Here is a 114,689-nt window from a genome sequence, read left to right on the forward strand (position 1 = left end):
CCGGGCGACGTGACGATCGACAGGATCGACATGTCGCCGGGGATCGCGACGCCGCGCTGCTGGAGCTCGGCCACGACGCCGAACGTCGCGATCTCGTTCATTGTGACGAACGCCGTGAGGCGGGGCTCGCGCGCGAGCAGCGTCGCGACGGCGTCGCGACCGGCGCTCGGCGACTCGTCGACGCGCAGCGCGACCGGCTCGAGCCCGCGACGGCGCATCGCCGCCTCGAAGCCCTCCTCGGCACGGAACGTCGGCGCGTAGCCGTCGTCCGCCGTCGCCTGCGAGTGGTTGACGAGCGCCACGTACCGGTGCCCCAGGTCGACGAGGTGCTGGACCGCGTCGTCCGTCGTGCGCTCGAAGTCGATGTCGACCGACGGTCGGTCGGAGACGTCCCGCGTCCGGCCGATCATCGTGTACGGGACCCCGGCCTCGTGCAGCACGTCGACCCGCGCGTCGTCCAGCGCGACCTCCATGAGCAGGACGCCGTCCGCCATCCCCTGGCGCACGAGGTCGCGGACCTCGGGCGCCTGGGTCGTGCGGAAGGGCCACAGGACCAGGTGGTAACCGTTCTCGCGCGCGGTCTCCGCCGCCGACGAGACGAACTCCGCGACCGTGCCGCCGAGGCCCTTCTCCATCGCGGGGTAGATGAGGGCGAGCACGTGGCTGCGGCGGGACGCGAGGCCGCGGGCCATCGCGTTGGGCTGGTAGCCGAGCTCGGCCATGGCGTCCTCGATGCGCCGACGCGTGGCGTCGGAGACCGGACGCGTGCCGGACAGCGCGTACGAGACCGTGCTCAGCGAGACCTGCGCGCGTCGCGCCACGTCCTGCATCGTCGCCATCCTCACCACTCCCCTGTGGTCCGGTCCCGCACCTCGGCCGTCGAAGCGCTTCGTCGAAACGCGTCGTCGAAGCGCTTCGATGTTACGAGTATTGGTTGAACAAATGGGTGGAGTCAAGTCCGTCGAGCGAGAGCACGCTCTCTCGTTCGTGCCGGGCGCCACGACCTGCGAGGACGTCCGGACACGCACGAGCCGCCGGGCGGCAGCACCGCCCGGCGGCTCGATCGGTCCCCGGCGGGCCCGGGGTCAGGCGGAGAGGTCGACGCCCTCCCCGCCGCGCAGCACCTCGCGCACGCGCAGGTCGCCGTCCGTCACGACGACGTCGGCACGCCGCCCCGCGACCAGCCCGCCGCGGTCGTCGAGGCCGAGCACCCCGGCCGGGGTCCACGACGCCGCGCGGACCGCGTCGACGAGCGGCACCCCCGCCTCGACCGTCTCGCGCACGACGTCGAGCAGGTGGTAGGTGCCGCCGGCGATGGCCCCGCCGTCGGTGAGACGCGCGACGCCGTGCGCGACCGTGACGCGCATCGGGCCGAGCTCGTACGCGCCGTCCGCCATGCCCGCTGCGGCCATCGCGTCCGTGACGAGCGCGACGGCGTCGGGCCCGGCGACCGCGCCGTCCGCCCCCACGTGCGGGCCGACGAGCTCGACGACGCTGCGGATCGTGCCGTGCGCGAGGTGGGTGCCGTCGGCGACGAGCTCGACGACCATCTCGCCGCGCGCGGCCGCCGCGAGGCACGCGGCCACGGGCCCCGGCTCGCGGTGGTGCAGCGGGCGCATCCCGTTGAACAGGTGCGTCGCGGTCAGCCGCGCGCCCGGCCGTCCCGCCGCGGCGAACGCCGCGACGCCCGCGGCGATCGCCGCCTCGGTCTGCTCGGTGGTCGCGTCCGTGTGCCCGATCGAGGGCACGGCGCCGACCTCGACGAGCGTCTCGATCACTCCCCCGGGCCCGACGACGCCCGGCACCTCCGGGGCGACCGTCATGGTGCGCAGGTGCCCGCGCGCCGCGGCGGCGATCGCCCGGACGAGCTCCGGGTCGCCGTCGAGCATGTCGTGCGGGTTCTGGGCGCCGCACCGCACCTCCGAGAGGAACGGGCCCTCGAGGTGGATGCCGACGATCTCGCCCGCCTCCGCGAGGTCGGCGAGCGTCGCCGCGCGGGCGAGCAGGACGTCGCGCGGCGCGGTCACGAGCGAGGCGACGAGGCTCGTGGTCCCGTGCCGCAGGTGCTCGCGCGCCCCGCCGATCGCCTCGGCGGCGCTCGTCGCGTCGGGAAAGCTCGACCCGCCGCCGCCGTGGTCGTGCACGTCCACCAGGCCCGGGAGCAGGGTCGCCCCGTCTCCCGCGGGCGCGTCGGGGAACCCGGCGGCCGCCGCCTCCGCGCGCGGGCCGACCCACGCGACGAGTCCGTCACGGACGGCCACGACGCCGTCGTCGAGCACCCCGTCCGGGGTGACGACGCGACCCGCGAGGACGCGCGCGGTGCCGGGCTGCTGGTCGGGACGAGGGCTACGGACGGCGTCGGTCATGGGGCCATTCTGGCGCACTTCGTACACCCGGCGTGCAAACCTCTCGGGTCAGCCGTCGGACGCCTCGAGGAGCCGTCGCGCGCCCCGTCCGAGGTGCAGCGCGAACAGCCGCTGGAACGTCGGCACGGCGAACGAGAACGGCCGCACCCACCACAGCACGGGGCGGCTGAAGACGTCGATGCGCCACCACAGGTCGCCGGCGTCGTCGCGCTCGACGGCGAACCGCTCCTCCCCCACGAACGCGTGGCCCGGGAGCGTCCCGTAGGCGAAGCCCACGCGTCGCTCGGTGCGCTCGACCCACACGACCTCGCACGGCTCGAACAGCCGCAGGCGCCCGACACCGAGCAGGGTCGTGACCCGCACCCCCGGGGCTGCCTCCGCGGCGTCCGTCTCGAGCCGCACGCGTGCCGCCGCGTGCACCTGCCACGTGAGGAGCTGCTCGCCCAGCCGGGCGAGGTCCTCGGGCGGCCGGGCGCGGTCGGTGAGGCGGCACCGCACGTGCAGGTGCCGGTACCCGGCGGGCCAGCGGTCCGTGCGCGTCGCGCCGACCTCGGGGTAGGTGAACGTCATGCCGTGCTCCTCTCGGCCCCCGGGCGGGGGCTCGTCGGGTCCGGGTCCCCTGCCGGGGACGGGGTCGTGCCGTCGCGCGCGAGCAGCCGGACGCCGAGCAGCGCGCACAGCACGAAGCCGAGCGCGTTCCCGACCCCGTGCGTCGCGGCCATGACGTCGAGGCTCGGGTGCGCGAACCCGAAGGCCTCGCCCCCCGCCCACCACAGCGCGAGCACCATCGACGCGCTCACGACGACGGCCGCCGTGCCGAGCAGCGCCCGGGCCGCGGCCGGCCGTCCGCCGGGGCGCGCGAGCGACCGCACGACCGCGGCCGCCGTCGCCCACAGCGCGAGCGTGAGGACGACCGCCCCGACGAGCTCGGCGACGTCGCCCACGAAGTACCCGACGAGGACGAGCGCCGTCCCGGCCGGGACGCCCCAGGCGCCCGCCGTCGCGAGCCGGTCGCCCGGGGCGAGCCGCGCGACCGCGCCGGCGACGAGCGCCGCCCCGAAGCCCGCGTAGAGCATGTGCGGCACCGTGAGGGCGAGGTAGGTGCCCGAGAACCCGAGCAGACCCCACTCCGCGCGCTCGGCGACGAGCGCGCTCGCCCCGACCGCGGGCAGCACGAGCGCGGTCATGGTAGCGACCCGGACGGCGAGGTCGACGCGCGGCGCCAGGCCGCCCGCACGGTCACCGGGCACGACGGCGTGCGCGCGCCCCGGGCGGGCGGGTGGCGCCACGTCGCGCAGCGTGCGCACGGTGAGGCGGACGCCCGCCCCGAGCAGGACGGCGGACGCGAGGACGAAGGGCAGCGTCAGCACGACGGCCAGTCGGCTGTGCGGCAGCAGGAGGCTCACGACGGCGGCGGCACCGGCGAGCGGCCACGCGGCGCTGCGCGGCGCCGGGACGACCTGCGGCCCGAGGAGCCGGAGGCCGAGCGGGAGCACGACCACCGCGCCGAGCGCCACGAGCAGCCCGACGACCGCCTCCCCCGCCGGGCTCACGACGACACCCCCCGGGTCGGGGCCGGCACCGAGACGTCCTGGACGAGGCGCAGGGCGTCGTCGACCACGCCGCGGGCGACCGGCAGGCGAGCCAGCCGGACGAGGCTGCCGACGAGCGCCGCACCGCCGTCGACGAGGCGGCGCGTGCGCGCGAACCCCGGCGAGGAGTCGTAGACCCAGAAGAGCGTGATGCCGAGCTGCGCCAGCCAGAGCAGCTCCGGCAGGCGCGCCCGGAGGTGCGCCGGGACGCGCGACGACGTCCCCGCCACGACCTCCTCGAAGAGGTCGCGCGAGAGATCGCGCGCGTCGGTCGACGCGGCCGAGAACGGGCTCGCGTCGGAGCCCGGACGGATCGCGACCGAGACGAACTCCGCGCCGAAGGCGTGGAAGGGGGCGAACGCGTCGATCGCCGCGCCCCACACGCCGCGCAGCCGGTCGGCGAGCGACCCGCCCGCCGCGAGGACCGGGGCGGCGAGCGCGGCGTGCTCGCGCTGCACGTCGAGGTAGAGCTCCTGGACGAGCGCGTCCTTGGACGGGAAGTGGTAGTACGCGTTCCCCGCGCTCACGCCCGCCTCCGCCGCGACGGCGCGCATCGTCGTGCGCTCGTAGCCGACGTCGCGCAGCATCCGGATCGCGACGTCGCGCAGGTGCGCACGGGTCCGCTCGGACTTCGGCGTCGCGCTCATGCGTCAGGGCCTTTTTTGAACATGTTCAAAAACTACCACGGCACGGTCCTGGCGTGTGCGGTGCGGTGGCCCCGTCGCCGCCGCCAGCCGCCGAGCAGGCGGTCCCGGCAGGACGAGCAGGCGGTGGTGGCTTGTCCGGGGGTCGGGACGGACCATGACCGCCTGCTCGGCGGTGGGACGGGCGTCAGAAGAGACGCGAGTCGACGTCGTCGACGCCGCGCATCGCGTCGTAGTCGAGCACGAGGCAGCCGATGCCGCGGTCCGTCGCGAGCACGCGCGCCTGCGGCTTGATCTCCTGCGCGGCGAACACGCCGCGCACGGGCGCGAGCAGCGGGTCGCGGTTGAGCAGCTCGAGGTAGCGCGTGAGCTGCTCGACGCCGTCGATGTCGCCCCGGCGCTTGATCTCGACCGCGACCGTCGCGCCGAGCGGGTCCTTGGCGAGGATGTCGACGGGACCGATCGCCGTCGGGTACTCGCGGCGCACGAGGGTGTGGCCCGAGCCGAGCAGCTCGATCTGCGCGGCCAGCATCTCCTGGAGGTGCGCCTCGACGCCGTCCTTGACGAGACCCGGGTCGACGCCGAGCTCGTGCGAGCTGTCGTGCTGCACCTCGTGCAGCTCGATCTCCAGCCGGTCGTCGCTCTTCGCGTGCTGGACGGCCCAGACCTCCGTGACGCCGCGCTCGCGCGCCTCGTCGGAGGGAGCGCGCACCGCGAGCGAGCACGGCGGGCTCATCCAGTTCAGCGGCTTGTACGAGCCGCCGTCCGAGTGCAGCAGCACGCTCCCGTCGGCCTTGACGATGAGCACGCGCGTCGCGAGCGGCAGGTGGGCGGACAGGCGGCCCGTGTAGCGGGCGGAGCAGCGGGCGACGACGAGGCGCATGAGGCGGGTCCTCCGGGTCGGTGGTGGGCGGTCCGGTCACGGCGTCTGCCCCCGGGGCGACGCCTCAGACGACGACGTCGCGCCGCCCCGGAGGCGCGGCCTCCAGCCAGGAGGCGAGGCCCTCGTAGGCGGCCCGCGACATCGTGAGCTCGAAGTCCTGGCCGCGGTAGCGGCAGCGGACGAGGTAGGTGTCGGACTCCTCGCCGGCGAGCGGCTCACGGCCCGCGATGACGAGGTCGTAGCGCGACCAGGTGCGGGCGGGCCGCAGCGACACGGACCACAGCCGCCACCAGTCGATGCGGCCGACGCCGTAGTGCGCGATGCCCGCGACCCACGGGGCCCCGGGGGCGCCCGCGCGCCGCGCGCCGCACTCGAACGAGCCGACGCGGTGCGACAGGGCGCGCAGACGCCACGCCCCCAGCCCGATCGCGACAAGGACGAGGACGAGCAGTCCGAGCGCGATCCAGGCCAGGGGCGTCATGGTCGGGCGGAGGTCAGCGGGCCGGTACGGACTCGACGGAGTCCGCCACGATCGTGACCTGGTTCGAGTCGACGGAGAGGAACCCGCCGGAGACGCGGACCTCGAGGGACTCCCCCTCGCCCGCGATGCGTACCGAGCCCTCCTGCAGCACGGAGAGCAGCGGCGAGTGGTCCGCGAGGATGCCGATCTCGCCGTCCGCCGCGGGGGCCGTGACCCGCTGCGCGCGGCCCGACCAGATCTTGCGGTCCGCCGCCACGAGGTCGACGTTCAGCTGTGCCACGGGAACTCCTTCATGGGCGGTTCATGCCCGGTGTGCTGTCCGGGACGACGCCCGGTCCGCGTGCGGCGGACCGGGTCGGGAGCGACGCCCACGGGGCCGGACCGTACGGCCCGGCCCCGTGCGAGCGTCGGGTCAGGCGCCGTACTCCTTCTGGATGCGGGCCCAGTTGCGCTCGAGGTCCTCGAGGCCACCGATGTTGTAGAAGGCCTGCTCGGAGATGTGGTCGAACTCGCCGTCGGCGATCTTCTTGAACGCCTCAATGGTCTCGCTCAGCGGGACCGTCGAGCCCACGACGCCGGTGAACTTCTCGGCCATGTAGGTGTTCTGGGAGAGGAACTGCTGGATGCGGCGCGCACGCGCGACGACCGTCTTGTCCTCCTCCGAGAGCTCGTCCACACCGAGGATCGCGATGATGTCCTGGAGCTCCTTGTTGCGCTGCAGGATCGACTTCACGCGCGTCGCGACGTCGTAGTGCTCCTGGCCCACGTAGCGCGGGTCGAGGATGCGGCTCGTCGAGGCGAGCGGGTCCACCGCGGGGTACAGACCGCGCGAGGCGATCTCGCGGGAGAGCTCGGTCGTCGCGTCGAGGTGCGCGAACGTCGTCGCCGGCGCCGGGTCGGTGTAGTCGTCCGCCGGGACGTAGATCGCCTGGAGCGACGTGATCGAGTGACCACGCGTCGAGGTGATGCGCTCCTGGAGCAGACCCATCTCGTCGGCGAGGTTCGGCTGGTAACCGACCGCGGACGGCATGCGCCCGAGCAGCGTCGACACCTCGGAACCCGCCTGCGTGAAGCGGAAGATGTTGTCGATGAACAGGAGGACGTCCTGCTTCTTCACGTCGCGGAAGTACTCCGCCATGGTCAGCGCGGAGAGCGCGACGCGAAGACGCGTGCCCGGGGGCTCGTCCATCTGGCCGAAGACGAGGGCGGTCTTGTCGAAGACGCCCGCGTCCTCCATCTCGTGGATGAGGTCGTTGCCCTCACGCGTGCGCTCGCCGACGCCGGCGAACACCGAGACACCGCCGTGGTCCTGCGCGACGCGCTGGATCATCTCCTGGATGAGGACCGTCTTGCCGACGCCCGCACCACCGAAGAGGCCGATCTTCCCACCCTGCACGTACGGGGTGAGGAGGTCGATGACCTTGATGCCCGTCTCGAACATCGTGGTCTTCGACTCGAGCTGGTCGAACGCCGGGGGCTTGCGGTGGATCGGCCAGCGCTCGGTGATCTCGATCGTCTCGCCGGGCTCGGCGTTGAGGACGTCGCCCGTGACGTTGAAGACCTTGCCCTTGGTGACGTCGCCGACGGGGACGCTGATCGGCGCGCCCGTGTCGGTGACCTGCGCGCCACGGACGAGGCCGTCCGTCGGCTTGAGGGCGATCGCACGGATGAGCGAGTCGCCCAGGTGCTGGGCGACCTCGAGCGTGAGCGTGAACGACTTCTCGCCCTCGCCCTGCGACGACAGGTCGATGTCGACGGTCAGCGCGTTGTAGATGTCGGGGATGGCGTCCGCCGGGAACTCGATGTCCACGACGGGGCCGATCACACGAGCGACTCGGCCCACGCCGGGACCGCTGGAGTGCTCGACCTGTGCTTCCACGGTGGTGGCGGTCATTGCTGGCCTCGCTTCGCAGTGCCGGAGTGGTCCCCGGCGGGTTCGGTCAGGATGTCGGTGATGGTGCTGGCCGCGCGGGCCTCGCGGCCCGTCATGACGCCGCCAGGGCGTCGGCACCCGAGACGATCTCGCTGATCTCCTGGGTGATGTCCGCCTGGCGCGCCTGGTTCGCGAGCCGCGTGTAGTTGCGGATGAGGTCCTCCGCGTTGTCCGTCGCGGTGTGCATCGCCCGCTGCCGCGCCGCGAGCTCGGACGCCGCCGCCTCAAGGAGGCAGCTGAAGATCCGGCTGCGGACGTAGCGCGGGAGCAGCGCGTCGAGCACCGCCTCCGGCGAGGGCTCGAAGTCGTACAGCGGGAGCACGTCGTGCTTGCCGGCGGGGGCGACGCCCTCGACGACCTCGAGCGGGAGCATCCGCACGACGCGGGGGCGCTGCGTGACCATGTTGACGAACTGCGTGTAGACGATGTGCAGCTCGCTCACGCCACCCTCGGCGGCCGGCGCGAGGAACGCACCGAGCAGGGTCTCGGCGATCTCGCCCGCGACCTCCGCGTTGGGGGCGTCCGACCCGTACGACCACGTGCCCGCGAGCTCGCGCCCGCGGAACGTGTAGTACTGGATCGCCCGACGGCCGGCCGCGTAGAGCGCGACCTCCTTGCCCTCGGCGGCGAGCCGCTCCACGAGGCGCTCCGTCTCGCGGATGATCGACGCCGAGTAGGCGCCGGCCATGCCGCGGTCGGACGCGACGACGAGCACCGCGACACGGTTGGTGTCCGTGCGCTCGCTCGTCAGCGGGTGCTGCGTCGTCGTGTGCGTCGCGACGGCCGACACCGCGCGGGTGATCGCCCGGGCGTACGGCGCCGCGGCCGCGGTGCGGTCGCGGGCCTTGCCGATGCGCGACGCGGCGATGAGCTCCTGCGCGCGGAACATCTTCTTGAGCGACTGCGTCGACTTGATCCGCTGCTTGTAGACGCGCTGGGATCCGGCCATGCTCAGGCCCTCTTCTGCCGGACGATCTGCTCCTGCTCGATCTCCGTCTCGGTCTCGTCCTCGGTGTCGCCGCCGACGAGCGGCGTGCCGTCACCCTTGAGGAAGCCGGCACGGAAGGCGTCGACCGCCTCCGAGAGCTGCGCCTCGGTCGCGTCCTCGAGCTTGCCCGTCTCGACGATCGTCGAGAAGACGTCCGTGTTGCGGCGCAGGTGGTCGAGCATCTCGGACTCGAAGCGGCGCACGTCCTCGACGGGGACGTCGTCGAGCTTGCCCTTGGTGCCGGCCCAGATCGACGCGACCTGCTCCTCGACCGGGAACGGCGAGTACTGGCCCTGCTTGAGCAGCTCCATGAGGACCGCTCCACGCTGGAGCTGGCCGCGCGACGCCGCGTCGAGGTCGGACGCGAACATCGCGAACGCCTCGAGCGAGCGGTACTGCGCGAGCTCGAGCTTCAGCGTGCCCGAGACCTTCTTCATCGCCTTGACCTGGGCGTCACCACCGACGCGCGACACCGAGATGCCGACGTCGACGGCCGGACGCTGGTCCGCGTTGAAGAGGTCGGACTGGAGGAAGATCTGCCCGTCCGTGATGGAGATGACGTTCGTCGGGATGTACGCCGAGACGTCGTTCGCCTTCGTCTCGATGACCGGCAGACCCGTCATCGAGCCCGCGCCCAGCTCGTCCGAGAGCTTCGCGCAACGCTCGAGGAGGCGGGAGTGCAGGTAGAAGACGTCACCGGGGTACGCCTCGCGGCCCGGCGGGCGGCGCAGCAGCAGCGACACGGCGCGGTACGCCTCGGCCTGCTTCGACAGGTCGTCGAACACGATGAGGACGTGCTTGCCGCCGTACATCCAGTGCTGGCCGATGGCCGAGCCGGTGTAGGGGGCGAGGTACTTGAAGCCCGCGGGGTCGGACGCCGGGGCCGCGACGATCGTCGTGTACTCGAGCGCGCCGGCCTCCTCGAGGGCGCCGCGGACCGACGCGATCGTCGAGCCCTTCTGGCCGATGGCGACGTAGATGCAGCGGACCTGCTTGGTCGGGTCGCCCGACTCCCAGTTCGCCTTCTGGTTGATGATCGTGTCGATCGCGATCGCCGTCTTGCCCGTCTGGCGGTCACCGATGATCAGCTGACGCTGACCGCGGCCGATCGGGATCATCGAGTCGATCGCCTTGAGGCCCGTCTGGAGGGGCTCGTGGACCGACTTGCGCGCCATGACGCCGGGCGCCTGGAGCTCGAGGGCGCGGCGGCCCTCCGTCGCGACCTCGCCGAGGCCGTCGATCGGGTTGCCCAGCGGGTCGACGACGCGACCGAGGTAGCCGTCACCGACCGGGACGGAGAGGACCTCGCCCGTGCGACGGACCTCCTGCCCCTCCTCGATGCCGGTGAACTCGCCGAGCACGACGACACCGATCTCGCGGACGTCGAGGTTGAGGGCGAGACCGAGGGTCCCGTCCTCGAAGCGCAGCAGCTCGTTGGCCATCGCGCCCGGGAGACCCTCGACCTGGGCGATGCCGTCGGCGGCCAGGGTGACCCGGCCCACCTCCTCGGACACGGCGCCCTCGGGCTCGTAGGACTTCACGAAGCTGTCCAGAGCGGCCCGGATCTCCTCCGGCCGGATCGTCAGCTCAGCCATTGCTCTTCTCCTGTCGTGGCCGCACCTCGTGGTTCGGGTGCGGTCGAACGTTTGTCGGTTGTGCGGCCGGTGGCCGGCAGGACGGTCGTCGGTCGGAAGGGTGGGCCGGTCAGCTCACGAGACGTCGGCGCGCGTCGGCCAGCCGGGCCAGCACCGTGGAGTCCACGACGTCGGCACCGACCTGGACGCGCATCCCGCCGAGGACGGCGGGGTCGACCGTGACGTTGAGCTGCACGGCACGCCCGTAGGCCCGCTCGAGCAGCGCCGAGAGGCGGTCGAGCTGTGCCTGCGTGAGCACCGTCGCCGACGTCACGGAGGCGACGAGCCGCTGCCGACGCTCGGCCGCGACCTCACCGATCCACCCCAGCGTCGGGACGAACCGGCGCCCGCGCAGCGCGCGCGTCGCGTGGACCGCGAGCACCTCGGTCGCACGGTCGGCCTTCCCGCCGAGCAGCGCGTGCACGAAGGCGGCGCGACGCTCGGGGTCGATCGTGTCGTCGGAGAGGATCTGCCGTGCCTCGCGCTGCCCGACGAGCGCGCGCGACGTCCGGAAGAGCTCGTCCTCGACCTGCTCGAGCGCACCACGGGACTGGGCGGACGCGAGGACCGCCTCCAGGCCGAGGCGCTCGGTCGCGTCCGCGAGGTCGCTCTCGCGCGACCACCGCGACCGGACGAGGCCGGCCATGAGGTCGACGACGCGCTCGTCGAAGCCCGACGCGAGGACGGCCGTGACCAGCGCCGCCTTGTCCGCACCGGAGCGGGACGGGTCGGCGAGCGAGCGCCGCAGCGGCGCCGACTCGTCGAGCGCCGCCGTGACCGCGAAGAGCTGCTCGCCGAGCGCGAGCGCGCTCTCGCCCGCCGAGCGCAGGACCGGCTCGAACCGGTCCCGCGCCTGCGTCAGGGACTCGCCGCTCGTTCCGCGCATCAGCGCTCCTCGGTGCCGGGACCGGTGCCCGCCGCGCTCGCCGCCGCGGGACCCGCGGCCTCGAGCTCGTCGAGGAAGCGGTCGACGACGCGGCTCTGGCGTGCCGAGTCGGCGAGCGACTCGCCCACGATCTTGGAGGCGAGCTCCGTCGCGAGCAGACCGACGTCGTTGCGCAGCGAGACCGCGGCCTGCTGGCGCTCGGCCTCGATCTGGCGGTGCGCCGTCTCGACGATGCGCGCGGCGTCGTCGGACGCCTTGGCCCGCAGGTCGGAGACGATCGCCGAGCCCTCGGCGCGCGCCTCCTCACGGATCTTCGCCGCCTCGGTGCGTGCCTCCTGGAGCTGCTGGTGGTACTCCGCCAGCGCCGCCGCGGCCTCGGCCTGGGCGGACTCCGCCTTGGCCAGACCGCCCTCGATCTTCGCGGTGCGCTCGTCCAGGACCGCCTGGAACTTGGGCAGGACCGCCTTGTAGAAGACGACCGCGATGATGACGAGGACGACGGCCGACCACAGGATGTCGTAGCCGGCGGGGAGGAACAGGTCGATGCCTGCCGGCTCCTCGCCGGTCTCCGCCGCGAGGGTCAGCGCGGCGTCAGCCAGCGCCGTCATCACTGGAAGAGGAAGCCGGCGACGAGCCCGAGCAGCGCGAGCAGCTCGACGAACGCGACACCGAGGAACATGGTGGCGCGGAGCTGGCCGGCGACCTCAGGCTGGCGGGCCATGCCCTCGACGGTCTTGCCGATGAGGATGCCGAGGCCGATGCCCGGGCCGATCGCGGCGATGCCGTAGCCGATCGTGTTGATGCTGCCGGAGACCTCGGCGAGGGTGGTGACGTCCACGTGTGCTCGTTCCTTCCGTTGGGCGCCCGACCGGTCGGCCGGGCGTCACATTGAGTGGTGCGTGGTGGGAGAGGGTCGGTCGGGGCGCGCGGCGCGGCCTCGGGTCAGTGCTCCTCTTCGAGCGCGATGTTCAGGTACACCGACGCGAGGAGCGCGAAGATGTAGGCCTGCAGGGCCGCGACGAGGAGCTCGAAGAGCGTGAAGATCAGCCCGCCGGCGAGCGTCAGGACGCCGAAGGCCTTCATCGCGGGGACCGCCTCGAAGACGAAGTACTGCGTCGCGGCGAAGCACAGGACCAGCATGATGTGGCCGGCGACCATGTTGGCGACGAGACGGATGGCGAGCGAGGCCGGCCGGATGATGAGGATCTGGAGCAGCTCGATCGGGGTGACGATCAGGTAGATCGGCGCCGGGATCCCCGGGGGGAAGAGGCTGTTCTTGAGGTAGCCGCCGAGGCCGTGCGCCTTGATGCCCACGGCCCAGTAGGTGACGAGCACCCACAGCGCGAGCAGGAAGGGCAGGCCCATGCGGGCGGTACCGGCCATGTTCAGGCCGGGGATGATGCCCGTGAGGTTGAAGGCGAGGACCGCGAAGAAGATCGTCGTGATCATCGGGACGAAGCGCCTGGCGTGCTCCTTGCCCATGATCTCCTCGACGATCTGGACCCGGACGAAGTCCAGCATCATCTCGATCGCGTTCTGGAAGCGCCCGGGGACCAGGCGCGCCCGACGCGCGGCGACGACGAAGATCGCGAGGAGGACGATCGTGGCCACGATCCGGACGATCCAGATCCGGTCGATCTGGAAGATGGTGCCCTCGAAGAGGATCGCCGGCGGGAAGAAGTCGGCGATGGACGGCGCGTGGAAGCCACCTTCGCTCTCGGATGCAGCGAGGAGCACGGGGGTCGCAAGCGTGGACAGGGTGGACTCCCAATGGTCGTGTGGTCCGGGCAGCCGTCACCCGTGGGTGGGCACGCCGTCGGACCTGGCCGTCATGGATTCGCCAGTAGCCTAACGTATGGATCCGCGTGCTCTCGCCGTTCCCGGCCGCTTGTGACATTTTGCTCATGCTGCGGGACGAGGGTCCCTCCCCCGCGCGGCGGCCCCGTGGTACGTCGGCGGCGCGCCGGTGGTACGTCAGCGCGCCGCGGGGTCGACGTACGGGATCCGTCCCCTGCTCACGGCCCGGTAGTCGAGCGCGGCGGAGCCGATCACGCCGACGAGCAGCACCCCGGCGAACACCCACCGGTCGTAGAACTCCATGCCGCGCAGCACGACGAGGACGGCGATCAGCACCACCATCTTGCCGAGCCAGCTGGCCATGACGATCGCGGCCGTCGTCGTCGGGCTGGAGTCGACGGTGCGCAGCATCGTCCAGACCGTGGTCGCGGAGAAGATCAGGGCGACGCCCACGCCCAGGAGCGCGCCCCAGACGCCCGGCAGCCCCGCGACGAGCGCACCGACGGCGACGCCGAGCACGGTCAGCGCGCCGAGCAGCACCAGCACGTCGCGCAGGGCGGTGCGGAACACCGCACGCACGGCGCGGCCGTGCGCGCCGATCGTCTGCTCGACGGCACCCTCGGTCGCCGCGCCCTCCGGCCTGGCGTCCGGTCGGTCGTCCGGGCGGGCGGGCTCGGGCTGGCTCGTCGTCATCTCAGGGCTTCCTTCGGCGGGGTGGGGACGGCGGACGACGCGGCCGGGTCGCTGGACCCGGGCGCGGAGGAGGTGGGGGGCGCGAGGACCGGCGGGACGTCGACCACCGCGGCGGCGTCGTCGTCGAGGAACCGCCCGCGCGTGCGCAGCGGTCCGAGCGTGAGGAGCGCCGCGGCGACGACGGCCGCCGTGAGCCCTGCGGCCACGCCGTGCCAGTGCCACTGGACCAGCGCGACGGCGGCGAACGCGAAGACGGCCGTCCACACGTAGAGGATGAGCACGGCGCGCCGGTGCGAGTGCCCGATCGCGAGCATCCGGTGGTGCAGGTGCATGCGGTCCGGGTGGAACGGGGACTTGCCGCGCGCGACGCGGCGCACGACCGCCATGGCCATGTCGAGCAGCGGCAGGAGGATCACCGCGAGCGGCAGGAGGAGCGGGATGAACGCGGGGATCTGCTGCGCCCCGGAGAGCGTGGTCGTGTCGACCCGGCCCGTCACGACGATCGCCGCGGCGGAGAACACGAGACCGAGGACCATCGAGCCCGAGTCCCCCATGAAGATCCGGGCGGGATGGAAGTTGTGCGGCAGGAACCCGACGCAGATGCCGACGAGGGCCGCGATGACGAGGGTCGCGAGGCTCGAGTAGTCGTCGGCGCTGGCCTTCTGCGTGAGGACGTACGAGTAGAGGAAGAACGCGGCGCCCCCGATCGCGACGAGGCCGGCCGCCAGGCCGTCGAGCCCGTCCACGAAGTTCACGGCGTTCATGGCCACCACGACCACGAGGATCGTGGCGACGAGCTGGAGGCGCGAGGACCAGATGAGCTGCTGCTCCCCGATGGGGATGGGCAGCGTGAACAGCACGACGCCCTGGCTCGCCATGAGCCCGGCCGCGAGCACCTGGCCCGCGAGCTTGGTCATCCAGTCGAGGTCCCAGATGTCGTCGGCGATGCCGAGCAGGCAGACGATCGCCGCGGCGCCGACGATCCCCCAGATCCGGGCGTCGGCGACCATCCGCCCCGCGACCTCGCCGACGAAGACGCTCTCGAGGAAGGGCATCTGCGACGCGAAGACGACCGCCACCACCAGCCCCAGCAGCATCGCGAGACCGCCGAGCCGGGGGGTCGGGATCGTGTGGACGTCGCGGTCGCGCACCGCCGTGATGGCGCCCGTGCGCAGCGCGACCCAGCGCGCGAAGGGTGTCGCGAGGAACGTCACCGCGGCGGCGACGAGCATCACGAGCAGGTAGACCCTCACCCGCCGTTCGCCTCCGGCTCCCCGGCGTCGCCGGAGCCTCGGGCCTCGGCCGGCGCGTCGGAGACAGCAGCCTCGGCGGGCGCCGTCTCCGGCGGCTCCGGGGCGGCGTCCGCGGCCGGCTCGTCGTCGGGGCCGAGGACGGGCGCGACCTCGCGCAGCTGCTCGAGCGTCACGGCCCCCTGCCGCACGACGCGCAGCGCGCCGGACGTCGCGTCGACGATCGTGGACGCCACTCCCCCGGGCGCCGTCCCGCCGTCGAGGTAGACGCCCACGGCGCTGCCGAGCTGCTCGCGCGCGTCGTCGACGTGCAGCGCGGCGGGGCGACCCGTCGCGTTCGCGGACGACACGGCGAGGGGCCCGGTGCGGCGCAGGAGCGCGAGCGCGGCCGGGTGGTCGGGCATGCGCAGCGCGACCGTGCCGTGCGTCTCGCCGAGGTCCCACGCGAGCGACGGCTGGGCCCGCAGGATGATCGTGAACCCGCCGGGCCAGAACGCCTCGACGAGGCGGCGCGCGTCGTCGGGCACGTCGGTGGCGAGGCCGTCGAGCGTACGCGCGTCGGGGACGAGGACCGGGGGCGGCATGTGCCGCCCGCGCCCCTTCGCGGCGAGCAGCGCGGACACCGCCTCGGCGTCGAACGCGTCGGCGCCGATGCCGTAGACGGTGTCGGTGGGCAGCACGACGAGGCCACCGCGGGAGATCGCGTTGACCGCCTCGTCGATGCCGGCGCCCCAGGTGTTCGGGTCGGTCACGGGGTGGACGGAGCTCACGGGTCCATCCTTCCACGCCCGTGCGGCGACCCCGGGTCACCGGCGGCACCGGCTCGTCGTGCCACGACCATGCGGTCGCGGCCCGTGAGGTCCGTCAGGGTGCGCACCTCGACGAACGCGTCCGCGGCGCGGGCGGCCGCGCGCACGTCGGCGGCCTGCACCTCCGCGTGCTCCATGACGAACAGACCGCCGGGCCGCAGCAGGCGCGCTGCGGCGCGCACGACGGCGCGCGGCACCTCCAGCCCGTCGGCGCCGCGCCCGTAGAGCGCCATGTCGGGGTCGTGGTCGCGGACCTCGGGGTCGACCGGCACCGCGTCCGGCGGGATGTACGGCGGGTTCGAGACGACGACGTCGACCGTCCCGTCGAGCTCGGCGAGCAGGGCCGGGTCGCCCACGTCGCCGACGAGCGTGCGCTGGGTGCCCGACCCCACGCGCGCGGCGTTCGCCGTCGTCGCGCGGACGGCGTCGGGCGAGAGGTCGACCGCGACGACACGCGAACCCGGCACCTCGACGTCGACGCTGATCCCGATGACGCCCGACCCGCAGCACAGGTCCACCACGAGCGGCGGCCGGTCCGCGCGGCCCGGGTCGCCGAGGAGCCGTGCCGCCTCGTCGATGGCGACCTGCGCGACCGTCTCCGTCTCCGGGCGGGGCACGAAGACGTCGTCGAGCACCTCGACCGTGACGTGCCGGAACACGGTGTGCCCGACGATGCGCTGGAGCGGCTCACGCCCCCGTCGGCGCTCCACCGCGTCCGCGAAGTCGGCGAGGAAGCGGTCGGTCGCGCCTGTCGGGAGCGCGGGGGCGAGCGGGGCGTCGCCCGCGGGGAGCCGGTACCACTCGAGGCGCGGCAGGCCGAGGCTCCAGGCCGCGAGGGCCTCCGCGTCGTGGCGCGCGGACGGGACGCCGGCCTCGACGAGGATCCCCTCGGCGGCCCGCACCGCGCGCCGCAGGTCGTCCACGGTGAGCGCGGCGGGCACGGACTGCTCGGTGCGCGCGTCGCCCATCTCAGGCCTCGCCCGCGGCGGCGAGCCGGGCCGCCTCGTCCGCCTCCACGGCCGAGCGCACGACGGGGTCGAGGTCGCCGTCGAGCACCTGGTCGAGGTTGTACGCCTTGTACCCGGTGCGGTGGTCCGCAATGCGGTTCTCCGGGAAGTTGTAGGTGCGGATGCGCTCGGAGCGGTCGACCGTCCGCACCTGGGAGCGCCGCAGGTCCGCCGCCTCCGCGGCGGCCGCCTCCTGCTGCGCGGCGAGCAGACGCGCGCGCAGCACGCGCATCGCCTGCTCCCGGTTCTGGAGCTGCGACTTCTCGTTCTGCATCGACACGACGATCCCCGTCGGCAGGTGCGTGATGCGCACCGCGGAGTCCGTCGTGTTGACCGACTGCCCGCCCGGGCCCGACGAGCGGTAGACGTCGATGCGCAGGTCGTTCGGGTCGATCTCGACCTCGCCCGCGTCCTCGACCTCGGGGAACACGAGCACCCCGGCGGCAGACGTGTGGATGCGGCCCTGCGACTCCGTCACGGGCACGCGCTGGACGCGGTGCACGCCGCCCTCGTACTTGAGGTTGGCCCAGACGCCCTCGGCCGGGTCGGACGGCGTGCTGCGCGCCTTCACCGCGACCTGGACGTCCTTGTAGCCGCCGAGGTCGGAGTCGGTCGACTCGAGGACCTCCGTCTTCCAGCCGCGGCGCTCGGCGTACCGCAGGTACATGCGCAGCAGGTCGCCGGCGAAGAGGGCCGACTCCTCGCCGCCCTCCCCCGCCTTGATCTCGAGGATGACGTCGCGGCCGTCGTCGGGGTCGCGCGGGACGAGCACGCGGCGCAGGCGCTCGCGCGCCTCCTCCTCGGTGGCGCGCAGGCCCGGGAGCTCGTCGGCGAACGCGTCGCCGTCGTCGCCGCCCAGCGCGGCGAGCTCGGCCGCGGCCCCGGCGTCGTCGCTCGCCTCGCGCCACGCGCGGTACGCGCCCACGACCTGGTTCAGCTCGGCGTAGCGCCGCCCGAGCGTGCGGGCGCGGCCCGCGTCGGCGTGGACGGCCGGGTCGGCGAGCTGCGCCTCGATCTCGGCGTGCTCGGCCAGCAACGGCACGACGGCGGCGAACGACTCGGTCACGGACGGCTCCTCGGGCGGTACGGCGGTGCGGGACGGCGGTCGCGGCGCGGCGCGCGGGCGCCGGGCGTGCGGTCGCACGCGGGCGCGTCACCGGGTCCGGCGCTCCGGCCGACCCCCGACAACGCGACAGCGCCGGTGGTCCGAGCGCACCGACTGCCCCTGGAGAGGTTGTCGGGCTCGGACCACCGGCGCTGCGGTGCTGCTACTTGTCGGCGTCCTTCTTGCCGTAGCGCGCCTGGAAGCGGGCCACGCGGCCACCGGTGTCGAGGATCTTCTGCTTGCCCGTGTAGAACGGGTGGCAGGCGCTGCACACGTCGGAGCTGATCTTGCCCGACGCCTCGGTGCTGCGCGTCACGAACGTGTTCCCGCAGGTGCACGTCACCTCGGTGACGACGTACTCGGGGTGGATACCAGACTTCACGGTTTTCTCCTTGGGGTGACGTCTCCGGGTCAGGTGCGGCTACCGCACCTGTGAACCGGTGACAGGCGGCCTGACGAGCGCAGGCCGACGAACCATTGTGCCAGAACGCGCGGGGGCCCCGAGAACTTCCCGGGGCCACCCGCCGTCGGTGACCGGGCGACGCGTCAGATCGTGCGGCCGACGTTGTCGTCGTCGGCCAGCCCGCCGGGCGTCGTCTTCTGGACGTGCAGCAGGAACTCGACGTTCGTCTGCGTCTTCTTGAGCTGGCCGAGCAGCAGCTCGATCGCCTGCTGCTGGTCGAGGGCGCCCATGACGCGGCGGAGCTTGTAGATGATCTTCAGCTCGTCCTGCGACATGAGGATCTCCTCGCGGCGCGTGCCGGACGCGTTGACGTCCACGGCCGGGAAGATGCGCTTGTCCGCGAGGTTGCGGGACAGGCGGAGCTCCATGTTCCCCGTGCCCTTGAACTCCTCGAAGATGACCTCGTCCATCTTCGAGCCCGTCTCCACGAGCGCCGAGGCGAGGATCGTCAGGGAGCCGCCGTTCTCGATGTTGCGTGCCGCGCCGAAGAACCGCTTCGGCGGGTAGAGCGCGGACGCGTCCACACCACCGGACAGGATGCGACCCGAGGCCGGCGCCGCGAGGTTGTACGCGCGCGACAGGCGGGTGAGCGAGTCGAGGAGCACCACGACGTCCTGACCGAGCTCGACCAGGCGCTTCGCGCGCTCGATCGCGAGCTCGGCGACGATCGTGTGGTCCGACGCGGGGCGGTCGAACGTCGAGGCGATGACCTCGCCGCGGACCGTCCGCTCCATGTCGGTGACCTCTTCGGGCCGCTCGTCCACGAGCACCACCATGAGGTGGACCTCGGGGTTGTTCGCGGCGATCGCGTTGGCGATCTGCTGCATGATGATCGTCTTGCCGGCCTTGGGCGGCGCGACGATGAGACCGCGCTGGCCCTTGCCGATCGGCGCGACGATGTCGATGACGCGCGGCGTGAGACGCGTGGCCTCGGAGTTCTCGAGGCGCAGGCGCTCCTGCGGGTACAGCGGCGTGAGCCGGTTGAACTCCGGACGCTCGCGCGCCTCCTCGGGCGACATGCCGTTGACCGTGTCGAGGCGGACGAGCGCGTTGAACTTCTGGCGCGCGGTGTTGCCCTGGTTCTCGCCCTCGCGCGGCTGGCGCACGGCGCCCGTCACGGCGTCGCCGCGGCGCAGCCCGGCCTTCTTCACCTGGCCGAGCGACACGTAGACGTCGTTGTTGCCCGGCAGGTAGCCGCTGGTGCGGACGAACGCGTAGTTGTCGAGGATGTCGAGGATGCCCGCGACGGGGAGCAGGACGTCGTCCTCGTTGACCTCGATGTCGTCGAGGCCCGAGAGGTCCGGTCCCTGGCGGTTGCGGCCGCGCTTGCGGTCGCGGTCGCGACCGCGGTCGCGGCCCCGACGGCGGCGCCCGCCGCGCTCGTCGTCCAGGAGCTGGCGGTCGTCACGGCGGTCGCCCTGACGCTCGCCCCGGCCCTGCTGGCCGGACTGCTGGCCGGACTGCTTCTCCGGCTGCTGCTCGCGCTGGCGCTCGCCGCCCTGCCCGTCACGCTGGCGGTCGGCGCGCGGCGCGTCGCCGTCGCCCTCGCCCGTGCGCGGGGCACCGGCACCGCGGCCCGCACGGCGCGAGCCGCGCTCGCCCGTGACCAGGCCGACGGCGGCCGCGGCGCGCGCAGCACGCTCGTCGGGCGACTCGTTCGCGGTGTCGCGCGTGCGCACGCCCTCGCCGAGGGCCTCGGCGACCGCGGCCGCGGCCTCCGAGCGCGCGTCGCGGCGGCCGTCGCGGCGCTCGCCACGCTGCTCCGTGCGCTGCTCGTCGGCGCGCACCGGGAGGTCGAGCACGGGAGCGGCGGTGCGCTCCTCGCGGCTGGCGGCCGACGGCGCGTCCTGACGCGTCGCCGGGGAGTCGGTGCCGGCCGCGGGGCTCGCCGCGGGCCGCTCGGCGCGGCGGCTGCGGCCGCGCCCCGAGGCGACGGGCGCCTCGTTCGTCTCACGCGACGCGGCAGGCGCCGCGTCCGTGTCGCGCCGGGACGCGGCGGGGCGCTCCGAGGCGCCCTGCTCGCCCGTGCGGGCGCGGATGACGTCCACGAGATCGCCCTTGCGCATCTTGGACGTGCCCTTGACCCCGAGCTGCGTGGCGAGCGCCTGCAGCTCCGGGAGGCGCAGGGTGGAGAGCGCGCCGTTCCGGGCGGTACCGCCGGCAGCGGTCGCGCTGCTCGTGGCGGTGTCGATGGTGTCTGTCACGAAGGACCCTTCCCCCTCGTTTGCGTCCGTCTCTCAGAGGGCGGACCGCGGGTGGTCGACGCCCGGCCGTGACGGCCGGTGCGCAGGTGTCACCACGCGTCAGTGGTACGACGACGTCATCTGACGCGGGCTGGATTGCCTTCTCTCGGACGGGCTCTGTCGCGGCACTTCCGCGCTGGAGAACGCTCGACTGCTGATGCGAGAGCGTGACCGAAGGCTGGGACCATCCTAGCACCGGCAGGACAGCGGTCAGAGCCGTTCGACGACGACCCCGCGCGTGTCGACGTCGAGGCGCCGGACCGACCAGTCCGCGCTCCCCCCGACGAGCTCGTCCGCGACGCCCGCGACCTCGTCGAGGCGCTCCGCGGCGGACAGGACGAGGACCGTGGGGCCCGCACCCGACACCGTCGCCGCGAGCCCCCGCCCGCGCAGCGCGCGGACGAGCTCGGACGTGGTCGGCATGACGCCGGCGCGGTACCCCTGATGGAGCCGGTCGTCGGTCGCGTCGAGGAGCAGGTCGGGACGCCGCGTGAGCGCCTCGACGAGCAGGGCCGACCGCCCCGCGTTGAACGCCGCGTCGGCGTGCGGCACCTGCGCCGGGAGCACCCCGCGCGCGCGGCTCGTCGCGAGCCGGGCCGAGGGGACCAGCACCGTCGCTCGCAGGTCGGGGTGCACGTCGAGCCGGACGGCACGCGCCCCGGCCCCGGGCGTCCCGCTCTCCCACGCGACGGTCGCGCCGCCGAGCAGCGCGGGCGCCGCGTTGTCCGGGTGGCCCTCGATCGCGGTCGCGAGGCCGAGCGCGACGTCGTCGTCGAGGACCGACGGGTCGGCGACGAGCGCGCGCGCCGCCACGATGCCCGCGACGACGGCCGCGGCGGACGAGCCGAGGCCCCGCCCGTGCGGGACGCGGTTGACGCACGTCAGGTGCAGGCCCGTCTGCGGCGCACCCGCCACGTCGAGCGCGGCCCGCAGGGCCCGCACCACGAGGTGGGACTCGTCGCCCGGCACCTCTCCGGCGCCCTCGCCCTCGACGTCGACCACGACGTCGTCGCTCGCGAGCGCGCGCACGTCGAGCACGTCGTGCAGCGCGAGCGCGAGGCCCAGCGCGTCGAAGCCGGGGCCGAGGTTCGCGCTCGTCGCGGGGACGCGCACCCGCACGTGGTCCGCGCCGAGCTGCATCAGTCGAGCCCGAGGGCGTCGGCGATGGACACCACGTCGGCGGTCACGCGCGTCGGCTCGACCTCGGTGCCGTCGAGCGTGCGCAGCGCCCACTGCGGGTCCTTGAGCCCGTGGCCCGTGACCGTGACGACGATGCGCGCGCCCGCGGGCACGAGCCCGCTCTCGGCGCGCGCGAGGATCCCGGCGACGCCGGCGGCCGACGCGGGCTCGACGAACACGCCGACCTCGCTCGACAGCACGCGGTGCGCCGCGAGGATCTGCTCGTCGGACACGGCCTCGATGACGCCGCCCGACTCGTCGCGCGCGGCCTCGGCGAGCTCCCACGACGCGGGGTTGCCGATGCGGATGGCGGTCGCGACGGTCTCGGGCTCCGTGATCGGGTGGCCCGCGACGATCGGCGCGGCGCCGGCCGCCTGGAAGCCCCACATCTGCGGCGTGCGCGTCGCGACGGCCGGCAGGCCCTCCCCCGCGTGCCCCGCGGCGCCCTGGCCCGCGTACTCGCGGAAGCCCTTCCAGTACGCCGTGATGTTCCCCGCGTTGCCGACGGGCAGCGCGTGGATGTCCGGGGCGTCGCCGAGCGCGTCGACGATCTCGAACGCGCCCGTCTTCTGGCCCTCGATGCGGTCGGGGTTGACCGAGTTCACGAGCTCGACCGGGTACGCCTCGGCGAGCTTGCGCGCCGCGACGAGGCAGTCGTCGAAGTTGCCGTCGACCTGGAGCAGCCGCGCGCCGTGCGCGATCGCCTGGCTCAGCTTGCCCATCGCGATCTTGCCGTCCGGGACGAGCACCGCGCACGTCATCCCCGCGCGCACCGCGTAGGCGGCCGCCGATGCCGACGTGTTGCCCGTGGACGCGCACACGACCGCCTGCGCACCGCGACCCGCGGCCGCGGAGATCGCCGCCGTCATGCCGCGGTCCTTGAACGACCCCGTGGGGTTCATGCCCTCGACCTTGACGAAGACCTGGGCCCCCGTGCGCGCCGACAGGGCCGGCGCCTCGACGAGCGGCGTGCCGCCCTCGCCGAGCGTGACGATGCGCTCGGACACGTGCGCGGGCAGCCGGTCACGGTACTCGGCGATGATGCCTTGCCACTGGTGGGCCATCTGGTGGGCCATCAGGCTCCCTCGACTCTCAGGACGGACGTGATCGTGCGGACGGGCTCGAGCTCGGCGACCGCCGCGACGGTGGCCGACAGCGCCGACTCGGGCGCCGCGTGCGTGGTGATGAGGAGCTCCGCGACGCCGGGCTCGGCGACGTCGGCCGCGCCGCGCGCCGTCGGCTGGCGGACCGCCTCGATGGACACGCCGTGCTCGGCGAGCGCGTGCGCGACCTGCGCGAGCACGCCGGGGCGGTCCTCGACGTCGAGCCGCACCTGGTAGCGCGTGACCGCGGCGCTCGGCGGGAGGATCGGGAGCTCGGCGTACGTGGACTCCTGCGGCCCCTTGCCCCCGAGCACGCGGTGGCGGGCGGCGGAGACGACGTCGCCGAGCACGGCCGACGCCGTCGGGGCGCCGCCCGCGCCGCGCCCGTAGAACATGAGCTCGCCCGCGGACTCGGCCTCGACGAACACGGCGTTGAACGAGCCGCGCACGTTCGCGAGCGGGTGCGAGGTCGGCACGAGCGCCGGGTGCACGCGCACGGACACGCCCGCCTCCCCGGTCGCCCCGCCGTCGCGCCGCTCGGCGATGGCGAGCAGCTTGATGACGTGGCCCGTCTGCGCGGCCCACGCGACGTCGTCGGCCGTGACGGCGAGGATGCCCTCGCGCGCGACGTCGTCGAGGGACACGCGCGTGTGGAACGCGAGGCTCGCGAGGATCGCCGCCTTGGCCGCGGCGTCGTACCCCTCGACGTCGGCCGTCGGGTCCGCCTCCGCGTAGCCGAGGTCCTGCGCCTCCCGGACGGCCTCGTCGAGGCCCCGGCCCGTCGTGGCCATCTGGTCGAGCACGTAGTTGGTCGTCCCGTTGACGATGCCGAGCACGCGGCGCACGCGGTCGCCCGCGAGCGACTCGCGCACCGGGCGCACGATCGGGATGGCGCCCGCGACGGCGGCCTCGAAGTAGATGTCCACCCCGGCGGCGTCGGCCGCCTTGTAGAGCGTGGGGCCGTCCTCGGCGAGGAGGGCCTTGTTCGCCGTCACGACGGCGGCGCCCGCCTCGATCGCGCGCAGCAGCAGCGACCGCGCGGGCTCGGTGCCGCCCATCACCTCGACGACGATGTCCGCGCGCTCGACGAGGCTCGCCGCGTCCTCCGTGAGCAGCGACCGGTCCACCGCGGCGTCGCGCGGGGCGGACGCGTCGCGGACCGCGATCCCCACGAGCTCCAGGGGCGCCCCGACCCGGGACGCGAGGTCGTCGGCCTGCTCCGTGAGCAGCCGCGCGACCTGGGTGCCGACGACGCCGCACCCCAGCAGGGCGACGCGCAGGGGCGGGTGGGACTCGGCGGCAGACGGCACGACGGACCTTCCTCGGGTGGTCAGGACGGGTACGGCGCCGGGCGCGGCCCGGGTCGTGCCCGGGTGGCTCGGGAGCCGCAGGCACAGGATACGGCGACGCGCGCGCCCGCCCGGGGCGTGCCCACAGGTCGGATGCCGACCTGTGGGCGCGCCGGCGGGTCAGCCCTCGTCGAGCGCCAGCAGGTCCTCGACGGTCTCGCGCCGCACGAGCACGCGGCTCGCGCCGTCGTGCACGGCGACCACGGGAGGACGCGTCAGCAGGTTGTAGTTCGACGCCATCGAGCGGCCGTAGGCCCCCGTGGCGGGCACCGCGAGCAGGTCGCCCGCGCGCACGTCCCCGGGGAGCTGCACCTCGTGGACGACGATGTCGCCGCTCTCGCAGTGCTTGCCCACGACGCGCGCGAGCACGGGCCCGGCCTCGGACGCCCGGCCGACGACCTCGGCGTGGTACTGCGCCGCGTAGAGCGCGGGACGGATGTTGTCGCTCATGCCGCCGTCCACCGACACGTACGTGCGCACGCGACCGTCGTCGAGGGTCACGGGCTTCACCGTGCCGACCGTGTAGAGCGTGAGGCCGGCCGGCCCGACGATCGCGCGCCCCGGCTCGATCGAGAAGCGCGGCAGCGGCGTGCCGAGCTCCGCGGCCACCGCCTCGACCGCGCGCGCGACGTCCTTCGCGACGCGCTCCGGGTCGAGCGCGACGTCGCCCGGGAGGTACGCGATGCCGTAGCCGCCGCCGATGTCGACCTCGTCGACGAGGACGCCGGAGCGGGCCGCGAGCCGCGCCCGCAGCTCCAGCACGGCGCGCGCCGCGACCTCGAAGCCCGAGGGGTCGAGGATCTGGGAGCCGATGTGCGAGTGGATCCCGAGCAGGTGCAGCTCGGGGCGCGCGACGACGTCGAGCAGCGCCGTCATCGCCGCGGAGTCGCCGGCCGCGCCGCCGTCCGCGGGGCGCGGCTCCGCGATCGACAGCCCGAACTTCTGGTCCTCGTGCGCGGTCGAGATGTACTCGTGCCCGCCCGCGTGGACGCCCGTCGTCACGCGGACCATGACGGGCGCGACCACGCCGCGCTCGCCCGCGAGCCGCGCGACGCGCTCGACCTCGACGAGCGAGTCCACGATGATCCGGCCCACGCCCTCGTCGAGCGCCCGGCCGATCTCGGCGTCCGACTTGTTGTTGCCGTGCAGGCCGATCTCCGGGCCGGGGACGCCGGCGCGCAGCGCGACGGCGAGCTCTCCCCCACTCGCGGTGTCGACGCGCAGGCCCTCCTCGCGCGCCCAGCGCGCGACGGCCACGGTGAGCAGCGCCTTGCCCGCGTAGTACACGTCGACGTCCGACCCGACGGCGCGGAACGCCGTCTCGAACGCCGTCCGGTAGGCGCGCGCCCGGGCGCGGAAGTCCGCCTCGTCGAGCACGTACGCGGGCGTCCCGTGCTCGGCCGCGAGGTCGTGGACGTCGACGCCCGCGACCTCGACCACACCGTCGTCCCGGCGCCGCACGCCGCGCGACCACGGCTCGCCGGGGTGTCCCGGCAGGCCCGTGCTCACATGCGCTCCGGCGCGGTCACGCCGAGCAGCCCCAGGCCGTTGGCGAGGACCTGGCGCACCGCGTCGTTGAGCCACAGGCGCGTGCGGTGCGTGTCCGTGACCTCCTCGTCCGGGTACGGCAGCACACGCTGCGACTTCTGCTGGTACCACGTGTGGTAGTCGCCGGCCAGGGCCTCGAGGTAGCGCGCGACGCGGTGCGGCTCGCGCAGCTCGGCCGCCTGGGCGACGATGCGCGGGAACTCGGTGAGCCGCCCGACGAGCGCCGCCTCGCTCGGGTGGTCGAGCAGCGCGGGCTCGAACCCGTCGGCGCGCGCGACGCCGCGGTCGGCCGCGTTGCGGTCCACCGCCGCGGTGCGCGAGTGCGCGTACTGCACGTAGTAGACGGGGTTCTCGTTCGTCGCCCGCGCGAGCAGGTCGAGGTCGAGGTCGATGTTCTGGTCCGCGGACGAGCGCGCGAGCGAGTAGCGCGCGGCGTCGACCCCGACGGCGTCCACCAGGTCCTCCAGCGTCACGACCGTCCCGGCGCGCTTGGACATGCGCACGGGCTGGCCGTCCTTGACGAGGTTGACCATCTGCCCGATGAGGAGCTGGAGGTTCTTCCCCGGGGTGTCGCCGAAGGCCGCGCAGACCGCCATCATGCGGCCGACGTACCCGTGGTGGTCGGCGCCGAGCATGATGATGACCTCGTCGAAGCCGCGCTCGCGCTTGTCGAGGTAGTAGGCGATGTCGCCCGCGATGTAGGCCGCCTCGCCGTCGGACTTGATGACGACGCGGTCCTTGTCGTCGCCGAAGTCGGTCGTGCGCAGCCAGGTCGCGCCGTCCTTCTCGAACATGTGGCCGGACGCGCGCAGGCGCTCGACGGCGCGCTCGACGGCACCCGACTCGTGCAGCGAGTCCTCGTGGAAGTAGACGTCGAAGTCGACGCCGAAGTCGTGGAGCGACGCCTTGATCTCGCCGAACATGCGCTCGACGCCGCGCGAGCGGAAGACCTCCTGCGCCTCGGCGTCCGGGAGCGTGCGCGGGTCGGGGTCGCCCGCGGCCAGGGCGTCGGCGACGACCGCGTCGGCGATCTCGGTGATGTACTCGCCGCCGTACCCGTCCTCCGGCGCCTCCTGGCCGCGCGAGCGCGCGAGGAGCGAGCGCGCGAAGCGGTCGATCTGGGCGCCGTGGTCGTTGAAGTAGTACTCCCGCGTCACGTCCGCGCCGCTCGCCTCGAGCACGCGCGCGAGCGAGTCCCCGACGGCGGCCCAGCGGACGCCGCCGATGTGGATGGGCCCGGTCGGGTTCGCGGAGACGAACTCGAGGTTGACCTTCTTGCCCGCCTCGGAGTCGCCGCGCCCGTACGCCGGGCCCGCCTCGACGATCGTGCGCGCGAGCTCGCCCGCGGCGGCCGCGTCGAGCGAGATGTTGAGGAAGCCGGGGCCGGCGACGTCCACGGCCCGGATGCCCGGGTGCGCGGCGAGGCGGCGCGCGAGGTCCTCGGCGAGCGCCCGCGGCGTCGTGCCCGCCTTCTTCGCGAGCTGCAGCGCGACGTTCGTGGCCCAGTCGCCGTGCTCGCGCTGGCGGGGTCGCTCCACGTGGACGCGCTCGGGGACCGCGGTCGGGTCCAGGGCGAGGGTGCCGTCGGCGACGGCGGCGGCCAGGGCAGCGCTCAGCGCTTCGGAGAGCTCGTCGGGGGTCACCGGGCGATTCTACCGAGGCGCGGGGGGCGTCCGTCGCGCCATTTCGCCGCCGCCCGTCCCACCGCGCCGGCGGCCGGGCCCGCTCCCCCGCGTCTCCGCGCCGGGCCGGAGCACCGGGGCGGCGCACCCGGTCGGCAGCCGGCCGCGCCGGGTCCGCGCACCCCCTGCGGGCTGGTAGTCTCGTGCATCGCGTCGGCGGTCACCGTCGGCGCTCGCCCTCGTAGCTCAGTGGATAGAGCGTCTGCCTCCGGAGCAGAAGGTCGTAGGTTCGAATCCTATCGAGGGCACCCGATCCGCTCCGACGAGCCCGGCCCGCCTCGCGCGGCCGGGCTCGCGCCGTCTCCGGGTCCGCTGCGCGAGGTCCGCCACGACCCGCGCGCTCCCGCTACGGTGGGGCCATGACCGACGGCGGCTACGGGGACTTCGAGTTCGAGCGCCGGTTCCTCGTGCGCGAGCTGCCCGAGGACCTGCGCGACGCGCCCGCGCTCATCGTGCAGAGCTACTACCTGGCCGACGAGGGCTACGCGCTGCGGCTGCGCGCCAAGGTGCCCACGGTCGACGCGACGATGGACGCCACGACCGACCCGGTCCGGCTCCTCGACCGCTACGCCCCCGCCGTCGACCTGTGCACGCTCACCGTCAAGGGCCCCATGGCCGGCGGCACGCGCTACGAGGCGGAGCGCGAGGTCGACGTGGCGGTGGGCGTCCAGATGATCCGCCGCGGCGGTGCGCGCGTCGTCAAGACCCGCTACTCCGTGTGGGTCGGGGCCGACGGCTGGGTCGTCGACGTGTTCGGCGGGGCGAACCACCCGCTCGTCGTCGCGGAGTGCGAGCGCACCGGTCCCGTCACGGACCTGCAGATCCCCGCGTTCTGCGTCACCGAGCTCACGGACGACCCCCGGTTCTCCAACGACGCGCTCGCGGGCCGCCCCTACGGCGCGTGGCGCGAGGAGTTCGAGGCCGAGCTCGCCGCGTCCGGCCCGCGGTTCCTCCAGGACTTCGGCCGCAACGAGCGGCTCTCCGGCCCGTAGGCACCGCGCGGGCGCGCGCCCGGACGCCGGGCCCTCGGTCAGCGCAGGGCGTCCGCAGCCGCGCACACCGCGGCGACGTCGAACCGGACCGTGCGCCCGTCGACCGGCACCCACCCGGGCTCGTGCCCGAACAGGACCGCCCACGGCAGCGCGCCGGGCGACACGTGCTCGCGCGCCCGGTCGTGCGAGCGCGCCTCCGCGACCTCGCGCTCGACGGCGTCCTCCAGCGCGACGAGGTCGGCCCGCACCGCGTCGCCCTTCTCCGTGAGCCGCCGTGACCGCCCCGCCTCCAGGTAGCCGTCGTGGCGCGCGCTGCGCACGACCTGCCGCGCGGCGTCGTGCACCCGGTGGCGCAGGGCGTCGTCGGCCGGGTCGAGCGCGACGCGCGCGCCTTCGCCCGCCGTCTCGCCGAAGAGGGCCGACAGCGCGAGGTGCTCGCGCTCGGAGGCACGCGACGCGTCGAGGAGGGCGAGGACGGGAGGCTCGCCGGGCGCCGTCGGCTCCACGCGGACGAGGCCGCCCACGGCGAGGCTCAGCACCTGCGCGGCGAGCGCGTGCTCGGGACGGCGCAGGACGACCGCGGCGAGGAGCAGGTCGGCCACGGTCCGACGATACGGCGCGGGGCGGGCGCGCGCGGGGCGACCGGCCGGGGGCGCGTCAGGAGTTCTGGATCTCCTCGACGCCCTGGACGAACTCGAAGTGCCAGGGCTCGTAGGCGCCGCTGCCGCCGCGCTTGGCCCACGCCGGGTTGGCCCAGCCGTACGTGGCGCCGTTCTGGTTGATCCACGCGTAGACCTCGCGCGAGCCGGTCTCCACGGAGCAGAGGTCGATCGCGAGCCCCCACCCGTGCATGGACCAGCCGGGGGGCGCCGCGAAGGCGCCGCGGGAGGACTTGAGCGAGACCTGCGTCGAGAGCGTGCGGTACGACGACACGAGGCAGAGGTCCCGGCCGAAGGTGGCCCGGAACGCCTCGTTCATCGCGGAGAGCGCGACGGCCGCGTCCGGTCGCAGGTGCTCGTCCGCCTGCCACAGCTCGCACAGGGCGTGCTCGTCGAGGTTGCCGTTCGTGCCCTCGGGCCGCACGGTCGGGTCGCAGCCCGGCAGCGGGTCGCGGGCGGCGGAGCGGGAGGCCGCCTCGCGGCGCACCTCGACGCGGGGCGCGGCGGCGACGCTCGGGGAGACGGCGGGTGCGGTCGCGGCGGCGGTCGCGAGGTCGAGCGCGCTCGGGCCGACGGGGCGGGTCTCCGGCTCGAAGGGCGACCCGCTGCCGAGCGCGTCGTCGGCGCCCGCGGAGAGCGGCATCGCGATGGTCGCGGCGGCGAGCGTCCCGAGGACGGCGACGCGCGGCACCCAGCGGTGCTGGCTGGAGACCTGTGCCTGGGGGCGGCGACGCCGGGAGCCCTGCTCCGCCTCGCGCCGGGCCCGTCGTGAGTCGAGGGCGGGTGCGCCGTGCTGCGACTCCACCCGCCACCTGCCTCTCACGTCGTCGGGGTGGCTCCGAGCCACCGATGACCGATCAATCACGGAACAGTAACGAAGGGCTCCGGCGATGCCAAGTCCCCTGCTCAGAGCCTCGGCGGAGCACCCTCCGGGGACCTCGCGCCGACCGGGCCGCCGGGCTAGGGCCGGCGCTGCATCGCGTCGCGCACCTCGCCGACGAGCTCCTCGAGGATGTCCTCGAGGAAGACCACCCCGAGCGCGCCCCCGCCCTCGGGACCGTCGACGCGTGCCAGGTGCGCCCCTGAGCGCTGCATGGCGCGCAGCGCGTCCTCCACCTCGTCGTCGGGCGCGGCGGCCGCGAGCGCCCGCACGCGCCACGACGGGACCGGGGCCTCGCGCGTCGTCTCGTCCGCGTAGAGCACGTCCTTGACGTGCAGGTAGCCCACGAGGTCGCCCGTGACGTCCGCGACGGCGAACCGGGAGAAGCCGGTCTTCGCGACCAGGCGCTCGACCTCGTCGGGCGTGCAGCCCTCGGTGACGGTGACGAGGTCCGCGACGGGGACCATGACGTCCTGCGCGGTGCGCTCGGAGAACTCGATGGCTCCCGAGAGCAGCCCCTGCTCGTCGCGCAGGACCCCCTCGGCCTGGGAGTGCTCGACGATGGACTGCACCTCCTCGGCGGTGAACGCCGACGCCACCTCGTCCTTCGGCTCGACTCCCGTGGCGCGCACCGCGTGGTTCGCGAGCCAGTTGAGCGCGACGATGACCGGGCGCAGCACGCGCCCGATCCACACGAGCGGCGGACCGAACCACATGACGGCCGTCTCGGGCCCGGAGACCGCGAGGTTCTTCGGGACCATCTCGCCGAGCACCACGTGCAGGTAGACGACGATCGCGAGCGCCACGACGAACGCGATCGGGTGCGCGAGCGCGGTGCTCACGCCGAGCGCGTGCAGCGGGTCCTCGATGAGGTGCGCGATGGCCGGCTCCGCGACGACGCCCAGACCCGTGGAGCAGACGGTCACGCCGAGCTGGGCGCACGCGAGCATGAGCGACACGTGCTCCATCGCCCACAGGACCGTCTGGGCGCGGCGGTTGCCCTGCGCGGCGAGCGGCTCGATCGCCGAGCGGCGCGCGGAGATCACCGCGAACTCGGCGCCGACGAAGAACGCGTTGCCGGCGAGCAGGAGGAGCGCGACGAGGAGCGCGGTGGTCGAGCTCATGCGTCCCCCTCCGTCGGTGTCGCGCGGACGGAGAGCCGCTCGACGCGCCGCCCCTCCATCGCCTCCACGCGCAGCACCACGCGCTGCCGACCCTCGCCCGCGGCGATCTCGTCGCCGGGCTCGGGGACGCGGCCGAGGCGGGCCATGACGAGGCCGCCGAGCGTCTCGTAGGCGCCGTCCTCGGGGACGCGCAGCCCGGTGACCTCGGTGAGCTCGTCGGGCCGCATGACGCCGGGCACGAGCCACGAGCCGTCCGCGCGGCGGGCCGCGCCGGAGCGCCGCGGGTCGTGCTCGTCCGCGACGTCGCCCACGAGCTCCTCGACGACGTCCTCGAGCGTCACGACGCCCGAGGTGCCGCCGTACTCGTCGACCACGACCGCCATCTGGAGGCCGAAGCCGCGGAGCTCGACGAGGAGCGGGCCGAGCCGCACCGTCTCGGGCACCCGCGGGGCGTCGGCCATGAGGGCCGCCGCGGGGACCTCGTGCCGCCGCTCGTAGGGGACGGCGACGGCGCGGCGCAGGTGGACGAGGCCGACGACGTCGTCACGGTCCTCGCCGATGACGGGGAACCGCGAGTGCCCGGTGCGCCGGGCGGCGTCGACGACGTCCGCGGCGGTCGCGTCCCGGTCCACGACGACCATGCGCATGCGGTCGGTCATGACGTCGACGGCGCTCAGCTCGTCGAGCTCGATCGAGTTGGTGAGGAGGGTCGCGACGGAGACGTCGAGCGTGCCCTCCTGGGCGGAGCGGCGCACGAGGGCGGCGAGCTCGGACGCCGAGCGGGCACCCGACAGCTCCTCGCGCGGCTCCACGCCGACGCGGCGCAGGATCGCGTTCGCCGAGCCGTTGAGCACGGCGATGACCGGCCGGAACAGCTTGGTGAACTGCCGCTGCACGGGCACGACCTGCCGCGCGGTGGCGTAGGGCGCGCTGAGCGCGAAGTTCTTGGGGATGAGCTCGCCGAAGAGCATCGAGACGAAGTTCACGACGAGCAGCGCGAGCACGCCCGCGAGGACCGCGGAGGCCGCGTGGCCGAGCGGCGTCGAGCTCAGGGCGTCCCCGAAGAGCGCGAGGAGCGCGGGCTGCGCGGTGTACCCGAGGAGGATCGTCGTGAGGGTGATGCCGACCTGCGCCGAGGACAGCTCGGTCGACAGGTGCTTGAGCCCGGCCCGGACGCTGCGGTCGCGGCGGTCGGGGCCGCTCGTCCCGCCCGACGGCGGGGAGCCGCGTCTGTCGCCCTCCTGGTCGGCGTCGTCCCCGGCGGGGAGGACGGCGGGGTCGAGGGTGACCAGGGAGAACTCGCTGGCCACGAAGACGGCGGTACCTGCGGTGAGGAGCACCCCGAGCGCGACCATGACCCAGTCGCCTACCACGAGGTGCTCCACCGATATCGGGAGGTGCTCTTCATCGTGCCGACGATGTTAGCGCTCGCCCGTCGCGCGGCGCCCGGGAGGGGGAGCCCGGCGGCCCCCGGGCGGCACCGCACGAGCGCGCGACCTGGTCCTCCGACGACGACGAAATCCGGCCGACCTGGGCCGACGTGTGCCACGCTGTATCCCATGGCAGATCCGAGGGCAGCGAGCGCAGCACCGACCGGCGCGGGGGCCGGTCCCGTCCCCGGCCGCGGGCCCGTGCCCACGACCGCCCCGGTGGCCGGCGGCGGCACCCCGCAGCAGGCGGCCACGGTCCTCGTCGTCGAGGACGAGCCCGCGATCGCGACCGCCATCGCGCAGCGGCTGAGCGCGGAGGGCTGGCGCGTCGAGGTCGCGCGCGACGGCCTGTCCGCCGTCGACGCCGCGGCGCGCCTGCGCCCGGACGCGATCGTCCTCGACGTCATGCTCCCCGGCATCGACGGCCTCGAGGTCACGCGCCGCATCCAGGCGGAGCAGCCCGTCCCGATCCTCATGCTCACCGCGCGCGACGACGAGACCGACATGCTCATCGGGCTCGGCGTCGGCGCGGACGACTACATGACGAAGCCGTTCTCCATGCGCGAGCTCGTCGCGCGCATCAAGGCGCTGCTGCGCCGCGTCGACCGCGCCACGCAGGCCGCGAGCTCCGCCCCGAGCGACCCGCCCATGACGGTGGGCGACGTGACGATCGACAAGGCACAGCGCCGCGTCTACCGCGCGGGCGAGGAGGTCCACCTCACGCCCACCGAGTTCGAGCTGCTCGTCATGCTCGCGAGCTCGCCGAAGACGGTCCTCACGCGCGAGCGCCTGCTCGCCGAGGTGTGGGACTGGGCCGACGCCAGCGGGACGCGCACCGTCGACTCCCACATCAAGGCGCTGCGCCGCAAGCTCGGTGCGGACCTCATCCGCACGGTCCACGGCGTCGGCTACGCGTTCGAGCCGCCCGCCGGATGACCTCCTCCCCCGCCGACCCCGCCGGCGGCACGGACCCGGGGCAGGCGCAGGCCCCCGGCCCGGCGCGGCCGGGACCGCACCGGGCCCACACGATCCGCCCGCACCTCCCGGACGTCCGGCCGCTCGACTCGTTCCGCTCGCTGAAGATCAAGCTCGGCGTGCTGGTCGCCGCGACGGTGACGCTCGCCGTCCTCATCACGTGGATCGGGCTGCAGAACCAGCTCGGGCCGTCGCGCACGTTCCCGCTCGCGATCGTGCTGTCGCTCCTGCTCACGCAGCTCCTCGCGCGCGGCATGACGTCGCCCCTGCGTGAGATGACCGCGGCCGCCCGGGCGATGGCCGACGGCGACTACACGCGGCGCGTGCGCGCCACGAGCCGCGACGAGGTGGGCCAGCTCGCGGTGGCGTTCAACGTCATGGCGGAGGACCTCGCGACGAGCGACCAGGTGCGCCGCGAGCTCATCGCGAACGTCTCGCACGAGCTGCGCACCCCGATCGCGGCGCTCCAGGCCCAGCTCGAGAACGTCGTGGACGGGGTGACGCCCCCGACGCCCGCGACGATGGAGATGTCGCTCGCGCAGACCGAGCGCCTCACGCGGCTCGTCGCGTACCTCCTGGACCTGTCGCGCATCGAGGCGGGCGCGGCGGCGCTCAACATCACCCAGATCGACGTCGGCGACTTCCTCGAGGAGAACGCCGAGGCCGTGTCGATGGTCGAGGCGGGCAAGCAGCTGCGCTACGTCGTCGACGTCACGCCCCCGGACCTCGTGCTCGAGGCGGACCGCGAGCGGCTGCACCAGGTCGTGACCAACCTCCTGCAGAACGCGATCCGGCACTCGCCGCAGGGCGGGGAGATCCGGCTCGAGGCGTACCCGGTGGACGACGACGTCGTGCTGGAGGTCGTCGACGAGGGCCCCGGGATCGCCAAGGAGGACCGCGAGCGGATCTTCGAGCGGTTCGCCCGGGCCAGCGCGACGGGCGCGCACACGACGACGGGCGGCTCGACGGGCGGCACGGGGATCGGGCTCGCGATCGTGCGCTGGGCGGTGGACCTGCACGGCGGCCGGATCGAGGTCGCGGACTCGCGCCGGGGGGCGACGATGCGCGTCACGCTGCCCGCGCACGCGGGCTCCGCGCCGTTCCCGCCCGAGGACGGCGACGCGTCGTACACGGTGCACCCCGACGTGCGGTGACTCCGTCCTGACAGTGCGCGCACCCGCCCGCGCGCGGGCGTGAGATGCGTCACACCGCCGCGCGGAGATACCTCGGGATGGCGTGGAATTCCGCGATCTTGCCCTCCGACGAGGTGCGCGTGGGGTCGCGTTTGCCTGGCCCAGACACGGCGTGAAGAACCCGCGAACAGGCCGCGCCGGAACGCTCGGCCCAACGCCCGAGGCCGACGACGAGGGCCTAGGCTGGAGTGGTCCGGAACCCGGACGAGCCCGTGCCGACGTCGGGGCGCCGCAGCAGCGGTGCGCCGTCGTGCCACGGTCGCGGGCTGTGACCGACAGCGACCTGTGTGTGAAAGTGGGCGATCCTCGCGTGTCCCCGAAGGCTGAGTCAGAGGCGATCAGCGACGCAAGCTCCGTGTTCGGAGCGAACGAGTGGCTCGTCGACGAGCTGTACGAGCAGTACCTCCAGGACAAGAACGCGGTAGACCCCGCGTGGTGGGACTTCTTCGAGGACTACCGCCCTGCGGAGCGCTCGGACGCCGACACCACGAGCGACGCCCCGGCGGCGCCCGCGAACGGGTCCGTCCCGGCCGCGGCACCCGCGAACGGGTCCCGCCCGGCCGCGGCGCCGGTGAACGGCTCGCCCGCTCCGGCGGCGCCCGCCGCGCCGGCACCCGCAGCGCCGACCGCCGTGACGGACGGCTCGGCCGCCGCCGAGGCAGCGCAGCGCGTCAAGCCGCCGAAGCTCCCGGCCGACCCGGCGGTCAACGCCGCGGTCGAGGCCGTGCACGCCTCGCGCCCCGTCGCGACCGCCCAGCCCGCGACGGCGCCGTACGCCCAGGTGCCCGCGCGCAAGGTCGCCGGCGCCCCCGCGCCCGAGGACCAGGCCACGGACGACGTGCAGAAGCTCCGCGGCCCGGCCGCGCGCGTCGTGACGAACATGGAGGCCAGCATCCAGGTGCCGACGGCGACGTCGGTGCGCGCGGTGCCGGCCAAGCTCATGGTCGACAACCGCATCGTCATCAACAACCACCTCGCGCGCGGTCGCGGCGGCAAGATCTCGTTCACGCACCTCATCGGGTTCGCGCTCGTCGAGGCGCTGGCCGACATGCCGGTGATGAACGCGAGCTACACGCAGATCGAGGGCAAGCCCGCGATCAACCAGCCCGCGCACGTGAACTTCGGGCTCGCGATCGACCTGGCGAAGCCGGACGGCTCGCGCCAGCTCCTCGTGCCGAGCATCAAGAAGGCCGAGACGATGGACTTCGCCCAGTTCTGGGCGGCCTACGAGGACCTCGTGCGCCGTGCGCGCGGCGGCAAGCTCGGCGTCGACGACTTCGCGGGCACCACGATCTCGCTCACCAACCCGGGCGGCATCGGCACCGTGCACTCGGTGCCGCGCCTCATGCAGGGCCAGGGCACGATCATCGGCGTCGGCGCGATGGACTACCCCGCGGAGTTCGCGGGCGCCTCGACCGAGCGCCTCGCCCGCCTGGGCATCTCGAAGGTCCTGACGATCACGTCGACCTACGACCACCGCATCATCCAGGGCGCGCAGTCGGGCGAGTTCCTGCGCATCCTGTCGCAGAAGCTCCTCGGCGAGGACGGCTTCTACGACCGCGTGTTCGCCGCGCTGCGCATCCCCTACGAGCCGGTGCGCTGGGTCCGCGACAACACGACGGACGCCGAGATCGAGGCGGCCAAGCCTGCCAAGATCGCCGAGCTGGTGCACTCCTACCGCTCGCGCGGCCACCTCATGGCCGACACCGACCCGCTCGCGTACCGCCAGCGCAAGCACGGCGACCTCGACATCCAGAACCACGGCATGACGCTGTGGGACCTCGACCGCACGTTCCCCACGGGCGGGTTCGGCGGCCGCACCAAGTCGACGCTGCGCGACATCCTCGGCCTGCTGCGCGACTCCTACTGCCGCACCGTCGGCGTGGAGTACATGCACCTGGCGGACCGCACGCAGCGCAAGTGGCTCCAGGAGCGCCTCGAGTCCGGGTACGCGCGCACGCCGCGCGAGGACCAGCTCCGCATCCTGCGCCGCCTCAACTCCGCCGAGGCGTTCGAGACGTTCCTGCAGACGAAGTTCGTCGGGCAGAAGCGCTTCTCGCTCGAGGGCGGCGAGGCGCTCATCCCGCTGCTCGACGCGATCCTGTCGAAGGCCGCGGAGAACGGCCTCGACGAGGTCGGCATCGGCATGGCGCACCGCGGGCGGCTCAACGTGCTCGCCAACATCGCGGGCAAGAGCTACGCGCAGATCTTCGCGGAGTTCGAGGGCAACCTCGACCCGAAGAGCGTCCAGGGCTCGGGCGACGTGAAGTACCACCTCGGCACCGAGGGCGTCTTCACGGCCGAGACCGGTGCGACGACGAAGGTCTACCTCGCGGCGAACCCCTCGCACCTCGAGGCGGTCGACCCGGTGCTCGAGGGCATCGTGCGCGCCAAGCAGGACCGCATCGACCTGGGCGGCGACGGCTTCTCCGTGCTGCCGATCCTCATCCACGGCGACGCGGCCTTCGCGGGCCAGGGCGTCGTGCCCGAGGTGCTCAACCTCGCGCAGCTGCGCGGCTACCGCACCGGCGGCACCGTGCACGTCATCATCAACAACCAGGTCGGCTTCACCACGGGCCCGTCGTCGTCGCGCTCGACGACGTACGCGACCGACGTCGCCAAGGGCTACCAGGTCCCGATCTTCCACGTGAACGGCGACGACCCCGAGGCGTGCGTGCGCGTCGCCGAGCTCGCCTTCGCGTTCCGCGAGCAGTTCGACCGCGACGTGATCATCGACATGATCTGCTACCGCCGCCGCGGTCACAACGAGGGCGACGACCCCTCGATGACGCAGCCGCTCATGTACAACCTCATCGAGGCGAAGCGCTCGGTGCGCAAGCTGTACACCGAGAACCTCGTCGCGCGCGGGGACATCACGCTCGAGGAGGCCGAGCACGTCCTCCAGGACTACCAGGCCCAGCTCGAGCGCGTCTTCACCGAGACCAAGGAGGGCGGCTTCACGCCCGCCGCGGACCGCGAGCCGGTCGCCGGTCTCGAGCGCCCGGAGTCCCAGCTCGAGGACGCCGGGACCATGGTCGGCTGGAAGACGGCGATCGACCGCTCGGTCCTCGAGCGCGTCGGCCAGGTGCACGTCGCGCCGCCGGAGGGCTTCACCGTCCACCCGAAGCTCGCACAGCTCCTCGAGAAGCGCCGGCAGATGTCCGTCGAGGGCAACATCGACTGGGGCTTCGGCGAGCTCGCCGCGTTCGGCTCGCTCCTCGTCGAGGGAACCCCGGTGCGCCTCGCCGGCCAGGACTCGCGCCGTGGCACGTTCGTGCAGCGTCACGCCGTCCTGCACGACCGCGAGACGGGCGCCGAGTGGACGCCGCTGCTGTACCTGTCGGCGGACCAGGCGAAGTTCTGGGTCTACGACTCGTCGCTCTCGGAGTACGCCGCGCTCGGGTTCGAGTACGGCTACTCGGTCGAGCGCCCCGACGCGCTCGTGCTGTGGGAGGCGCAGTTCGGCGACTTCGTCAACGGCGCCCAGACGGTGATCGACGAGTTCATCTCGTCCGCCGAGCAGAAGTGGGGCCAGTACTCCTCGGTCGTCATGCTCCTCCCCCACGGCTACGAGGGCCAGGGGCCGGACCACTCGTCCGCGCGCATCGAGCGCTTCCTCCAGCTCGCGGCCGAGGACAACATGACGGTCGCGCAGCCGTCCACGCCGGCGTCGTACTTCCACCTGCTCCGCCGGCAGGCGTACGCCCGCCCGCGTCGTCCGCTCATCGTCTTCACGCCGAAGCAGCTGCTGCGCCTCAAGGCGGCCGCGTCGAGCGTCGAGGACTTCACGACCGGTACGTTCCGCCCGGTGATCCCGGACGCGTCGGCCGACCCGGCGAAGGTCGACCGCGTGCTCCTGTGCACGGGCCGCGTCTACTACGACCTGCTCGCCGAGCGCACCAAGCGCGGCGACGAGGGCGTGGCGCTGGTCCGCCTCGAGCAGCTGTACCCGCTCGACGTCGACGGCATCCGGGCCGAGCTCGCGAAGTACCCGGGCGCCGAGGTCGTCTGGGTCCAGGACGAGCCCGAGAACCAGGGTGCCTGGTCGTTCGTGCACATCAACCTGCCCGAGGACCTGCCGCGCGTGAGCGTCGTCTCCCGCCCGGCGTCGGCCTCCACGGCCGCCGGCACGGCGAAGAAGCACCAGGCGCAGCAGGCCGTGCTGCTGGAGCAGGCGTTCGCCCGCTGACCGGCCCGCACGACGCGCGCACGACGAAGGCCCCCTCCGCGCGGAGGGGGCCTTCGTCGTCGGTGCGCCGTCGCCGTCGGACCGGGGGTCGGTCCTGCCGACCTACCAGCGGTCGTGGATCTTCTCGCGCAGGTAGCGGTCGTAGATCTCGCGCACGCCCGAGGTGAAGAGCGGGCCGAGGACGTCCGCGTCGCCCGCGGCGGCGTTGGACCGCGCCTGCTCGACGTTGCGCGCGCCGGGGATGACGGTCGACACGCCCGGCTGCTGCCAGACCCACGCGATGGCCACCTGGGCCGGGGTGAGGTCCTGCCCGACGACGTCGTGCACGAGCGTGGTGAACTCGGCCGCCGCCTGCACGCCGGTCTCGAAGTCGACGCCCGAGAACGTCTCGCCGACGTCGAACGCGCTGCCGTCGCGGTTGTACGTGCGGTGGTCGTCCGCGGCGAACGTCGTGTCCTTCGTGTACTTCCCGGACAGCAGCCCGGACGCGAGCGGGACGCGCGCGATGACACCGACGCCGGCGTCGGACGCCGCGGGCAGCACCGCGTCGAGCGGCTTGAGCCGGAACGCGTTGAGGATGATCTGCACCGTGGCGACGTGGGGGCGCGCGATGGCCGTGAGGGCCTCGTCCACGGTCTCGACGCTCACGCCGTAGCTCGCGATCGCGCCCTCGGCGACGAGCGTGTCGAGGCCGTCGTAGACCTCGTCGCGCGAGTAGACGGCGGTCGGCGGGCAGTGGAGCTGCACGAGGTCCAGCCGGTCGGTCCGCAGGTTGCGGCGCGAGCGGTCGACCCACTCGCGGAACTTCGCGAGCGTGTAGTTGTCGGCGTCCTGCGGCTCCCGGCGGCCCATCTTCGTGGCGACCGTGATCCCGTGGCCGGGGTTGTCGGCGAGGTAGGAGCCGATGATCTGCTCGCTGCGTCCGTCGCCGTAGACGTCCGCGGTGTCGAAGAACGTCACGCCGGCCTGCGCGGAGGCGTCGAGGACGGCGCGCGCGTCGTCCTCGCTCACGTCGCCCCAGTCGGCGCCGAGCTGCCAGGTTCCCAGTCCGACGACCGAGACGAGCCGTCCCGTCCGCCCGAGCACCTGTCGTTCCATCGTTCCTCCTCGTGCTGCGTCGGGTGCGCCGGAAGACACACCCGGGCACCGAGTCTGACGGGCGTGGGCGCATCGCGCACCCGCGCACGCCGAGTACCGTATGTGAGCGTGAACACCCATGCCCCCTCAGGAGCCCAGGTCCGCATCGCCCACGGCGACCACGCAGCGACGATCACCGAGGTCGGAGCGGCCGTCCGCGAGTACGCGGTGGGGGGCCGGCCGGTCTTCACGCCCTTCGGCGAGGACGAGGTGTCGCCCGCGTTCAACGGCGCCGTCCTGCTCCCCTGGCCCAACCGGCTGCGCGACGGCCAGTACACGGTCGACGGCACGACGTACCAGGTCCCGATCTCGGAGCCGGACCGCGGGACCGCGCTGCACGGCCTCGCGTGCTGGCAGCGCTGGACGGTCGTCGAGCACGAGGCCGCGCGCGCGACGCTCGAGCTGCACCTGCCGCCGTCGCCGGGCTACCCGTTCGACCTCGTCGCGCGCGTGACGTACTCGCTCGACGACGCGGGGCTGCGCGTCCACGTCCGCACGACGAACGTCGGCACGGCGACCGCCCCGTACGGCGTCGGCTTCCACCCGTGGCTCTCGGCCGACGGCGCGGACCTCGACGCGTGCACGCTGCGCCTGGACGCGGCGACCCGCGTCACGACCGACGAGCGGCTCCTGCCGACCGGCACCGAGCCCGCCACCGGCACCTTCGACCTGCGCGAGCCGCGCCTGCTCGCGGGCGTCGACCTCGACGACGCGTACGTGGACGTGCTGCGCGACGAGGACGGGCTGTCCTGGATCCGCCTCACCGCGCCCGACGGCCGCACGGCCGCCGTGTGGATGGACGGCTCGATGGACACGTGGCAGGTCTGCACGGGCGACCACGTCGGCGACGTCGCGTTCCGCCGCACCGGCGTCGCCGCCGAGCCGATGAGCTGCGTCGCGGACGCGTTCCGCACGGGCGAGCGCCTCGTCCGGCTCGAGCCCGGGGCGTCCCACGAGGTGACCTGGGGAGCGACGCTGGCCTGAGGCGTCCGGCCGCCACGGCGGCCCCCGCGCGGGTCGACACGCCGTCCGCACCGGCTCGGATCGACCCGCGCGGCCCGCGTCGGGGAGAATGGCGCTCGTGGAAGACGCGGTGAGTCGTGAGGTACGGATCTGCGTCGTCGGCGACGAGCTGAGCGCCGGCGTCGGCGACGCGAAGGCCCTGGGGTGGGCGGGGCGCGTCGTCGCGCGCACGCGCTTCCCCCAGCCGGCGTACGTGTTCCCGCTCGCCATCCCCGGCGAGACGACGACGGCCCTCAGCCAGCGCTGGGAGGCGGAGACCGCGCGCCGGTTCTCCCCCGAGCCGGACGTCGACAACCGCCTCGTCATCGGCCTCGGCCGCCACGACCTCGACGCGGGGCTGTCGGTCGCGCGCTCGCGCCTCAACCTCGCGAACGTGCTCGACGTCGCGGAGTCCCACCGCCTGCCGACGTTCGTCGTCGGGCCGCCGCCGGGCCACGCGCAGGACGCGGAGCGCCTCGCGGAGCTGTCCCACGCGTTCTCGGACGTCGCGAACCGGCGCCGCGTCCCCTACGTCGACACGTTCAGCCCGCTCGTCACGCACGAGCAGTGGCTCGCCGACCTCGCGCAGAGCGGGAACGGCTTCCCCGGCCAGGCGGGCTACGGGCTCATGGCGTGGCTCGTGCTGCACACCGGCTGGCACGCGTGGCTCGGCCTGCCCGACGACACCGTCTGAGCCCGCGCAGGGACGCACGAGCGAGAGGGAGGCGTGGTCGCGGACCACGCCTCCCCCTCGCCGTCGGGGCGGTACCGCTCAGCCGCGCGAGACCGTGAGGTCGCCCGAGACGGTGCTCGCCGACACGTAGGCGCCGCCCGCGCCGTGCTGGTCGACGTGGTCGACGGACGTCGTGCGCTGCGCGCTGGAATCGAGGCGCACGCCGTCGAGCACGGCCTTGCCGGTGACGCTGCGGGCCTTGAGGTTCACGGCCGAGCCGGCGCCGAGGCGCACGGCCACGTCGCCGGAGACCGTGCGCGCGTCGACGAGCGGCGTGCTCTCGCGCGCGACGACCTCGACGCCGCTCGTGACGGTGCTGACCGACACGCGCCCGAGCGTGCCGCCGAGCGTGACGGTGCCGGACGCGGTGGTCACGTGGACGTCGCCGACGTGCTCGCCGACGTCGACGGAGCCGGTCGCCGTGCGGACCGACGCCGTGCCCGAGACGCCCTGGACGCGGACGGCGCCGGTCCCGGTCGTGACGGACACGTCCGCGCGCGTCCCGACGACGGTCGCCGCGGCGCGCGCGGTCGTCACCTTGAGCGGGACGCTCGCGGGCACGGTGACCCGCACGACGGCGCGGTCCTTGTCGCGCAGGCCCTTCGCGCGGTCGACGAGGCCCTCGATGCCGGCGAAGTCGTACCCGACGCGCAGCTCGCCGTCGTGCACGCTCACCTGCAGCGGGCGCTCGGACACCTCGCTCACGTCGAGGTGCGCCCCGCTCTCGCGGCCGGGGTCGGCGACGACGTCGACCGACCCGTCCGTGAGCTGGACGACGACGCGCCGGACGTCCGCGACGTCGACGCTCCGGGGGGCGTTGATGACCCAGGACTCGGTGCTCATGCGCTTCTCCTCGTTCGGTTCTCTGGTGCGTGGTCGGTGGTCTCGGGACGTCAGGGCAGGGTGGACCGCACGGCGCGGCGCGCGCTGTCGAGCACGGTGCGCAGCGTGTCGACCGTCAGCTCGGGCACCCCGCCGGTCGCGTCCGCCCGGCGCAGGTCCGCGCGGAGCTCGTCGCGGAAGCGCTGGAGCACGGCCTCCGCCTCGGCACGGCGCGCGGTCGACTCGCGACGGCGGGTGTCGTGCTCGCCGTCGCGCGGGCGGGCGCGCGCCGTCTGGGCGGCGGCGGCGAGCTCGGCACGCAGCCCCCGCAGGGAGCCCTGCACGTCGGCGCGCAGCGCCTCGGCGCGCTGGCGCACCGTCTCGGCGATGCCGTGCTCGAGCGCCGCGACGTCCGCGCGCCGCGCCTCGATCTCGGCGCGCCCCGCGGGGGTCAGCTCGTACGTCGTCTTGCGCCCGTCGGCGCTGCGGTGGACCAGGCCCTCGTCCTCGAGCCGCGCGAGGCGCGGGTAGATCGTCCCGGCGCTCGGGCGGTACGTGCCCCCGAACCGCTCGGAGAGCTCGGTGATGAGCTCGTACCCGTGCTTGGGGCCGGACGCGAGGAGCGCGAGCAGGTAGAGCCGGAGCTGGCCGTGGGCGAAGACGGTGGCCATCAGCGGTCCACCGGGCCGCTCGCGGAGGCCGGTCGGCCGGCGGGAGCACCGGGGCTGCCCCACGCCGGGGCGTCCGGGGCCGCGTCCTGCACCGGGGGCACGTCGGCCGGGGCGGACGACGTCCCGGCCGTCCCCCGCAGGACCGTGACGTCGCCCGAGACGGCCGAGACGCGGACGGGCGCGCCCGCGCCGAGCCGCGCCGCGCGGTGGAAGGAGCGCGCGGACCCGCGCTGCTCCTCGCCGTCGACGACGAGCCGGCCGCTGAGGCAGCGCACGGCGTAGTCCATCGCGTCCGGGTCGGGCAGGCGCACGAGCACGTCGGCGGAGACGGCGCTCACCGTGATCTCGTCCGGGGTCGTGCGCGTGTCGACGGTCACGGAGCCGGAGACCGAGTCGAGCCGCAGCGAGCGCAGCGCGCCCGTGGCGGTGAGGCCGCCGGAGACGGACTCCATCCGGACCGGGCCGTCGTGCTCGCTCGCGGCGACCTCGCCGGAGACGGTGTCGACGCGCAGCGGGCCGCGCGTCCGGCTCGTCATGACGGCGCCGGACACGGTCGCGAGCCGCACGCCCTCGCGGGCTCCCGCGACGAGCGCCTCGCCCTGCACGGTCGCGACCTCGACCTGCGCGCCCGCCGGGACGGCGACGTGGACCTCCGCGGCGTCCTTGCCGGTGTAGGTGCGGAAGCGCTCGAGGAAGCCCTTCCAGCCCGCCTCGAACGGGCCGTAGCCCACCCGCAGCGTCGTCCCGTCGAGCCGCACCTCGAGCGCGCGCCCGCTCACGGAGTGCACCTCGACGCGCGCGTCGGTGCGTGTCGGGTCCTCGTGCGCGACGACGTCGATGCGCCCGCCGATCATCGTCGCGTCGAGCCGGCGCACGAGCGCGAGGTCGATGGCCTGCGGACCGGTGAGGGTCCAGAGCTCCTGCGTCATCCCGCGCTCCGTCCTGGTCGCCGCGCGCGCCGGTTCGACCAGGACGGCCGGGCAGACACTCGCGATATATCTCGTTCCGCCAGACACGATATATCGCGTGCTCGACCGTGACAAGGGGTCGCGTGTGGGACCATGGGAGACGGACTGGACACGCCGAGACCGGTCGTTCCACGTCGACACCCGTCGAGAACCGCCGAGACCGGCAGCACTCCCCGACCGTCAGGAGAACACCATGAGCAAGCGCGGACGCAAGCGTCGCAGCCGCAAGGGCAACGCCGCGAACCACGGCAAGCGCCCCAACGCCTGAGACGGCGCAGCCCCCGCGAGGGGGAGCACGGAAGAGGGCCCGGACCGACGTCGTCGGTCCGGGCCCTCTCTCGTGCGCGCAGGCCCCAGGGGCTGGCCCCCGGGCCCGGGTCAGCGGGTCTCGACGACCGTCGTCGTCGTGACCATCACGGTGAGCTGCGTGTGGATGCGCTCCCGCAGCCCTGCCGGCGCCTTCTCGTGGCACGAGCGGCGCACGAGCTGCTTGACGAGCTCCTCGACGCTCAGCTCGGCCAGGCACGGCGAGCAGTGCGCGACGTGCTGGCGCATGCGCAGCTCGTCGTCGGGCGTCATCTCGGAGTCCAGGTACTCGTACAGGTGCGTGAGCGCGTGCTCGCACTCGGACTCGCCCACGGTCGAGTGCGGGATCGGGGTCACCGGCTCCTCGACCGGACCCCGTCCGGGCTCACGGGTCTCTGACGTGCTCACGACTCACCTCCGGGGCTCTTCGCGCCCACCAGTCCTCGCCTCGCGGCGTAGTCGGCCAGCAGCTCGCGCAGCTGGCGCCTGCCTCGGTGCAGGCGGGACATGACCGTGCCGATCGGTGTCCCCATGATCTCCGCGATCTCCTTGTACGGGAAGCCCTCGACGTCGGCGTAGTACACGACCATGCGCCGGTCCTCGGGGAGCTCCTGGAGCGCGCGCTTGACGTCCGAGTCCGGCAGGCGGTCGAGCGCCTCCGCCTCGGCCGAGCGCAGGCCCTGCGACGTGTGCGACGCCGCGCGCGCGATCTGCCAGTCCTCGACGTCGTCCGTCTGCGCCTGCTGCGGCTCGCGCTGCTTCTTGCGGTACGTGTTGATGAACGTGTTCGTGAGGATCCGGTACAGCCACGCCTTGAGGTTCGTGCCCGGGCGGTACTGGTGGAACGCCGCGAACGCCTTCGCGAACGTCTCCTGCACCAGGTCCTCGGCGTCCGAGGGGTTGCGCGTCATCCGCAGCGCGGCGGAGTACAGCTGGTCGAGGTACTGCAGGGCGTCCCGCTCGAACCGGGCGGCGCGCGCGGCGTCGCTCTCGGCCTCCGGGGCGCGGTTCGTGTCCTCGGCGTCCGTCGCGTCGGCGAGCGGCGTCGTGCCGGCGGGCGCACCGTCGTCCGGCGTCGTTCCCGACGTCGTCGCAGGGCTGCCGGAGACGTCGCTGCCGGAGATTCGCTCTGTCATCAACAACGAGCCTAGTCCCCCGTTCGTCTGGGTGTTCTCTGAGGCCTCCCGCGCACGGCTCGGCACCGACCACGCGGCGGCGAACGCGGCGTCCGGAGCCGGGGCCCCCGGGGTCGGCGACGCGACCCGGGCGGCGGGTGCGGGAGTCTGGAGCAGGGCGGTCACGAGGGGTGCAACCCGCGAGCGCCCCCAGTCATTCCCGGCCCGGGCACCGCCGCGGGTGGCGCCGTCCCGGGGGGCGCGGCAGGCTGGGACCCACCGGAGGACGCCCGCCCAGGGCACCGGCGAGTCACCAGCGATGAGGAGAGAACCGATGCTGCTGCGTCACCTCGCGAGGCCCATGCTGGCCTCGTGGTTCGTCTACGACGGGGTCCAGGCCGCGCTCAAGCCGGCGGAGCACGTGCGGGCCGCGCGCGCGGGCGTCGAGCTCGTCGAGAAGCGCGTCGGCATCGAGGCCCCGCTCAGCGAGCGGCAGGTGACGACGCTCGTCCGCGCCCACGGCGCGGCGACGGCGGTCGCGGGCCTGTGCCTCGCCGTCGGCAAGGCGCCCCGGACCGCCGCGCTCACGCTCGCCGCGCTCACGGTCCCGCTCGCCGTCGTCAACCAGCCGTTCACGGGCGGCGAGGCCACGCGCACCGAGCGGACGCGGAAGTTCGTCGCGAACGTCGGCGCGATCGGGGCCGCGCTCATCGCGGGCGCCGACTACGAGGGCCGCCCGGGCGTCCAGTGGCGTCTCGAGCGGGCGCGGCACGACCTCGCGCTCGCCAAGCAGGCGAAGCAGGAGGCCGTCGTCGCGGGGGCGAGGAGCACGGCGAAGGACGTGTCGCGCTCGGCACGACGCGCCGCGAAGGCCGCCCAGGACGCCGCACAGCACGCCGCGAGCAGCACCGCGGGCGCCGTGCACGACGCCGGGGCCGCCGTCCGCGCCAAGGTCGCCTGACGCGTCGAACCGCGCCGCCGCGCCCGTCCGCCCGGCGGGACCGGCCGCCGTCGGGCCACGACGCTCCACTAGCCTGGACGCCATGACGACGCAGCCCCCCGCGCCCACCGACGCACCGTCCCCCGCCCCGGCCGACGCCTGGGTCGCGCCCACGGCGCGCGGGCCGCTCGACGCGACGGTCGAGGTCCCGGGGTCGAAGTCGCTGACGAACCGGCTGCTCGTGCTCGCGGCGCTCGCCGACGGTCCCGGGACGCTGCGCGGCGCGCTGCGCAGCCGCGACGCCGACCTCATGATCGCGGCGCTGCGCGCGCTGGGCGTCGGGGTCGAGGAGGGCGCGTCGCCGACCGAGCTGCACGTCACACCCGGCGCCCTGCGCGGACCGGTCGACGTCGACTGCGGCCTCGCCGGGACGGTCATGCGCTTCCTCCCGCCGGTCGCGGCGCTGGCGGACGGCGCGGTGCGGTTCGACGGCGACGAGGGCGCGCGGGTGCGGCCCATGGGCCCGGTGGTGGCGGCGCTCAGCGCGCTGGACGTCCCGGTCGCGGGCGACGACGGCGGCAGCCTGCCCACGACGCTCCCGTTCACCGTGCGCGGGCGCGGCCGCGTCCGCGGCGGGTCCGTCGACATCGACGCGTCGGCGTCGAGCCAGTTCGTCTCCGGGCTGCTCCTCGCGGCGGCGCGCTACGACCAGGGCCTCACGGTCCGGCACGTCGGGCACACGCTGCCGAGCATGCCCCACATCGAGATGACGGTGGAGGTCCTGCGGGAGGTCGGGGTCGTCGTCGACGACTCGCGCCCGGCGATCTGGCGCGTCGAGCCGGGGGCGATCGCGGCGCGCGACGTGCAGGTCGAGCCCGACCTGTCGAACGCCGCGCCGTTCCTCGCGGCCGCGCTCGTCGCCGGGGGCACCGTGCGCGTCACGGGCTGGCCGACGGCGACCACGCAGCCCGGCGCGATGGTCCCCGAGCTGCTCGAGACCATGGGCGCCACGTCGTCCCTCGACGGCGACGTGCTCACCGTGACGGGCACGGGCGAGGTGCGCGGCGTCGACGTGGACCTGCACGCCGCCGGCGAGCTCGCTCCCACGATCGCCGCCCTCGCGGCCCTCGCCGACGGGCCCAGCCGCCTGCGCGGCATCGCGCACCTGCGCGGGCACGAGACCGACCGCCTGGCCGCGCTCGCGACCGAGATCACGCGGCTCGGCGGGCAGGCCGAGGAGACGCGCGACGGGCTCGTCATCACGCCGCGCCCCCTGCACGGCGCCGTCTTCCGCACCTACCACGACCACCGCATGGCGACCTCGGCCGCCGTGATCGGGCTGCGCGTGCCGGGCGTCGGCGTCGAGAACGTCGCGACGACGGCCAAGACGCTCCCCGGCTTCGCGGGCATGTGGGAGCGGATGCTCGGCGGCTCGGGAGCGGCGGCCCGCTGATGGCCCGCGTCCCGGACGAGTCCGACTTCCGCTCGCGCCCCGGCAAGCGCGGCAGCCGCCCGCGCACCAAGCAGCGCCCCGAGCACGCGGACGCGGTGACCGGGTTCGTCACGGGCGTGGACCGGGGCCGGTACACGCTGCTCGTGGGCGGGACCGACGACGGGACGGTCGTCGGCGCCGAGGACGAGCGCACCGTCCTCGCGATGAAGGCGCGCGAGCTCGGGCGCACGCGGATCGTGTGCGGGGACCGCGTCGACCTCGTCGGCGACGTCACCGGGGACGACGGCTCGCTCGCGCGCATCGTCCGCATCCAGGAGCGGTCGTCGGTGCTGCGCCGCACCGCCGACGACACCGACCCGTACGAGCGCGTCATCGTCGCGAACGCGGACCAGCTCGTCGTCGTCACCGCCCTCGCCGAGCCCGAGCCGCGCACGCGCATGATCGACCGGTGCGTCGTCGCCGCGTACGACGCCGGCATGGACGTCCTGCTGTGCCTCACCAAGGCGGACCTCGCCGACCCGGCGCCGCTGCGCGCGCTGTACGAGCCGCTCGGCGTCTCCGTCGTCGTCACGCGGCGCGCGCCCGACGGCCTCGCGCCGGACGGCTGGGCCATCGAGCCGCTCGACGCCGTCCGCGAGGCGCTGACCGGTCGCACGTCGGTGTTCGTCGGGCACTCGGGCGTCGGCAAGTCGACGCTCGTCAACGCGCTCGTGCCCGGCGCCCGGCGCGCGACGGGGCACGTCAACGACGTCACGGGGCGCGGCCGGCACACGTCGACGTCGGCGGTCGCGCTGCGCCTGCCGGGCGGCGGGTGGGTCATCGACACCCCGGGCGTGCGGTCGTTCGGGCTCGCGCACGTGCAGGTCGACCACCTGCTGCGCGCGTTCGAGGACCTCGACGCCGTCGCCGCCGCGTGCCCGCGCGGGTGCACTCACCTCGACGACGCGCCGGACTGCGCGCTCGACGACTGGGTGGCGGACTCTCCCGACGACGCCACCCGTGACGCCCGCGCGGCGCGGCTCGAGTCGTTCCGGCGCGTGCTCGCCTCGCGCACCGGCGCCGCCTGAGCCCGCACCCCGCGCGGCGCCTCCCCCGGCCCGTGCGCGCACCGCTACGGTGTGAGCCATGACGCCCCCCTCGACGCGCGGCTACGACGACGACCTGCGCCTCGCCCACGTGATCGCCGACCAGGTCGACGCCCACACCCTGTCGCGCTTCAAGGCGCTCGACCTGCACGTCGAGTCCAAGCCCGACTCGACGCCCGTGAGCGACGCCGACCGGACCGCCGAGGAGATCATCCGCGGCCAGCTCGGCCGGGCCCGCGGCCGCGACGCGATCGTGGGCGAGGAGTACGGCGAGACGGGCCACGGCGCCCGCCGCTGGATCGTCGACCCGATCGACGGGACGAAGAACTTCGTGCGCGGCGTCCCCGTGTGGGCCACGCTCATCGCGCTCGCCGACGGCGACGAGGTCGTCGTCGGGCTGGTGTCCGCGCCCGCGCTCGGCCGGCGCTGGTGGGCCTCGAAGGGCACCGGCGCGTGGACGGGCAAGTCGCTCGCCGCCGCGTCGCGCCTGCACGTCTCGGGCGTCTCGTCGTGGTCCGACGCGTCGCTCGCCTACGCGTCGCTCGACGGCTGGGAGGAGCGCGGCAAGCTCGAGCCGTTCCTCGACCTCATGCGCGGCGCGTGGCGCACGCGCGGCTACGGCGACTTCTGGTCGTACATGCTCGTCGCCGAGGGCGCGGTCGACGCGGCCGCCGAGCCCGAGCTCGAGCTCTACGACATGGCGGCGCTCGTGCCGATCGTCACCGAGGCGGGCGGACGGTTCACGTCGCTGGACGGCGCCGACGGCCCGTGGGGCGGCAACGCCGTCGCGACGAACGGCCTGCTGCACGACGAGGTGCTGGGCCGCCTGGGCTGACGGGCCTCGTCACCCCAGGCGGCGTCCCAGGTTCGGTCTGCCCCGGGTTCGCCCCGGCCTCAGCCGCGCGGCACGTCCTTGAGCTCGGACCAGTCGTACCAGAGCAGGTCGCGCTCGCCCACGCGCTCGATGGCCGCGTCGAGCGCGGCGTCCGCGTCGGGACCGTCGTCGTCCGCCGCGGCGAGCACGGCCTCGACGTCCGCGACCGCCTCCGGCTCGTCGACGTGCACGCACACGATCGCGACGTCGGGCACCGTGCGCAGCACCTCGACGGCGCTCGGGGCGGGCGCGTCCTCGTCGTCGGAGTCCTCGGCCCCCACGACCTGGACCGCGCCGTCGGGCACCTCGAGCGTGACGACCAGGCGCTGCCGCGGCGCGTCCGGGCGTGACGCGACGAGCGCGAGCGAGTCGTCCGCCGCCTCGAGCGCCGCCGCGTACTCGAGGCCCTCCTCGTCCTCGTCGGGCAGCGCACGCGTCAGCGCGGCGGTCACGGCGTGGGCGCCGCGCGGGGCGACGGTCCAGCGGGCGGCGTCGGCGGTCACGGTGACGGCGTCGAGCTCGTCGAGCGTCGCGGGGAGATAGATGCGCATGGGTTCAGTGTGCCGCCTCGAGCACCGGACCGGGCGCCGCACCACGCCCGGACGGGGCGGCCTCCCGCACTGCCTCCGCGAGCCGGGCCAACGCGTGCCGGGCAGGGCTCGCCGGGGCGGTCTCGCCGAGCGTCCTCCCCTCCCGGAGCGCCACGTCGACGGCGGTGTCCTCCGGGACGACGTGCAGGTCCTCGACACCGGCGTACCGCGTCATCGCGTCGCGCACCGCGCGCTCGGGCCGTGGCCCGACGACGCTCGCCCGCACCCGGTTCACGACGACGACCCGGGCCGCGGCGGCCGCCGCCCCGGAGTCTCCCAGCTCGTCGAGCGCGCGGACGAGGCGCTGGAGCCCGACCGGGTCCCCGCCGCCCACGACCACGACCACGTCCGCGTCGCCCAGCGCGCTGAGCGTCGCGTCGTGGCGCTGCGGGGCCCGGGTGTCGTAGCTGAGCAGCTCGTCCTGCTCGATGCCGAAGCCGCAGTCGACGACGGTCCAGTCCGCGACCGACCGCGCCACCTGCCACACCGCGTCGAGCGACGGGCCCGGCAGCTCGGGCCAGCGCGCCGCCCGGGCGAGGCCCGTGAGGACGCGGACGCGGGGCACGAGCACCGGGGCCAGCGCGCGGAGGCCCGCGGCGTCGAGCACGCCCTGACCGGCGCTGCGGGCCGCGGCAGCGAGCCCCGGGGACTCGTCGAGCAGCCCGAGGCGCTGCGCGACCGTCCCGCCGTACGTGTCCGCGTCGACGAGCAGCACCTCGGCCGGAGGCCCGACGGCAGCCGTGGCAGCCGCGTCGACCTCTCGCGCGCGGCGTGCGGCGCGGCGACCCCGGGGCCGCCCCGCGGGTGCCGGGCCCGCGAGCTCGACCGCGAGGTTCGTCGCGACGGTCGTGCGGCCCGGCGCCCCGGTCGGGCCCCAGACGGCGACGGTCCGGCCGTCGCGCCGGTCGCCCTCGCCGTCGGCCGGCACGGGCGCCGGGACGCGGGCGGGCGCTCCGGGCGGGCCCGCGTGCGCGGTGCGCGCCGGCACGACCGCCCGGACGGCGTCGCACAGGGTGCCCGGGGACCGGTCCACGTCCACCACGGTGTCCACCCCGTGGGCCCGCAGCCGGTCCTCCTCCCACGTGCCCCCGGGGGCGAGCGCGACGACCCGGACGTCGTGCGCGTGCAGGTCGGCCACGGCCTGCCGGTCCAGCGCCGGGAGGTCGTGCGAGACGACGGCGACCCGCCCGGCCCCCGCGGCCGCCGCAGCGAGCAGCTCGACGACGTCCGCGCAGCGCCGCGTCACCCGCAGCCCCGACGCGTCGAGCGTCGTGACGACCTCCGCCTCGCGCGCCCCGCGGACCGCGCACAGGACCGTCGTGACCGTGGTCGCGCCGCTCACCCCGCACCGCCGACCGGGACGAGCGCGAGGGTCCCCTCCCCCGCGACGGCGGCGAGCACGGCGGGGAGGTCGTCGACCTCGACGAGCAGGTGCACCGTCGTCGGCCCGCCGACCACGAGCGTGCCCTCGCCCTCGTCGACCTGGGCGACCGTGACGCCGCCGACGAGCATCTCCGGCACGGCGCCCGGTCCGTCCGGGGCGTCCTGCGCGACGTCCGGGGACGGTGCGGCGGCGGCCTCCGGGACGTGCCAGAGGTCGACGTCGGCGCCGGCCACGATCCGCTCCGAGAGGCCCGACGTCACGGGCACCGCGACCGCCCGCACCGCGAGGTCGGTGGCGGCGCCGAGCGCCGTCGCCGGGACGAGCTCGCCCGCGGCCACCGTCCGCAGGACGACCGCCTCGTCCGGGAGCCCGTCCTCGACGAGCAGGTAGCGGTCGGTCTGCGCGCCGAGCCGCACCTCGACCGTGCGCAGCTCGGCCGCACCGACGGTGGTGCCGGGCGTCAGCGGCGTCCCGGCCGCGTACACCGCGACCGTGCGGCTCGCGCTGCTCACGGCCCAGGACCCCAGCGCGACGGACAACGCCACCACGACGACCCCCACGAGGAGCCGTGGGTCCTTCCAGCCCGGCCGCCGCAGCCGCGCGGCGGGCGGGGGCGTCGCGGCCCCCGGGACGGGTCGTTCCACGGTCGTCGTCATCCATCTCCCCCTCGGTGGTCGGCACGTCGCCCGTGCCGCGGCTTCATGATCCCCGGTCGGCGGGGCGCGTGGCAGGGCCTGTGGACGAGCACCTCGACGGGGCGTGCGCGTGCCAGACTGACGCCATGCCCCAGCGGTTCCTCACCCTCGCCGACGTCACGGACGAGCTCAACATCTCGGCGGCGCAGGCCTACGCGCTCGTCCGGTCGGGAGAGCTGCCCGCGATCCAGGTGGGCGGTCGTGGTCAGTGGCGGGTCGAGGTGAGCGAGCTCGAGGCGTACATCCAGCGCATGTACGCGCAGACGCGCCAGCGCATCGAGGCGGGCGACTTCGACGGCTGACGGCACGCCGTCGCGCCTCCGCCGACCCGTGCCGCGTCCCCACGCCGTCGTGCGACGGCGTCCCCGCTCCCCCGGCTCCCCCTGCCGCGCGCTCACCTCGGTACGTACCCCGTCTCCGCCTCGCTGACGCACACGACGGCCGACCAGCGGACCACCCGCGCGCCGTGAGTGCTGCCGGGCGACGGCTCGAGGTCGAGATGGTCCTTCCCCACCCGGGCGACCCACCCGGAGTAGGACCCGGCGGCCGTCCGCACCTGGACCGGTCTCCGGTCCCGCTGGAGCGCGCGCAGCGCGTGCCCGAGGCCGAGCGCCGCCGACCGGGACGAGCGCGGCGGGTCGGCGTGCCGCCCGAGACCTCGCACCGCGACCACGGCGTCCAGCGGGACGAGGTGCTGCCGGCGCCCGTCGACGACCAGCGCCCACTCCTGCGCGACCTCCCGCACCTCGCCGGTCACCGCCGACGCGTCGCGGAGCTCGAGCGTCACGGGCCCCGGCGCGGCGCGCAGCCGCTCGGTGAGGAGCACCGTCGCGTGCTCCGCCCGGGTGAGGTCGGCGACCGCGGCGACGCGGTCCTGCGACTCCGCCGCGGCGAGCTGCGCCGCGAGGTCGTCGAACAGGGCGTCCCATCGCATCGGCACACCGTAGCGGGGTGCCACCGCACCCGACCCTCGGTCGTCCACATCACGGGACGGGCCTGGACAGGCGTCGATCCTGCACGCTTAGATCGACGTGTCGTCATCAAACGACACCAAATGACATCAAAGGCTGTCGAGTGCGCGACGGCAGGCAGGGGGCAACGATGGACCGGGGTACTGCTGCATCCCGACGAGCCGGGGGTCTGCTCGTCCTCCTCGCGCTCGTCCTCGTCCTGGGCGGCGCGACGACCGTCCTGTCGCTCCGGGCGCTGCACCTCGTCGACGTGCTCCCGACGCACCGCGTCGAGCCCTGGGTGGAGCTCGGCGCGGTGTCGGTCGGCGCGCTGGCCGCACTCTGGGTCGCGCTCAGCGCGCTCGTCGCGCTGGCCTGCGTGGCTGCCGGTGCCGCCGGGCGGTCCTGGACGACGGGAGAACGCCTCCTGCGCCGCGCGGCGCCGGCCGTCGTCCGGCACGCGGCGCGCGCCGCCGTCGGCGCCACCGTCGGCGCGGGCCTGCTCGTCGCCGACGGGACGGCGCACGCGGCGGCCCCGGCGGACGACCCGGGCGTCGTCGCCGTCGATCTCGGGTGGCGACCCAGCGGTGCCGTCGCCGGGGGCGAGGGCACGGTGTCGGGGAACGGCGCGTCGGAGAGCGCCGCTTCGACGTCCCGGACGACCCCCGGCGCCCCGTCCGCCACGGCGGACGGCTCCACGGCGGGTTCCGACGGTCCGTCGAGCACCCGGGCGGACGCCGCGCCGGGCCAGCCCGCGCCGGTCACCTCGGTGCCGCCGTCTTCGGTGCCGCCGTCGTCCGTGCCGGCGCCTTCGGTGCCGCCCTCCGGGGTGCCGGGGGACGCCGGCACGTCGCAGGACCCCCACCGCTCGCACGGTGCCACCTCCGCGGCGACCGGCGCGACGCCGTCGACGAGCGCGGAGAGCGCTGGTACGGGCGACGCCACCGACTCCGGAGGGGCGCGCGCCGGGGCGGGCGTCGTCGGCCAGGAGACGGAGGCCTCCGGCGCCGCGGGACCGACGGTCGCCGCGGAGGGGGCCTCGTCGGACGCCGCCCGCCAGCGCGACGCGGCGCTGGCCGTGACGCGCGACGTGCCCAGTCCGGAGACCGCGCCGGAGGTGGTCGTCGTGCGCGGCGACTCGCTGTGGTCGATCGCCGCCCGGCACCTGCCCGCGGGGTCCACCGACGGGCAGGTCGCGGAGGCGGTGGAGCGCTGGTACGCCACGAACGCCCACGTCGTGGGCGCGGACCCCGACCTCGTCCGGCCGGGCCAGGTCCTCGTCGCGCCGTCCGCCTGACCCGGCGCCGACCTCGAAGGAGCCCCACCATGACCGCTCCCCTGCTGGCCGGCGCGCACGCCCCGGTCACCACCGTGACACCCGCGGCCGCACCGACGGCCCCTCCTACGAGCGGGGCCACGGTCCGCCCGCTCCGCTCGACGATCGTCCCGGCCGCCCCGCCGGCGCGGCTGCTCCGCTGCCTCGGCGACCCGACCGTCGCCACGGTCGACGTGACCGACCCGACGGCGGCCCGCGTGCCGCAGCACGTCGTGCGGGGTCGTCCCCTCGGGCGCCCGACGGCGCCCGTGCCGCTGCCGGACCCGACCGCGCTGTGCTGCGCCGTGGTCCGGGCTGCGGTCGAGGTCGTCCGGGGCGAGCGCACGGTCGGACAGCTCGCGCGGTGGGTGTCGCCGGAGATCTACGAGGCGCTCGCCCGGCGCGCCCGGCTCGTGGCCGACGGCCCGGGCGAGACCCCGGCCCGCCCGGTCGCCGTCCGCCGCGCGCGGGTCCTGCGGATCGGCGACGGCGTCGCCGAGGGGACGGTCGTCGTCCAGGACGGGGACCGGGTCCGCGCCGCCGCAGCGCGGCTGGAGGCGCGCCGCGGAGCCTGGCGCGTGGTCGCGCTCGAGATCGGCTAGCCCCTCCCGGAGCGGGCACGACGACGCCCTTCCCGGACCCGACACCCCGACGCCCTTCCCTGGCTGGGCGCGACGACGGCGAGGCGCCCACCCGCAGGTGGACGCCTCGCCGTCGTCGTCAGGGCACCCGGCGGACGGGCACCCGGTCAGGCCTCGTTCTGGCCGTGGCAGACCTTGTACTTCTTGCCGGAGCCGCACGGGCACTGCGCGTTGCGGGGCGTGCCCGGGAAGGTCCGGCCGTCGCTCTCGACCGCCGTCGCCTCGCCGTGCAGCGCGCGGCGCGAGCGTCGGCCCGCGTCGCCGGACACGACGGCCTGGCCCGTGCCGTCCTCGCTCGGGGCGGTGTACGACAGCGGGACCTGGCGGTCGGGGCCGTCGAGGCCCTTCGCGATGAGCGTGCCGGGGCGGTCGCCGCCCGGGCCCTCGGCCGCAGCACGTGCCGCCACCGGCTCCGGCGCGACCGGCGCGTCCTCGACGGGCGCGTCCTCCACGGAGGCGTCCTCGACCGGCTCGTCCGCGACGGGGGCGCCGTCGACGGGCGCGTCCTGCGTCGGAGCCGCGTCGCGCTGCGCCGCCGCCGCGAGACCGGCCGCCGCACCCGCCGACGCGGCACCCGCCGCGCCGCCGAGCGCCTGGCCCGCGGCCGACTGCGCGGCCTGCGCCGCACCCGCGACGGAGATCGCCGGCGCCTGGCCCGTGGCCGAGCCCGGCTCGGCGACCTTGACCTCGAGGTTGAAGAGGTACCCGACCGTCTCCTCCTTGATGGCCTCGGTCATCGCCTGGAAGAGCTGGAAGCCCTCGCGCTGGTACTCGACCAGCGGGTCGCGCTGCGCCATCGCGCGCAGCCCGATGCCCTCCTTGAGGTAGTCCATCTCGTAGAGGTGCTCGCGCCACTTGCGGTCGAGGACCGAGAGCGTCACGCGACGCTCGAGCTGGCGCATGTTCGCCGCGCCGAGCTGCTCCTCGCGGTTCTGGTAGGCGATGCGGGCGTCCGAGAGGATCTCCTCGAGCAGCATCTCGCTCGTGAGCCGCGTCTCGCCGCCGGCCTGCTCCACGACCTCGTCCACCGTGATGGAGATGGGGAACACCGCCTTGAGCGCGGTCCACAGCCCCTCGAGGTCCCAGCTCTCCGGGTTGCCCTCGGCCGTGGCGCCCTCGACGTACGCTGTGACCACGTCGGTGAGGAAGTGCTGCACCTGCTCCTGCAGGTCCTCGCCCTCGAGCACGCGGCGGCGCTCGTCGTAGATGACGGTGCGCTGGCGCGACAGGACGTCGTCGTACTTGAGGACGTTCTTGCGGATCTCGAAGTTGCGCGACTCGACCTGGCCCTGCGCGCTCGCGATGCCGCGCGTCACCATCTTCGACTCGAGCGGCACGTCGTCGGGGAACCCGGCGCGGTTCATCATCGACTCGGCGAGCGTCGAGTTGAACAGGCGCATGAGGTCGTCCTGCATGGACAGGTAGAACCGGGACTCGCCCGGGTCGCCCTGACGGCCGGAGCGACCACGGAGCTGGTTGTCGATGCGGCGCGACTCGTGCCGCTCCGTGCCGAGGACGTACAGACCGCCGAGCTCGCGGACCTCGTCGTGCTCCGCGGCGACCGCGGCCTTCGCCTTCTCCAGGGCGTCGGGCCAGGCGGCCTCGTACTCCTCCGGGTTCTCCGCCGCGTCCAGGCCGCGCGCCGCGAGGTCCGCGACCGCCATGAACTCGGCGTTGCCGCCGAGCATGATGTCCGTACCGCGGCCGGCCATGTTCGTCGCGACCGTCACGGCGCCCTTGCGGCCGGCGAGCGCGACGATCGCCGCCTCGCGCTCGTGCTGCTTCGCGTTGAGGACCTCGTGCGGCACGCCCTGCTTCTTCAGCTTGGACGACAGGAGCTCCGACTTCTCGACGCTCGTCGTCCCGACGAGCACCGGCTGGCCCTGGGCGTGGCGCTCGACGATGTCCGCGACGACGGCGTCGAACTTGCCCTCCTCGTTCTTGTAGACGAGGTCGGGCTGGTCGACGCGCTGCATCGGGCGGTTCGTCGGGATCGGCACGACGCCGAGCTTGTAGGTGCCCTGGAACTCCGCCGCCTCGGTGTCGGCGGTACCGGTCATGCCCGCGAGCTTGGAGTACAGGCGGAAGTAGTTCTGGAGCGTGATCGTGGCGAGCGTCTGGTTCTCCGCCTTGATCTGCACGCCCTCCTTGGCCTCGATGGCCTGGTGCATGCCCTCGTTGTACCGGCGGCCGGGCAGGATGCGGCCCGTGTGCTCGTCGACGATCATGACCTCGCCGTTGAGCACGACGTAGTCCTTGTCGCGCTTGAAGAGCTCCTTCGCCTTGATGGCGTTGTTGAGGAACCCGATGAGCGGCGTGTTGAGCGACTCGTACAGGTTGTCGATGCCGAGGTAGTCCTCGACCTTCTCGATGCCGGGCTCGAGCACGCCGACCGTGCGCTTCTTCTCGTCGACCTCGTAGTCCGTCCCGGGGTTGAGACGGCGCACGACCTTGGCGAACTCGCCGAACCAGCGGTTCGTGTCGCCCGAGGCCGGGCCCGAGATGATGAGCGGCGTGCGCGCCTCGTCGATGAGGATCGAGTCGACCTCGTCGACGATCGCGAAGTTGTGGCCGCGCTGCACGAGGTCGTCCGTGGACCACGCCATGTTGTCGCGCAGGTAGTCGAAGCCGAACTCGTTGTTCGTCCCGTACGTGATGTCGGCGGCGTACTGCTCGCGCCGCTGCGCCGGCGTCTGGCCGGACAGGATGACGCCGGTCGACAGGCCCAGGAAGCGGTACACGCGGCCCATGAGCTCGGACTGGTACTTCGCCAGGTAGTCGTTCACCGTGACGACGTGGACGCCCTTGCCCTCGAGCGCGTTGAGGTACGCGGCCGTCGTCGCGACGAGGGTCTTGCCCTCACCGGTCTTCATCTCGGCGATGTTGCCGAGGTGCAGCGCCGCGCCGCCCATGAGCTGGACGTCGAAGTGCCGCTGGCCGAGCGTGCGCCGCGACGCCTCGCGCACTGCGGCGAACGCCTCGGGGAGCAGGTCGTCGAGGGTCTCGCCCGCCTCGAGGCGCGCCTTGAAGCGGTCGGTCTCCTCCCGCAGCTCCTCGTCGGTGAGATCCTCGAAGCCGGGCTCGAGCTTGTTCACCTGGTCGGCGATGCCGGACAGCTTCTTGAGGATCCGGCCCTCGCCGATGCGAAGGACCTTGTCGAGGATCGAAGGCACGCAGGACTCCCGTATCGATCGGTGCCCGGGCCGGGTGGTCCGGGAGCAGAGCCGACGCTCTGCCGCGCGGGCGCGCACGGCAGCGGACGTCGGCAACGTCACACAACATCGTAGGGGAGTCGGGGCCGCGCCGGTCCCGTCCGGGTTTCGCCGACGACGAACCTCTCCCCCGCGACGTCGTCCGCCAGCCTACGGCGAGGGCCACCCAGGCCGGGCGCCTCGTCCACCGCCGAAGCGACGGTCGGGACGACCGCGACGGCGACGGCAGCGACGGGAACGGCCGCGACGACGTCAGTGCGCCGCGACCTCGGCGGCGAGCGCGGGCGCCAGGTCCCCCGCCGGGGCGACGTCGACCTCCGGCACCCCCAGCCAGCGGCCCAGCACGTGCAGCTCGGCGGCGAGGCGCGCCGCCGTCTGCGGCCCGGCCGCCTGCTCGCGGTGCGCCGACTGCACGCGCAGCACCCCGGCCCGACGGTCGGCCTTGAGGTCGACGCGCGCGGTGAGCGCCTCGCCCTCGAGGAAGGGCAGGACGTAGTAGCCGTGGACCCGCTTCGCCGCGGGCACGTAGATCTCGATCCGGTAGTGCACGTCGAACAGCCGCTCGAGGCGGGTCCGCTCGAACACGAGCGGGTCGAACGGGTTGAGCAGCGTCGTCCCCGTCGCGCGCCGCGGGAGCGCCGCGTCCGCGTGCAGGTAGGTCGGCTCGTCCCACCCCCGCACGGTCACCGGGCGCAGGGTCCCCGCCTCGACGAGCTCGTCGAGCGCCGTCCGCACCGCGGGCCCCTTGAGCCGGAAGTAGTCGCGGAAGCAGCGCAGCGTCCCGACCCCGTGCGCGCGGGCGCCGATCTCCAGCAGCGCCCGGACGGCGTCGGCGTCCGCGACCGGCGGCGCCGCGACGACCTCCGGCGGGAGCACGCGCTCCGTGAGGTCGTAGCAGCGCTCGAACGCGCCGTTGCGCCGCGCGGACGTGATCTCCCCCGTGAAGAAGAGGAACTCGAGCGCGCGCTTCGCGACCGTCCAGTTCCACCCCCACTGCGAGCGGTCGCGCGGGTGCGCCCGCCCCTCGGCCTCGAGGATCTCGTGCACCTCGCTCGCGGTGATCGGGCCGCGCTCCGTGACGAGCCGCCGCACGTCCTGGACCGCCTCGGAGTGGCTCATCTCGACCGCGCTGATCGTGCCCCACGCCTCCGTGCGGTACCGCCGTCGGCGCCACTCGAGCAGCGGCCACGTGCTGGGCGGCACGTAGGACGCGACGTGCGCCCACGTCTCCACGAGCCGACGCGGCGCACGGCCCGCCGCGCGGTCGAGCAGCGCCGTGTCGTACGGGCCGAGCCGCGCGTACAGCGGCATGAGGTGCGCCCGCGCGAGCACGTTGACCGAGTCGATCTGGAGGAGTCCCAGGCGGTCGATGACGCCCTGGACCTGCCGCATCGTCGGTGCACGGCCCCCGGACCCGGCACGCGCGCCGACGTCGGGGCGCTCCCGGTGCAGCCCTTGCGCGGCGAGCGCGACACGGCGCGCCTGGGACAGGGACATCGACTCGGACCTCGACGGCGTGGCGACCACCCCCCGATCCTGCCCTCCCCCACCCACACGCCCACCCGCCGCCCACCCGCCCCCGCCGAGCAGGCGGTCCCGGCGCGTCCCGGCCGCCGGACCCGCCACGACCACCTGCTCGGCCGACCGGGATCGCCTGGTCGGCGGCGGGCGGCGGGCGGCGGGCGGCGGGCGGCGGACGGTGGGCAGCGGGCGGCGGGGTCGGTCAGCGGACGACGGGTCCGGACAGCACGACGCGCCCGGACCCTCGAGGGTCCGGGCGCGTCGGGTGCGGTCAGGCGCTCTTCTCGACCGAGGCGTCGGCGCAGTCGCAGGACGTGTCGAGCGCGACGACGCCGTACGTCCAGCCGCGGCGGCGGTAGGCGACGGACGGGCGCGACGTCTCGATGTCGACGAAGAGGAAGAAGTCGTGGCCGACCATCTCCATCTCGTACAGCGCGTCGTCCACCGTCATGGGCTCCGCGGTGTGCAGCTTCTGCCGGATGACGACGGGCGAGTCGCCGAGCGTCGTCTCGACGGCCTCCCCGGGCGCGGTCGGCGCGGTCGGCGCCGGCGGCGGGGGTGCCTCGTGCGTGGCCGGGTCGTAGGGACGCACGTCGACGGGCGGCACGACGGTGTGGTTGCGGTGGTCCTTGCGACGGTCGCGGGCGCGGCGCAGCCGCTCCGCGAGCTTGTCCATCGCGAGGTCGAGGGCGCCGAACCGGTCGTCGGCCGCGGCCTCGGCGCGGACGACGGGTCCCTTGGCCCGCACGGTGAGCTCGACTCGTTCGCGGACCCCCGAGAGCCTCGGGTTGTTCTCGTGGGTGACCTCGACGTCCACGCGCTGCGCCGTGGGCGCGAGCTGCTGGACCTTGGCGAGCTTGTCCTCCACGTGCCGGCGGAAGCGGTCTGCCACTTCCGTGTGCCTGCCGACGACGACGATCTCCATGTGAGCCTCCGCGAGGATCTAGTGCGACGCCCGGCCCGGTGCGTCCGGGCGCCTCGTTCGGATTCGGTAGGAGCACCCGCTGCCGGGTGCGGTGGGCTACCACCTCCTTGCGGCGCAGGGCCGCGCGCTCGGTACGCTCGCGCGGCGGCGCACGTGTCCTGCACGTCCGTCGTCCGCGGCGACTGGCCCTCAGCCTAACCCCCGGTCCGGGGTGTCGGCAGCACCAACGGGAGGTGAACGAGGGGACCTTCGGCCCCCGCGGCGCGGACCTCACGGAGGCTGCCCGGCGGACCGCCGTCGTTCGCCCGGCGACGGGGTCGCGGCGAGCGCGACGGCGCCCAGCACGAGAGCGCCCGCGCTGGTCAGAGCCCTCTCGCACGCGGCGAGCGTCGCTCCCGTGGTGACGACGTCGTCGACGAGGAGGCACGCCACGACCGGTGCCGGCGCGCCGGTCGACGGGCGCCGCCCGGGCGGTCCCCGGCGCGCTGCGGCGGCCGGTCCGACGAGCGGTCGGACGAGCCCTCCGGCACCGGCCCCGAGGAGTTTCCCGGGGGCGACGGCGACCGTGCCGAGACGGGCCCCGCGCGCCCGCGAGCCGAGCCCGACCTGGTCTCGGGCGCGCCCGCGGTGCACGAGGAGCGCGGCGCTCCGGGCGGGGGTCCCCGAGGTGTCGAGGCCGGCGGCGACCGCACGCGCGAGCAGGGCGACGGGGTCGCGCCCGCGGGCGCGACGCGCGGCCCGCGTCGTCGGTGCCGGGACGACGAGCACCGGGCACCCCCGGGGGCCCTCCCCCGGGACCGCCCCGACCCCAGACCCGAGCGCGGGACCGTGCGCGGGGCCGCGCCCCGGCCCGAGCACGGCTCCGAGCACCGGCCCCAGCGCGGTGCCCGCGCGCCACGCGGCGTCCGAGAGCGGCCGGTCGAGGTCCGCCCTACCGCGGTCCTTCCAGGCGACGACGACGCCGCGCACGGGCCCCGTGTACGCCGCCGGCGCCCACACCGGCAGGGGCGCGACGCCGTCGAGCCGGTCGAGGCGGGGCGCCCCACGTTCGCGCCGCCGGAGCGGGGCGCGCAGCGGCGCGAGGCAGGGTTCGCACCACCGGACGTCGGACGCGTCGCAGCCGGGGCACGCGACGGGCAGGACGAGGCGAGCGACGTCGTCGAGGGCGGAGAGGAGCACCGGGCCAGCGTGCCCGGTGGCGCGAGCGTCCGGCACCGGCGGACCGGCCACCTGTGGACGACGCGCGCACCGCGGGCTCCCGACCCGCGCCGTCCGGGAGCCTGTGGTCGCCCGGCGCGCCGCGCGCCGCCGGGCGCGCGGCGTCTCAGCCGGGGTACGTGGGCAGCCGGACCTCGGTGGCGATCTTGGTCCAGAGGCTCGACGTGCCCGCGGCGTACAGGCTGCTGTCGCTCGTCCCGACGAGCGTCGTCCCGACGCCCGTGGCCGACGCGAGCGAGACGGCGCCCTCGACGGGCGAGGCGGCCACCGTCGGTCCCCCGACGGGCACCCGCTGGACGACGACCTCGGACTCGCCGGACGCCCGGCCGAGCACCCCGAGGAGCGCGCGGTCGACCCAGGTCACCTGCGTCGCGGCGGCGATCGGCTGCCCGACCCGGACCGGTGCGGAGAGCTGGGTCGGCCGGCCGGTCTCGTCGCGGACGATGCCCGCGACGTGGACCTGCGCCCCGGAGCCCGAGTCGCTGACGACGGCCACCCGGGCGCCGTCGGGCGCGACCCGCAGCGACATCACGGTGCGCCCGTCGAGCCACGGCGCGGCCACCTCGGAGACCGCCGCGTCGCTGCCGGCCTCCCGCAGGTCCACGACCTGCAACGACCCTGCCTGCACCTGCGGGCCGCTCCACACGTACTGGAACCGGTCGATCGACGGCGCGACGAGGCTCGTCCCGGTGAGGAGCGTGACGGGCCCGGCCTCGGCCGTCGGCGCCGTGACGAGCCGCCCAGCGCCGTCCCGCACGACGTACGTGGCGTCGTCGGCCCGGCCGCGGAAGGCGAGCGCGGTGGGCTGGAGCCCGGCGAGCGGGGCGGCCGACGTCACCGCCCGCGTCGTGCGCCCCTCCAGGCTCATGACCTGGTCGCCCGAGAGCACGACCGGCTCGTCGGGCGTGGTGGCGACGCCGATGGTCGGGACGTCGTCGGCCGAGAGCTCCGAGCCGCCGACGCCCACCGTGATGTCGACGGGCACGCCGAGCGAGGCCTGGAGCTGCGCGATGAGCATCGCGCGGTCGGCCGGCGACGCCGCGGTCACCGGGTCGGTGAGGGGCACCGCGACCCTGCCCTCCACCGGCGGCACGGAGTCGATGCTCAGCGAGGTGCCCTCGGGCGCGACCGTCGCGACGGACCCCGCGAGCCAGTCCGCCGGTCCGCGCAGCGTCTCGCGGACCGCGAGCGCCTGCCAGTTCCGGCTCGGGAACCAGCGGGCGTCGGGCACGAGGTAGGCCCGGTCGAGGGTCGGGAAGTAGAGGTTGGCCTGCTTGAAGGTGCGCGCGAAGTTCGTGGCCGTGATCGTCAGCCCGTCGTCGACCACGTCGATGCGCCACTGGTCGTCGGCGTCGCGGACGAGGCCGTAGGAGACCTCGGTGGTCCGGCCGGGCGCCTGCTCCGTGTAGACGCCGCGCTCGTCCACGGTGCCCACGACGTCGGCGGTGGCGCGGACCGTCGTCGTGCCGCCCTCGATCGCGGCCTCGTCGACGTCGAGCTGCGGCACGTCCTCGAGGATCGCGACCTGGGAGACGGGCGACCAGTCGTCCTGCGCGTCGCGCGTGAGGAACTCGGACGCGACGTCGAACGAGCCGCGCGCGCCCTGGGCCTGGGCGGCCAGGAAGCCGCGGACGATCTGGTCCGGCGAGGCGTCGCGGCGGGGCGAGGCGGCGCTGACGAACGGCTGGCCCGGGTCCTCCGGCGTCGCCTCGCCCTCGACGACGGGCCCGGACGTGGGGATCGAGGCGCACGCCGCGAGGGCGGCGACCCCCACGGCCGCGAGCCCGGCCGCGAGCGCGCGCCCGACCCGGCGCCGCAGGTCCGCCTGCCCCGCGGTCGGACGCCGCACGGTCCCCGTCGTGGTCATCGCCCCTCCTGGACGTCGTCGGGGCCGGCGGCCGGACCGCCGCCGGAGCCGGGCACCGTCGCCCGGCCGGGCTGGGGCGCGTGGTCGCGCGGGATGACGACGGGGATGCCGCCCGTGACCGACGGCAGGTCGGCGGGGCCCGCCGTCCCTTCGACGTCCTCGACGACCGGCGTCCGCACGCTCCACTCCGCGGGCAGCCCGCGGCCGGCGGCCGCCTCGGAGACGAGCGGCAGGGGGGACGACTGGAGCCGGATCCCGGCGCGCCGCGGGAGCGTGAGCCGGAAGCTCGCGCCCCGGCCGGGGCGGCCCCACGCCTCGAGCCACCCGCCGTGCAGGTGCGCGTCCTCCAGGGAGATCGCGAGCCCGAGGCCCGTGCCGCCGGTCGTGCGGGCGCGAGCGGGGTCCGCACGCCAGAAGCGGTCGAACACGTGCTGGACCTCGTCGGTCGTCATCCCGACCCCGTGGTCGCGGACCGTCACCGCGACGGCGTGCCCGTCGCCGTCGACCGTGATCTCGACCGGCCGCTCCTCGGCGTGCTCGATCGCGTTGACGACGAGGTTGCGCACGATGCGCTCGACCCGCCGCGGGTCGATGTCGGCCGTGACGGGCTCGTCGCCGAGGTGGACCGACAGCCACACGCCCTTGCGCTCGGCGAGCGGGGCGGCGTGGTCGACGGCGGCGTTCACCACGTCGCGCAGGTCGCGCCGCTCGGCGTCGAGGACCGCGGCGCCGGCGTCGAACCGGCTGATCTCGAGCAGGTCGGCGAGCAGGTCCTCGAACCGGTCGAGCTGGGCCTGCAGGAGCTCGGTCGAGCGTCGCGAGACCGGGTCGAAGTCCTCGCGCGACGCGTGCAGCACCTCGGAGGCCATGCGGATCGTGGTGAGCGGCGTGCGCAGCTCGTGGGACACGTCGGAGACGAACCGGCGCTGGAGCATCGACAGCTCCTCCATGCGCCCGATCTGCTCCTGGAGGCTCTGCGCCATCTCGTTGAACGAGTGCGCGAGGGACGCCATCTCGTCGTGGCCCTTGACCGGGAGCCGCTCGTCGAGGCGGCCGTCCGCGAGCCGCTCCGCGACGCTCGCGGCCTGGCGCACCGGGAGCACCGCCTGGCGCGTGACGAGCGCCGTGATCCCGACGAGCAGGGCGAGCAGCACGAGGGCCCCCACGAGCAGGACCGACTGGAGGAAGCGCAGCGTCTCCTGGTCGGCCTCGAGGTCGTAGAGGTAGTAGAGCTCGTACGTGCCCGCGACCGGCACCTCGACGGTCGAGCCCACGACGATGCCGGGCACCACCCCCGACGACTCCGGGTGCGCCGGGTCGACCGGGATCGCCACGGACTGGAGGTACTGCTCGCCGTCCGCCGCGACGGTCGCCGCGCGCATCTCGGGCGACACGAGGCCGTCGAGCTGCTGGTCGGTCGACTGGTCGAGGAAGCCGACCGTGCCCGACCCGCCGGACTGCCAGAGGAAGACGTCGCGCGACGACCCGGTGGTCTGGAGCATGGAGAAGAGGTCGAAGAGGAGCGACTGGGCCTCGGTCGGCGTCGACGCGGGCGACGCGTCGAGCGTGCGGCGCGCCTGCTGCGTGGACTGGGCGCTCTCCTGGTCGAGCTCGGCGGCACGCCGCTCGTAGAGGCCGTCGCGCATGGCGTCGGTGAGGTAGGCGCCGAGCGCCCCGACGGTCAGCACGCCGACGACGAGCGCCGACGTGACGACGCGCAGCTGCATCGACGAGCGCCAGCGCCACACCACCCGGCGGACGGTCGCGCGCGCCCGGCGCCGGACGCGGCGCCAGAGCCCTCGCCCGCGCCCGTCGGCGGAGCCGGCCGTCGTGCTCACGTGCGGGTCGCGCCCGCCTTGTAGCCGACGCCGCGCACGGTGAGGACGATCTCCGGGTTCTCCGGGTCGTGCTCGATCTTCGAGCGCAGGCGCTGCACGTGGACGTTGACGAGCCGCGTGTCCGCCGCGTGCCGGTAGCCCCAGACCTTCTCGAGGAGCACCTCGCGCGTGAAGACCTGCCACGGCTTGCGCGCCAGCGCGACGAGGAGGTCGAACTCGAGCGGGGTCAGGGACACCTGCTCGCCGCCGCGCGACACGCGGTGCCCCGTGACGTCGATCTCGACGTCGCCGATGGACAGGTGCTCGGGGGCGGGCTCCTCCGTGCGGCGCAGGCGCGCCCGGATGCGGGCGACGAGCTCCTTGGGCTTGAACGGCTTGGAGATGTAGTCGTCGGCACCCGACTCGAGGCCGAGCACGACGTCGACCGTGTCGCTCTTCGCGGTGAGCATGATGATCGGGACGCCCGACTCCGCCCGGATGAGGCGGCACACCTCCGTGCCGTCCTTGCCCGGGAGCATGAGGTCGAGCAGGACCAGGTCCGGCTGCGTGGTGCGGAACGTCTCGAGCGCGAGGTCGCCGTCCGCGCAGAACACCGGTTCGAAGCCCTCGGAGCGCAGGACGATGCCGATCATCTCGGCCAGGGCGGTGTCGTCGTCCACCACGAGCACACGAACCTTCATGCGGACATCTTGCCATCGACGGGCCCGACGTCGGGGCGGCCGGGCCCCGCGGCGAGGGTGAACCCGCGGGCGGGGGCGCACCCGGCGGCGCGAGCCGGTCGGCCGCCGCGCAGGGCCGCGTACTAGGGTGGCCTCGCCGCCGTTGCCGATCCTCGCCCGGCGGCCTGGACCGACGCCCGAGCCGATCGCGGGGGACCACGAGCACATGAGCACACCCGACACCTCCGGCACGCCGGACGGTGCCACGCCCGACCCGACGGCGGCCCCCGGCCCCACGCCGCCCGCCGCGCCCGGTCCGGGCGGCGACGCGAGCGGCTGGGGCGCGCCCTCGTACGGCGCCCCCGGCTACGGTGCGCCCGGCACGTCGGCGCCCCAGCCGCGGTACGGCCAGTACGCGCCCGGCCAGGAGCCCGGTCAGCATCCCCCGACGGACCAGCCGCCCGCACCCGGCGCGTGGGGTGCGCCCGGCGCCGCTCCGGGACAGCCGGGGTACGGCCAGGCGGGCTACGGCCAGCAGCCGGGGTACGGCCAGCAGCAACCGGGGTACGGCCAGCCCGGATACGGCCAGCAGCCGGGCTACGGCCAGCAGCCGGGGTACGGCCAGCAGCAGTTCGGGCAGGGCCAGTACGGGCAGCAGCAGTACGGCGCGCCGGGCTACGGCCCGCCGCCCGGCCTCGCGGGCGCGCCCTACGCGCCGGCCGCGGCGAAGCCCGGCATCATCCCGCTGCGCCCGCTGTCGCTCGGCGAGATCTTCGACGGCGCGTTCGGCGCGATCCGCCACAACCCCCGGGTCGTGCTCGGCATGAGCGCGCTCGTCGTCGTGGTGGCGACGCTGCTCGGCACCTTCCTCGGCTGGGCGTTCTCCGGCTACGTCGCCCAGTACTTCGACGTCGTGCTGGACGAGGCCACCTTCCCCGGCTTCGACGAGAGCTTCGCCACGACGCTCGCGAGCTCCCTCGGCATCCAGGTGACCACGTTCTTCGCCGCGCCGATCATCGCGGGTCTCCTCACGGTCTCCGTCGGCCAGTCCGCGATCGGGCGCAAGGCCGGCGTCGGCGAGGTCTGGTCCCAGGTCGGACGGCGCACGTGGTTCCTCATCGCGTTCCCCCTGCTGACCGGCCTGGCCGCGTCCGTGGCGCTCGGCCTGGCCACGCTCCTCGTCGTCGCGGGCTTCGCGGTCTCCGAGGGGCTCGGCGCGTTCCTCATCGTCGTCGCCCTGCTCGCCTGGCCCGTGCTCCTCGTCTGGGTCGGGACGCGGACCGGCCTCGTGCCTCCCGCCCTGGCGCTGGAGGGGCAGCCGTTCTGGCAGACCGTCAAGCGGGCGTGGCTGCTCACCCGCGGCAGCTTCTGGCGCCTGTTCGGCATCTACCTGCTCGCCCTCGTGGCGATGAGCTTCGTCTCCGGCATCGTCGCCTACCCCGCGAGCCTCGCCGCGTCGTTCCTGCTCATGGCGGGCCAGACCTTCCTGTACCACCTCGTGCAGGCGATCGGCGTCGCGCTCTCGATGATCCTCACCTCGGTCTTCCTGGGCTGCATCGTCGCCCTGCTCTACATCGACGTGCGCATGCGCCGCGAGGGCCTGGACGTCGAGCTCGCCGCGGCGGCGAGCGAGCAGCCGCCCGCATGACCGTGCGGTCGCTCGCGGCCGACGTGCCCGTGCAGCCCGGCGCCGACGAGGCCCGGCGGTGGCTCGTCGGCGAGCTCGCCGGGCCGGAGTACCGCACGGACCCGTCGCTCCTGCAGCGGTTCCTCGAGTGGCTCCGGGGACTGTTCGACGGCGCGCCCACGCTGAACCTCGGCGGCCCGCTGACGGCGGTGGTCGTCGTCGTGGCGGTCGTCCTCGTCGCGGCGGTGGCCTACTGGGTCGCCGGTCCGGTGCGCCTGTCGCGCCGGGCGAAGGCCTCGGTGGTCGTGCTCGACGACGACGCGCGCACCGCGGCCGAGATGCGGGCCGCGGCCGACGCCGCCGCGGCGCGCGCCGACTGGGCGACCGCCGCGCTCGAACGCTTCCGCGGCGTCGTGCGCTCGCTGGAGGAGCGCGCGGTCCTCGACCCGCGTCCCGGACGGACCGCGTGGGAGGCCGCGCGGACGGCGGGCGAGCGCCTGCCCGACGTCGCCGACGGGCTCGAGCGCGGCGCGCACCTGTTCGACGACGTCGCGTACGGCGCCGTGACCGTGGGCCCGGAGGCGGACGCCTTCCTGCGCGCGCTCGACGAGCGGACGCTCGCGACGCGCCCCGCGCTCCGTGCGGAGCTCGCCGCGTCCGCGCCCGGTGACGGCGCATGAGCGCCCCGACGGCGTCCTCCGTACCGCCCGGCGCGGCGCCCTCCGCGGGCGCGTCGGGCGACCCGCGGGCCGTGACGACCGCCTACGTGCCCGTCGTCGGCGACGGCACGACCGCCGGCTCGCGGGCACGCAGCCGCTGGCGCCGGGCGCGCTGGCCCGTCGCCGTCGTCGGCGCGCTGCTGCTGCTCGCCGGGCTGACGGCGCTCGCGCGCCCCGCGACGTCGGCCACACCGCTCGCACCCGACAACCCGGGCCCCGCCGGGGCGCGCGCGGTCGCGCAGGTGCTGGGCGACCAGGGCGTCGAGGTCACCTACGTGCGCACGGTCGCCGACGCGGTGCGCGCCGCCGAGGAGGGCGGCACGCTCCTCGTCGCGCAGGGCGACTACCTGCTCGACGAGCAGGTGGACGCGCTCGTCGGGACCCCCGCGGACCTCGTGCTCGTCGCGCCGCCCGACCACCTGCTCGCCGCGGCGACCGACGGCGGCGCGGAGCTCGCGTACGACTGGGGCTCCGGCGGGTCGGCACGACCGGCGCGCTGCGCGGACCCGGCCGCTCAGGCCGCGGGCTCGATCCGCTCCGACGGTGTCGGCTTCGTCGCGCTCGACGACGCGACCGTCCTCTGCTTCCCCTCCCCCGACGACCCGTCCCTGGGCGCCTACCTCGTGCACGAGGCCGACGGGCGCACGGTGCGCGCGGTGGACACGCCCGCCGTCCTGCGCAACGACTCGGTCACCGAGGACGGCAACGCCGCGCTCGCGCTGTGGACGCTCGGCGCGCACGACCGTCTCGTGTGGCTCGTGCCCGACCCGTTCGACACGTCGCTCGTCGACGACGGGAGCACGACCCCCGGCCTGTCCCTGCCGCCGTGGTTCGGCGTCGTCGCCCTGCAGGCGCTCGTCGTGCTGCTCGTGGTCGTGCTGTGGCGCGGCCGCCGGCTGGGCCCTCTCGTCACGGAGGACCTGCCGGTGATCGTGCGCGCCGCCGAGACGACGCGCGGCCGCGGCCGCCTCTACCGGCGCGCCGGCGCGCGCGGCCACGCCGCCGCGGGGCTGCGCGCGAGCGCCGCCGACCGCCTCGCGCACCGCCTCGGCCTGCCCCGCTCGGCCGACGCCCCCACCGTCGTCGACGCCGTCGCCCGCGCGACGGGTCGGCCGGGCGACCAGGTCGCCCAGCTCCTGTACGGACCACCACCCGCCGACGACGCGGCGCTGCTCGAGCTCGCGCGTCACCTTGACCGGATCGAGAGCGAGGTCTACCACTCGTGACGCACCACCCCGACGGCTCCGTGCCGCAGCCCGACCGCTACGCGCCGCCCGCCCAGGACCCGGGCGTCGCCGACCGCGTGAGCGCGGCCGCCGGCCAGCCCGCGCACCGGCCCGGACCGCAGGCACCCGCCCCGCAGTCGCCGTACGGCCAGGGCCACGCGCCCGCCGCACCGACCCCGACCCCGACCCCGACCCCCGCATCGGTGCACGACGCCCCGCCCGCGCCGTCGCCCGAGCTGCGGCAGGCGCTCGCCGCCGTCCGCAGCGAGGTCGGCAAGGCCGTCGTCGGGCAGGACGGCGCCGTGACGAGCCTGCTCATCGCGCTGCTCTGCAAGGGCCACGTGCTGCTCGAGGGCGTGCCCGGCGTCGCCAAGACGCTGCTCGTGCGCACGCTCGCCGCGTCGCTCGACCTCGGCACGAAGCGCGTGCAGTTCACGCCCGACCTCATGCCCGGCGACGTCACGGGCTCGCTCGTGTACGACGCGCGGACCGCCGAGTTCTCGTTCCGCGAGGGCCCGGTCTTCACGAACCTCCTGCTCGCCGACGAGATCAACCGCACGCCCCCCAAGACCCAGGCGTCGCTCCTGGAGGCCATGGAGGAGCGGCAGGTCTCGGTCGACGGGACGCCGCGCCCGCTGCCCGACCCCTTCCTCGTCATCGCGACGCAGAACCCCGTCGAGTACGAGGGCACGTACCCGCTGCCCGAGGCGCAGCTCGACCGCTTCCTGCTCAAGGTCGTGCTGCCGCTGCCGGAGCGCGAGCAGGAGGTCGAGGTGCTCGCGCGGCACGCCGCCGGCTTCAACCCGCGCGACCTCGCGGGCGCCGGGGTGCGCGCCGTCGCCGGGCGCGACGTGCTCGACCGCGCCCGCGCGGAGGTCGCGCGCGTCCAGGTCGCGCGGGAGGTGCTCGGCTACGCCGTCGACGTGTGCCGCGCGACGCGCCACTCCCCCTCGCTGTCCCTCGGCGTGTCCCCGCGCGGTGCGACGGCGCTGCTCGCCACGTCGCGCGCGTGGGCGTGGCTCTCGGGCCGCTCCTACGTGACGCCGGACGACGTCAAGGCCCTCGCGCACCCCACGCTGCGCCACCGCGTGCAGCTGCGGCCCGAGGCCGAGCTGGAGGGCGTGACGGCAGAGAGCGTGCTCGACACCGTGCTCGCGTCCGTCCCCGTCCCCCGCTGAGGCGTCGCTCGTGGCCCTGACGTGGCGCGCCGTCGTGCTGGCGGCGCTCGGGATCGTCCCCGTGCTGCTCGTCCCCGTGCCGGGGACGGTGCTCGTGTGGACGCTGCTCGTCGTCGCGCTGTGCGTGCTCGACGCGGCCCTCGCGGCGTCCCCGCGGCGCGTCGCGATCGAGCGGCGCGTCGCGGGCTCCGTGCGGCTCACCGACGCGACGGCGTCCCGGCTCACGCTGACGAACCTCGCCCCGCGGCGGCTGCGCGCGCTCGTGCGCGACGCGTGGCCGCCGTCCGCGGGGACCCAGGTCAACCGGCACGCCGTCGACCTGCCGCCGGGCGAGGCGACGCGCGTGACGACCGTGCTCGTCCCGACGCGCCGCGGCGAGCGCGTCGCGGACCGCGTGACGATCCGCTCGTTCGGCCCGCTGCGGCTCGCCGCGCGCCAGGCGTCGATCCCCGTGCCCGGGCGGCTGCGCGTGCTCCCCGAGTTCGCGTCGCGACGCCACCTCCCGAGCCGCCTCGCGCGCCTGCGCGAGATGGACGGGCGCGCCGCGGTGCAGGTGCGCGGCGAGGGCACCGAGTTCGACTCGCTGCGAGAGTACGTGCTCGGCGACGACGTCCGCTCGATCGACTGGCGCGCGTCGGCGCGCGGCCGGGACATGGTCGTGCGCACGTGGCGGCCCGAGCGCGACCGCCGCGTGCTCATCGTCGTCGACACGTCCCGCACGTCCGCGGCGCGCGTCGGCGACGCGCCGCGCCTCGACGCGAGCATCGAGGCGGCGCTCCTGCTGGCCGCCCTCGCGGGGCGCGCCGGGGACCGCGTCGAGCTCGTCGCCTACGACCGCACCGTGCGCTCGCGCGTCGCAGGGGCCGCCGGGCCGCGCCTCATGCCCGCCATGGCGGACGCCCTCGCGCCGCTCGAGCCCGCGCTCCTCGAGACCGACTGGCCCGGCCTCGTCGGCACCGTCCACGAGCGCCTGTCGCAGCGCGCGCTCGTCGTGCTCCTGTCGACGCTCGACGCCGCCGCCGTCGAGTCCGGCCTGCTGCCCGTCGTCGGGCAGCTCACGGCCAAGCACCAGGTCGTGCTCGCCGCGGCGGGCGACCCGGAGGTCGCCGCCCTGCGCGGCGACCGCACCGGGACCGCCGAGGTGTACGACGCCGCGGCCGCCGCGCGCGGCGAGATCGAGCGCGCCGCCGTGACGACGGTCCTGCGCCAGCGCGGCGTCGAGGTCGTCGACGCCCTCCCCGACGACCTCGCCCCCCGGCTCGCCGACACCTACCTCGCGCTCAAGGCGGCCGGCCGCCTCTGAGCACCCGCCGGGAGCCACCGAGCCGGAGCCGGTGGTCGCGCGAGGTAGAGCCACGGTCCCACGAGGTAGAGGCGTGGTCCCACGAGGTAGAGGCGTCGTCCCACGAGGTAGAGCCGAGGCCGCGCGAGGTAGAGCCGAGGCCGCGCGAGGTAGAGGCCTGGTCTCACGGGACGAGGGTGCCCGGGTTCGCCGAGCAGGGATCCCGGCTCCGTCTGCGGCCCCGGGCCACCAGAAGCGCCCGGTCGGGCGCCACGACCATCCGGTCGGCGCGCAACCCGTCTGAGGTGGCGCGACGTCGTCGTCCCTTCGAGCGTGGGCAGGCCCATCCTGGGCGACCACGCCTCTACCTGGCGGAACCACCGCTCTACCTCGCGGAACCACGGCTCTACCTCGCGGGAGGTGGTTCAGGGGCCCCTCTCCCCCGACCGTCAGGGGCGGGAGGTAGGGTCGTCCAGCACGTCCATCCCGACCTCAGGAGACTCCCGTGGCCTGGCAGCCGACCGATCCCCGGCAGCGCGTCCGGCGCAACCGTCGCGTCGCGATCATCGTCGTGGTGGCGCTGCTCGCGACGTTCCTCGTCCCGGCGCTCGCGATCGTCCTGTCCTGACGGGCCGATGGCCGACGAGCGGTTCGGGCCGCGGCTGAGCCACGACGACCTCAACCGGGCGCTGCTCGCCCGCCAGCACCTCGCGGCACCGCGCGACGCGACCGTGCTGGACGAGGTGCGCCACCTCGTCGGCCTGCAGTCGCAGGTCCCGTCGTCGCCGTACCCGGCGCTCTGGTCGCGCCTGGCGGGCTTCGCGCCGGACGACCTGGGCGACCGCCTGCTCGACCGCCAGGTGGTGCGCGTCGCGACGCTGCGCGGCACGGTGCACCTCGTCGCGGCCGACGACGCGCTCGAGCTGACGGCGCTCGCCCGCCCCGGCCTGGCGACCTACCTGCGGTCGCGGAACCAGCACGGGACCGCGCTCGCGCACGTCGACCTCGACGACCTCGAGCGCGCGGCGCGCGACCTGCTCGCGGAGCCGCTGACGTCGGTCGAGCTGGGGCGGCGCCTCGCGGAGCGCTGGCCCGACGTCGACCCGAAGCACCTCGCGTACGCGGCGCGCTGCCTCCTCCCGCTCGTGCAGGTCCCGCCCCGCGGCCTGTGGGGCGCGAGCGGCGCGGGCACGACGACCACCTGGACGACGGCGCAGGCCTGGCTCGGTCGGGCCGACGACGCCCTCGACGCCGTCGCGCACGGCACGGACCCGGACGCGACGCTCGCGGCGCGCGTGCGGCTCGTGCGCCGGTACCTCGCCGCGTTCGGCCCGGCGTCGGTGGCCGACGCGCAGCGCTGGGCGGGCCTGACCCGGCTGCGCGCCGCGGTCGACGTGCTGCGACCGGAGCTCGTGACGTTCACCGGCCCGGCCGGCACCGAGGTCCTCGACCTGCCCGACGCGCCACGCCCGCCGGGCGACGAGCCCGTGCCCGTGGTGCTCGCGGGCGACTTCGACAACCTGCTCCTGTCCCACGACGACCGCACGCGCGTCCTCGGGGACCTGCCGGTCACGAGCGTCGTGAGCGTCAACGGTCAGTTCGCGGCGGTGGTCCTCGTCGACGGCCGCGTCGCGGGCGCCTGGACGGTCCGCCCGGCGGCACCGGCGGCGCGCAGCGCCCGAGCAGCGGCCCCGGGAACCCCCAGCGCCCGAGCGGCGGACCCGGCCGACGGGACGCGCCCGGCCGACGGGACGGACGTCGTCGTGCACGTCGAGGTGCGGCCGCTGCGCGCACGGAGCGGCCCCGGCGCGTCCGGCGACGAGGCCCCGAGCCTCGCCGACCGCCTGCGCGACCCCGCGGTGCGCGACGAGGTCGTCGCGCGCGCCGAGGACTGGGTGCGGTGCGGGTGGCCGGACGCGCGGGCGCGCGTCGTCGTCGACGGCTGACCCGGGCGTCCCGGGTCAGGCCGCGACTGGGGCGGTGTCGCCCGCGTGGTCGGCCGTGAGGTCGCCCGTCTCCCCGGCCCGGACCGCGCGGCGGCCGAGCACGATCGTGTAGACCCAGAACGCCGCGAGCGCGACCGCCCCGATGGCGATCTTGAGCCACCACGGCAGCTCCGACCCGGTGACGAACCCCTCGATGACGCCGGAGACCGCGAGCGCGATCGCGAGGCCGATCGCGACGGTGACGAGCGCCCGGCCCTCCTGCGCGAGGGCGCGCGAGCGCGGCAGGGGGCCGGGGTCGATCCACGCCCAGAAGATCCGCAGCCCGGCGGCGCCGGCGACGAAGATCGACATGAGCTCGAGCAGCCCGTGGGGCGCGATGAGCTGGAGGAAGAGCGCGAGCTCGCCGTGCGCGGCCATCATGCCGCCGATCGAGCCGATGCCGACCGCGTTCTGGAACAGGACCCACGCGGGGAACACCCCCGTGATCCCGAGGCCCACGCAGAAGGCCGCGATCCGCGCGTTGTTCGTCCACACGACGGCGGCGAAGTCGACGCCCGGGTCGTAGTAGGACGCGAACGCGTCGTTCACGTACTCCTCCTGGACGCTGGGCGGGCCCATGGAGGCGAGGCCCTCGGGCGTCGTCGCGACCCAGACGCCCGCGACGACCGCGACGAGGAGGCACGCCGCGGTCACGCCGACCGACCACCACCGGATCCGGTAGAGCGCGGCCGGGAGGGACACCGTGAGGAACCGCACGACGTCGCGCCACGCCGGCTCGTGCGCCCCCGCGATGCGCGTGCGGGCGCGCCCGAGGAGCACGGACAGGCGCGAGATGAGCACCGGGTCCGGAGCGACGGAGCGCACGGTCGACAGGTGCGTCGCGACGGCCTGGTAGAGCCGGACGAGCTCGTCGGCCTCCGCGCCGTCGAGCGTGCGGCGGCGGACGAGCGCGTCGAGGCGGTCCCACTCCGCGCCGTGCACGTCGGTGAAGGCGTCGAGGTCCACGACCGATACCCTGCCACACGGGGCGTGCCGCCGGTGCGCCGACCGACGGGCGGGCAGGACCCGCGACGGCGAGGACGGGAGCGGGCGTGCGCGAGGGCATCGTGATCGGCGAGGGCGTGGTCCTGGACGCGCGACCGGCGTCGTTCGTGACGCGCGGGCTGGCGCTCGCGCTCGACCTGCTCGTCGTGCTCGTGTTCTTCGTCGCGACGCTCTTCGTGCTCGGCGCCTCGCTGGGCTCGCTCGAGCTCGACCTGGTCACCGCGATCCTCATCGCGTTCTCGGTCCTCGTCATGGTCGTCATCCCGACGACGGTCGAGACGCTCTCGCGCGGGCGCTCGCTCGGCAAGCTCGCGCTCGGCATCCGGGTCGTGCGCGACGACGGCGGCCCGGTCCGGTTCCGGCACGCGTTCCTGCGGGCGCTCGTCGGGGTCGGTGAGATCTGGCTGACGTTCGGCTCGGTCGCGCTCGTCGCGTCGCTGACGAACGACAAGGGCAAGCGGCTCGGCGACATGGCGGCGGGCACGTACGCGATCCGGGTGCGGGGCGGACGACCGACGCTCGCCCCGCTCGCGATGCCGCCCTACCTCGCCGCGTGGGCCGCGCACGCGGACATGCGCCGGCTGCCGGACGGCCTCGCGCTGGCCGCCCGGCAGTTCCTCGGGCGCGCCGACCGCCTGCACCCGGCGTCGCGCGCGCGGCTGGGCCAGGAGCTCGCGGGGCAGGTCGAGCGGTACGTCGCTCCGGGCCCGCCGCCCGGCACCCACCCCGAGACGTTCCTGCTCGCCGTGCTCACCGAGCGCCGCGACCGGGACCGCGCGACGGCCCACCGTGCGCAGGCCGCCGCGCGGGAGCAGGCCGAGCTGCTCCACCGGCTCCCCTACTCGGTGCCCGACCCGACGCGCTGACGCGCGCGGCGGCCCGTCGGAGCGTCCTCGAAGCGCCCGACGACGCGCGCGATCCCGACGAGCACGAGGGCGAACGCACCGAACCAGACGGGCCGGCTCGCCCACCAGTCGGCGCCGCCCACGGCCGGGAGCTCCTGCCCGAGCACCACGAGGACGACCCCGACCACGACCACCATCGCGGTGAGGTGCCACAGGTACACGGTCATCGAGCGTCGCGCGAGACCGCGGACGACGGACCGTCCCCGGCCGTCGGCCCAGCGCACGAGCGGTCCCCGCGCGGCGAGCGCGAGCGCGACGAGCGCGACGGCGTGCAGCACGACGGGCGCGGTCGGCGGCCCGAGGTTGGACATCGCGTCGCCCGGCATGCCGATGAGCGAGACCGGGTAGGGCCCGACGGCGACGAGCAGGGCGGCGAGGGCCGCCGCGGCGAGCCCGACGGCCACGAGCACGCGGGGGCGCGGCACGACGGCGACCGGGACGACGCGGCCCCGGCGCACGACCCGCAGGCCCGAGCGGGCGTCGGCGTAGAGGAGCCCGACCGCGTAGGGCACGGCCCACACGAGCACCACGTTCACGAGCGCGAGCCGCTCGAGCCCGGCGCCGAACCGCAGGGCCTCGACCACGAGCGGGGCCGCCGCGAGCCCGGCGACGGCCCACCAGCCGGCGGCGTGCAGCGCCCGACGCAGGAGCGGCGTGAGCACGACGAGACCGAGGTAGACCGCGAGGAACCACAGGAGCTGCGGCGCCAGCGTCGCGAGCGAGCGGACGGCGTCGGCCGGGAGCCCGACGGCCAGCAGGACGCCGACGGCGACCACCCACGCCCCGACGAAGACGGCCACCGGCCGCAGCAGGCGCGGTAGCCGGGCGCCCGCGAGGCGGACGCCGTCGGCCAGGTCGGCGACGGCGCTCGGGCGGGTCACGACCCGGCCCCGGGCCGCGGTCCCGCCAGGGCCGCCGGCACGCCGCAGCCCGTACGCCGCCGAGGCGCCCGCAGCGAAGAACAGCAGGGCGAGCACCTGGAGCACCCACGTCACGGCCCACCCGGCGCCGTGCGCGAGGGCGTTCCCGATCCGGAGCTGCTCGCCGTCCCACGTCGCGTCCGCCATGAGCCAGTGCACCGTGAGGACGCTCTGGGTAGCGACGGCGCGCACGGCGTCGACGAACACGTCGCGCGACGGGCGACGCGGTCCCTCGCCCGCCGCGGCCGCCGCGCCGGGCCGGTCCGGGCGCGGGGCGGGCGGGCCGCCGTCCCCGGTCCGGCGCGCGGCCGGGAGGACGGGCGACGACGCGCGGGGTCGGGCGGGGGGTGGCGACAGGACGGCCACGGGATGCTCCTCGGTCGGCGGGCCCGGGAGGTCTCCCGGTGCTCACCAGTCTCGAAACATCCCCTTCGTCCCGGTACGGGACGGTCCCCCGACCGCGTCGCGGTCGTCCACCCAGGTTCCGGGGGGTTGTCCCCCGCCGCTCGGACCTGGAGCCGCTGAGACCTGGAGCCCCTCTGAGAGCCGCTCAGACCTTGAGGTAGCGCAGCACCGCGAGGACGCGGCGGTGGTCGCCGGCGTCCTGCGGCAGCCCGAGCTTGCCGAAGATCGAGGTGACGTTCTTCTCGACCGCGCCGTACGAGAGGAACAGGGCCTCCGCGATGGCGGAGTTCGACCGGCCCTGCGCCATGAGCTCGAGCACCTCGGTCTCGCGCGGCGTGAGGCGCGCGAGACCGTCGTCGGACCGCGACGCGCCCATGAGCTGGCTCACGACCTCCGGGTCGAGGACGGTCTGGCCCGCGGCGATGCGCGTGAGCGCGTCGACGAACTCGCCGACGTCCGCGACCCGGTCCTTGAGGAGGTAGCCGACGCCGCGCGCCCCGCCCGTGAGCAGCTCGCTCGCGAACCGCGTCTCGACGTACTGGGAGAACAGCAGCACCCCGAGGTCGGGGTGCGCCGCGCGCAGCGTGAGGGCGGCGCGCAGCCCCTCGTCCGTGAACGTCGGGGGCATGCGGATGTCGACGACGGCGACGTCCGGCAGCGCGTCCTGCGCCGCGAGCCGCGCGACCTGCGCGACGAGCTCGTCGCCGTCCGCGACCGCCGCCGCGACCTCGTGGCCGCGGCGGGTGACGAGCGCGACGAGACCGTCGCGCAGGATGGCGGAGTCCTCGGCGATGACGAGCCGCATGGTGTCCTTCCGGTCGGGTGGGCCGGGCGGCCCGGGCGGGCGCGGTGCCCCGGCGACATCCTGCCCGACGCCGCCACGCCGCTCGGGCAGGACCGTCCAGTTCGCGCGCAGCACGTCAGACCCGGACGGGCAGGAGGACCGTGACGACCGTCGGCCCGCCGACGGGGCTCGTGAGCTCGAGCGAGCCGTCCACGGAGCGCACGCGCTCCGCGAGGCCCGCGAGCCCCGAGCGGTGACCGTCGGAGCCCGGCTGCACGACGCGCGCGCCGCCCTGGCCGTCGTCGCGCACCCGCAGGCGCAGGCGGGCCCCCCGGCCGCCGCCCTGGCGCTCCACGAGCACGTACACGCCCGACGCGCGCGCGTGCTTGACCGCGTTCGTCACGAGCTCGGCGACGCAGAAGTACGCGATCGACTCGACCGCGGGGGCGAGCCGGCCGGACGCCTCGACGGCCGGGTCGACGTCGACCGTCACCGGCAGCGGCGAGCGCGCCGCGAGGGTCTCGAGCGCGACCGCGAGGCCGTTGTCGAGCGCGGGCGGGTGGATGCCGCGCGCGAGCTCGCGGAGCTCGACCAGCGCCTCCTTGGTCGACGAGTGCGCGAGGTCGACGAGCTCGAGCGCGTCGCCCGCGTCGCCGCCCGCCGCGAGCTGCTCCTTGGCCTCGCCGAGCTGCATCGCGACGGCGACGAGGCGCGCCTGGGTGCCGTCGTGCAGGTCCCGCTCGATGCGGCGCAGCTTCGCGTCGGCGTCCTCGACCGTGCGGCCGCGCGACTCCTCGAGGTCGGCGACGCGCAGGCTGGACAGCGTGGGGCCGAGCAGCGCCACGGTGAGCACGCGGAAGAGGTGCGCGAACGCGCGCGTGACGTGCGGCCAGACCCAGAGGAAGAGCGCCCCGACGAGCACGAGGCCGAGCTGGCGCGCCGGGGTGTCGACGTACCAGTCGACGCCGATCTGCGCCCCGCGGTGCCACGTCCCGTCGGCGGCCTGCTGCAGCGGGAGCCAGCGCGACCAGATCCAGTGCGTCATGCCGCCCAGCCCGACGGCGAGGAAGACCGTGCTCACGACGAAGGACAGGATGGCGAGCGGGAACGTCACGAGGAGGAACAGCACGGCCCGCCACCCCGTGCCGTCGCCGATCCCGCTCCACAGCGTGCTCCAGAAGCCGCGGCGGCGCGTGTACGGGGCGGGGGCGGCGACGTCGACCCCGAGCAGGGACCGCGCGAGCGACCGGTACATCGAGCCCCAGCCGCGCCCGCCCACCACGACCCACCCCGCGACGACGAGGCCCAGGACCGGCACGATCATCGCGACGAGGAAGACCACGGAGAACAGCCCGTAGGAGAACGCGAAGGGCGCCAGCAGGAGCGCGAGCGAGAGGTACCCGTACTCGCGCCACGTGCGCCCCGCGAACGGTGCGCGCGCGAAGCCGACCCGCTCGCGGTGGTCCACGTACCGCGGGTCGGGCTGCGAGCCCGCGAACGCGCCCGGGACCCCGGGCGCGGCGGCCACGGAGGACGCCGAGGGGTCCGACGGCGCCGCGGGCGACGACGGCACCGCGGAGGGGTGCGGCGTCGTCGGCACGACCGCGTCGGGCACGCCCGGCGAGGGATCGCCCGCGGGCACGACGCTCGGCTGGTCAGGGGTCACGGCAGTCATGGTGCCAGTCTGGGCGCGCGCGTGCGGCGACGACAGGGTGGCGTCCGCCGCACCCGGGTGGGGACAACCCCCGTGCCTGCCGTCAGTGCAGCAGGTACTTGACCGCGATGACCACGCCGCCGAACGCCGCGGCGAGCAGCGTCTCCCCCACCAGCAGGCCTCCGCGCGCCCCCGCGCGGTACGCGGCGAGGAACCCCACCACGCCGAGCAGGACGACGGTGAACCACACCGCGACGAGGGCGGCACCCTCGGCGTCGAGCCCGGCCGCGAGCGCCACGAGGTACACGACGATCCCGGGGAGCGCGCCGAGCAGCACCCCGACGTTGGACCGCAGCGCGACGACCGTGCGGCCCCACAGCGAGTGCCCGGTGTCGTGGAAGCGTCCGCTCACCGCGTCCACGTAGCAGTGCGCGAGCCAGTAGCCCACCGCCACGAGGGACGTCGCGAGCACGACGCGGTCGCCCGTCGGGGCGTGCACGCTGGAGACCGCCATGACGAAGCCCGCGACGATCGCGCCGTACAGGAGGTCGTGCGGGGGCTCGCGCTCCCAGCGGTCGCCCACGCGGTGCCACAGCGGCCGCACCCGGCCGGGCGGCGGCTCGTCGCGCACCTCGTCGGCCGGCCCCGCCGTGCCCTCGCCCGCGGGGGGCGAGGGCACGACCGGCGTGCGCTCGTCGGACGACGGGTCCATGCGACCTCCTCGGCGCGTGCCGGACGACTCGGGGCAGTGCTCAGTAGCGGTAGTGCTCCGGCTTGTACGGCCCCTCGACGGGGACGCCCAGGTAGTCCGCCTGGGACGGCGAGAGCTCGGTGAGCCGGACGCCGAGCGCGTCGAGGTGCAGGCGCGCGACCTTCTCGTCGAGCACCTTGGGCAGCCGGTAGACCTGGCGCGCGTAGGCGCGCTCGCGCCCCTCGCGCGCGGCGGCCGTGGCGTCCCGGTAGAGCTCGATCTGGCCGATCACCTGGTTCGAGAACGAGTTGCTCATGACGAACGACGGGTGGCCCGTCGCGTTCCCCAGGTTGAGCAGGCGGCCCTCGGACAGCACGACGACCGAGCGGCCCGCGGGCTGGCCGTCGGGGCCCGGCTCCGCGAACGTCCACTCGTGGACCTGGGGCTTGATCTCGGTGCGCGACACCCCGGGCACCTCGGCGAGGCCGGCCATGTCGATCTCGTTGTCGAAGTGGCCGATGTTGCCGACGACGGCCTTGTCCTTCATCGCGACGAGGTGCTCGGCGCGGATGACGTCCTTGTTGCCCGTGGTCGTGATGAAGAAGTCGGCCTCGCCGAGCACGTCCTCGATCCGGGCGACCTGGTAGCCGTCCATCGCGGCCTGGAGCGCGCAGATCGGGTCGACCTCGGACACGATGACGCGCGCGCCCTGGCCGCGGAACGCCTCGGCCGCGCCCTTGCCGACGTCGCCGTAGCCCGCGACGAACGCGACCTTGCCGCCCATGAGGACGTCGGTCGCGCGGTTGATGCCGTCGGGCAGCGAGTGGCGGATGCCGTACTTGTTGTCGAACTTCGACTTGGTGACCGAGTCGTTGACGTTGATCGCCGGGAAGAGCAGCTCGCCCGACTCGGCGAGCTGGTAGAGGCGGTGCACGCCCGTCGTCGTCTCCTCGGTGACGCCCTGGATCTCCTGCGCGATCGTCGTCCAGCGCAGCGGGTCGGCCTCGAGCGCGCGGCGCAGCACCCCGCGCACGACGTTCATCTCGTGGGTGTGGTCCGGCTCGCCCGGGAGCGTGTCCGGCGGGACGACGCCCGCGCGCTCGTACTGCAGGCCCAGGTGGACGAGCATCGTGGCGTCGCCGCCGTCGTCGAGGATGAGGTTGGGCGACTCGTCCCCCGGCCACACGAGGATCTGCTCGGTGCAGTCCCAGTACTCCTCGAGGCTCTCGCCCTTCCACGCGAACACCGGGACGCCCTGCGGGTCCTCGGGCGTGCCGTGCGGCCCGACGACGACGGCGGCCGCCGCCTCGTCCTGCGTCGAGAAGATGTTGCAGCTCGCCCAGCGCACCTGGGCGCCGAGCGCGACGAGCGTCTCGATGAGGACGGCCGTCTGCACGGTCATGTGCAGGGAGCCGGCGATGCGGGCGCCCGCGAGCGGCTGCGACTCCCCGTACTCGGCGCGCAGCGCCATGAGACCGGGCATCTCGTGCTCGGCGAGGCGGAGCTGGTGGCGGCCCGCCTCGGCCAGGGACAGGTCGCGGACCTTGTACCGGCCGGGGATCTCGTCGAAGCCGGGGGTGGCGCCGGAGGTCGGGGCCTGCGCTGTGGTGGACATGGTTCTCCTGTGCGTTCTCGGTGCCGGCGGAGCCGGTGGTGCCGGCTCCGCGGTGGCTGCCGATGACTGGTCGGTTGCTGCGCTGGGGGCTCCCGTCCGCGCGGGACGGGACCGCGGCCCGCCCGGTCCCAGCCTACCGAGGACGACGCCGTCCGGCCGGGGCGCGGACCGCCCGGTCCCGCAGCACCACCGTTCGTCCGGCGCGCGCGCCCGGGCGCGCGCGTAACACGAACGCTTGACCATCTCAAGATCACGAAGGGATAACGATCCCGGTTCCGCCGTCATCCGCGCCATTCCAACGATGTTCGGTCAAGAATCGTCCTGGAATCGCCCCCGGTGCGGGGGTCCTGGGTAGAAGTTGAACCTCGAATCAGGCAGGGTGGGCGCGAACCGATTGACATCGGATCAGCGTGAGGCCCTGTGTGCGCCGGCCCCTGCGGGGGCAACCGGCCGGACGCGCCACCCCAGGGAGGACGTCCTCGCACCCGGGGCCTCCTGCCGTGCCCTCTCGTCGAGCGCCCGCACCCGGGTGCTCCGGAGGGGCGTGACGCTGGTCCACGACCGGAAGGTGGCGACACCCACCGCATGACAGCTCTCAGCACACCCGTGCCGACCGACCCGGCCGCGCACGCCGGTGCCGCGACCGTCGGCACCGACGACCGCGCGACCGCGCTCTCGGTCCGCGACGTCTACAAGGTCTTCGGGCGCCGCCCCGTCGAGGCGATCCGCCGCCTCGAGCAGGGCGCGAGCCGCGACGACGTCAAGCCGCTCGGCACCGCCGCGGTCATCGACGCGTCGTTCGACGTGAAGCAGGGCGAGATCTTCGTCGTCATGGGCCTCTCGGGCTCCGGCAAGTCGACGCTCATCCGCATGCTCAACGGGCTGTGGAAGCCGACGTCCGGGCACGTGCTGCTCGGCGGCACGGACCTCGCGCAGGCCGACGCCAAGCAGATGCGCGCGCTGCGCCGCAAGCACGTGTCGATGGTCTTCCAGCACTTCGCGCTCCTGCCCCACCGCACGGTGCTCGACAACGCCGCCTACCCCCTGGAGATCCAGGGCGTCGGCAAGGCGGAGCGCCGCGAGAAGGCCCGCACCGCGCTCGGCCTCGTCGGGCTCGGCGGCTGGGAGGACTCCCTGCCCTCGCAGCTCTCCGGCGGCATGCGCCAGCGCGTCGGGCTCGCCCGCGCGCTCGCCGCCGACACCGACGTCCTGCTCATGGACGAGGCGTTCTCCGCGCTCGACCCGCTCATCCGGCGCGAGATGCAGGAGCAGCTCCTCGAGCTCCAGCAGACGCTCGGCAAGACCATCGTCTTCATCACGCACGACCTCAACGAGGCGATGCACCTCGGGGACCGGATCGCCGTCATGCGCGACGGCCGGATCGTGCAGATCGGCACCGCCGAGCAGATCCTGTCCGACCCCGCGAACGACTACGTCGCCCAGTTCGTCGCCGACGTGGACCGCACGCGCGTCCTCACGGCGTCGTCCGTCATGGTGCGCCCCGCCGTCGTCGTCCCGCTCTCCGGCGGTCCCCGCCAGGCGAGCCGCACGATGCGCGAGGCGCAGGTCTCGGCCGCGTACGTCGTCGACCGCCAGCGCCGCCTCCAGGGCGTCGTGCGCGACGAGGACGCGGTCGCCGCCCTGAAGAAGGGCCAGGACAGCCTCGACGGGCTCGTGCGCCAGGGCGTCGCGCCCGTCTCCCCCGACACCCCGCTCGCGGAGGTCTTCGCCCCCGCCGCGGAGTCGCCGCTGCCCGTCGCGGTCACGGACGAGCAGGGCCGCCTCGTCGGCGTCGTCCCCCGCGTCACGCTCCTCGAGGCCATGGTCCCCGGCGACCAGCCGAAGACCGGCGAGATCGACCTCGGGCAGACGCCCGTCGTCCAGGACGCGCCGGCGGAGGGCTCCGCCCCGCTCGCGGCCGCCCCGACCGAAGGCGGTGCCGCGTGAACGACACCCTCGTCCCCCGCATCCCGCTCGGAGAGTGGGTCGACGCCTTCGTCGGCTGGGTCACCACCACGTTCCGCCCGCTCTTCCGGTTCATCAAGGACGTCCTCGTGGGCGTCTACGACGGGCTCGACGCCGTGCTGTCCGGCCCGCCGTTCTGGGTCGTCGCGATCGCCCTCGCCGCGCTGGCGTTCTTCGTCAAGGGCTGGCGGCTCGCGGTCGGCACCCTCGTCGGCTTCGTCCTCATCGCGGGCGTGAACCAGTGGGACAACGCGATGGACACCCTCGCGCTCGTCCTGCTGTCCGCCGTCCTCGCGATCGCCATCGCGATCCCGCTCGGCATCTGGGCCGCGCGCAACGACCGCGTCTCCGCCGTCGTGCGGCCCGTGCTCGACTTCATGCAGACGATGCCGGCGTTCGTCTACCTCATCCCGACCGTCGTCATCTTCCTCACCGGGCCCGTGCCCGGGATCATCGCGACGATCGTCTTCGCCATGGCGCCCGGCGTCCGGTTCACCGAGCTGGGCATCCGGCAGGTCGACAAGGAGGTGGTCGAGGCCGGCCAGGCGTTCGGCTCGACCCCCGGCCGCATCCTGCGCCAGATCCAGCTCCCGCTCGCCCTGCCGACGATCATGGCGGGCGTCAACCAGGTCATCATGCTCTCGCTCTCCATGGTCGTCATCGCCGGCATGGTCGGCGCCGGCGGCCTGGGCGAGGACGTCGTCGCCGCGCTCCAGCGCGTCGACGTGGCGCTCGGGTTCGAGGCGGGCCTCGCCGTCGTCATCCTCGCGATGTTCCTCGACCGCGTGACCTCCGCGCTCGGCGACCGCGCCCCCGTGGCGCGCGCCCTCGCCGCGGCGCGCGTCTGACCGCGCCACCCACCGTCCCCGGCCGCACGCCGGGACCCTGCCCACGCACCCGCCGTCGGGCACCCCGACCGGGCCCCCCGGCCCACGGAAGGAACGCATGACCCCCGCACGCAAGCGCACCACCCGCACCGCCGCCGTCGCCGCGACCGCCGTCCTCGGCCTCGCGCTCACCGGCTGCGCGTCCGACTCCGGCTCGGGCGGCTCCGGCGACGGCGCCTCCTCCACCGGCGAGGACGAGACGTCGGTCTCCATCGGCATCCCGTCCGGCTGGGACGAGGGCATCGCCGTCTCCCACCTGTGGACCACCATCCTCGAGGACGAGGGCTACGACGTGTCGACGCAGACCGCCGACGTCGGCGTCGTCTACACCGGCCTCGTCGGCGGGGACTTCGACCTCACGCTCGACGTCTGGCTGCCCTACACGCACGCGTCGTACGAGAAGAAGTACGGCGGCGAGATCACCGACCTCGGCTACTGGTACGACGACGCCAAGCTCACCATCGCCGTGAACGAGGACTCCCCCGCGCAGTCCCTCGAGGACCTCGCGGCCATGTCCGACGAGTACGGCAACAAGCTCGTCGGCATCGAGGCGGGCGCCGGCCTCACCGAGATCACCCAGGACCAGGTCATCCCCACCTACGGCCTCGAGGACATGGACTACTCCATCTCCTCCACCCCCGCGATGCTCGCCGAGCTCAAGGGCGCGACCGACAGCGGCGAGAACATCGCGGTCACGCTGTGGCGCCCGCACTGGGCCTACGACGAGTTCCCCGTCCGCGACCTCGAGGACCCCGAGGGCGCGCTCGGCGAGGCGGAGAAGATCCACATGTGGGGCTCGGCCGACTTCGAGGAGCGCTACCCGACGCTGACGAAGATGCTCGGCGCGTTCTCCCTCGACGACGAGCAGCTGTTCTCGCTCGAGAACATGATGTTCAACTCCGACGAGTACGCCGACGAGCAGGCCGCCGTCGAGGCGTGGCTCGAGGAGAACCCGACGTTCGTCGACGACCTCAAGGAGGCCGCGGGCGTCTGACGCCCGACCACCCGCGCTCCGACGGGCCCGGCAGGGCCCGTCCCGGACGGGCTGCGGTCCCGGTTCGCCGCAGCCGTGCGGGCACCCTCGGTGCCCGACGCCGAAGGCCGGCTCCCTCGCGGGGGCCGGCCTTCGGTCGTGCTGCGGGACGAGGCGCCCTCAGAGCTCGCGCGCGTCGTCCTCCAGCAGCACCGGGATGCCGTCGCGCACGGGGTACGCGAGCGGACGCCCCGGGTCGGTCGAGTGCAGCTCCGGCTCGCCGGAGGGGCTCGTCCCGTCCACGAGGCGGGCGCCCGTCACCGGGCACCGCAGCGCCTCGCGCACCCAGGGGTCGATCTGCAGGCTCATGCTCGCTCCTCGTCGTCGTCCGTGCGCACGAGCGACAGGACGTCGTCGCGCACCTTGTCCATGATGTCCTCGTCCGCGGCCTCGACGTTGAGCCGCAGGAGCGGCTCCGTGTTGGACGCCCGCAGGTTGAACCACCACTGCGGGTGGGAGCCCCAGTGGGAGACCGTCAGGCCGTCGAGCTCGTCGACCTCGACGGGGCCGGCTCCCTGCTGGGTCACGTACGCCTCGACGACGCGCGCACGCGCCGCCGGGACGTCCGCCACGGTCGAGTTGATCTCCCCCGAGGCGACGTAGGGCTCGTACATCTCCGCGAGGTCGGAGAGCGCGTGCGGCTGCGACCCGAGCGCGGCCAGGACGTGCATCGCCGCCAGCATCCCGGTGTCCGCGAAGAAGAAGTCGCGGAAGTAGTAGTGGGCGCTGTGCTCGCCCCCGAACACGGCGTCGTGCTCCGCCATCTGCGCCTTGATGAACGAGTGGCCCACGCGCGTGCGGACCGTGCGCGCGCCGGCCGCCCCGAGGAAGTCGGGGACGGCGCGCGAGGTGATGAGGTTGTGGATCACGGTGGGGGTGCGCCCGGCCTCGAGCTCCTTCGCGACCTCCCGCAGGCCGACCAGTGCCGTGACGGCGGACGGGGAGACCGGCTCGCCGCGCTCGTCCACGACGAAGCAGCGGTCGGCGTCGCCGTCGAACGCGAGCCCGAGGTCGGCCCCGTGCTCGACCACGGCCGCCTGCAGGTCCACGAGGTTCTTCGGGTCCAGCGGGTTCGCCTCGTGGTTCGGGAACGTGCCGTCGAGCTCGAAGTAGAGCGGGACGACGTCGAGCGGCAGGGCGGGCAGTCCCGCGCCCGTGCCCAGCACGGCCGGCACGGTGTGCCCGCCCATCCCGTTCCCGGCGTCGACGACGACCTTGAGCGGACGGATGCCCGACAGGTCGACGAGGCCGCGCAGGAACGCCGCGTACTCCGCGAGCATGTCGCGGTCCGTGACGGTGCCGGGCTCCTCGGCGGCGGGCGGGAGACCGTCGTCCAGGTACCCCTCCGCGAGGGTCCGTACGTCGATCAGGCCCGTGTCCTGGCCGACCGGTCGCGCGCCCGCACGGCACAGCTTGATGCCGTTGTAGGCGGCGGGGTTGTGGCTCGCGGTGAACATGGCCCCGGGGACGCCCAGCACCCCGGACGCGTGGTAGAGACCGTCCGTCGAGCACAGCCCGATGCGCGTCACGTCGACCCCCGCGGCCGTGAGCCCCGCGGCGAACGCGTCGACGAGCTCCGGGCCCGAGTCGCGCATGTCGTGCCCCAGCACGGCGCTGGCCCGCGTGCCGGCCGGGGCCTCCGGCAGCACCACGGCCTGCGCGAACGCCGCGCCGACCGCCCGCGCCACCTCCGGGTTGAGCTGGTCCGGGACGGTGCCGCGGACGTCGTAGGCCTTGATGAGGGGGGAGAGGTCGGTGCTCACGCGGCCCACCCTACCGACGCGCGGCGGCCCGGGCGTGACGGCTCAGTCGGCCTCGGCGCGCAGGACCCGGAGGTGCCCGCGTCGTCCGACCTCGGTGACGTCCGGCGGCTCCGGCTCGGTGCGGACCTTGCCCGCCTCGCGGACGGCGTCGGCGAGCGCCGAGAGGTCGTCGTCGCTGGGACCGGTCTCGACGAACTGCGGCGACAGGCGCACGACCTCCCAGCCGCGCGGCGCGGTGAGCCGCTCCGCGTGCTCGGCGCACAGGTCGTAGCTGTGCGGCTCGGCGAGGTGCGCGAGCGGGCCCAGGACCGCCGTGGAGTCGGCGTAGACGTAGGTGAGGGTCGCGACGGCGGCACGGACGCACGCCGTGCGCGAGCACTGCCTGACGGATCTCACGGCCTGACCTTACGCCTTCCGGAGGGGTCCTGGAGACGGCACACGCCGTCCGCCCCCGCTCCGGGCCGTGGCTGGTCGCGGCCGGGTTCGTACCGGAGCCCGACGAGCCCCGGTGCGTCGGGCGGCGGCCGACTAGAGTCGGGGTGTGCGTGGCAACTCATCGTCCCCCGGCTCGCGCCCCGACCCGGCCGGCGCCGGGCGCCGGGCCCGCGACCGCTGGTCGCGTCGCAGCGCCGTCACCCCTCCCCCGGTCTCGTTCGACGAGCTCGTCATCCCGCCGCGCGCCCCCGGGCCGGGCGGCCACGGCCCGGTGCCACGACGGCGCGACCGCCGGGGACGCGGCATCCGAGGTCCTCTCCTCCCGCCGACCGCGCCCGCGAGCCGCACCCGCGCGGAGAAGTTCGACGACGTCGTGCTCGACGTCGTGGAGCGCGTGCAGCGCTCGTGGGCGAAGCAGCTGCGCGGGACGGAGTTCGCGGTGGAGGACGTCCCGCCGTCGGACCCGGCGCCCTGGGAGGACGGCGGCGTGCCGCTCGGCCGGTGCTTCCCGGCCGAGTCGGGCCAGCCCGCCCGGATCGTGGTCTACCGGCGGCCCGTCGAGGCGCGCGCGTTCGACGCCGAGGACCTCGAGGACCTCGTCCGCGACGTGCTCGTCGAGCAGGTCGCGCACCTGCTGGCCCGCACCCCCGAGGAGATCGACCCGCGCTACACGGGCGACCGCTGACCGTCGCCTAGCGTCCGAGCCCGGCCGTGTCCGACGCGCGGACCGCGACCTCGTGGGCGGCGGGCGCGTCCGTGACCGGCAGGAGCACCGACACGAGGCTCGGCGCGCCGTCGCCCTCGTCGCCGCTCGGCGGGCCGGCGCTCGCCGTGAGCGACCAGACGGGGAGCAGGCCGTCGTCCTTCCCGACGACGTCGACCGTCACCGCCGCGGGGACGGCCTCCGACCCCTCCGCCCGCACCGTCGCCGGGTCGAGCGTCTGCGTCGTGCCCGCGCGGAGGGTCAGGGTCGTCGTGCCCGCCTCCGCGCCGCTCTCGTCGTAGACGCGCACGAGGAGCTCGAGCGAGCCCGTCGGCTCGTCCTCGTCGGCACGCGCCGCAGGGACGGCGGCGAGCGTCAGCGCGGAGGACGTGCCCGGGACGAGCGCCACCTGACCGGCAGGGGACGTGTCGTCGGCGGACCCGGCGCTCTCGTCGGCGCTCTCCGCGTCCGCCAGGGACGGCAGCGGTCGCGCCGCGACCCAGGCGCGGTCGTACTGCCGCTCCTCGTGGAGCAGGTCGGGGTCCGGCTCGCCGCGGCGGTCGACGGACGCGCCGCCGACGACGGGGACGTCGGCGTGCACGGAGACGGCGTACGCGCCCGCGGGCAGGCCGCCGAGCGACACGTCCGTGACGACGCCAGGCGTGAGCGCGACCTCCTCGGCCCCGCGCAGGGGCACGGCGCCGTCCTCGCCGTAGACCGTGACGCGCGCGGTCCCGGCCTCCTCGCCCGGGGCGAGCAGGCGCAGCTGCGGCGCGTGCGGGTCGTCGACCGCCTCCCCGACGCTCGTGACGCCCGCCAGCGCGAGGTCCGTCGTCGGCTCCGCGCCCGGGACCACGTGGTCGACGCCGAGCGGCACGAGGCCGTCGAGCGTCGAGTGCTGCAGGTACGCCGACACGAGGCCGCCCGACGCGGCCACGTGGACGACCAGGCGGCGCTGCTCGGGGGCCGCCGCCTCGACCAGGGTCACGACCTCCTGGCCCGGACCGACGAGCTGCTGCCCGCCGCCGGAGAGCACGACCTCGCCCCCCTGCCCCCAGACCTGCACCTGGACGACCGCGGGCGTGAGACCGGGGTTCTGGAGCACGAGCTGGGAGCTGCTGCCGATCTCGGTGCTCCCGCCGACGAGCCACTGGCTGATGCCCGGCCGGGAGCAGCTCGCCGCGGCGAGCCCGCGCAGGTCGCCGTCGGTCGTCACGGAGCCGACGGACGCGGCCACGCGCGGGGACGAGTCCTGGGCGGGGCGCACCGTCAGGACGGTGCCGTGCGCGGGGTCCTCGACGTCGCCCACGGTCACGTCGGCGCCCTGCCCGCGCGCGAGGTCCTGCTCCTCGAGGTCGCCGCCGTCGAGCACGCCGAGCCCGGCGGTCCCCTCGCCCTCGACCACCGCGCGCAGCCGGCTGGTCGTGCCGACCGGGGCGGGACCGAACTGCGCGTCACCGACCGTCTCCGGGTCGGTGAGCCGCGCCGGGCCCGGGCAGACCGAGACCTCCTGGGCGGGCTCGACCGTGACCTCCTCGACGGGGTCCGCCGGGGCCGGCGCCGCGGGCAGGAGCGCCGCGCCCGTGCTCCCGAGCACGACGACCGCGCCCACCGCCAGGATGCCGACCAGCCCGGCGCCCGTCGTCGTGACGCGGCGCACCACCGCCCGGGCGCGCCCGGGGCGCGCGTCCGTCTCCGGAGCCTCGTCGTGGCTCGTGCCGTTCGTCGTCGTCACCGTTCCTACCTCGTTCCCGCGCGACGGCGCCGGACCGGCACCGCGAGCAGCACGTACACGACCAGGGTCACGCCCGCCGCCGCCATCCAGCCGGACCGGTGGTCCGCGGCGTGGTACACCTCGAGCCGCCCGGCGTCGGTCCCGAGGGCGAAGGCCTGCAGCCCGCCGGTCGTCGCCGGGTCGACCGCCTCCAGCGGGCGGCCGTCGAGCGTCGCGCGCCACCCGGACGACGCGTCCTCCGCGAGGACGACCTGCCGGTCCTCAGCCCCCTCGGGCACGGTCGTGACGACCGGGCGCAGCGCGTCGCGGTCCGCGGCCAGCGGCTCGACGCCCGCGCCGGACTCGACGCGCGCCCAGGACGGCTCGCCTCCCTCGGGCACGACGCGCCAGAGCAGCGCCGAGCGGCCCTCCGTCATGCGCTCGAGCCCTGGCACCATGTCGAGCCGGGCGACGAGCTCGGCCCGCGCCTGGTCCTCCGGCGCGGACGCGGGCAGGAGCACGGCCCCGACGCCCAGACGGCCCAGGCCGTCGGCGACGTCCGCCGAGGTCCCGGAGACGAGCTCCGCGACGAGCCGGGGCAGCTCGCCCTCGGTCACCGCGGGGTCGGCCGCCTGCCACGCGTGCACGACGACCGACGAGTCGACCGCCTGCGGACCGTCCGAGCGCAGTGCCGCGTACTCGACGACGCCATCCGGACCGTGCTCCAGGGTGAGCACGCGCGCCTGGCGCGGCGAGGACTGCATCTGGCGGCCGACCGGCGGCACCACCGGCTCGGTCGTGGCCACGACCGAGCCGACCCGGGCGTCGTCGCGGTCGAGCACGCCCACGGTCCAGGACGCGGCGGCCCCGAGGGGCAGCAGGGTGACGACGAGCGCGAGCGCGACGACGGCGCCCGAGCGCCAGGCCGGGGCCCCGGCGCCGGGCCACCGCGGGGCGCCTACGAGCGCGGCGCCGAGGAGGGCGAGGAGCGCGAGCGACAGCCCGGCGCCGGGCCACCCCGTGACCGGGGCGTCGGGCGACGCCCCGGCGGCCACGACGGTCGACCCGGCGAGGACGGCGGCGGCCAGCCCGAGCGCCGCGACGAACCACGCCCCCACGGCCAGACGGCGGCCGCGCAGCACGGCGAGCACGGCGAGCACCACGACGACCGCGCCGGCGGCGAACGGGGCCCAGCGCGCCAGGAGGTCGCCGGCGCCGACCCCGTCGAGCCCGAACCACGCCTCGGGCGCGGTCGGCAGCCCCAGGAGCTGCTGCCACGGCGCGGCGGGCGTCGCCGCGACCGGCGCGCCCGGGTCGGCGAGCAGCAGCCGCCACCCGCCGTCGCCCGCGGTGCGGGCCACGTGCACGAGGAACGGGGCGAAGAGCACGAGGGCCGGCACGGGGACGAGGGCGAGGTAGCGCCGGTGCGCCCGGACCCCGAGCGCCACGACGACGAGCACGACCACCCCGACGGGCAGGAGCACGGGCGCCCCGGCGACGGCGACCGCGAACAGCAGGCCCGCGGTGGCGGCGGCCGCGAGCGACCCCGGCTCGCGGCGCGCGCCCCGGCGGACGACGTCCGGCGTCGGGGGCGCGACGACGTCGAGCCGCTGGAGCCCGAGCGCGCGGACGACCGCGAGCGCGAGCCACGGGAGGGTCGCGTGCACGAGGACGGCGCCGACCCGGCCGGCACCCACGGCGGTGAGGAGCGCGGGAGCGGCGACCCAGACGAGCGTCGCCCAGGCCCGGAGCGGCACCGAGCGCGTGAGCGCGCCCGCGGCGAACCACGCGCCCAGGCCGGCCGCCAGGAAGCACGCGGGGACGAGGAGGTTCACGGCGGTCTGCGTGGCGCCGCCGGCGAGCAGGGACGCCGGGACCAGCGCGGACACGAACGGGTCCGCCGGTGCGGGCGCGCCGAGCCCCGTGGTGACCCAGCCCGTCGTCGCCGCGCGCCACACGTCCCCGAGCGTCCCCGTGGCCGGGAGCAGCGACCCGCCGACGAGCCGACCGCCCGCGAGGAGAGCCCCCGCCAGCGGCCCGAACACGACGGCGGTCAACCCCGCCAGCACGACGGCGGCCCCGGCGAGCCCGGCCCGACGCCGCACCGCGAGGGCGCGCAGCTCGCGCCGCTCGATGTCGGTCGGCGCCCACGCGGTGCGCCGCTGCTCGGCGCGCGCGAGCCGGCGGTCGCGCCGCTCGACGAGCACCTCGCGCCACGTGCCGCGCAGCGGGCGCAGCGCTCGACGCGGGAGCGTCCGGGTCCGGCGCGCCACGCGGCGCGCCCGCACGACGGGCCCGACCCGCGCGAGCGCCCACAGCGGCGCGAGCAGCTCGTCCCGGGTCTGCCCCGGCTGCTTGACGAGCAGCCGGAACGCGGCGTGGAAGGGTGCGCCGACGACCATCGCGAGCGCGACGAACGGGAGCCACGGTGCCGCGACGCCGACGAGCCGCGCGTGGAGCTGGGAGTGACGGCGCGCCGCCGACGACGCGTCGGGGTCCGGGGCGGGGAGCGCCGTCGTCCCGCGCCGGCGCTCGCGCAGGCCGAGCAGGGAGGCCTGCGCGTGCCGCACCACGGCCGACGGTACGACGACGACCCGGTGCCCCGCGAGGCGCGCCCGCCGGCACAGGTCCAGGCCGTCGCCGAACGGGCCGAGCTCGGGGTCCGTCCCGCCGAGCTCCTGCCACACGGCCCGCCGCACGAGCGCCCCGGCGAGCCCGACGGCGAGCACGTCCTCGCGCGCGTCGTGCTGCCCCTGGTCGACCTCGTCCTCGTCGATGCCGGTCAGGCGGCGGCCGAGCGGCGTCGTGGTCACGCCCACCTCGACGAGGCGGCTGACCGTGCCCGGCTCGAACGGTGCCGCGGGCTGCGCGTCGGTGCCGGGCACCCAGCGCTCCTGCTTGGGCCCGGCCACCGCGACCGCGCTCGAGTGCTCGACGGCGCGCAGCAGCTCGGCGAGCGCGTCGGGCGCAGGGGCCGAGTCGTCGTGCAGGAGCCAGAGCCACGTGCCCGGCTCGACGTTCGCGAGGGCCGTGTCGACCGCGTCGCCGAACGAGCGGGCGCGCGGCGCCGCGACGAAGCGCGCGTCCCCGAGCTGGAGGCCCTGGTGCTCGCTGCTCGCGTCGCCGGTCGCGGCGTCGACGACGACGACCTCGTGCGGGCTCGTCGTCTGGGCGCGCAGCGCCGCCAGCGTGTGGGCGAGGAACGGGGTGCGGCCGCGCGTCACGACGACCGCCGTGACCGTGGTCACGACGGGCAGCGCGCCCGTCACGGCGGCGACGATCCCGGGTGCCGCGACGACGCCCGGCACGGCGGCGGCGCGCGCGGCGGCCCCCGGCGTGACGTCGCCGGGACGGGCGCTGCGCGCGGACGTGGTGAGGTCGGAGGAAGTCATGTCCCGTCGATCATGCGACGGACACGGCTCCAGGCGCGGCATTTGCGCGCCCCGGTGTGGCGGGTGTCGGCCACCCGTCACGACGGCGCCTGCCGACGACGCCGACGAGCCCGCCGGGCCGAGGCCCGGTCGTCAGACGACGCGGCGCTTGAGCTTGCGGCGCTCCCGCTCGGAGAGCCCGCCCCAGATGCCGAAGCGCTCGTCGTGCTCGAGCGCGTACTCCAGGCACTCGGCCCGGACCTCGCAGCCCGTGCAGACCTTCTTCGCCTCGCGCGTGGACCCGCCCTTCTCCGGGAAGAAGGCCTCCGGGTCCGTCTGGGCGCACAGCGCACGCTCCTGCCACCCCATGAGCGAGTCGTCGACCGGCTCACCGAAGAGCGGCAGCACCGGTGCCACGCGCTCCACCTCTCGCTCAGCGTCGGAGGGGAAGACCCCGCCCGTCCCGTCCAGCATGTTCCACATTGCTCGCCCCTTCATGCCGTTCGCCGGGCCTCGAGCGAGAACCAGGCAGGAAACTGCATTGAAGAAATTACACGCGTGTCATCCGCGGGCGTCAAGCCGAAATGTGATAGCCCCGCGGAGGCGGCGGGTGAAACCATCACATCTCGGGTGTCGATATCAGCACCCTAGGGTGGTGTCCATGGTGTCCGCTCCCCACTCCCCCGCCCCGCGCGGCGACCGTCCCACCCACATCGCTGACCTGCTCCGACTCGTCACGCGCGATCCCGGTCGGCCACGGCTCACGTGGTACGGGGACGACGGCGAGCGCGTCGAGCTCTCCGGCGCGGTGCTCGAGAACTGGGTCAACAAGACGACGAACCTGCTCGTCGAGGAATTCGACGCCGGTCCCGGAACGCAGGTCGTTCTCGATCTTCCCGTGCATTGGCGCACCGTCGTCTGGGCGTTGGCTGCATGGCGCGTGGGAGCCACCGTGGTCCTGGTCGACGAGAATGCCATCGCCCCGGGCACCACGCACGCGCAGGCGGACGTGGTCGTCACCCACCGGCCCGAGACGTGGACGGGATCGGGGTCGGAGCTGGTCGCCGTCGCGCTCCCGGCCCTGGCCCGCCGGTTCGACGTGCCCCTCCCCGCCGGGGCGGTCGACGCCGCCTCGGCGGTCATGACGTACGGCGACCACGTGGGCTGGGCACCGGAGCCCGAGCTCCGGCGTCCGGCAATCGATACGCCGACGACGACCCTCGCGCATGACGCGCTGATCCCTGTCTCCGAAGCGCCGCCGCACGCGCGCCCGCGCGTGCTCGTCGACGGCCGCGAAGGGTTCCTCGCGGCGACGTCCCGGATTCTGGCCGCCGCCGCCGAGGATGGCTCCGTCGTGCTCGTTGGCGCAGACGCCGCCCGGGTGCTGGACGATGACGCCGCACGGCGTGCCCGGCTCCTGCGCACCGAGAGGGTCGACGAACGAGACTGAGAACTGCCGCCGTACGTCCGATCAGCCCGTGTACTCGAAGTGCCAGTACTCGGGATTCGAGCCGTTCTGCCACGCCCACCGCGGCGCGTGCCAGCCGTAGGCGGGAGCGTTGGCCTTGAGCCACTCGTAGGACTCCGAGCCGAACCCGTGCTGCGACCCCTGGGCCGTGTCTATCGCGAGCCCCAACCCGTGGTTCGAGGTGCCCGGCACGGCGGCGACCGTGCCCAGCGTCATGCGGAGATAGACCTGCGTCGCGTACGTCCGGTACCCGTACCCCACCGCGATGGATCGTCCGAAACGCCCCCAGTACGCCGAGTTCAGCCTTTCCAGCTGGTACTGCGCGTCGCATCGGAGCAGCACGTTGGAGGTCCAGGACACGCGGCACAGGGCACTCGTGTCCAGACGCCCGTTTCGTCCCGCGTACGGTGTCGGCGAGCCGGCCGCCTGCCACTCCGCGAAGGTGAGGTATCGCTGGATGGTGGGCCCGGAGTACCTGATCCCCGGACCCACGAAGTCCTTCTCGAAGAGGTCGCCGGGCAGGCGTGGTGAGACCCGCGGAGTCGGAAACCCCTCCTTCATCCACTCGTCGTAGGCGATCGGTCGGCCCTGGCCGTAGCGCAGGTCGGACATACGCGCGATAGTCCCGTCCCAGGACAGCCTCACGAAGCCCTGGTTCCGCCGCACCGCCGGGGTGCGCTGGCCCGTCGCGGACCATTCGGCGAAGGTCAGCTTGTGGAGGCTCCCGTCCTCGCCGACGAGGAAGAGCTCGGGAGACGACTCCCACTGGTGGATCGTGCTGCCGGCGATCCAGCCGGCGGCGCGTGCCGGCGGACGCCCGGCAGCCGTCCATGCCTCCCACGTCAGGCGGTCCCAGTCCCAGTCGCTCGAGGACCAGTAGGTGACCGCGTACAACGTCGGCGACCAGGGATACCGCACATAGTCGGTCCACGTGCTCTGCGGCGTGGGCGATCCAGCACCGACCCACTGCGCATACGTCAACTGGCGGTGGCCGGAACCGTCGACGACGTAGATGACGGAGTCGTGCGGCTTCTTCACGTAGCGGACAGCAGCAGCACGGGACAGAGCGGCGGCGGGACCGGCGGGCTCCGTCGAACCAGTTGCCTCGGGCGCGTCAGGCGGTGCGGGCTCCCTCCGCTCGGGGCGGGCGGTGGTCGTGCGGTCCCCCGCCTCCGGGGTCAGCAAGGTTCCCGGCGTCGGCGACGACGACGGCGGCGCCAAGGAGCCGTCGGGAACGACGGCCTCGGCAGGATCGGCGGAACCGTCAGGCACTGCATCGTCGTCGGGTTCGACGGCCGACGATGCAGGATCCGCGTGACCCGCGCCTTCCGTCGACCCCGTGACCGGTGGGTCGACCTCCCGCTGCGCGGCACCAGCTCCACCCGCTGGTACGGCCAGGGCGAGCGCCCCGACCACGACGACCGACAGAACCCGCCCCCGTGCGCGCACAGGACGACCCCACGCTTTCATGCATCCCCCCTCGACATGGCCCTCCGTTCGTCGGCACGGTAGTGTCGCGACACCGAGACGGGAGGAAGCCGTGGCTGCCGAGTCTGCCCCCGAAGGGTCCGCACAGCATCTCGAGACCACCTCGGCCGCCTACACCGAGCGGCTGCGAGCGCTCCAGGGCACGTGGTGGAAGCGGGCGCTCCATGTCCAGGCTCCGTACCGCTGGAATGTCCGGCGACACCTCGGTGACCGGCCGACGATCGACCTCGGCTGCGGCATCGGGCGCAATCTCGCGACGCTCGCACCAGGAAGCATGGGTGTTGACCACAACCCCACGTCCGTCGCTTTCTGCCGAGCGACCGGACGCGAGGCCTACGTCCCTGAGGACTTCTTTCGGCTCCCGGACGACGCTCGGCCACGCGACGGACTGCTCGCAGCGCACGTCCTCGAGCACCTGCCGCCGGGGAGCCAGACGGAGTTCCTCGCCCCGTACGTCGCCACGCTTCGACCCGGAGCGACCGTGATGATCGTCTGCCCCCAGGAGCGAGGGTTCCGCAGCGACCCGAGCCACACGGACTTCGTCGACGGTCCACGCATCGTCGAGGTCCTCCGCGCCCTCGGCCTAGCGGTCGACGGCTGGGAGTCGTTCCCGTTCCCCCGCTGGGCCGGGAACCTCTTCGTCTACAACGAGTTCGTCGTCGTCGGACGGGTCGCCTCCCAGGCGTGACGGAACGGTCCCGAGGCCACCGTGACCTCGACTCATCTCCTGCAGGCCCAGGAAGCTGGGAGTGCGGGGGTGTACGACACCGCGGTCGGGCTCGGCCGTCCGGCCGCTGCCCACTCGCCGTAGGACAGGTGGAAGAACCCTGCCGGGCCGTCGTACCAGATCTCGTCGTCGTAGCCGTAGCCACGCGGCGGGCCCTGGATAAACCTGCTCGTGGAGGTCGCCGCCACGACCTGGGGCGTCGGTGATCCGGCGTCCCGCCACTCGGGGTAGCTCAGACGGCTGCCGCACGCGTCGTAGTGCTCGTTGCTGGTCGAGCGGTTCACCGGTCCGATCTTCGCCGGGAACTCCCAGAACAGGATCGGGCTCCATGCCAGCTTGTAGACGCCCGCCGGGCGATCGGTCGAGCTGGGCTTCGGGCGCCCGAGCGCAACCCACTCCGTATACGACAGCTTGTGGACGGGCGCCCCACCGAGAGGCTCCTCGAGGAAGATCTCGGACGGAGACGACGGCAGGGTGAACGTGCTGCACCGGAAGGTGGCGTCGGTGCAGACGCGGTAGTCCTTCTGCGGCGGAGGGCTGCCCGCCGAGCGCCACTGGTCATAGGTCAGCGCAGTCGCTTCGGCCCGCTGACCGCCGTCGGGCCAGTAGGTCAGGGCATAGACGGTGGAGCTCCAGGGCAGCGACGAGTATCGCGGCTCCCAGACGACGGGGCGGGGCGACCCGAGGGCGCGCCACGACGCGAGGTCGAGGTACGTCCGCGGAGACCGCGTCGACGGCCAGGACGCAGGGTCCCCCTGGACGAGGTAGAGGTTGGCCTCGAACCGCGACTTGACGACGAAGGACTCGACGCGCGCGGTCGCCGGGAGCGACGGCACTGCGCACCCGATCAAGGCGAGTAGAACGGCGACGGCGACTGCCCGCAGACAAGCCGAGAGGCGACGGGCCGCCGGCCTCGGGACGGACGGCGACTCGCCGGTCCCGATGGGCCCGAGGGCGCGCCGATCTCGCACCTGAGTCGACCCGGCCATCTCAGCGCCCGCCCGGCGTGACGACGATGCCGCCACCCGACGGCGCCCCGAACGGCTTGCGCTCCGGGGTCGGCGAACCTGCCGCGGCCCACTGCGCGTAGGTGATGCGGAACAGCCCGGCCGGACCGTCGTAGTAGACGTCCGGGCTGCCGGCGAAGAGCAGGAACCGCTCGCGGACCGCCGACCGGACCACCTTCGGCGTCGGCGAGCCTTCCCGCCGCCACGCGTCGTACGTGAGCGAGCGCCCTGACCCGTAGACGTCGCTGGTGAAACCGATACGGCTGCCGATCTGGGACGGCTCGGTCATGAACACGCGGTCAGACCACGACAGGCGGTAGAAGCCCACGGGCTGGTCGATCGACACAGGCGGAGAGCCGAGCGTCGTCCACTCACGGAACGTCAGTTTGTGGACGCCACCAGAGCCCGGGACGTCGACGAAGAGCTCGGACGAGCTCGGGTAGCGGGTGATCCCGCAGCCCACCAGCGCGCAGAACGGTGCCGAGCGGTCCGGCGCCGGACGCCGGGCCGACACCCACTGGGCGTAGCTGAGCGGGACCGCGTCGGCCCACCGCTCGCCGGGCCAACCGGTGACGGCGTAGATCGTCGACGACCAGGAGAGAGCGGCATAGACGTCCGGCTCCACGACGGCGGGTGCAGGCCGCCCCACCGCGACCCACTCCGCATAGGTGACCGCCCGCCGCTCCCCGACCACGTCCCCCCACTCGTCGACCTGGACCTCGTAGATGGTCGGGTCGAACCGGGCCTTGACGAGAACGGCCTCGGTGTCCGCTACTGCGGCCGGCGGCGCGACGCCCAGCACCAGAAACCCCGCCAGCACCGTTGCCAGCACACTTGCACGACGCATCGCCGTCCCCATTCTCACGGAGCCGCCCGTGCGGCTGCCGGGAGCGTAGCGCACCTCCGACGCTCTCCCGCGACATGAGAGGATCGCCCCCATGCGCGGAATCATCCTTGCCGGAGGCTCCGGCACCCGACTGCACCCGATCACCCTGGGCGTGAGCAAGCAGCTCGTTCCCGTCTACGACAAGCCGATGATCTACTACCCGCTGTCCACGCTGATCCTGGCGGGCATCCGTGACGTCCTCGTCATCACGACCCCCCACGACGCCGAGCAGTTCCGCCGGCTCCTCGGCGACGGGTCGCAGTTCGGGGTCTCGATCTCGTACGCGGTGCAGGAGCAGCCCAACGGTCTCGCCCAGGCGTTCGTCCTCGGGGCGGACTTCATCGGTGACGACTCGGCCGCACTGGTCCTCGGCGACAACATCTTCTACGGACCCGGGCTCGGGTCACAGCTCACCCGGTTCGACGGGATCGACGGCGGAGCAGTCTTCGCGTACCGCGTGTCCGACCCGACCGCGTACGGCGTCGTCGAGTTCGACGAGCACGGGACGGCGCTCTCGCTCGAGGAGAAGCCACAGCATCCTCGGTCCAACTACGCGGTGCCTGGTCTGTACTTCTACGACAACGACGTCGTCGCGATCGCCAAGGACCTCGAGCCTTCCGCTCGCGGTGAGTACGAGATCACCGACGTGAACCGCGAGTACCTGCGCCAGGGGCGACTCCAGGTCGAGGTGCTGCCCCGTGGCACCGCCTGGTTGGACACCGGGACCTTCGACTCGCTTCTCGAGGCGTCCGACTTCGTCCGCACCATCGAGAACCGCCAGGGACTCAAGATCGGCTCCCCCGAGGAGGTGGCTTGGCGCCGGGGCTTCCTCACGGACGACGAGCTCCGCGCACGGGCCGAGCGACTGGTGAAGTCGGGCTACGGGAGCTACCTCCTGAGCCTCGTCGCCGACTGAGCCTCGTCGCCGACTGAGCCGACGGACCACGCGGGCAGGACTCCGAGCGAGAGAGACGAGCGGGACACGCCCTTCACACCCTGCGCCAACGAATGCCGCGGGCTACTGTGTCGGAGGCAGGCGCGTCTTCTCCGCCTCGCCCTGGTCGCTATTCGGGGGTACGCGTGATGAGGGAACACTGGCGGGTCACCGCTGTTGTCGGCTGCATCGGGATCGGTCTCTCGCTCCTGGTTGCGCCTCCCGCGGCGGCAGTTGCCGCCCCGCTGGATGCGGCCACGAGCAGCGGGGCGGCGACCGAGGCGGTCGAGCCGGTGATCACCGAGTCCGACTTCACCGTAGCGACGCCCCCCGCGCCGCAGCTCCGTGCCGCAGCACCCGACGAGGGGCAGGTCCAGGCCGGTGACCTCTCCGCTGTGGCGGACGTGGACGGCTTCGCCACCGTGGGCGTGACCTGGGTCGGGCCGGCAGAGCCGGCTGGTGTCGACGTATCGGTCCGCGGGCAGCACGCGGACGGCTCCTGGGACGAATGGACCGCGCTCGAGATCGAGGTCGGCCCCGAGGGCGGTCCCGCGGGCACCGCTCCCCTCGTCGTCGGCGAGGTCCAGCGGGTCGAGGCACGCATGCGCGGAGCGGAGCCGGGCTCGATCGCGGACCTCCAGCTCGTGGTCGTCGACCCGGGCACCCGCGCCGCCGATGCGGGTCTGCCCGCCCCGGCGCCGGCCTCGTCGCCCTTCGGGCGAGGTGTCGGGACCCTCCCGGGAAGCGGCTCGCTCGAGCGCGCGGGCGGGATCGTGACAGGCTACCCAGGCTCGACCAGCCCTCCCCAGATGTACTCGCGTGCCCAGTGGGGAGCGGACGAGTCGCTGCGCGCGTGGGCACCCTCGCAGGGCGACTTCAAGGGTGCCGTGATCCACCACACCGCCGGGACCAACTCGTACGAGGAGGCGGACGTCCCGGCGATCCTCCGGGGGATCTACGCCTATCACGCCCAGACGCGGGGATGGGGCGATATCGGTTACAACTTCCTCGTCGACAAGTTCGGGCGCATCTGGGAAGGGCGTTCGGGCGGTTTCGAGATGGAGACCGCAGGAGCTCACGTGAGCGGGTACAACTCGGCCACGGTCGGGGTCTCGGTGCTCGGCAACTACCAGACTGCGACGGTCAGCAACGCGGCCGTCGATGCGATCGTCCGCCTCCTCGGGTGGAAGCTGTCGATCCACGGGATCGACGCCGCCGGCCGGACGGTGATCAACGGCAACAACCTCCCGACGATCTTCGGTCACCGCGACGTCGCGTCGACCACGTGCCCCGGCCAGTCGCTCTGGGTGCGCCAGGACGAGATCCGACGTCGCGTGAAGGCGGAGCAGTCGAAGTACGCCGGCCTGTGGGGGCAGGCGACGGGCAACTTCGTGATGTCGCCCTACCGCTCCGACGTCTACCTCGTGGTGGGGGGCACGAAGCACCACGTGAGCTCGTTCGGGATACTGTCCTCCCTGTCCAACTACGGCCGCGTCTCCGACGCCGCGGACAGCTACCTGAACCACCTGACCACCGGAAAGCCGCTCGGCCGCTTCGTCCGAGACCCGGGAACCGGTGAGATCGCCTTCGTCGACGGCAACGTCAGGCGACGCGCCGCCAGCTGCGCCGACATCGCGCACTTCGGCTCGTCGTGCAACGCCGCCGTCGACGTCACCGGGGTCCAGTTCCGCTCTCTGAGTGCGGGCTCCGGCTTGAGCCGCGCCGTGCGCGCGTCGAACTCCGACCGCGTGTACTACATGGAGAACGGCCGCAAGCGATGGGTCACGTCGTGGGCCCGTCTCGTGAGCCTGTACGGGGGCCGCGCCCCTTCCATCACGGTCCTGTCGCCCACCGCGGTCTCGGCCTTCCCGAACGGCTCGAACATCTGAGGGTCTGCGTCAGCGCCCGAGCACGGACGGGGCCGCGACACGCCAGCGCTCGCGCCAGTCACCGATCGGCACCACCCCGGCAGCCAGGAGCGCGTCGTGGCCCAGCACGGAGTATGCCGGCCGCCGCGCCGGACGGACGAAAGCGTCGCTCGTGGTCGGGCGGACGGCGGACGCGTCGAGCCCCAGGTGCGTCGCCACCTCCACGCCGAGATCGTGCCACGAGCACAGTCCGCTCGACGTCCCGTGGAACGTCCCGCCCGGGACCTCGGCCTCCACGAGACGGATGACCAGCCGAGCGAGGTCGGCAGTCCACGTGGGCTGGCCGACCTGGTCCGTCACGACGTCGACAGACCCCCGCTCGCGGAGCAGTCGGCCGATGGTCCGGGGAAAGCTCGAACCGTGCGCACCATAGAGCCACGCGGTCCGCACGACGAGGTGATCGGTGCCGCCCGCACGTACTGCCCACTCACCCGCCGCCTTCGTCCGCCCATAGGCCGACACCGGGCGCACAGGCTCGGTCTCCAGGTACGGTGCGGCAGCCGCACCGTCGAAGACGTAGTCCGTCGAGATGTGCACGAGCCGCGCGCCGGAACGGGTCGCGGCCACGGCGAGATTGGCGGCTCCCAGGGCGTTGACCGCGAACGCGGCCGCCTCGTGCGCCTCTGCCCCGTCGACATCGGTCCACGCCGCACCGTTGAGGACGACGTCGACGCCCGCGACAGCATCGGCGCAGGCGCCCGGGTCCGTCACGTCGACCTCGTTCCTGCCGACCTCGACGACGTCGTGCCCGGACCTCCGGACGACCTCTGCCACGTCGGTGGCAAGCATCCCGCCGGCACCCGTGATCAACCACCGCATGGACGTTCCTTCGCTCGACGACAACCAGCGCGCCCGAGCCTAGCCGGTACCCTAGGCGTCTGTGCCCGACCGGGCGCGTGAGCCAGCAGAGACGGAGCGACGAGGCGTGCAGATCCGAGAACTCACCATCGAGGGCGCGTGGGAGCTCACCCCGGCTCAGTTTGGCGACGACCGTGGCGTCTTCCTCGAGTGGTTCAAGGACGAGGTCTTCCAAGAGTCGGTAGGGCACGCGTTCGACCTTCGCCAGGGCAATCTCTCGGTCTCTGCGGCCGGAGCCCTGCGGGGCGTCCACTTCGCTGACCTGCCTCCGAGCCAGGCGAAGTACGTCACGTGCGTGAAGGGCGCCGTGCTCGACGTCGTCGTCGACATCCGTGTCGGCTCGCCGACGTTCGGTGCGTGGGACTCGGTCCTCCTCGACGACGTCGACCGCAGGGCGGTCTATCTCTCAGAAGGACTCGGTCACGCCTTCTGCGCCCTGGAGGACGGTTCTACGGTGGCATACCTCTGCTCCGCGCCATATACACCGGGCCACGAGCACGGGATCGACCCGCTGGACTCGGAGATCGGCATCGCCTGGCCCACCACCGCTCGCGACGGCTCGCCTCTCGAGTTCACGCTCTCGGACAAGGACCGGGCGGCGCCGAGCCTGGCGGCGGCGCGCGAGTCCGGCCTGCTCCCTCGTTGGGAAGACGTGCTCGAGTTCCGTCGCTCGCTGCACAGCTGAGCGCGCGCCGTCGGACGAGCAGCGGTGACGGTCACTCCTGCGCGTCGAGCTCCCAGAGGACGTACGTCCGCCCGTCGGCCGTCTCCTGGGCGGTCTCTCGTGCCCCCTGTTCCGCGAGGTCCGTCGTCCAGGCTGCCTCGCACGAAGGGTCGACGACCACGCCGGTGATTCCGGCAGCAGCCGCCGCGTCGATGTCGAGGACACCCTCGGTTCGAGCAGCCAGCACGGAGCGGAACTCCTCCTCGTGCTCGGGCCATGCCAGGCCGAGGTTGTAGAAGGCGACGGGTCCCCCCCACACGATCTTCAGGGTGAGCGGATCGACGCACGGGTCGGCCAGCACGATGCCGCCAGACGACGCCTCTGCGGTGCGCGCGAGCGCCGCAGACCGGTCGTCGTAGAAGTTGAGGGGCCGACGGTCCGCCACGTCGTCACGGAACGCGACGAAGTCCAGCATGCTCACGCCGAGGGCCCCGACGGTGACCACGGCCGCGCCTCCGGCGAGCAGGCGTCCCCTTGCCGGACCTGAGCGGCGGGCATACCGGACAGCCGCGAGGACGCTCTCGACGACGAGAGGCGTGAGAGCGACGCACAGAAGCACCATCGTGTCGAGCCAGAACCGGTACGGCTCCTGGTTCGCGCCCCACCGGTCGTTGGTCGCGCCCATCGCCCAAGCGAGCAGCATGCCCACCGGGAGCGCCGCTCGCACGACGGACCCCCGCGCGACACCGAGACCCACGACGAGAGCGACGGCGACGAAAACCGCTGTGCCCGAGCGAATCCCGACCAGCGCCGGGACCCCGAGGTTGCTCGACGACCCCTCGCGGTAGACGAGGAACGGGTCCCCGGAAGCGACACCCAGCACGGTCTCGAGGAGCTGCGGCGCGGCTGCCGCTCCGGCGAGGACCCACGGGAGCAGGACCCGCCACCATCCAAGACGGTGCGCGAGGAGGACCAGACCGGGGACCGTGGGTAAGACTCCGAGGGCCAGCGCGGCCAGAGGACTGGCGTCGCCGACGAACGGTCCCGCCAGCCACACCAGCGCGACTCCCAGCGCGGAGACGGCTGCCCACACGACAGGCCTGCCCGACGCCGCCACACCGTAGGCCGCCGCAGCGTACGCGATCACGAATACCGTGGAGAGGAACGTGTAGGTCTGCATCTGACCCGTGACACCCACGAGCAGGGCCGCCACGAGGACGAGCACGAGTCGGGCGCGGGACGACGCGGGCCGACCGACCGCCACGAGCAGGAGGAGCAGGAGGGCGATCCCGGCCAGGCACAGCGCGGCCGACTCCCCGTTGTTGGTGAAGAGCACCCCGAACGGCCCCCAGAGGACCGCGTGGGAGTCGAGCGTCGTCTTCCAGTCGCCCTGGGTCAACGAAGCGAAGGTGCCAACGAGAATCGGAAGGGCCGCGAGGAATGCGGTCCACCAGCGCCGCGTGACGGCGACGGTGGTCATCCCGACGGCGATGACCAGCACGGCCTGCAACACCGAGCCCAGAATGGTCCACATCGCGACCGGGTCGAGGCCCGTGACGTCGGAGAGCCAGCCGAGGACGCGGTAGTAGAGGTCGGGATACGGGCTGTTTCCCGTTCTCGTGAACGGCTCGACGTCCGCACGCTCACCCAGCGACCAGTTCCGCGCGATCGCGAGGTAGGAGAGCTGGTCGTAGTAGTAGTAATCACGGAAGGAGCTGAGGTTCCAGCCCTTCTGGGTGACGAAGGCACCGAGATGGAGCACGAGGTGGAGGACGGCCGCAGCCACCGCCGCGAGGATCGCCGCCCACCACCGCACCGCTGCGCCGCCGTCTGCCGTCGCGGAGCCGGCGTCGAGGCGCGCGAGCCTCACTGCCCGACCGCTGCGTACTTCGCCTCGACAGCTTCCTTCGCGGGCCGCCACCACGCCTCGTTCTCCTGGTACCAGCGGACGGTGGCCTCGAGTCCGGTGCGGAAGTCGGTGTAACGGGGCTCCCAGCCGAGCTCGGAGCGGAGCTTCTCGGCGTCGATCGCGTACCGCAGGTCGTGCCCGGGGCGATCGGTGACGTGGTCGAAGTCGTCGACGGGTCGGCCGAAGATCTCGAGGAGGGTCTGCACGACCTCGAGGTTCGACTTCTCGCCGTCCGCGCCGATGAGGTACGTCTCGCCGGTGCGCCCCTTGTCGATGATCGCCCAGACGGCTGCGTTGTGGTCCTCGACATGGATCCAGTCGCGGACGTTGAGCCCCGCACCGTACAGGCGCGGACGAATCCCGTCGACGAGGTTGGTGATCTGGCGCGGGATGAACTTCTCGATGTGCTGGTACGGACCGTAGTTGTTCGAGCAGTTGGAGATCGTCGCCTCCACGCCGAACGAACGAGCCCACGCGCGCACGAGCAGGTCGCTGCCTGCCTTGGTCGAGGAGTAGGGGCTGGACGGGTTGTACGGCGTGGTGGGCGTGAACTTCCCCGGGTCGTCCAGCTCCAGGTCCCCGTAGACCTCGTCCGTCGAGATGTGGTGGAAGCGCGCGCCGTGGCGCCGCACAGCCTCCAGCAGCGTGAACGTCCCGACGACGTTCGTCTGGACGAACGGCGACGGGTCGTTGAGCGAGTTGTCGTTGTGCGACTCTGCCGCGAAGTGGACCACCAGGTCGGCTCCCGCGACGAGCCCGTCGACCAGGTCGGCGTCGGTGATGCTGCCCTCGACGAACGTGATGTCGTCGGCGACCGGCATCAGAGATCCACGGTCGCCTGCGTACGTCAGCGCGTCCAGGACTGTTACGTCGTGCTCCGGACGCTCGCGGACGGTCTGCTGGACGAAGTTGGCGCCGATGAAGCCGGCGCCACCGGTCACGAGGACCTTCATGGATCTCTCCTTGGCGTTGTGGGCGAGTCGCCTCGCGGGCACGGGTCACGGCCTGCGTGCGGCGACCAATCTAGCCGATCCCCCGCGTCGGACACCGTGCCCGTCCTCAGGACGGCCCGCGGCGGCGAAGCGCGCGCCCGATGTCCTCCCCCGTCGCCGCGATTCCGACCGGGAGGGGAGTCAACGCGCGAGCGTCCAGGTCCGGCCACACGAGGGAGCGGAACCGCAGGTCGCGCGCCTGCCTCGCACCGAGCGGGGATGCTGCCAGCACCGCCTGGGGCTTGCGCTTGTAGATGGTGCGGAGCTCTCCGATGATCGCGGCGATCGTGACCGAGCTCTGCGAGGCCAGGATCTTCGTGACCGGGCCTCGGCTCGGGTCGTGGTCGACCGCACGGTCGAGGACGTCGAGAACGAGGTCGGCACAGTCGTCGACGTAGATGTAGTCGCGCAGCGTGTCGAGCGAGACGTAGATGCCGATCGGTCGGGCGAGGTGGTGCGCGAGGCACAGCTGGGAGATCAGGCCCTGCGGCTTGGCGAGGTTCTGACCGGGGCCGTAGAGGTTGGAGATGCGCCCGAGGACGACACTCGCACCGTGCTCGGAGAGCCCGGAGAAGATCGACTCCGCGACGAGCTTCGCGCGTCCGTACGGCGCGAGCGGCGCGGGAAGCGTCCGCTCCGTGAACGGGGCCTCGCCGGCACCTGCATAGACGCCCCCGGCGGAAGAGGCGAAGAAGAGTGTGCAACGCCGCAGCGCGTGCGGGTGCCGTCGGACGAGATCGTCGACGAACCCCTGCATGACGGCGTTCTCCGCACCGAGCGCATCATCGGTGGACGCCGTGACTCCGGCGCCTGCCGCCCAGACGAGGTTCCAGCGGCCGTCCCCACCATCGCGCAGCAGCTCGTCGACAGCGATCGAGAGGTCGTGGACGGCGCTGGACGGCTCCGACCAGTCGACGGACGCCGGGACGGACGTGAGACCTCGCACCGCCGCCCGTCTGCGCACGGCGCTGCCGAGGAGCCCTCTCGCGCCGACGACCAGGGTCGGCGGGTCGGTCCTCACCGAGCGCGGCTTCCCCGCCCGAGCGGACCACGGGCAGGGTCGGACACGATGAGGTAGAGCGGCTTGCCCATCGCCATGTTGACAGCGACACCGATGTACTCGGCGATGACACCGAGAGCGAAGAGGATCGCGCCGGTGCCCAGCAGCATCACCACGATGAGCGACGTCCAGCCCTCGGGCACCGACCCACCCACCAGTCGCGTCACGGCGAGCGCCACTGCGACGACGATCCCCGCCACCCCGCAGAGAGCCCCGAGGACGCTCACGATGCGCAGGCCCCGTGTGCCGCTCGAGAGGACCATGCGCCAGAAGTGGGAGAGCAGCCGGCGCACGGAGTATCCCGACCGTCGGTCCCCCTCGTCCCTCAGGGTCACCGGCGCCGTCGTGACCTTGCCGCTGACCCAGCCGAGCGCGACGTCGAGGTAGACGTTCGGACCGGCGTACGCGGCGACCGAACGGCCGATCTCGCCGAGCACGAGGCGATAGCTCTGGTAGAGCGAGGTGTCCGTCCCGCCTGCCAACGCCTCGATGACCTTCTTTGCACCCCGCGAGGTCGCGTTGCGGAACGCGCTGTGGGGCGGAGGGTTCGTGGGCAGCGCGTAGACGACGTCTGCCTGGTCGGTCAGTGCGGCGTCGAGCAGCCCACCCATCTCGGCCGGGTCGTGCTGGCCGTCCTCGTCCAGCGTGACGATCCAGTCGCCGCCCGACGATGCCATCCCCGCGAGCGTGGCGGCGTGCTGGCCGAAGTTCCGGCTGAGCCAGACCGGGCGGACGAAGTCGTGTCGCTCCGCGAGAACACGGATGGTCTCGGCCGAACGGTCGGGACCGTGGTCGTGTACCAGGAAGACCTCCGCGACGACCGCTTCCGCTCCGCCGGGCGTGACGAACGGCGACGTCAGCACCTCGAGCTCTTCCAGGAGGGCCGGAAGAGTGCGCTCGCCCTGGTACACCGGGACGACGACCGAGATGCGGTGCGGTGCTGCGGCGGTGCCTTCGTTCGTCACGCAGGAGACTATAGTCGTTGGGGCCCGGCGGACCGTCGGAGCGCCTTGCGCCCACGGATCACGCGCCACACCCACCGAACCTGAGGAGAGGACCTGCGTCCGATGGTCATGGACCCGGAGCCGCCGACGACGGGCGACGCACACGCACCGCGGCCTCCGGCAGGGATGCAGGGCACCCTCGGCCCGCTGTTCAAGATCGTCAAGGACCAGCGCGTTGCGTTCCTTATCGTCGGTGGGTTCAACACCTTCCTGGGTACTGCCTGGTTCATCGCCTTCGAGCTGCTGTTCCGTGGCCACCTCGGAGCCTACGGCTACATGGCCAGCCTCGTGTGCGCCCACGTGGCCGCAGTCCTCTGCGCCTTCGTGCTCTACCGCAAGTTCGTCTTCCGGGTGACGGGGCACGTCTGGCTCGACCTCGCACGGTTCGAGGTGGTCAACCTGGCCGCTCTCGCCGTCAACGTCGTGGCCCTGCCGTTCGTCGTCGAGCTCGTCGGGCTCTCGCCGATCCCGGCACAGCTGCTGATCACCTGCGTCACCGCGCTGATCAGCTACTTCGGGCACAAGGGCTTCTCTTTCCACCGCAAGCAACCTGCCTCTGAGCCGAACCCACGAGTCGAGGAGACCGAAGCGTGAGTCCCCGTGTGTCCGTCGTCGTTCCCGCGTACAACAACGGGGACTACATCGCCGAGACGATGCGTTCCGTCCTTGCCCAGACTTTTACGGACTTCGAGCTCGTGGTCGCCGACCACTCGTCCACGGACGACACCCGGGAACAGCTGGAGCCTTTTGCCTCCGACCCACGCGTCCGTCTCGTGACGACCGAGGCCGGCGGTGGCGCTCGGCGCAACTGGAACAGGGTGAGTGAGCTCGCCCAGGGCGCGCTCATCAAGCTGGTGTGCGGAGACGACCTCCTGCGGCCGACGATGCTCGCGGAGCAGGTGGCCGCGCTCGACGCGGCCGGCGAGCGCGCGGTCATGGTGACCTCGCAGAGAGATCTCGTGGACGCCCGCGGGGAGGTCTTCGTGAAGGCACGAGGGCTCGGCCGTCTCGACGGCGTCGTGCCCGGGACGAGAGCCCTCCGCGAGACGGTGCGGTCAGGCACGAACATCTTCGGCGAGCCCGCGTGCGTCATGATGCGCACTGCTGCGCTGCGTGACGCCGGCTGGTGGCAGGACCTTCGGTATTACATCGACGCCGGGTCGTACGCGCCGGTCATGGCGAAGGGCGACGTGGTCGCCATCCGACGTCCCCTCGCGGCATTCCGGGTGAGCGCGAGCCAGTGGTCCGTCCGGCTCATGCAGGACCAGGCGAAGGAGGCTTCCGAGTTCCACCGTCTCGCCCAGCGGCTCGCCCCCGACGTCATCTCCGACGCGGACGTCCGGCGCGGCGACCGCATGGCGCAGGTGGTGGCCCTCCAGCGTCGGCTCGCGTACGCGGTCCTGGGTCGCCGCATGCGACCCCGCGACTGAGCCTCTGAGCGCGCTCCGCGCGCCGAATCCCGACCGGGCGGTTACGGTCGGAGGCGATGACCCGCCACCTCCGTTCCCGCACCGCGCTGACGCTTCTGGTCCTTGCCGCGTTCTGCGCCTCCTGCTCCGCACCTCCGACCCCTGCGGACACCACGTCCACTGGCCCGACCGAGAACGCGGCGGGTCGCCCCACGGCGTCCGGCAGGCCTACCTCGGCCGCCTCCGACCCGTCGACAGCTGGCGCTGACGCTGGCGCTGACGACGGGATCGACGCTCCCGACGTCGGCCCGTCGCCGACGTCACCGCCCGCCGATGAGCACGAGGCGGAGACGCCACCCACCGAGACGACGAACGTCGTGCCGACTGTCTCCTGGGCCGGGGTCGAGGACGGGGCCATCGTCGTCAACGCCTTCGCTCCGGTGGTGGAGTCAGGTGGAACGTGCACCCTCGAGCTCATCTCAGGAGAGAGACGGGTCGAGCTGCGCTCGCCTGCGGTGGCCGACGCCGAGGTCACCTGGTGCGACCCTCTCGTAGCACCGCTCACGGAGCTCGGTGTGGCGGGCGCTTGGTCGGTGCGCGTGTCGTACTCCTCCACGGCGAGCTCGGGCTCGTCTGCGGTGATGACGGTGGAGGTGCCGTGAGCACCCGGCGGACCCTGGTGGCGCGCTGGGCCGTCACGGCGGTCACCGTGCTCGGTCTGCTCGGGTCTTTCCTCGTCGCCCCGCCGCGCGCGGCGGCAGCAGTGGCGTCCGACTTCACCGCAGGGTCGCTGATCGCCGACTCGGTCTTCTATGACTTCGGCACCATGACCGAGGCGGAGATCCAAGCCTTCCTCGCACAGCGTGGACGCAACTGCGTCGCAGGTGAGATGCCGTGCCTCAAGGACTACCGCGAGAACACGCCCTCGAGGCCCCAGGAGAGCGGGCTGTGCTGGGGATACACCGGAGCGGCGGGCGAGTCCGCCGCCCGGATCATCCGCAAGGTCGCGACGGCCTGCGAGATCAACCCCCGTGTGCTGCTCGTCATGCTCGAGAAGGAGAACAGCCTCCTCACGCGCTCCCGCCCGACTGCGCGGTCGTACCAGGCTGCCATGGGCTTCGGCTGCCCCGACACCGCGCCCTGCAACACCGAGTACTACGGCTTCTCGAACCAGGTGTACCGCGCGGCACGCCAGTTTCTCGTGTACCGGCAGAACGCCACCCGCTACGGATACCAGGCGGGCCGCACGAACACCATTCGGTACAACCCCGACGCATCCTGCGGCAGCGCACCCGTGTACATCGAGAACCAGGCGACCGCCGCGCTCTACATCTACACGCCCTACCAGCCCAACGCCGCCGCGCTCGCCAACCTGTACGGGGTCGGCGACCGCTGCTCCGCCTACGGGAACCGCAACTTCTGGCGTCTGTTCACCGACTGGTTCGGTGATCCCCGGCTCGGCAGCGCCCTCGTCCGGACAGAGCAGGACCCGCAGGTGTTCCTCCTCGCCGACGGACGTCGACTCCCGGTGCCCGACCTCGCCGTCTACGGCGACTACGTCGACCGGCTGGGTCCTGTCGGCTACGTCTCGGCAGCGCTGCTCTCCAGGTACCCGCTGGGACCGACGCTCGGTCGCGTGGTGCGGGACACGTCCGACGGCTCGCTCTTCTGGATCGCGCGAGGCTCGAAGCACCACTTCCCGAGCTGTGACGTCGTCGTCCGCTGGTCGAACCGTGCCTGCGGGGACGCATACGTAGACCTCGATCCCTCGCAGGTCGCGGCGTTCCGGGACGGCCCCGCCGTCGCGGCGGCCGTCGGTACCTCCGGTGGACGTTCGTACTGGATCGAGGGGGGCCGCAAGCGAGAGATCCTCGACAGCGCGTCTCGCGCCGCGGCCGGGATCCCGGCCGACCAGACGACGGTCCCCGACACGACCGTCGCCGCACTCGCCCTGGGAGTGCCGGTGGTTCGGACGGACGTGGTGGTGACCGCAAGGGGTTCCTCGAGCACGTGGCTGGTCATGGGGTCGACCAAGCACGCCGTCGCGCCTGACGTCCGGACGGGCACCGGGCTGCGCACGCTACCGCAGGGAACCCTCGATGCCGCGAGCCTGGGCATCCTGTCGACCGGAGCGCCGATCGGACTGCTCGTGCAGGACACGGTGCGCGGAACGACCGCGCTCCTGACGAACGACGGGCTCGTTCCTGCCCCGGCGGGCTCTCCACCTGGTGTGCCCCTCTCTCCTGGCGTCTCGCGCGCTCTCCCCGCCCGGGCCGCGGTCACCGCGCCGTACTTCCTCAAGTCGCCGACGAACCCCGCGGTGTGGGCGGCTGACACCGTCGGCACCACGGTGCACCGTCGGCAGGTGGACTCCTGGCCGCTCCTGCAGGCTTACGCCGGCGCGAACCCCCGCGTGCTCACCATCGCCCCGAGCCTTCTGTCGTCGGTACCCCAGCGCACCGGGCCGTGGATCGCTCCGGGACGACTGGTGAAGTCGTCCACGGCACCGGCGATATACCTGGTGGACAGCATCGCGAGCGCCGTCCACGTGGAGTCGTTCGGCGACGTGGCCGCGCTCGGGCTTTCGCGCAGCTACACCACGGTCGACGCCGCCACGCTCAGGACGCACACCGCGACCCCGAGCCCGCTGTCTCCCGTCGTCCGCTGCGGCACCTCAGCCTTGGTCGGCGTCGGCGGACGGATCTCGCCCCGCGCAGTCGCCGACCCCCCGGTCGTCCCCGTCTCTGCGCTCTCGCCGGGGACGTGCTCGCGCCTCCCCGCGGCGGGTCCGCGGACCACCGGGCCGCTCTTCGTCAAGGGTTCCGGTGCGACGGTGTACGTGAGCGAGGGCAACGTCGTCCGACCGGTGCGGTCGTGGAGCAGCGTTCTGCGCCTGAACGCCGGGCACGGCACGCCGCTGATCGTGACGCTCAACGACGCCGCGCTGGGGCGGCTCCCCCTGGGCCCGGCGATCCCGTGAAGACGGTCAGACGCCGGGGGCACCGGACCGGGACCGCGTGACGGTGCGACGACGGCGTGTCGCAACCGCCTCCACGGCCCCCCAGACGAGGATGCCCGCCCCCGCGACCCCGATGCTGACGAGGCCGAGCGTCCACCCCGGAGGGGTGAACGAGACGGTCACCGTGGTGCCCGCTGCCGACTCGTCCAGCGCTGCCGTCAAGAGGTACCCGCGTACGGACGCCGCCTGGCGTGCACCGTCGAAGGTGTAGCCAGGCCAGTCGAGACGCGAGAAGACGACCTCGCCCCCACCCTGCGGCACCGCGTCGACGTGGAACCGGACGTCCCGCTCGTCGGTCTCGACGTCGCTCAGGGCGACGCCGGGTGAGGTCCAGGACACTCCTCCCGCAGTCGGCAGGGTCTCGTCACGGACCCACAGCCGGCTCGAGCTGTCCCCTGCCTGTTCGGTCCAGCCTTCGGGCGTCTCGGCAAACCGGTAGGGGTCCGCGCGACGGACGGAATCGACGTCGTC

The 114,689-nt window shown here is 74.3% G+C and carries 104 protein-coding genes and 1 tRNA gene (2 of these 105 running past the window's edge); 36 read left to right on the top strand and 69 right to left on the bottom strand.

The features are described 5' to 3' along the window. The 27 genes from B9L22_RS13310 to argS form a co-directional block, all read right to left on the bottom strand. Positions 1-830, bottom strand: partial view of a LacI family DNA-binding transcriptional regulator gene (locus B9L22_RS13310; RefSeq protein WP_198947303.1) — the 5' portion only. 214 nt of this gene lie to the left of the window's left edge; only the first 830 of its 1,044 coding nucleotides appear in the window; the start codon lies at positions 828-830; the stop codon falls past the left edge of the window. Positions 831-1,085: 255 nt separating this feature from the next. Next, a complete protein-coding gene (locus B9L22_RS13315; protein WP_086150760.1) occupies positions 1,086-2,366 on the bottom strand; it encodes an N-acetylglucosamine-6-phosphate deacetylase in 1,281 nt (426 codons plus the stop codon). A 48-nt stretch (positions 2,367-2,414) separates the two neighbouring features. Then, positions 2,415-2,936: a DUF1990 family protein gene (locus tag B9L22_RS13320; RefSeq protein WP_086150761.1), complete on the bottom strand. Its 522-nt coding sequence runs from the start codon at positions 2,934-2,936 to the stop codon at positions 2,415-2,417. Beyond that, positions 2,933-3,919 (bottom strand): YndJ family transporter, encoded by a 987-nt coding sequence (locus B9L22_RS13325; RefSeq protein WP_086150762.1) that lies wholly within the window; start codon positions 3,917-3,919, stop codon positions 2,933-2,935. The genes B9L22_RS13320 and B9L22_RS13325 overlap by 4 nt, the downstream gene beginning before the upstream one ends. After that, a complete protein-coding gene (locus B9L22_RS13330) occupies positions 3,916-4,605 on the bottom strand; it encodes a TetR/AcrR family transcriptional regulator (RefSeq protein WP_086150763.1) in 690 nt (229 codons plus the stop codon). The genes B9L22_RS13325 and B9L22_RS13330 overlap by 4 nt, the downstream gene beginning before the upstream one ends. Positions 4,606-4,789: 184 nt before the next feature. Then, complete coding sequence (nucS, locus tag B9L22_RS13335; protein WP_021480889.1) at positions 4,790-5,485, bottom strand: endonuclease NucS; 696 nt, start codon at positions 5,483-5,485, stop codon at positions 4,790-4,792. 64 nt (positions 5,486-5,549) lie between these two features. Then, complete coding sequence (locus tag B9L22_RS13340) at positions 5,550-5,966, bottom strand: DUF2550 domain-containing protein (protein WP_086150764.1); 417 nt, start codon at positions 5,964-5,966, stop codon at positions 5,550-5,552. 13 nt (positions 5,967-5,979) lie between these two features. Continuing rightward, a complete protein-coding gene (locus B9L22_RS13345; RefSeq protein ID WP_021480887.1) occupies positions 5,980-6,246 on the bottom strand; it encodes a F0F1 ATP synthase subunit epsilon in 267 nt (88 codons plus the stop codon). Positions 6,247-6,378: 132 nt separating this feature from the next. Continuing rightward, positions 6,379-7,860 (bottom strand): F0F1 ATP synthase subunit beta, encoded by a 1,482-nt coding sequence (gene atpD, locus B9L22_RS13350; protein ID WP_021480886.1) that lies wholly within the window; start codon positions 7,858-7,860, stop codon positions 6,379-6,381. A gap of 91 nt (positions 7,861-7,951) precedes the next feature. Next, on the bottom strand, positions 7,952-8,848 hold the full coding sequence (locus B9L22_RS13355) for a F0F1 ATP synthase subunit gamma (protein ID WP_021480884.1): 897 nt from the start codon (positions 8,846-8,848) through the stop codon (positions 7,952-7,954). A gap of 2 nt (positions 8,849-8,850) precedes the next feature. Next, positions 8,851-10,482, bottom strand: a complete 1,632-nt coding sequence (gene atpA, locus B9L22_RS13360) for a F0F1 ATP synthase subunit alpha (RefSeq protein WP_034653508.1) — start codon at positions 10,480-10,482, stop codon at positions 8,851-8,853. A 109-nt stretch (positions 10,483-10,591) separates the two neighbouring features. Next, complete coding sequence (locus tag B9L22_RS13365) at positions 10,592-11,407, bottom strand: F0F1 ATP synthase subunit delta (RefSeq protein ID WP_043655661.1); 816 nt, start codon at positions 11,405-11,407, stop codon at positions 10,592-10,594. Next, the gene (locus B9L22_RS13370) at positions 11,407-12,015 is read right to left on the bottom strand and encodes a F0F1 ATP synthase subunit B (protein WP_034653505.1); all 609 of its coding nucleotides are present in this window, start codon (positions 12,013-12,015) and stop codon (positions 11,407-11,409) included. The genes B9L22_RS13365 and B9L22_RS13370 overlap by 1 nt, the downstream gene beginning before the upstream one ends. Next, a complete protein-coding gene (locus B9L22_RS13375) occupies positions 12,015-12,245 on the bottom strand; it encodes an ATP synthase F0 subunit C (RefSeq protein ID WP_021482769.1) in 231 nt (76 codons plus the stop codon). The genes B9L22_RS13370 and B9L22_RS13375 overlap by 1 nt, the downstream gene beginning before the upstream one ends. Positions 12,246-12,349: 104 nt before the next feature. Further along, a complete protein-coding gene (atpB, locus tag B9L22_RS13380) occupies positions 12,350-13,144 on the bottom strand; it encodes a F0F1 ATP synthase subunit A (RefSeq protein WP_233140104.1) in 795 nt (264 codons plus the stop codon). 237 nt (positions 13,145-13,381) lie between these two features. Continuing rightward, on the bottom strand, positions 13,382-13,897 hold the full coding sequence (locus tag B9L22_RS13385) for a hypothetical protein (RefSeq protein ID WP_233140106.1): 516 nt from the start codon (positions 13,895-13,897) through the stop codon (positions 13,382-13,384). Further along, positions 13,894-15,150: a glycosyltransferase family 4 protein gene (locus tag B9L22_RS13390; RefSeq protein ID WP_086150766.1), complete on the bottom strand. Its 1,257-nt coding sequence runs from the start codon at positions 15,148-15,150 to the stop codon at positions 13,894-13,896. The genes B9L22_RS13385 and B9L22_RS13390 overlap by 4 nt, the downstream gene beginning before the upstream one ends. Then, on the bottom strand, positions 15,147-15,917 hold the full coding sequence (locus B9L22_RS13395; RefSeq protein WP_086150767.1) for an L-threonylcarbamoyladenylate synthase: 771 nt from the start codon (positions 15,915-15,917) through the stop codon (positions 15,147-15,149). Before B9L22_RS13395 ends, B9L22_RS13390 begins: the two co-directional genes overlap by 4 nt. Continuing rightward, on the bottom strand, positions 15,914-16,924 hold the full coding sequence (gene prmC, locus B9L22_RS13400) for a peptide chain release factor N(5)-glutamine methyltransferase (RefSeq protein ID WP_086150768.1): 1,011 nt from the start codon (positions 16,922-16,924) through the stop codon (positions 15,914-15,916). The genes B9L22_RS13395 and prmC overlap by 4 nt, the downstream gene beginning before the upstream one ends. Position 16,925: 1 nt before the next feature. Next, positions 16,926-18,029 carry a peptide chain release factor 1 gene (gene prfA / locus B9L22_RS13405; RefSeq protein WP_086150769.1) on the bottom strand — a complete coding sequence of 368 codons (1,104 nt, stop codon included), beginning with the start codon at positions 18,027-18,029 and terminating at the stop codon, positions 16,926-16,928. A 202-nt stretch (positions 18,030-18,231) separates the two neighbouring features. Continuing rightward, positions 18,232-18,450, bottom strand: a complete 219-nt coding sequence (rpmE, locus tag B9L22_RS13410; RefSeq protein WP_021483241.1) for a 50S ribosomal protein L31 — start codon at positions 18,448-18,450, stop codon at positions 18,232-18,234. Between the two features lie 164 nt (positions 18,451-18,614). Then, complete coding sequence (gene rho / locus B9L22_RS13415) at positions 18,615-20,735, bottom strand: transcription termination factor Rho (protein ID WP_086150770.1); 2,121 nt, start codon at positions 20,733-20,735, stop codon at positions 18,615-18,617. A 249-nt stretch (positions 20,736-20,984) separates the two neighbouring features. Further along, complete coding sequence (gene thrB, locus B9L22_RS13420) at positions 20,985-21,914, bottom strand: homoserine kinase (protein ID WP_086150771.1); 930 nt, start codon at positions 21,912-21,914, stop codon at positions 20,985-20,987. Further along, positions 21,914-23,017 (bottom strand): threonine synthase, encoded by a 1,104-nt coding sequence (gene thrC, locus B9L22_RS13425; RefSeq protein WP_086151000.1) that lies wholly within the window; start codon positions 23,015-23,017, stop codon positions 21,914-21,916. Before thrC ends, thrB begins: the two co-directional genes overlap by 1 nt. An 11-nt stretch (positions 23,018-23,028) precedes the next feature. Continuing rightward, entirely contained in the window at positions 23,029-24,366 is a 1,338-nt protein-coding gene (locus tag B9L22_RS13430; protein WP_086150772.1) for a homoserine dehydrogenase, read from the bottom strand. Positions 24,367-24,525: 159 nt separating this feature from the next. Further along, complete coding sequence (gene lysA / locus B9L22_RS13435; RefSeq protein ID WP_086150773.1) at positions 24,526-25,914, bottom strand: diaminopimelate decarboxylase; 1,389 nt, start codon at positions 25,912-25,914, stop codon at positions 24,526-24,528. Further along, the gene (gene argS / locus B9L22_RS13440; protein ID WP_086150774.1) at positions 25,911-27,596 is read right to left on the bottom strand and encodes an arginine--tRNA ligase; all 1,686 of its coding nucleotides are present in this window, start codon (positions 27,594-27,596) and stop codon (positions 25,911-25,913) included. Before argS ends, lysA begins: the two co-directional genes overlap by 4 nt. Before the next feature lie 214 nt (positions 27,597-27,810). Between argS and B9L22_RS13445 the strand changes: the two genes are divergently transcribed. Continuing rightward, positions 27,811-27,883 (top strand) — tRNA-Arg (locus B9L22_RS13445). Positions 27,884-27,994: 111 nt separating this feature from the next. Next, positions 27,995-28,627, top strand: a complete 633-nt coding sequence (locus B9L22_RS13450; protein WP_034655122.1) for a CYTH domain-containing protein — start codon at positions 27,995-27,997, stop codon at positions 28,625-28,627. Between the two features lie 38 nt (positions 28,628-28,665). Here B9L22_RS13450 and B9L22_RS13455 read toward each other — a convergent pair whose 3' ends face one another. The 4 genes from B9L22_RS13455 to B9L22_RS13470 form a co-directional block, all read right to left on the bottom strand. After that, positions 28,666-29,229 (bottom strand): hypothetical protein, encoded by a 564-nt coding sequence (locus B9L22_RS13455; RefSeq protein WP_086150775.1) that lies wholly within the window; start codon positions 29,227-29,229, stop codon positions 28,666-28,668. Positions 29,230-29,284: 55 nt separating this feature from the next. After that, complete coding sequence (locus tag B9L22_RS13460; protein ID WP_034655110.1) at positions 29,285-30,091, bottom strand: D-alanyl-D-alanine carboxypeptidase family protein; 807 nt, start codon at positions 30,089-30,091, stop codon at positions 29,285-29,287. A 155-nt stretch (positions 30,092-30,246) separates the two neighbouring features. Next, positions 30,247-31,290 (bottom strand): hemolysin family protein, encoded by a 1,044-nt coding sequence (locus B9L22_RS13465; RefSeq protein ID WP_034655108.1) that lies wholly within the window; start codon positions 31,288-31,290, stop codon positions 30,247-30,249. Then, positions 31,287-32,663 (bottom strand): hemolysin family protein, encoded by a 1,377-nt coding sequence (locus B9L22_RS13470; protein ID WP_086151001.1) that lies wholly within the window; start codon positions 32,661-32,663, stop codon positions 31,287-31,289. The genes B9L22_RS13465 and B9L22_RS13470 overlap by 4 nt, the downstream gene beginning before the upstream one ends. Before the next feature lie 186 nt (positions 32,664-32,849). Here B9L22_RS13470 and B9L22_RS13475 point away from each other — a divergent pair, with 186 nt between their 5' ends. From B9L22_RS13475 to B9L22_RS13485, 3 genes are all read left to right on the top strand, one after another. Beyond that, positions 32,850-33,656, top strand: coding sequence for a response regulator transcription factor (locus tag B9L22_RS13475; protein ID WP_228075110.1), 807 nt, complete (start codon positions 32,850-32,852; stop codon positions 33,654-33,656). Next, complete coding sequence (locus B9L22_RS13480) at positions 33,653-34,849, top strand: cell wall metabolism sensor histidine kinase WalK (protein ID WP_086150776.1); 1,197 nt, start codon at positions 33,653-33,655, stop codon at positions 34,847-34,849. Before B9L22_RS13475 ends, B9L22_RS13480 begins: the two co-directional genes overlap by 4 nt. Positions 34,850-35,243: 394 nt before the next feature. Continuing rightward, on the top strand, positions 35,244-39,077 hold the full coding sequence (locus B9L22_RS13485) for a multifunctional oxoglutarate decarboxylase/oxoglutarate dehydrogenase thiamine pyrophosphate-binding subunit/dihydrolipoyllysine-residue succinyltransferase subunit (RefSeq protein WP_233140112.1): 3,834 nt from the start codon (positions 35,244-35,246) through the stop codon (positions 39,075-39,077). 102 nt (positions 39,078-39,179) lie between these two features. Here B9L22_RS13485 and B9L22_RS13490 read toward each other — a convergent pair whose 3' ends face one another. Further along, a complete protein-coding gene (locus B9L22_RS13490; protein ID WP_043655897.1) occupies positions 39,180-40,175 on the bottom strand; it encodes an aldo/keto reductase in 996 nt (331 codons plus the stop codon). Between the two features lie 108 nt (positions 40,176-40,283). Here B9L22_RS13490 and B9L22_RS13495 point away from each other — a divergent pair, with 108 nt between their 5' ends. Both B9L22_RS13495 and B9L22_RS13500 read left to right on the top strand, forming a co-directional pair. Next, positions 40,284-41,198, top strand: coding sequence for an aldose 1-epimerase family protein (locus tag B9L22_RS13495; RefSeq protein ID WP_082774797.1), 915 nt, complete (start codon positions 40,284-40,286; stop codon positions 41,196-41,198). 88 nt (positions 41,199-41,286) lie between these two features. Next, positions 41,287-41,910, top strand: coding sequence for a GDSL-type esterase/lipase family protein (locus tag B9L22_RS13500; RefSeq protein WP_031316757.1), 624 nt, complete (start codon positions 41,287-41,289; stop codon positions 41,908-41,910). Between the two features lie 78 nt (positions 41,911-41,988). On the opposite strand, the gene B9L22_RS13505 is transcribed toward B9L22_RS13500, so the two are convergent. Genes B9L22_RS13505 through B9L22_RS13515 form a run of 3 tightly spaced genes read right to left on the bottom strand, consistent with a single transcriptional unit; the run spans position 41,989 to position 44,371 of the window. Then, positions 41,989-42,792 carry a hypothetical protein gene (locus B9L22_RS13505; protein WP_061269170.1) on the bottom strand — a complete coding sequence of 268 codons (804 nt, stop codon included), beginning with the start codon at positions 42,790-42,792 and terminating at the stop codon, positions 41,989-41,991. A gap of 50 nt (positions 42,793-42,842) precedes the next feature. Beyond that, complete coding sequence (locus B9L22_RS13510; RefSeq protein WP_076405974.1) at positions 42,843-43,442, bottom strand: PadR family transcriptional regulator; 600 nt, start codon at positions 43,440-43,442, stop codon at positions 42,843-42,845. Continuing rightward, complete coding sequence (locus B9L22_RS13515; RefSeq protein ID WP_086150778.1) at positions 43,442-44,371, bottom strand: DUF4097 family beta strand repeat-containing protein; 930 nt, start codon at positions 44,369-44,371, stop codon at positions 43,442-43,444. The genes B9L22_RS13510 and B9L22_RS13515 overlap by 1 nt, the downstream gene beginning before the upstream one ends. Positions 44,372-44,603: 232 nt before the next feature. Here B9L22_RS13515 and B9L22_RS20760 point away from each other — a divergent pair, with 232 nt between their 5' ends. Next, complete coding sequence (locus B9L22_RS20760; RefSeq protein WP_099052597.1) at positions 44,604-44,678, top strand: 50S ribosomal protein bL37; 75 nt, start codon at positions 44,604-44,606, stop codon at positions 44,676-44,678. Positions 44,679-44,788: 110 nt separating this feature from the next. On the opposite strand, the gene rsrA is transcribed toward B9L22_RS20760, so the two are convergent. Further along, positions 44,789-45,124 carry a mycothiol system anti-sigma-R factor gene (rsrA, locus tag B9L22_RS13525; protein WP_233140117.1) on the bottom strand — a complete coding sequence of 112 codons (336 nt, stop codon included), beginning with the start codon at positions 45,122-45,124 and terminating at the stop codon, positions 44,789-44,791. Continuing rightward, a complete protein-coding gene (locus B9L22_RS13530) occupies positions 45,121-45,852 on the bottom strand; it encodes a sigma-70 family RNA polymerase sigma factor (protein ID WP_044144549.1) in 732 nt (243 codons plus the stop codon). Before B9L22_RS13530 ends, rsrA begins: the two co-directional genes overlap by 4 nt. Positions 45,853-46,165: 313 nt before the next feature. Between B9L22_RS13530 and B9L22_RS13535 the strand changes: the two genes are divergently transcribed. The 4 genes from B9L22_RS13535 (at position 46,166) to hisN (ending at position 50,144) form a co-directional block, all read left to right on the top strand. Beyond that, a complete protein-coding gene (locus tag B9L22_RS13535) occupies positions 46,166-46,792 on the top strand; it encodes a DoxX family membrane protein (RefSeq protein ID WP_086150781.1) in 627 nt (208 codons plus the stop codon). Between the two features lie 82 nt (positions 46,793-46,874). After that, positions 46,875-48,224, top strand: a complete 1,350-nt coding sequence (gene aroA, locus B9L22_RS13540) for a 3-phosphoshikimate 1-carboxyvinyltransferase (RefSeq protein WP_086150782.1) — start codon at positions 46,875-46,877, stop codon at positions 48,222-48,224. Beyond that, positions 48,224-49,291: a ribosome small subunit-dependent GTPase A gene (rsgA, locus tag B9L22_RS13545; protein WP_086151002.1), complete on the top strand. Its 1,068-nt coding sequence runs from the start codon at positions 48,224-48,226 to the stop codon at positions 49,289-49,291. Before aroA ends, rsgA begins: the two co-directional genes overlap by 1 nt. A 58-nt stretch (positions 49,292-49,349) precedes the next feature. Then, the gene (gene hisN, locus B9L22_RS13550; RefSeq protein ID WP_021482063.1) at positions 49,350-50,144 is read left to right on the top strand and encodes a histidinol-phosphatase; all 795 of its coding nucleotides are present in this window, start codon (positions 49,350-49,352) and stop codon (positions 50,142-50,144) included. A 59-nt stretch (positions 50,145-50,203) separates the two neighbouring features. Here the strand turns inward: hisN and B9L22_RS13555 are convergent, their stop codons facing one another. The 3 genes from B9L22_RS13555 to B9L22_RS13565 are packed head-to-tail and all read right to left on the bottom strand — an operon-like array spanning position 50,204 to position 52,813. After that, entirely contained in the window at positions 50,204-50,734 is a 531-nt protein-coding gene (locus B9L22_RS13555; protein ID WP_043655874.1) for a hypothetical protein, read from the bottom strand. Positions 50,735-50,738: 4 nt separating this feature from the next. Beyond that, positions 50,739-52,115, bottom strand: a complete 1,377-nt coding sequence (locus tag B9L22_RS13560) for a hypothetical protein (protein ID WP_086150783.1) — start codon at positions 52,113-52,115, stop codon at positions 50,739-50,741. Beyond that, positions 52,112-52,813, bottom strand: a complete 702-nt coding sequence (locus B9L22_RS13565) for a hypothetical protein (protein WP_086150784.1) — start codon at positions 52,811-52,813, stop codon at positions 52,112-52,114. Before B9L22_RS13565 ends, B9L22_RS13560 begins: the two co-directional genes overlap by 4 nt. Before the next feature lie 125 nt (positions 52,814-52,938). On the opposite strand from B9L22_RS13565, the gene B9L22_RS13570 reads away from it, so the two are divergent. After that, the gene (locus tag B9L22_RS13570) at positions 52,939-53,154 is read left to right on the top strand and encodes a helix-turn-helix domain-containing protein (RefSeq protein ID WP_061269161.1); all 216 of its coding nucleotides are present in this window, start codon (positions 52,939-52,941) and stop codon (positions 53,152-53,154) included. A 92-nt stretch (positions 53,155-53,246) separates the two neighbouring features. Here B9L22_RS13570 and B9L22_RS13575 read toward each other — a convergent pair whose 3' ends face one another. After that, on the bottom strand, positions 53,247-53,786 hold the full coding sequence (locus B9L22_RS13575) for a hypothetical protein (RefSeq protein ID WP_086151003.1): 540 nt from the start codon (positions 53,784-53,786) through the stop codon (positions 53,247-53,249). Positions 53,787-53,953: 167 nt separating this feature from the next. On the opposite strand from B9L22_RS13575, the gene B9L22_RS13580 reads away from it, so the two are divergent. After that, positions 53,954-55,099: a LysM peptidoglycan-binding domain-containing protein gene (locus B9L22_RS13580; RefSeq protein WP_086150785.1), complete on the top strand. Its 1,146-nt coding sequence runs from the start codon at positions 53,954-53,956 to the stop codon at positions 55,097-55,099. A gap of 29 nt (positions 55,100-55,128) precedes the next feature. After that, entirely contained in the window at positions 55,129-55,719 is a 591-nt protein-coding gene (locus B9L22_RS13585; protein WP_086150786.1) for an Rv3235 family protein, read from the top strand. 146 nt (positions 55,720-55,865) lie between these two features. Here B9L22_RS13585 and secA read toward each other — a convergent pair whose 3' ends face one another. The 7 genes from secA to mtrA all read right to left on the bottom strand — a co-directional run bounded on the left by secA (position 55,866) and on the right by mtrA (position 67,019). After that, complete coding sequence (gene secA / locus B9L22_RS13590; RefSeq protein WP_086150787.1) at positions 55,866-58,931, bottom strand: preprotein translocase subunit SecA; 3,066 nt, start codon at positions 58,929-58,931, stop codon at positions 55,866-55,868. Between the two features lie 291 nt (positions 58,932-59,222). Then, positions 59,223-60,467 (bottom strand): winged helix-turn-helix domain-containing protein, encoded by a 1,245-nt coding sequence (locus tag B9L22_RS13595; RefSeq protein ID WP_085388696.1) that lies wholly within the window; start codon positions 60,465-60,467, stop codon positions 59,223-59,225. Positions 60,468-60,762: 295 nt separating this feature from the next. Further along, positions 60,763-61,416, bottom strand: coding sequence for a ribosome hibernation-promoting factor, HPF/YfiA family (gene hpf / locus B9L22_RS13600; RefSeq protein WP_021482087.1), 654 nt, complete (start codon positions 61,414-61,416; stop codon positions 60,763-60,765). 270 nt (positions 61,417-61,686) lie between these two features. Continuing rightward, positions 61,687-62,595, bottom strand: a complete 909-nt coding sequence (locus B9L22_RS13605) for a ComF family protein (protein ID WP_086151004.1) — start codon at positions 62,593-62,595, stop codon at positions 61,687-61,689. 145 nt (positions 62,596-62,740) lie between these two features. Continuing rightward, positions 62,741-64,501: an LpqB family beta-propeller domain-containing protein gene (locus B9L22_RS13610; RefSeq protein WP_086150788.1), complete on the bottom strand. Its 1,761-nt coding sequence runs from the start codon at positions 64,499-64,501 to the stop codon at positions 62,741-62,743. Next, complete coding sequence (gene mtrB / locus B9L22_RS13615) at positions 64,498-66,339, bottom strand: MtrAB system histidine kinase MtrB (protein WP_369824835.1); 1,842 nt, start codon at positions 66,337-66,339, stop codon at positions 64,498-64,500. The genes B9L22_RS13610 and mtrB overlap by 4 nt, the downstream gene beginning before the upstream one ends. After that, positions 66,336-67,019, bottom strand: coding sequence for an MtrAB system response regulator MtrA (mtrA, locus tag B9L22_RS13620; protein WP_034655451.1), 684 nt, complete (start codon positions 67,017-67,019; stop codon positions 66,336-66,338). The genes mtrB and mtrA overlap by 4 nt, the downstream gene beginning before the upstream one ends. A gap of 205 nt (positions 67,020-67,224) precedes the next feature. Here mtrA and B9L22_RS13625 point away from each other — a divergent pair, with 205 nt between their 5' ends. The 7 genes from B9L22_RS13625 (at position 67,225) to B9L22_RS13650 (ending at position 74,976) form a co-directional block, all read left to right on the top strand. Beyond that, a complete protein-coding gene (locus B9L22_RS13625) occupies positions 67,225-68,646 on the top strand; it encodes a hypothetical protein (protein ID WP_086150789.1) in 1,422 nt (473 codons plus the stop codon). Continuing rightward, entirely contained in the window at positions 68,643-69,305 is a 663-nt protein-coding gene (locus B9L22_RS13630) for a DUF4129 domain-containing protein (RefSeq protein WP_086150790.1), read from the top strand. Before B9L22_RS13625 ends, B9L22_RS13630 begins: the two co-directional genes overlap by 4 nt. After that, positions 69,302-70,570 (top strand): DUF4350 domain-containing protein, encoded by a 1,269-nt coding sequence (locus tag B9L22_RS13635; RefSeq protein ID WP_233140118.1) that lies wholly within the window; start codon positions 69,302-69,304, stop codon positions 70,568-70,570. Before B9L22_RS13630 ends, B9L22_RS13635 begins: the two co-directional genes overlap by 4 nt. Next, entirely contained in the window at positions 70,567-71,748 is a 1,182-nt protein-coding gene (locus B9L22_RS13640; protein WP_369824836.1) for an AAA family ATPase, read from the top strand. Before B9L22_RS13635 ends, B9L22_RS13640 begins: the two co-directional genes overlap by 4 nt. A 10-nt stretch (positions 71,749-71,758) precedes the next feature. Next, positions 71,759-73,051 carry a DUF58 domain-containing protein gene (locus tag B9L22_RS13645; protein ID WP_086150791.1) on the top strand — a complete coding sequence of 431 codons (1,293 nt, stop codon included), beginning with the start codon at positions 71,759-71,761 and terminating at the stop codon, positions 73,049-73,051. A gap of 484 nt (positions 73,052-73,535) precedes the next feature. After that, positions 73,536-73,658 carry a hypothetical protein gene (locus B9L22_RS20635; RefSeq protein WP_255179365.1) on the top strand — a complete coding sequence of 41 codons (123 nt, stop codon included), beginning with the start codon at positions 73,536-73,538 and terminating at the stop codon, positions 73,656-73,658. A gap of 7 nt (positions 73,659-73,665) precedes the next feature. Continuing rightward, a complete protein-coding gene (locus B9L22_RS13650; RefSeq protein WP_086150792.1) occupies positions 73,666-74,976 on the top strand; it encodes a winged helix DNA-binding domain-containing protein in 1,311 nt (436 codons plus the stop codon). Positions 74,977-74,991: 15 nt separating this feature from the next. Here B9L22_RS13650 and B9L22_RS13655 read toward each other — a convergent pair whose 3' ends face one another. Further along, a complete protein-coding gene (locus B9L22_RS13655) occupies positions 74,992-75,981 on the bottom strand; it encodes a stage II sporulation protein M (protein ID WP_086150793.1) in 990 nt (329 codons plus the stop codon). Positions 75,982-76,067: 86 nt separating this feature from the next. On the opposite strand from B9L22_RS13655, the gene B9L22_RS13660 reads away from it, so the two are divergent. Further along, positions 76,068-76,886: an RDD family protein gene (locus tag B9L22_RS13660; RefSeq protein WP_034654446.1), complete on the top strand. Its 819-nt coding sequence runs from the start codon at positions 76,068-76,070 to the stop codon at positions 76,884-76,886. Here the strand turns inward: B9L22_RS13660 and B9L22_RS13665 are convergent. From B9L22_RS13665 to ahcY, 5 genes are all read right to left on the bottom strand, one after another. Continuing rightward, positions 76,859-78,211, bottom strand: a complete 1,353-nt coding sequence (locus B9L22_RS13665) for an acyltransferase family protein (protein ID WP_233140119.1) — start codon at positions 78,209-78,211, stop codon at positions 76,859-76,861. The genes B9L22_RS13660 and B9L22_RS13665 overlap by 28 nt on opposite strands. A 184-nt stretch (positions 78,212-78,395) precedes the next feature. Continuing rightward, positions 78,396-79,055 (bottom strand): response regulator transcription factor, encoded by a 660-nt coding sequence (locus B9L22_RS13670; RefSeq protein WP_086151008.1) that lies wholly within the window; start codon positions 79,053-79,055, stop codon positions 78,396-78,398. A gap of 115 nt (positions 79,056-79,170) precedes the next feature. Beyond that, positions 79,171-80,709 (bottom strand): sensor histidine kinase, encoded by a 1,539-nt coding sequence (locus B9L22_RS13675; RefSeq protein ID WP_086150794.1) that lies wholly within the window; start codon positions 80,707-80,709, stop codon positions 79,171-79,173. 82 nt (positions 80,710-80,791) lie between these two features. Beyond that, positions 80,792-81,400, bottom strand: coding sequence for a hypothetical protein (locus B9L22_RS13680; RefSeq protein ID WP_086150795.1), 609 nt, complete (start codon positions 81,398-81,400; stop codon positions 80,792-80,794). A 40-nt stretch (positions 81,401-81,440) separates the two neighbouring features. Then, the gene (gene ahcY / locus B9L22_RS13685) at positions 81,441-82,994 is read right to left on the bottom strand and encodes an adenosylhomocysteinase (RefSeq protein ID WP_369824837.1); all 1,554 of its coding nucleotides are present in this window, start codon (positions 82,992-82,994) and stop codon (positions 81,441-81,443) included. 585 nt (positions 82,995-83,579) lie between these two features. Between ahcY and B9L22_RS13690 the strand changes: the two genes are divergently transcribed. The 3 genes from B9L22_RS13690 (at position 83,580) to B9L22_RS13700 (ending at position 86,840) form a co-directional block, all read left to right on the top strand. Continuing rightward, entirely contained in the window at positions 83,580-84,941 is a 1,362-nt protein-coding gene (locus B9L22_RS13690) for a glycine betaine/L-proline ABC transporter ATP-binding protein (RefSeq protein ID WP_081895783.1), read from the top strand. Next, a complete protein-coding gene (locus B9L22_RS13695; RefSeq protein WP_061267508.1) occupies positions 84,938-85,807 on the top strand; it encodes a proline/glycine betaine ABC transporter permease in 870 nt (289 codons plus the stop codon). Before B9L22_RS13690 ends, B9L22_RS13695 begins: the two co-directional genes overlap by 4 nt. A 97-nt stretch (positions 85,808-85,904) precedes the next feature. Further along, entirely contained in the window at positions 85,905-86,840 is a 936-nt protein-coding gene (locus tag B9L22_RS13700) for a glycine betaine ABC transporter substrate-binding protein (protein WP_086150796.1), read from the top strand. A 159-nt stretch (positions 86,841-86,999) separates the two neighbouring features. Here the strand turns inward: B9L22_RS13700 and B9L22_RS13705 are convergent, their stop codons facing one another. Genes B9L22_RS13705 through B9L22_RS13715 form a run of 3 tightly spaced genes read right to left on the bottom strand, consistent with a single transcriptional unit; the run spans position 87,000 to position 89,038 of the window. Then, positions 87,000-87,188 (bottom strand): Trm112 family protein, encoded by a 189-nt coding sequence (locus B9L22_RS13705; RefSeq protein WP_021479800.1) that lies wholly within the window; start codon positions 87,186-87,188, stop codon positions 87,000-87,002. Further along, positions 87,185-88,642: a phosphomannomutase/phosphoglucomutase gene (locus B9L22_RS13710; protein ID WP_086151010.1), complete on the bottom strand. Its 1,458-nt coding sequence runs from the start codon at positions 88,640-88,642 to the stop codon at positions 87,185-87,187. The genes B9L22_RS13705 and B9L22_RS13710 overlap by 4 nt, the downstream gene beginning before the upstream one ends. Before the next feature lie 42 nt (positions 88,643-88,684). Further along, positions 88,685-89,038, bottom strand: coding sequence for a DUF3499 domain-containing protein (locus tag B9L22_RS13715; protein ID WP_009863301.1), 354 nt, complete (start codon positions 89,036-89,038; stop codon positions 88,685-88,687). A 145-nt stretch (positions 89,039-89,183) separates the two neighbouring features. On the opposite strand from B9L22_RS13715, the gene B9L22_RS13720 reads away from it, so the two are divergent. Beyond that, positions 89,184-89,762, top strand: coding sequence for a metallopeptidase family protein (locus B9L22_RS13720; RefSeq protein ID WP_336244565.1), 579 nt, complete (start codon positions 89,184-89,186; stop codon positions 89,760-89,762). A gap of 7 nt (positions 89,763-89,769) precedes the next feature. On the opposite strand, the gene B9L22_RS13725 is transcribed toward B9L22_RS13720, so the two are convergent. The 3 genes from B9L22_RS13725 to B9L22_RS13735 all read right to left on the bottom strand — a co-directional run bounded on the left by B9L22_RS13725 (position 89,770) and on the right by B9L22_RS13735 (position 95,348). Next, entirely contained in the window at positions 89,770-91,515 is a 1,746-nt protein-coding gene (locus tag B9L22_RS13725) for a DUF5719 family protein (RefSeq protein WP_086150797.1), read from the bottom strand. Between the two features lie 5 nt (positions 91,516-91,520). Beyond that, on the bottom strand, positions 91,521-94,886 hold the full coding sequence (locus B9L22_RS13730) for a glycosyltransferase (protein WP_086150798.1): 3,366 nt from the start codon (positions 94,884-94,886) through the stop codon (positions 91,521-91,523). Positions 94,887-95,018: 132 nt separating this feature from the next. Next, a complete protein-coding gene (locus B9L22_RS13735; protein WP_021482334.1) occupies positions 95,019-95,348 on the bottom strand; it encodes a WhiB family transcriptional regulator in 330 nt (109 codons plus the stop codon). Between the two features lie 178 nt (positions 95,349-95,526). Here B9L22_RS13735 and B9L22_RS13740 point away from each other — a divergent pair, with 178 nt between their 5' ends. Continuing rightward, complete coding sequence (locus B9L22_RS13740) at positions 95,527-96,315, top strand: TIGR03089 family protein (RefSeq protein ID WP_086151012.1); 789 nt, start codon at positions 95,527-95,529, stop codon at positions 96,313-96,315. A 21-nt stretch (positions 96,316-96,336) separates the two neighbouring features. Here the strand turns inward: B9L22_RS13740 and B9L22_RS13745 are convergent, their stop codons facing one another. Beyond that, on the bottom strand, positions 96,337-97,605 hold the full coding sequence (locus B9L22_RS13745) for a M15 family metallopeptidase (RefSeq protein WP_158097210.1): 1,269 nt from the start codon (positions 97,603-97,605) through the stop codon (positions 96,337-96,339). Positions 97,606-97,873: 268 nt separating this feature from the next. On the opposite strand from B9L22_RS13745, the gene B9L22_RS13750 reads away from it, so the two are divergent. Continuing rightward, positions 97,874-98,509 carry a bifunctional 2-polyprenyl-6-hydroxyphenol methylase/3-demethylubiquinol 3-O-methyltransferase UbiG gene (locus B9L22_RS13750; RefSeq protein ID WP_198947304.1) on the top strand — a complete coding sequence of 212 codons (636 nt, stop codon included), beginning with the start codon at positions 97,874-97,876 and terminating at the stop codon, positions 98,507-98,509. Positions 98,510-98,541: 32 nt separating this feature from the next. Here B9L22_RS13750 and B9L22_RS13755 read toward each other — a convergent pair whose 3' ends face one another. Together B9L22_RS13755 and B9L22_RS13760 are read right to left on the bottom strand one after the other, a co-directional pair. Continuing rightward, complete coding sequence (locus B9L22_RS13755; RefSeq protein WP_143317306.1) at positions 98,542-99,384, bottom strand: hypothetical protein; 843 nt, start codon at positions 99,382-99,384, stop codon at positions 98,542-98,544. Between the two features lie 154 nt (positions 99,385-99,538). Beyond that, positions 99,539-100,402 (bottom strand): hypothetical protein, encoded by an 864-nt coding sequence (locus B9L22_RS13760; protein WP_158097211.1) that lies wholly within the window; start codon positions 100,400-100,402, stop codon positions 99,539-99,541. A gap of 91 nt (positions 100,403-100,493) precedes the next feature. On the opposite strand from B9L22_RS13760, the gene rfbA reads away from it, so the two are divergent. Together rfbA and B9L22_RS13770 are read left to right on the top strand one after the other, a co-directional pair. Next, a complete protein-coding gene (gene rfbA, locus B9L22_RS13765; RefSeq protein WP_086150803.1) occupies positions 100,494-101,357 on the top strand; it encodes a glucose-1-phosphate thymidylyltransferase RfbA in 864 nt (287 codons plus the stop codon). 107 nt (positions 101,358-101,464) lie between these two features. Next, positions 101,465-103,264 (top strand): N-acetylmuramoyl-L-alanine amidase, encoded by a 1,800-nt coding sequence (locus B9L22_RS13770; RefSeq protein ID WP_143317310.1) that lies wholly within the window; start codon positions 101,465-101,467, stop codon positions 103,262-103,264. 9 nt (positions 103,265-103,273) lie between these two features. Here B9L22_RS13770 and rfbD read toward each other — a convergent pair whose 3' ends face one another. Beyond that, entirely contained in the window at positions 103,274-104,122 is an 849-nt protein-coding gene (rfbD, locus tag B9L22_RS13775) for a dTDP-4-dehydrorhamnose reductase (RefSeq protein ID WP_086150805.1), read from the bottom strand. 106 nt (positions 104,123-104,228) lie between these two features. Between rfbD and B9L22_RS13780 the strand changes: the two genes are divergently transcribed. Beyond that, complete coding sequence (locus tag B9L22_RS13780) at positions 104,229-104,846, top strand: dTDP-4-dehydrorhamnose 3,5-epimerase family protein (protein ID WP_086150806.1); 618 nt, start codon at positions 104,229-104,231, stop codon at positions 104,844-104,846. A gap of 31 nt (positions 104,847-104,877) precedes the next feature. Here the strand turns inward: B9L22_RS13780 and B9L22_RS13785 are convergent, their stop codons facing one another. The 4 genes from B9L22_RS13785 to B9L22_RS13800 form a co-directional block, all read right to left on the bottom strand. Further along, on the bottom strand, positions 104,878-106,695 hold the full coding sequence (locus B9L22_RS13785) for a hypothetical protein (protein ID WP_086150807.1): 1,818 nt from the start codon (positions 106,693-106,695) through the stop codon (positions 104,878-104,880). Then, complete coding sequence (gene rfbB / locus B9L22_RS13790; protein WP_086150808.1) at positions 106,692-107,687, bottom strand: dTDP-glucose 4,6-dehydratase; 996 nt, start codon at positions 107,685-107,687, stop codon at positions 106,692-106,694. The genes B9L22_RS13785 and rfbB overlap by 4 nt, the downstream gene beginning before the upstream one ends. A 106-nt stretch (positions 107,688-107,793) precedes the next feature. Continuing rightward, positions 107,794-108,747, bottom strand: a complete 954-nt coding sequence (locus B9L22_RS13795; protein WP_086150809.1) for an NAD-dependent epimerase/dehydratase family protein — start codon at positions 108,745-108,747, stop codon at positions 107,794-107,796. Continuing rightward, positions 108,744-109,826 carry a glycosyltransferase gene (locus B9L22_RS13800; protein WP_233140121.1) on the bottom strand — a complete coding sequence of 361 codons (1,083 nt, stop codon included), beginning with the start codon at positions 109,824-109,826 and terminating at the stop codon, positions 108,744-108,746. Before B9L22_RS13800 ends, B9L22_RS13795 begins: the two co-directional genes overlap by 4 nt. A gap of 27 nt (positions 109,827-109,853) precedes the next feature. On the opposite strand from B9L22_RS13800, the gene B9L22_RS13805 reads away from it, so the two are divergent. Genes B9L22_RS13805 through B9L22_RS13820 form a run of 4 tightly spaced genes read left to right on the top strand, consistent with a single transcriptional unit; the run spans position 109,854 to position 114,179 of the window. Next, positions 109,854-110,384, top strand: coding sequence for a GtrA family protein (locus B9L22_RS13805; protein WP_233140122.1), 531 nt, complete (start codon positions 109,854-109,856; stop codon positions 110,382-110,384). Then, complete coding sequence (locus B9L22_RS13810; RefSeq protein ID WP_086150811.1) at positions 110,381-111,220, top strand: glycosyltransferase family A protein; 840 nt, start codon at positions 110,381-110,383, stop codon at positions 111,218-111,220. Before B9L22_RS13805 ends, B9L22_RS13810 begins: the two co-directional genes overlap by 4 nt. 56 nt (positions 111,221-111,276) lie before the next feature. After that, a complete protein-coding gene (locus B9L22_RS13815) occupies positions 111,277-111,861 on the top strand; it encodes a hypothetical protein (protein ID WP_086150812.1) in 585 nt (194 codons plus the stop codon). Then, positions 111,858-114,179, top strand: a complete 2,322-nt coding sequence (locus B9L22_RS13820; RefSeq protein ID WP_086150813.1) for a hypothetical protein — start codon at positions 111,858-111,860, stop codon at positions 114,177-114,179. The genes B9L22_RS13815 and B9L22_RS13820 overlap by 4 nt, the downstream gene beginning before the upstream one ends. 6 nt (positions 114,180-114,185) lie before the next feature. Here B9L22_RS13820 and B9L22_RS13825 read toward each other — a convergent pair whose 3' ends face one another. Beyond that, positions 114,186-114,689: the 3' end of a hypothetical protein gene (locus B9L22_RS13825; protein ID WP_086150814.1), read on the bottom strand. 1,728 nt of this gene lie beyond the right edge of the window; the window shows 504 of its 2,232 coding nt (coding positions 1,729-2,232); its start codon lies off the right edge, out of view; its stop codon occupies positions 114,186-114,188.

Source organism: Cellulosimicrobium sp. KWT-B (assembly GCF_002127155.1).
In the GTDB taxonomy this organism is placed as follows: domain Bacteria; phylum Actinomycetota; class Actinomycetes; order Actinomycetales; family Cellulomonadaceae; genus Cellulosimicrobium; species Cellulosimicrobium funkei.

Excerpts from the sequence above, each read along its gene's own strand:
- B9L22_RS13315 (WP_086150760.1), bottom strand. The coding sequence starts at position 2,366 with ATGACCGACGCCGTCCGTAGCCCTCGTCCCGACCAGCAGCCCGGCACC.
- B9L22_RS13320 (WP_086150761.1), bottom strand. The coding sequence starts at position 2,936 with ATGACGTTCACCTACCCCGAGGTCGGCGCGACGCGCACGGACCGCTGG.
- B9L22_RS13330 (WP_086150763.1), bottom strand. The coding sequence starts at position 4,605 with ATGAGCGCGACGCCGAAGTCCGAGCGGACCCGTGCGCACCTGCGCGAC.
- nucS (WP_021480889.1), bottom strand. The coding sequence starts at position 5,485 with ATGCGCCTCGTCGTCGCCCGCTGCTCCGCCCGCTACACGGGCCGCCTG.
- B9L22_RS13340 (WP_086150764.1), bottom strand. The coding sequence starts at position 5,966 with ATGACGCCCCTGGCCTGGATCGCGCTCGGACTGCTCGTCCTCGTCCTT.
- atpD (WP_021480886.1), bottom strand. The coding sequence starts at position 7,860 with ATGACCGCCACCACCGTGGAAGCACAGGTCGAGCACTCCAGCGGTCCC.
- B9L22_RS13355 (WP_021480884.1), bottom strand. The coding sequence starts at position 8,848 with ATGGCCGGATCCCAGCGCGTCTACAAGCAGCGGATCAAGTCGACGCAG.
- atpA (WP_034653508.1), bottom strand. The coding sequence starts at position 10,482 with ATGGCTGAGCTGACGATCCGGCCGGAGGAGATCCGGGCCGCTCTGGAC.
- B9L22_RS13365 (WP_043655661.1), bottom strand. The coding sequence starts at position 11,407 with ATGCGCGGAACGAGCGGCGAGTCCCTGACGCAGGCGCGGGACCGGTTC.
- B9L22_RS13370 (WP_034653505.1), bottom strand. The coding sequence starts at position 12,015 with ATGACGGCGCTGGCTGACGCCGCGCTGACCCTCGCGGCGGAGACCGGC.
- B9L22_RS13385 (WP_233140106.1), bottom strand. The coding sequence starts at position 13,897 with ATGACGACGAGCCAGCCCGAGCCCGCCCGCCCGGACGACCGACCGGAC.
- prmC (WP_086150768.1), bottom strand. The coding sequence starts at position 16,924 with ATGGGCGACGCGCGCACCGAGCAGTCCGTGCCCGCCGCGCTCACCGTG.
- thrB (WP_086150771.1), bottom strand. The coding sequence starts at position 21,914 with ATGCAGCTCGGCGCGGACCACGTGCGGGTGCGCGTCCCCGCGACGAGC.
- thrC (WP_086151000.1), bottom strand. The coding sequence starts at position 23,017 with ATGGCCCACCAGTGGCAAGGCATCATCGCCGAGTACCGTGACCGGCTG.
- B9L22_RS13450 (WP_034655122.1), top strand. The coding sequence starts at position 27,995 with ATGACCGACGGCGGCTACGGGGACTTCGAGTTCGAGCGCCGGTTCCTC.
- B9L22_RS13465 (WP_034655108.1), bottom strand. The coding sequence starts at position 31,290 with ATGAGCTCGACCACCGCGCTCCTCGTCGCGCTCCTCCTGCTCGCCGGC.
- B9L22_RS13475 (WP_228075110.1), top strand. The coding sequence starts at position 32,850 with ATGGCAGATCCGAGGGCAGCGAGCGCAGCACCGACCGGCGCGGGGGCC.
- B9L22_RS13480 (WP_086150776.1), top strand. The coding sequence starts at position 33,653 with ATGACCTCCTCCCCCGCCGACCCCGCCGGCGGCACGGACCCGGGGCAG.
- B9L22_RS13490 (WP_043655897.1), bottom strand. The coding sequence starts at position 40,175 with ATGGAACGACAGGTGCTCGGGCGGACGGGACGGCTCGTCTCGGTCGTC.
- B9L22_RS13500 (WP_031316757.1), top strand. The coding sequence starts at position 41,287 with ATGGCGCTCGTGGAAGACGCGGTGAGTCGTGAGGTACGGATCTGCGTC.
- B9L22_RS13505 (WP_061269170.1), bottom strand. The coding sequence starts at position 42,792 with ATGAGCACCGAGTCCTGGGTCATCAACGCCCCCCGGAGCGTCGACGTC.
- B9L22_RS13510 (WP_076405974.1), bottom strand. The coding sequence starts at position 43,442 with ATGGCCACCGTCTTCGCCCACGGCCAGCTCCGGCTCTACCTGCTCGCG.
- B9L22_RS13515 (WP_086150778.1), bottom strand. The coding sequence starts at position 44,371 with ATGACGCAGGAGCTCTGGACCCTCACCGGTCCGCAGGCCATCGACCTC.
- B9L22_RS13530 (WP_044144549.1), bottom strand. The coding sequence starts at position 45,852 with ATGACAGAGCGAATCTCCGGCAGCGACGTCTCCGGCAGCCCTGCGACG.
- B9L22_RS13535 (WP_086150781.1), top strand. The coding sequence starts at position 46,166 with ATGCTGCTGCGTCACCTCGCGAGGCCCATGCTGGCCTCGTGGTTCGTC.
- aroA (WP_086150782.1), top strand. The coding sequence starts at position 46,875 with ATGACGACGCAGCCCCCCGCGCCCACCGACGCACCGTCCCCCGCCCCG.
- rsgA (WP_086151002.1), top strand. The coding sequence starts at position 48,224 with ATGGCCCGCGTCCCGGACGAGTCCGACTTCCGCTCGCGCCCCGGCAAG.
- hisN (WP_021482063.1), top strand. The coding sequence starts at position 49,350 with ATGACGCCCCCCTCGACGCGCGGCTACGACGACGACCTGCGCCTCGCC.
- B9L22_RS13555 (WP_043655874.1), bottom strand. The coding sequence starts at position 50,734 with ATGCGCATCTATCTCCCCGCGACGCTCGACGAGCTCGACGCCGTCACC.
- B9L22_RS13565 (WP_086150784.1), bottom strand. The coding sequence starts at position 52,813 with ATGACGACGACCGTGGAACGACCCGTCCCGGGGGCCGCGACGCCCCCG.
- B9L22_RS13570 (WP_061269161.1), top strand. The coding sequence starts at position 52,939 with ATGCCCCAGCGGTTCCTCACCCTCGCCGACGTCACGGACGAGCTCAAC.
- B9L22_RS13575 (WP_086151003.1), bottom strand. The coding sequence starts at position 53,786 with ATGCGATGGGACGCCCTGTTCGACGACCTCGCGGCGCAGCTCGCCGCG.
- B9L22_RS13580 (WP_086150785.1), top strand. The coding sequence starts at position 53,954 with ATGGACCGGGGTACTGCTGCATCCCGACGAGCCGGGGGTCTGCTCGTC.
- B9L22_RS13585 (WP_086150786.1), top strand. The coding sequence starts at position 55,129 with ATGACCGCTCCCCTGCTGGCCGGCGCGCACGCCCCGGTCACCACCGTG.
- B9L22_RS13595 (WP_085388696.1), bottom strand. The coding sequence starts at position 60,467 with ATGTCCCTGTCCCAGGCGCGCCGTGTCGCGCTCGCCGCGCAAGGGCTG.
- hpf (WP_021482087.1), bottom strand. The coding sequence starts at position 61,416 with ATGGAGATCGTCGTCGTCGGCAGGCACACGGAAGTGGCAGACCGCTTC.
- B9L22_RS13610 (WP_086150788.1), bottom strand. The coding sequence starts at position 64,501 with ATGACCACGACGGGGACCGTGCGGCGTCCGACCGCGGGGCAGGCGGAC.
- mtrA (WP_034655451.1), bottom strand. The coding sequence starts at position 67,019 with ATGAAGGTTCGTGTGCTCGTGGTGGACGACGACACCGCCCTGGCCGAG.
- B9L22_RS13625 (WP_086150789.1), top strand. The coding sequence starts at position 67,225 with ATGAGCACACCCGACACCTCCGGCACGCCGGACGGTGCCACGCCCGAC.
- B9L22_RS13630 (WP_086150790.1), top strand. The coding sequence starts at position 68,643 with ATGACCGTGCGGTCGCTCGCGGCCGACGTGCCCGTGCAGCCCGGCGCC.
- B9L22_RS13635 (WP_233140118.1), top strand. The coding sequence starts at position 69,302 with ATGAGCGCCCCGACGGCGTCCTCCGTACCGCCCGGCGCGGCGCCCTCC.
- B9L22_RS13650 (WP_086150792.1), top strand. The coding sequence starts at position 73,666 with ATGGCCGACGAGCGGTTCGGGCCGCGGCTGAGCCACGACGACCTCAAC.
- B9L22_RS13670 (WP_086151008.1), bottom strand. The coding sequence starts at position 79,055 with ATGCGGCTCGTCATCGCCGAGGACTCCGCCATCCTGCGCGACGGTCTC.
- B9L22_RS13675 (WP_086150794.1), bottom strand. The coding sequence starts at position 80,709 with ATGACTGCCGTGACCCCTGACCAGCCGAGCGTCGTGCCCGCGGGCGAT.
- B9L22_RS13680 (WP_086150795.1), bottom strand. The coding sequence starts at position 81,400 with ATGGACCCGTCGTCCGACGAGCGCACGCCGGTCGTGCCCTCGCCCCCC.
- ahcY (WP_369824837.1), bottom strand. The coding sequence starts at position 82,994 with ATGTCCACCACAGCGCAGGCCCCGACCTCCGGCGCCACCCCCGGCTTC.
- B9L22_RS13690 (WP_081895783.1), top strand. The coding sequence starts at position 83,580 with ATGACAGCTCTCAGCACACCCGTGCCGACCGACCCGGCCGCGCACGCC.
- B9L22_RS13700 (WP_086150796.1), top strand. The coding sequence starts at position 85,905 with ATGACCCCCGCACGCAAGCGCACCACCCGCACCGCCGCCGTCGCCGCG.
- B9L22_RS13705 (WP_021479800.1), bottom strand. The coding sequence starts at position 87,188 with ATGAGCCTGCAGATCGACCCCTGGGTGCGCGAGGCGCTGCGGTGCCCG.
- B9L22_RS13730 (WP_086150798.1), bottom strand. The coding sequence starts at position 94,886 with ATGACTTCCTCCGACCTCACCACGTCCGCGCGCAGCGCCCGTCCCGGC.
- B9L22_RS13735 (WP_021482334.1), bottom strand. The coding sequence starts at position 95,348 with ATGTGGAACATGCTGGACGGGACGGGCGGGGTCTTCCCCTCCGACGCT.
- B9L22_RS13740 (WP_086151012.1), top strand. The coding sequence starts at position 95,527 with ATGGTGTCCGCTCCCCACTCCCCCGCCCCGCGCGGCGACCGTCCCACC.
- B9L22_RS13760 (WP_158097211.1), bottom strand. The coding sequence starts at position 100,402 with ATGCGTCGTGCAAGTGTGCTGGCAACGGTGCTGGCGGGGTTTCTGGTG.
- rfbA (WP_086150803.1), top strand. The coding sequence starts at position 100,494 with ATGCGCGGAATCATCCTTGCCGGAGGCTCCGGCACCCGACTGCACCCG.
- rfbD (WP_086150805.1), bottom strand. The coding sequence starts at position 104,122 with ATGCGGTGGTTGATCACGGGTGCCGGCGGGATGCTTGCCACCGACGTG.
- rfbB (WP_086150808.1), bottom strand. The coding sequence starts at position 107,687 with ATGAAGGTCCTCGTGACCGGTGGCGCCGGCTTCATCGGCGCCAACTTC.
- B9L22_RS13805 (WP_233140122.1), top strand. The coding sequence starts at position 109,854 with ATGGTCATGGACCCGGAGCCGCCGACGACGGGCGACGCACACGCACCG.
- B9L22_RS13815 (WP_086150812.1), top strand. The coding sequence starts at position 111,277 with ATGACCCGCCACCTCCGTTCCCGCACCGCGCTGACGCTTCTGGTCCTT.